100 protein-coding genes, 1 riboswitch and 1 other annotated feature (1 of these 102 cut by a window edge) are annotated in these 115,343 nt (G+C 42.1%); of the genes, 29 read left to right on the top strand and 71 right to left on the bottom strand.

Features of this window, described 5'->3' with window-relative positions; genetic code table 11:
* The 15 genes from AKG39_RS10135 to AKG39_RS10070 all read right to left on the bottom strand — a co-directional run.
* Nucleotides 1–318, bottom strand: the 5' portion of a protein-coding gene (locus AKG39_RS10135) for a PTS glucitol/sorbitol transporter subunit IIA (RefSeq protein WP_242852590.1). It extends 39 nt beyond the left edge of the window; the window shows 318 of its 357 coding nt (coding positions 1–318); it begins with the start codon at nt 316–318; its stop codon lies off the left edge, out of view.
* A 39-nt stretch (nt 319–357) separates the two neighbouring features.
* The gene (gene srlE, locus AKG39_RS10130) at nt 358–1,332 is read right to left on the bottom strand and encodes a PTS glucitol/sorbitol transporter subunit IIB (protein WP_050740274.1); all 975 of its coding nucleotides are present in this window, start codon (nt 1,330–1,332) and stop codon (nt 358–360) included.
* A gap of 3 nt (nt 1,333–1,335) precedes the next feature.
* Nucleotides 1,336–1,878 carry a PTS glucitol/sorbitol transporter subunit IIC gene (gene srlA, locus AKG39_RS10125; protein ID WP_050740273.1) on the bottom strand — a complete coding sequence of 181 codons (543 nt, stop codon included), beginning with the start codon at nt 1,876–1,878 and terminating at the stop codon, nt 1,336–1,338.
* A 111-nt stretch (nt 1,879–1,989) separates the two neighbouring features.
* Complete coding sequence (locus AKG39_RS10120) at nt 1,990–2,508, bottom strand: transcriptional regulator GutM (protein WP_050740272.1); 519 nt, start codon at nt 2,506–2,508, stop codon at nt 1,990–1,992.
* Nucleotides 2,509–2,522: 14 nt separating this feature from the next.
* Entirely contained in the window at nt 2,523–3,311 is a 789-nt protein-coding gene (locus tag AKG39_RS10115; protein ID WP_423230037.1) for an HAD-IIA family hydrolase, read from the bottom strand.
* Between the two features lie 2 nt (nt 3,312–3,313).
* A complete protein-coding gene (locus tag AKG39_RS10110; protein WP_050740270.1) occupies nt 3,314–4,495 on the bottom strand; it encodes a sn-glycerol-1-phosphate dehydrogenase in 1,182 nt (393 codons plus the stop codon).
* A gap of 51 nt (nt 4,496–4,546) precedes the next feature.
* Nucleotides 4,547–5,518, bottom strand: coding sequence for a sugar-binding transcriptional regulator (locus tag AKG39_RS10105; protein WP_050740269.1), 972 nt, complete (start codon nt 5,516–5,518; stop codon nt 4,547–4,549).
* A gap of 224 nt (nt 5,519–5,742) precedes the next feature.
* Nucleotides 5,743–6,081 (bottom strand): P-II family nitrogen regulator, encoded by a 339-nt coding sequence (locus AKG39_RS10100; protein WP_050740268.1) that lies wholly within the window; start codon nt 6,079–6,081, stop codon nt 5,743–5,745.
* 74 nt (nt 6,082–6,155) lie between these two features.
* On the bottom strand, nt 6,156–7,412 hold the full coding sequence (locus AKG39_RS10095) for an ammonium transporter (protein WP_050740267.1): 1,257 nt from the start codon (nt 7,410–7,412) through the stop codon (nt 6,156–6,158).
* Between the two features lie 472 nt (nt 7,413–7,884).
* Nucleotides 7,885–8,055, bottom strand: coding sequence for a hypothetical protein (locus AKG39_RS20045; RefSeq protein WP_160316168.1), 171 nt, complete (start codon nt 8,053–8,055; stop codon nt 7,885–7,887).
* An 18-nt stretch (nt 8,056–8,073) separates the two neighbouring features.
* On the bottom strand, nt 8,074–8,412 hold the full coding sequence (locus AKG39_RS10090) for a P-II family nitrogen regulator (RefSeq protein ID WP_050740266.1): 339 nt from the start codon (nt 8,410–8,412) through the stop codon (nt 8,074–8,076).
* A gap of 72 nt (nt 8,413–8,484) precedes the next feature.
* Nucleotides 8,485–9,741, bottom strand: a complete 1,257-nt coding sequence (locus AKG39_RS10085) for an ammonium transporter (RefSeq protein WP_050740265.1) — start codon at nt 9,739–9,741, stop codon at nt 8,485–8,487.
* A 259-nt stretch (nt 9,742–10,000) separates the two neighbouring features.
* Nucleotides 10,001–11,104: a S1C family serine protease gene (locus AKG39_RS10080; protein ID WP_050740264.1), complete on the bottom strand. Its 1,104-nt coding sequence runs from the start codon at nt 11,102–11,104 to the stop codon at nt 10,001–10,003.
* A 27-nt stretch (nt 11,105–11,131) separates the two neighbouring features.
* Nucleotides 11,132–11,920 carry an MBL fold metallo-hydrolase gene (locus AKG39_RS10075; RefSeq protein ID WP_050740263.1) on the bottom strand — a complete coding sequence of 263 codons (789 nt, stop codon included), beginning with the start codon at nt 11,918–11,920 and terminating at the stop codon, nt 11,132–11,134.
* A gap of 188 nt (nt 11,921–12,108) precedes the next feature.
* Nucleotides 12,109–13,368 (bottom strand): UDP-N-acetylglucosamine 1-carboxyvinyltransferase, encoded by a 1,260-nt coding sequence (locus AKG39_RS10070; protein ID WP_050740262.1) that lies wholly within the window; start codon nt 13,366–13,368, stop codon nt 12,109–12,111.
* Nucleotides 13,369–13,606: 238 nt separating this feature from the next.
* Between AKG39_RS10070 and AKG39_RS10065 the strand changes: the two genes are divergently transcribed.
* Both AKG39_RS10065 and AKG39_RS10060 read left to right on the top strand, forming a co-directional pair.
* Nucleotides 13,607–14,635, top strand: coding sequence for a DnaD domain protein (locus AKG39_RS10065; protein ID WP_050740261.1), 1,029 nt, complete (start codon nt 13,607–13,609; stop codon nt 14,633–14,635).
* Complete coding sequence (locus AKG39_RS10060; RefSeq protein ID WP_050740260.1) at nt 14,622–15,587, top strand: ATP-binding protein; 966 nt, start codon at nt 14,622–14,624, stop codon at nt 15,585–15,587. The genes AKG39_RS10065 and AKG39_RS10060 overlap by 14 nt, the downstream gene beginning before the upstream one ends.
* On the opposite strand, the gene AKG39_RS10055 is transcribed toward AKG39_RS10060, so the two are convergent.
* Nucleotides 15,584–16,366 carry a tRNA1(Val) (adenine(37)-N6)-methyltransferase gene (locus AKG39_RS10055; protein WP_050740259.1) on the bottom strand — a complete coding sequence of 261 codons (783 nt, stop codon included), beginning with the start codon at nt 16,364–16,366 and terminating at the stop codon, nt 15,584–15,586. The two genes, AKG39_RS10060 and AKG39_RS10055, sit on opposite strands and share 4 nt — an antisense overlap.
* Nucleotides 16,367–16,890: 524 nt before the next feature.
* On the opposite strand from AKG39_RS10055, the gene AKG39_RS10050 reads away from it, so the two are divergent.
* Complete coding sequence (locus tag AKG39_RS10050; protein WP_050740258.1) at nt 16,891–18,435, top strand: hypothetical protein; 1,545 nt, start codon at nt 16,891–16,893, stop codon at nt 18,433–18,435.
* A gap of 188 nt (nt 18,436–18,623) precedes the next feature.
* Here the strand turns inward: AKG39_RS10050 and AKG39_RS10045 are convergent, their stop codons facing one another.
* From AKG39_RS10045 to AKG39_RS20315, 3 genes are all read right to left on the bottom strand, one after another.
* Nucleotides 18,624–19,763, bottom strand: coding sequence for a 3D domain-containing protein (locus AKG39_RS10045; protein WP_050740257.1), 1,140 nt, complete (start codon nt 19,761–19,763; stop codon nt 18,624–18,626).
* A 260-nt stretch (nt 19,764–20,023) separates the two neighbouring features.
* Entirely contained in the window at nt 20,024–20,956 is a 933-nt protein-coding gene (locus AKG39_RS20040; protein ID WP_050740256.1) for a 3D domain-containing protein, read from the bottom strand.
* A gap of 191 nt (nt 20,957–21,147) precedes the next feature.
* Entirely contained in the window at nt 21,148–21,972 is an 825-nt protein-coding gene (locus AKG39_RS20315; RefSeq protein WP_050740255.1) for a 3D domain-containing protein, read from the bottom strand.
* A gap of 544 nt (nt 21,973–22,516) precedes the next feature.
* Between AKG39_RS20315 and AKG39_RS10030 the strand changes: the two genes are divergently transcribed.
* Nucleotides 22,517–23,890 (top strand): TrpB-like pyridoxal phosphate-dependent enzyme, encoded by a 1,374-nt coding sequence (locus AKG39_RS10030; protein WP_050740254.1) that lies wholly within the window; start codon nt 22,517–22,519, stop codon nt 23,888–23,890.
* Between the two features lie 405 nt (nt 23,891–24,295).
* Here the strand turns inward: AKG39_RS10030 and AKG39_RS10025 are convergent, their stop codons facing one another.
* Nucleotides 24,296–25,843 (bottom strand): ASKHA domain-containing protein, encoded by a 1,548-nt coding sequence (locus tag AKG39_RS10025; protein WP_050740253.1) that lies wholly within the window; start codon nt 25,841–25,843, stop codon nt 24,296–24,298.
* A 57-nt stretch (nt 25,844–25,900) separates the two neighbouring features.
* Entirely contained in the window at nt 25,901–26,236 is a 336-nt protein-coding gene (locus AKG39_RS10020) for a rhodanese-like domain-containing protein (RefSeq protein ID WP_050740252.1), read from the bottom strand.
* A gap of 191 nt (nt 26,237–26,427) precedes the next feature.
* On the opposite strand from AKG39_RS10020, the gene AKG39_RS10015 reads away from it, so the two are divergent.
* Complete coding sequence (locus AKG39_RS10015; RefSeq protein WP_050740251.1) at nt 26,428–27,099, top strand: response regulator transcription factor; 672 nt, start codon at nt 26,428–26,430, stop codon at nt 27,097–27,099.
* A gap of 6 nt (nt 27,100–27,105) precedes the next feature.
* The gene (locus AKG39_RS10010; RefSeq protein WP_050740250.1) at nt 27,106–28,641 is read left to right on the top strand and encodes a sensor histidine kinase; all 1,536 of its coding nucleotides are present in this window, start codon (nt 27,106–27,108) and stop codon (nt 28,639–28,641) included.
* 46 nt (nt 28,642–28,687) lie between these two features.
* Here AKG39_RS10010 and AKG39_RS20700 read toward each other — a convergent pair whose 3' ends face one another.
* Entirely contained in the window at nt 28,688–28,819 is a 132-nt protein-coding gene (locus AKG39_RS20700; protein WP_278277932.1) for a hypothetical protein, read from the bottom strand.
* Between the two features lie 304 nt (nt 28,820–29,123).
* Here AKG39_RS20700 and AKG39_RS10005 point away from each other — a divergent pair, with 304 nt between their 5' ends.
* From AKG39_RS10005 to AKG39_RS09990, 4 genes are all read left to right on the top strand, one after another.
* Complete coding sequence (locus AKG39_RS10005) at nt 29,124–29,936, top strand: polyphosphate polymerase domain-containing protein (RefSeq protein WP_083439496.1); 813 nt, start codon at nt 29,124–29,126, stop codon at nt 29,934–29,936.
* A 30-nt stretch (nt 29,937–29,966) separates the two neighbouring features.
* On the top strand, nt 29,967–30,659 hold the full coding sequence (locus tag AKG39_RS10000) for a DUF4956 domain-containing protein (RefSeq protein WP_050740249.1): 693 nt from the start codon (nt 29,967–29,969) through the stop codon (nt 30,657–30,659).
* 283 nt (nt 30,660–30,942) lie between these two features.
* Entirely contained in the window at nt 30,943–32,535 is a 1,593-nt protein-coding gene (locus tag AKG39_RS09995; protein WP_050740248.1) for an FMN-binding glutamate synthase family protein, read from the top strand.
* Nucleotides 32,536–32,709: 174 nt separating this feature from the next.
* Entirely contained in the window at nt 32,710–33,834 is a 1,125-nt protein-coding gene (locus AKG39_RS09990) for a CdaR family transcriptional regulator (protein WP_050740247.1), read from the top strand.
* Between the two features lie 92 nt (nt 33,835–33,926).
* Here AKG39_RS09990 and AKG39_RS09985 read toward each other — a convergent pair whose 3' ends face one another.
* From AKG39_RS09985 to AKG39_RS09975, 3 genes are all read right to left on the bottom strand, one after another.
* Complete coding sequence (locus AKG39_RS09985) at nt 33,927–35,435, bottom strand: FGGY family carbohydrate kinase (RefSeq protein WP_050740246.1); 1,509 nt, start codon at nt 35,433–35,435, stop codon at nt 33,927–33,929.
* Nucleotides 35,436–35,611: 176 nt separating this feature from the next.
* The gene (locus tag AKG39_RS09980; protein WP_050740245.1) at nt 35,612–36,370 is read right to left on the bottom strand and encodes an SDR family NAD(P)-dependent oxidoreductase; all 759 of its coding nucleotides are present in this window, start codon (nt 36,368–36,370) and stop codon (nt 35,612–35,614) included.
* 178 nt (nt 36,371–36,548) lie between these two features.
* Complete coding sequence (locus AKG39_RS09975) at nt 36,549–38,093, bottom strand: FGGY-family carbohydrate kinase (protein ID WP_050740244.1); 1,545 nt, start codon at nt 38,091–38,093, stop codon at nt 36,549–36,551.
* 704 nt (nt 38,094–38,797) lie between these two features.
* On the opposite strand from AKG39_RS09975, the gene AKG39_RS09970 reads away from it, so the two are divergent.
* The 3 genes from AKG39_RS09970 to AKG39_RS20255 all read left to right on the top strand — a co-directional run bounded on the left by AKG39_RS09970 (nt 38,798) and on the right by AKG39_RS20255 (nt 41,717).
* Nucleotides 38,798–39,883, top strand: coding sequence for a glycosyltransferase family 2 protein (locus AKG39_RS09970; protein WP_050740243.1), 1,086 nt, complete (start codon nt 38,798–38,800; stop codon nt 39,881–39,883).
* 12 nt (nt 39,884–39,895) lie between these two features.
* Entirely contained in the window at nt 39,896–40,399 is a 504-nt protein-coding gene (locus AKG39_RS09965) for a glycosyl-4,4'-diaponeurosporenoate acyltransferase CrtO family protein (protein ID WP_050740242.1), read from the top strand.
* Between the two features lie 97 nt (nt 40,400–40,496).
* Complete coding sequence (locus tag AKG39_RS20255) at nt 40,497–41,717, top strand: SHOCT domain-containing protein (RefSeq protein WP_050740241.1); 1,221 nt, start codon at nt 40,497–40,499, stop codon at nt 41,715–41,717.
* A gap of 68 nt (nt 41,718–41,785) precedes the next feature.
* Here AKG39_RS20255 and AKG39_RS09955 read toward each other — a convergent pair whose 3' ends face one another.
* From AKG39_RS09955 to mtgA, 5 genes are all read right to left on the bottom strand, one after another.
* A complete protein-coding gene (locus AKG39_RS09955) occupies nt 41,786–43,252 on the bottom strand; it encodes a glycine betaine uptake BCCT transporter (RefSeq protein ID WP_050740240.1) in 1,467 nt (488 codons plus the stop codon).
* A gap of 231 nt (nt 43,253–43,483) precedes the next feature.
* On the bottom strand, nt 43,484–44,131 hold the full coding sequence (mtgC, locus tag AKG39_RS09950; protein WP_050740239.1) for a glycine betaine-specific corrinoid protein MtgC: 648 nt from the start codon (nt 44,129–44,131) through the stop codon (nt 43,484–43,486).
* Between the two features lie 169 nt (nt 44,132–44,300).
* The gene (gene mtgB / locus AKG39_RS09945) at nt 44,301–45,737 is read right to left on the bottom strand and encodes a glycine betaine--corrinoid protein methyltransferase (protein ID WP_278277931.1); all 1,437 of its coding nucleotides are present in this window, start codon (nt 45,735–45,737) and stop codon (nt 44,301–44,303) included.
* Between the two features lie 32 nt (nt 45,738–45,769).
* Nucleotides 45,770–47,323, bottom strand: a complete 1,554-nt coding sequence (locus AKG39_RS09940) for a glycine betaine uptake BCCT transporter (RefSeq protein WP_050740238.1) — start codon at nt 47,321–47,323, stop codon at nt 45,770–45,772.
* 45 nt (nt 47,324–47,368) lie between these two features.
* Nucleotides 47,369–48,289: a [methyl-Co(III) glycine betaine-specific corrinoid protein]--tetrahydrofolate methyltransferase MtgA gene (gene mtgA / locus AKG39_RS09935; RefSeq protein ID WP_050740237.1), complete on the bottom strand. Its 921-nt coding sequence runs from the start codon at nt 48,287–48,289 to the stop codon at nt 47,369–47,371.
* A gap of 426 nt (nt 48,290–48,715) precedes the next feature.
* On the opposite strand from mtgA, the gene AKG39_RS09930 reads away from it, so the two are divergent.
* Complete coding sequence (locus AKG39_RS09930; protein WP_050740236.1) at nt 48,716–50,137, top strand: sigma-54 interaction domain-containing protein; 1,422 nt, start codon at nt 48,716–48,718, stop codon at nt 50,135–50,137.
* Nucleotides 50,138–50,236: 99 nt separating this feature from the next.
* On the opposite strand, the gene AKG39_RS09925 is transcribed toward AKG39_RS09930, so the two are convergent.
* The gene (locus AKG39_RS09925; RefSeq protein WP_050740235.1) at nt 50,237–50,494 is read right to left on the bottom strand and encodes an RDAC family protein; all 258 of its coding nucleotides are present in this window, start codon (nt 50,492–50,494) and stop codon (nt 50,237–50,239) included.
* A gap of 173 nt (nt 50,495–50,667) precedes the next feature.
* Here AKG39_RS09925 and AKG39_RS09920 point away from each other — a divergent pair, with 173 nt between their 5' ends.
* The 5 genes from AKG39_RS09920 to AKG39_RS09900 all read left to right on the top strand — a co-directional run bounded on the left by AKG39_RS09920 (nt 50,668) and on the right by AKG39_RS09900 (nt 55,540).
* Nucleotides 50,668–51,603, top strand: a complete 936-nt coding sequence (locus tag AKG39_RS09920) for a diacylglycerol/lipid kinase family protein (protein ID WP_050740234.1) — start codon at nt 50,668–50,670, stop codon at nt 51,601–51,603.
* Nucleotides 51,590–52,399, top strand: coding sequence for a phosphatase PAP2 family protein (locus tag AKG39_RS09915; RefSeq protein ID WP_050740233.1), 810 nt, complete (start codon nt 51,590–51,592; stop codon nt 52,397–52,399). The genes AKG39_RS09920 and AKG39_RS09915 overlap by 14 nt, the downstream gene beginning before the upstream one ends.
* A gap of 273 nt (nt 52,400–52,672) precedes the next feature.
* A complete protein-coding gene (locus tag AKG39_RS09910; protein ID WP_050740232.1) occupies nt 52,673–53,128 on the top strand; it encodes a VOC family protein in 456 nt (151 codons plus the stop codon).
* A gap of 44 nt (nt 53,129–53,172) precedes the next feature.
* A complete protein-coding gene (locus tag AKG39_RS09905) occupies nt 53,173–54,729 on the top strand; it encodes an FGGY-family carbohydrate kinase (protein ID WP_050740231.1) in 1,557 nt (518 codons plus the stop codon).
* Nucleotides 54,730–54,772: 43 nt separating this feature from the next.
* Nucleotides 54,773–55,540, top strand: a complete 768-nt coding sequence (locus tag AKG39_RS09900; RefSeq protein WP_050740230.1) for an SDR family NAD(P)-dependent oxidoreductase — start codon at nt 54,773–54,775, stop codon at nt 55,538–55,540.
* A 198-nt stretch (nt 55,541–55,738) separates the two neighbouring features.
* Here AKG39_RS09900 and AKG39_RS09895 read toward each other — a convergent pair whose 3' ends face one another.
* The 7 genes from AKG39_RS09895 to AKG39_RS09865 all read right to left on the bottom strand — a co-directional run bounded on the left by AKG39_RS09895 (nt 55,739) and on the right by AKG39_RS09865 (nt 62,011).
* On the bottom strand, nt 55,739–57,505 hold the full coding sequence (locus tag AKG39_RS09895) for a S8 family serine peptidase (protein WP_160316167.1): 1,767 nt from the start codon (nt 57,503–57,505) through the stop codon (nt 55,739–55,741).
* Between the two features lie 106 nt (nt 57,506–57,611).
* On the bottom strand, nt 57,612–58,232 hold the full coding sequence (locus tag AKG39_RS09890) for a DUF47 domain-containing protein (RefSeq protein ID WP_050740228.1): 621 nt from the start codon (nt 58,230–58,232) through the stop codon (nt 57,612–57,614).
* 11 nt (nt 58,233–58,243) lie between these two features.
* Nucleotides 58,244–59,290 (bottom strand): inorganic phosphate transporter, encoded by a 1,047-nt coding sequence (locus AKG39_RS09885; RefSeq protein WP_050740227.1) that lies wholly within the window; start codon nt 59,288–59,290, stop codon nt 58,244–58,246.
* 249 nt (nt 59,291–59,539) lie between these two features.
* Nucleotides 59,540–60,175 (bottom strand): iron-sulfur cluster assembly scaffold protein, encoded by a 636-nt coding sequence (locus AKG39_RS09880; RefSeq protein ID WP_050740226.1) that lies wholly within the window; start codon nt 60,173–60,175, stop codon nt 59,540–59,542.
* 10 nt (nt 60,176–60,185) lie between these two features.
* A complete protein-coding gene (locus AKG39_RS09875) occupies nt 60,186–61,349 on the bottom strand; it encodes a cysteine desulfurase family protein (RefSeq protein ID WP_050740225.1) in 1,164 nt (387 codons plus the stop codon).
* Between the two features lie 11 nt (nt 61,350–61,360).
* On the bottom strand, nt 61,361–61,780 hold the full coding sequence (locus AKG39_RS09870; RefSeq protein WP_050740224.1) for a DsrE/DsrF/DrsH-like family protein: 420 nt from the start codon (nt 61,778–61,780) through the stop codon (nt 61,361–61,363).
* A 12-nt stretch (nt 61,781–61,792) separates the two neighbouring features.
* On the bottom strand, nt 61,793–62,011 hold the full coding sequence (locus tag AKG39_RS09865) for a sulfurtransferase TusA family protein (protein WP_201780268.1): 219 nt from the start codon (nt 62,009–62,011) through the stop codon (nt 61,793–61,795).
* 406 nt (nt 62,012–62,417) lie between these two features.
* Here AKG39_RS09865 and gltB point away from each other — a divergent pair, with 406 nt between their 5' ends.
* Together gltB and AKG39_RS09855 are read left to right on the top strand one after the other, a co-directional pair.
* Entirely contained in the window at nt 62,418–67,001 is a 4,584-nt protein-coding gene (gene gltB / locus AKG39_RS09860) for a glutamate synthase large subunit (protein WP_050740222.1), read from the top strand.
* A gap of 15 nt (nt 67,002–67,016) precedes the next feature.
* A complete protein-coding gene (locus AKG39_RS09855) occupies nt 67,017–68,504 on the top strand; it encodes a glutamate synthase subunit beta (protein WP_050740221.1) in 1,488 nt (495 codons plus the stop codon).
* Nucleotides 68,505–68,711: 207 nt separating this feature from the next.
* Here the strand turns inward: AKG39_RS09855 and AKG39_RS09850 are convergent, their stop codons facing one another.
* The gene (locus AKG39_RS09850) at nt 68,712–70,331 is read right to left on the bottom strand and encodes a dicarboxylate/amino acid:cation symporter (RefSeq protein ID WP_050740220.1); all 1,620 of its coding nucleotides are present in this window, start codon (nt 70,329–70,331) and stop codon (nt 68,712–68,714) included.
* A gap of 219 nt (nt 70,332–70,550) precedes the next feature.
* Here AKG39_RS09850 and AKG39_RS09845 point away from each other — a divergent pair, with 219 nt between their 5' ends.
* Nucleotides 70,551–71,762 carry an acetate/propionate family kinase gene (locus AKG39_RS09845; protein ID WP_050740219.1) on the top strand — a complete coding sequence of 404 codons (1,212 nt, stop codon included), beginning with the start codon at nt 70,551–70,553 and terminating at the stop codon, nt 71,760–71,762.
* Between the two features lie 7 nt (nt 71,763–71,769).
* On the opposite strand, the gene AKG39_RS09840 is transcribed toward AKG39_RS09845, so the two are convergent.
* From AKG39_RS09840 to AKG39_RS09820, 5 genes are all read right to left on the bottom strand, one after another.
* Complete coding sequence (locus tag AKG39_RS09840) at nt 71,770–72,264, bottom strand: SixA phosphatase family protein (RefSeq protein ID WP_050740218.1); 495 nt, start codon at nt 72,262–72,264, stop codon at nt 71,770–71,772.
* Between the two features lie 66 nt (nt 72,265–72,330).
* Nucleotides 72,331–73,359, bottom strand: coding sequence for a 3-deoxy-7-phosphoheptulonate synthase (locus AKG39_RS09835; RefSeq protein ID WP_050740217.1), 1,029 nt, complete (start codon nt 73,357–73,359; stop codon nt 72,331–72,333).
* Nucleotides 73,360–73,387: 28 nt separating this feature from the next.
* A complete protein-coding gene (locus AKG39_RS09830; protein WP_050740216.1) occupies nt 73,388–74,206 on the bottom strand; it encodes a hypothetical protein in 819 nt (272 codons plus the stop codon).
* Between the two features lie 217 nt (nt 74,207–74,423).
* Complete coding sequence (locus AKG39_RS09825; protein ID WP_050740215.1) at nt 74,424–75,359, bottom strand: TFIIB-type zinc ribbon-containing protein; 936 nt, start codon at nt 75,357–75,359, stop codon at nt 74,424–74,426.
* A 108-nt stretch (nt 75,360–75,467) separates the two neighbouring features.
* Nucleotides 75,468–75,557: riboswitch (cyclic di-GMP riboswitch) on the bottom strand.
* 135 nt (nt 75,558–75,692) lie between these two features.
* Nucleotides 75,693–76,610 carry an AEC family transporter gene (locus AKG39_RS09820; RefSeq protein ID WP_050740214.1) on the bottom strand — a complete coding sequence of 306 codons (918 nt, stop codon included), beginning with the start codon at nt 76,608–76,610 and terminating at the stop codon, nt 75,693–75,695.
* 213 nt (nt 76,611–76,823) lie between these two features.
* Between AKG39_RS09820 and AKG39_RS09815 the strand changes: the two genes are divergently transcribed.
* The gene (locus AKG39_RS09815; protein ID WP_050740213.1) at nt 76,824–77,726 is read left to right on the top strand and encodes a polysaccharide deacetylase family protein; all 903 of its coding nucleotides are present in this window, start codon (nt 76,824–76,826) and stop codon (nt 77,724–77,726) included.
* A gap of 74 nt (nt 77,727–77,800) precedes the next feature.
* On the opposite strand, the gene pepD is transcribed toward AKG39_RS09815, so the two are convergent.
* Both pepD and AKG39_RS09805 read right to left on the bottom strand, forming a co-directional pair.
* Nucleotides 77,801–79,297, bottom strand: coding sequence for a beta-Ala-His dipeptidase (gene pepD / locus AKG39_RS09810; protein WP_160316166.1), 1,497 nt, complete (start codon nt 79,295–79,297; stop codon nt 77,801–77,803).
* A 66-nt stretch (nt 79,298–79,363) separates the two neighbouring features.
* Complete coding sequence (locus tag AKG39_RS09805; protein WP_050740211.1) at nt 79,364–79,894, bottom strand: PadR family transcriptional regulator; 531 nt, start codon at nt 79,892–79,894, stop codon at nt 79,364–79,366.
* 162 nt (nt 79,895–80,056) lie between these two features.
* Here AKG39_RS09805 and AKG39_RS09800 point away from each other — a divergent pair, with 162 nt between their 5' ends.
* Together AKG39_RS09800 and udp are read left to right on the top strand one after the other, a co-directional pair.
* Entirely contained in the window at nt 80,057–82,003 is a 1,947-nt protein-coding gene (locus AKG39_RS09800; RefSeq protein ID WP_050740210.1) for an oxidoreductase, read from the top strand.
* A 227-nt stretch (nt 82,004–82,230) separates the two neighbouring features.
* A complete protein-coding gene (udp, locus tag AKG39_RS09795; protein WP_423230040.1) occupies nt 82,231–83,013 on the top strand; it encodes a uridine phosphorylase in 783 nt (260 codons plus the stop codon).
* On the opposite strand, the gene AKG39_RS09790 is transcribed toward udp, so the two are convergent.
* The 5 genes from AKG39_RS09790 to AKG39_RS09770 all read right to left on the bottom strand — a co-directional run bounded on the left by AKG39_RS09790 (nt 83,007) and on the right by AKG39_RS09770 (nt 86,306).
* The gene (locus AKG39_RS09790; protein ID WP_050740208.1) at nt 83,007–83,795 is read right to left on the bottom strand and encodes a carbon-nitrogen family hydrolase; all 789 of its coding nucleotides are present in this window, start codon (nt 83,793–83,795) and stop codon (nt 83,007–83,009) included. The genes udp and AKG39_RS09790 overlap by 7 nt on opposite strands.
* Nucleotides 83,796–83,920: 125 nt before the next feature.
* Nucleotides 83,921–84,187 (bottom strand): glutaredoxin, encoded by a 267-nt coding sequence (locus AKG39_RS09785; protein WP_050740207.1) that lies wholly within the window; start codon nt 84,185–84,187, stop codon nt 83,921–83,923.
* A 453-nt stretch (nt 84,188–84,640) separates the two neighbouring features.
* Nucleotides 84,641–85,309, bottom strand: coding sequence for a hypothetical protein (locus AKG39_RS09780; protein WP_050740206.1), 669 nt, complete (start codon nt 85,307–85,309; stop codon nt 84,641–84,643).
* The gene (locus AKG39_RS09775; RefSeq protein ID WP_050740205.1) at nt 85,306–85,839 is read right to left on the bottom strand and encodes an NAD(P)H-dependent oxidoreductase; all 534 of its coding nucleotides are present in this window, start codon (nt 85,837–85,839) and stop codon (nt 85,306–85,308) included. The genes AKG39_RS09780 and AKG39_RS09775 overlap by 4 nt, the downstream gene beginning before the upstream one ends.
* Before the next feature lie 14 nt (nt 85,840–85,853).
* Nucleotides 85,854–86,306 (bottom strand): MarR family winged helix-turn-helix transcriptional regulator, encoded by a 453-nt coding sequence (locus AKG39_RS09770; RefSeq protein WP_050740204.1) that lies wholly within the window; start codon nt 86,304–86,306, stop codon nt 85,854–85,856.
* A 471-nt stretch (nt 86,307–86,777) separates the two neighbouring features.
* Between AKG39_RS09770 and AKG39_RS09765 the strand changes: the two genes are divergently transcribed.
* The 3 genes from AKG39_RS09765 to AKG39_RS09755 are packed head-to-tail and all read left to right on the top strand — an operon-like array spanning nt 86,778 to nt 88,894.
* Nucleotides 86,778–87,794, top strand: a complete 1,017-nt coding sequence (locus tag AKG39_RS09765; RefSeq protein WP_050740203.1) for a uroporphyrinogen decarboxylase family protein — start codon at nt 86,778–86,780, stop codon at nt 87,792–87,794.
* Nucleotides 87,795–87,836: 42 nt separating this feature from the next.
* A complete protein-coding gene (locus AKG39_RS09760; protein ID WP_050740202.1) occupies nt 87,837–88,457 on the top strand; it encodes a GTP-binding protein in 621 nt (206 codons plus the stop codon).
* The gene (locus AKG39_RS09755; protein ID WP_050740201.1) at nt 88,454–88,894 is read left to right on the top strand and encodes a hypothetical protein; all 441 of its coding nucleotides are present in this window, start codon (nt 88,454–88,456) and stop codon (nt 88,892–88,894) included. Before AKG39_RS09760 ends, AKG39_RS09755 begins: the two co-directional genes overlap by 4 nt.
* A gap of 125 nt (nt 88,895–89,019) precedes the next feature.
* On the opposite strand, the gene AKG39_RS09750 is transcribed toward AKG39_RS09755, so the two are convergent.
* From AKG39_RS09750 to AKG39_RS09695, 12 genes are all read right to left on the bottom strand, one after another.
* On the bottom strand, nt 89,020–89,760 hold the full coding sequence (locus tag AKG39_RS09750; RefSeq protein ID WP_050740200.1) for a nitroreductase family protein: 741 nt from the start codon (nt 89,758–89,760) through the stop codon (nt 89,020–89,022).
* A gap of 130 nt (nt 89,761–89,890) precedes the next feature.
* Nucleotides 89,891–92,038: an NHLP bacteriocin export ABC transporter permease/ATPase subunit gene (locus AKG39_RS09745; RefSeq protein WP_050740199.1), complete on the bottom strand. Its 2,148-nt coding sequence runs from the start codon at nt 92,036–92,038 to the stop codon at nt 89,891–89,893.
* A 2-nt stretch (nt 92,039–92,040) separates the two neighbouring features.
* Complete coding sequence (locus AKG39_RS09740; protein WP_050740198.1) at nt 92,041–94,242, bottom strand: NHLP family bacteriocin export ABC transporter peptidase/permease/ATPase subunit; 2,202 nt, start codon at nt 94,240–94,242, stop codon at nt 92,041–92,043.
* Between the two features lie 17 nt (nt 94,243–94,259).
* Nucleotides 94,260–95,081 carry an efflux RND transporter periplasmic adaptor subunit gene (locus AKG39_RS09735; protein WP_050740197.1) on the bottom strand — a complete coding sequence of 274 codons (822 nt, stop codon included), beginning with the start codon at nt 95,079–95,081 and terminating at the stop codon, nt 94,260–94,262.
* A complete protein-coding gene (locus AKG39_RS09730; protein ID WP_050740196.1) occupies nt 95,074–96,216 on the bottom strand; it encodes an ABC transporter substrate-binding protein in 1,143 nt (380 codons plus the stop codon). Before AKG39_RS09730 ends, AKG39_RS09735 begins: the two co-directional genes overlap by 8 nt.
* A 9-nt stretch (nt 96,217–96,225) precedes the next feature.
* Complete coding sequence (locus AKG39_RS09725; protein ID WP_050740195.1) at nt 96,226–97,929, bottom strand: B12-binding domain-containing radical SAM protein; 1,704 nt, start codon at nt 97,927–97,929, stop codon at nt 96,226–96,228.
* A complete protein-coding gene (locus AKG39_RS09720) occupies nt 97,905–99,656 on the bottom strand; it encodes a B12-binding domain-containing radical SAM protein (RefSeq protein ID WP_050740194.1) in 1,752 nt (583 codons plus the stop codon). The genes AKG39_RS09725 and AKG39_RS09720 overlap by 25 nt, the downstream gene beginning before the upstream one ends.
* A gap of 83 nt (nt 99,657–99,739) precedes the next feature.
* Entirely contained in the window at nt 99,740–100,012 is a 273-nt protein-coding gene (locus AKG39_RS09715) for a Nif11-like leader peptide family natural product precursor (protein ID WP_050740193.1), read from the bottom strand.
* 28 nt (nt 100,013–100,040) lie between these two features.
* A complete protein-coding gene (locus AKG39_RS09710; protein ID WP_050740192.1) occupies nt 100,041–101,756 on the bottom strand; it encodes a B12-binding domain-containing radical SAM protein in 1,716 nt (571 codons plus the stop codon).
* Between the two features lie 14 nt (nt 101,757–101,770).
* Nucleotides 101,771–105,361, bottom strand: coding sequence for a B12-binding domain-containing radical SAM protein (locus tag AKG39_RS09705; RefSeq protein WP_050740191.1), 3,591 nt, complete (start codon nt 105,359–105,361; stop codon nt 101,771–101,773).
* 220 nt (nt 105,362–105,581) lie between these two features.
* The gene (locus AKG39_RS09700) at nt 105,582–106,484 is read right to left on the bottom strand and encodes a DMT family transporter (RefSeq protein ID WP_242990244.1); all 903 of its coding nucleotides are present in this window, start codon (nt 106,482–106,484) and stop codon (nt 105,582–105,584) included.
* 122 nt (nt 106,485–106,606) lie between these two features.
* Entirely contained in the window at nt 106,607–107,146 is a 540-nt protein-coding gene (locus tag AKG39_RS09695; RefSeq protein WP_050740189.1) for a hypothetical protein, read from the bottom strand.
* Between the two features lie 157 nt (nt 107,147–107,303).
* Between AKG39_RS09695 and ybaK the strand changes: the two genes are divergently transcribed.
* Nucleotides 107,304–107,789 (top strand): Cys-tRNA(Pro) deacylase, encoded by a 486-nt coding sequence (ybaK, locus tag AKG39_RS09690; RefSeq protein WP_050740188.1) that lies wholly within the window; start codon nt 107,304–107,306, stop codon nt 107,787–107,789.
* Nucleotides 107,790–107,876: 87 nt separating this feature from the next.
* Here ybaK and AKG39_RS09685 read toward each other — a convergent pair whose 3' ends face one another.
* The 8 genes from AKG39_RS09685 to AKG39_RS09650 all read right to left on the bottom strand — a co-directional run bounded on the left by AKG39_RS09685 (nt 107,877) and on the right by AKG39_RS09650 (nt 115,232).
* On the bottom strand, nt 107,877–108,185 hold the full coding sequence (locus tag AKG39_RS09685; RefSeq protein ID WP_050740187.1) for a cupin domain-containing protein: 309 nt from the start codon (nt 108,183–108,185) through the stop codon (nt 107,877–107,879).
* 11 nt (nt 108,186–108,196) lie between these two features.
* Nucleotides 108,197–108,958, bottom strand: coding sequence for an ABC transporter ATP-binding protein (locus AKG39_RS09680; protein ID WP_050740186.1), 762 nt, complete (start codon nt 108,956–108,958; stop codon nt 108,197–108,199).
* Nucleotides 108,951–109,850 carry an ABC transporter permease gene (locus tag AKG39_RS09675; protein ID WP_050740185.1) on the bottom strand — a complete coding sequence of 300 codons (900 nt, stop codon included), beginning with the start codon at nt 109,848–109,850 and terminating at the stop codon, nt 108,951–108,953. Before AKG39_RS09675 ends, AKG39_RS09680 begins: the two co-directional genes overlap by 8 nt.
* A 44-nt stretch (nt 109,851–109,894) precedes the next feature.
* On the bottom strand, nt 109,895–110,890 hold the full coding sequence (locus tag AKG39_RS09670; RefSeq protein WP_050740184.1) for an ABC transporter substrate-binding protein: 996 nt from the start codon (nt 110,888–110,890) through the stop codon (nt 109,895–109,897).
* Nucleotides 110,887–111,990: an iron-containing alcohol dehydrogenase family protein gene (locus AKG39_RS09665; protein ID WP_050740183.1), complete on the bottom strand. Its 1,104-nt coding sequence runs from the start codon at nt 111,988–111,990 to the stop codon at nt 110,887–110,889. Before AKG39_RS09665 ends, AKG39_RS09670 begins: the two co-directional genes overlap by 4 nt.
* Before the next feature lie 56 nt (nt 111,991–112,046).
* Nucleotides 112,047–112,316 (bottom strand) — a binding site (T-box leader).
* 206 nt (nt 112,317–112,522) lie between these two features.
* On the bottom strand, nt 112,523–113,047 hold the full coding sequence (locus AKG39_RS09660) for a C-GCAxxG-C-C family protein (protein ID WP_050740182.1): 525 nt from the start codon (nt 113,045–113,047) through the stop codon (nt 112,523–112,525).
* A 90-nt stretch (nt 113,048–113,137) separates the two neighbouring features.
* Entirely contained in the window at nt 113,138–113,668 is a 531-nt protein-coding gene (locus AKG39_RS09655; protein WP_050740181.1) for a DUF2284 domain-containing protein, read from the bottom strand.
* Between the two features lie 178 nt (nt 113,669–113,846).
* The gene (locus tag AKG39_RS09650) at nt 113,847–115,232 is read right to left on the bottom strand and encodes a PP2C family protein-serine/threonine phosphatase (protein ID WP_050740180.1); all 1,386 of its coding nucleotides are present in this window, start codon (nt 115,230–115,232) and stop codon (nt 113,847–113,849) included.
* Nucleotides 115,233–115,343 lie beyond the last annotated feature (111 nt).

The following is a 115,343-nucleotide window of genomic DNA, read 5'->3' as shown; positions in this document are numbered from 1 at the left end:
AACAGGAATTTTCTCTCCCAGCAATTCAATCTGCCCCGGAATCTGGACTGATTCGGCACCGTTAAAACAGAAGGTGCAATGACCCATGGTTTCAAGGGTATTATTGGCTTCGTGTCCCACCGCCGTGACCAGGTATTCTTGATCGCCAAAAACAACGATATCATCAACCTTTACCGCATGGCTCAAAACTTCAATGCTATGAAGCACCGACATCTCTCGGAGGGCTTCCGGCGCATTATCATTAAAAACAATGAGCATTTTTTCCTGGATAAACTCGTTAACCATAGAGCCAACTTCAGTAATTTTTGTTTTATACATTATATATTCCCCTTTTTAGATATCTCTAACAATTTTTTTTTAAACAGCGTACATTGCCATTGCAAAAAAGTACGCAATAACCACTGCAATAGGGCCGGTAATTAAACGGGACAACAGAATTGAAGGTACCCCGATATCAACGGTTTCATTTTCCGCATCGCCCATGGATAAACCAACCGGGATAAAATCACAGCCCACCTGAGCATCCACCGCAAAGAAAGCGGGAAGCGCCAGAACAACCGGGAATGCACCCAATGCGATGCCAAGACCAACCAAAACACTGAGAACCTGGCCAATCAGAGCCCCGGAACCAACCAGCGGTGAAATCATCGGCATCCCGCAAATAACAACCAGTATCAGCAATCCCGGTAAAGTTCCTAAATACGGATAAACATATTGGGCCATGAGTCCGCCTAAACCAGTGTACATAATCATACCCAATAGCAACGCATAAAATGCCATAAACGGGAGAATATCTTTAATGGTAATATCGATGGCTTCTTTCCCGCCCTGAACACATTTGGTGGCAAACCCAGCCAAGGCTTTACCGCCACGAGCCACCCAGTTATCATCTTTTACATCATCGTAGTTTTCTTCGGCCCTCACTTCTTCCACAACCGCTTCAGCGAACTCTACAACTTCGGATCCATCTGCTAGCGTAATGCCCTTTTCCACAACACCTGACACATAAATGTCTTCCTTAATGTACTGCGCCAGGGGGCCTGACTGACCAACCGGGGTGAGATTAACGGTCATAATCCCTTTCTTGGGATAAACACCGCATCGCAGGGTTCCGCCGCAGTTTATTACAACACAGGCAATTTCATCATCGGATACGCCTTTGCTGAAACCGTCAATAGCTTTGGCTCCGGTGAGCTGGGCAATTTTTTTACTTAATGGATCAATACCGCCGCCAGTAATGGAAACAATTTTATTTTTCTTTTCTGTGGGTTGGATAATCAGAGGTCCGCCCCATCCGCCATGACCTTTTTCAATTTTTACTGCATTATACATATCTTATGCCTCCTTCTTTTCCATTGAGCCATATTTTTTCTTGAATTTGGCATTGTAAATGAGCTGGGTAACAAGCCCCCGAATAAATATAACTAAAATGCCCACCAGGAAATAGGAAATTGCCAGAAATCCCAAATCATAGCCGGCCACAAACACGCCTGTGGCAATCCCTAAAAACACAAACAGCTCCCCGGGATTTGCATGGGGGAAGAGTCCTGTCACGGGATGACAATAGGAAATTGCCGCATCAAAAAATGCAACCTTTTGATTTTCCGGTAAAAACCGTGCATAGGGGTAGGTCATGGGATTCCCTGAAAACATCATACAAAGCATGGGCATCAGAGACCAGCGCGTAATAGGATTTTTTCCGAGTACATTGGCAATTTTTTCAATGCGTTCCAACCCGATAAGTTTAAATAAAATGTGCATGAAAGTGATCATAATAATGATCCAGGGAATAAAATTGACGACGTAAATCGTCAGGAACTGTCCTCCGGCTTGGAATATCCCATAAAAATGGTTACCGGCATTTGCTAATATTTCCATAATAATTGACTCCTTAATAAAATTATTTTTAGTGATTGATCTAAGTAATTTACTTAAGCTAACGTTTACAACTATGTTTTCCCGAAAATCCCTCCTTTAACTCAATTCCCCTTACTGCGCTAAAATAGTAAGGGTCTCATCTGATTTTTCTCGTTGTGCGTTTCGCTGTTCCTGATACCGCTTAGCTGTCGCTTCACTCAAAAGACGTTTATCCAGGGCTTCTATGGCTTGAATCAATGCACCCTTTTTTCTTTTTTTATCTAAAGCACCAAGTGAATAAGCTGCTTTTTCCCGTTGCCGACGATTGATTTCATAATCTTCCGCAATTCCGATTTCACGGACTTCTTTCAGAGACAGCCCATTGTAGAGGGTGATTGCTTCAAATCGTTTCCATATGGCTATGCCCTCAAGCTTTTTACAATCGACGATTTGTTTAGTATCCCGATCCAGTCCAAGGATAACAATCGATCCCCCCTTGAGATTGAACCCACCCTTGCGCAATCCGATCCCAAGCAACTTGCCTTTTTCCCGCATGCTGTCAACTGCTTTCTGGTAGTTTCGGTACTGGAAATAGGTCAACAAGCTTTGTAAAACCATCATAACAAACGCTGCAAACGCTAGATAAATCATTACGGTTCCTCCTTTTATAGATAGTGTGCCATTTCCTGCAATGAATCAAAAATACAATCCGGAACAATATCTGAAAGCGCCACGTCGGCCATGGTCGCTTCCCCGGTTAGGACTAAAAAACCTTTTCCTCCGTTTTTAACCCCGGTTGCCACATCGGTATACAGTCGATCCCCCACAAAGGCCACATCTTCTTTTTTATGGCCGGTGATGGATAAGACCATATCCATGGTTTCCGGAAAGGGCTTACCTAAATATTTTGGTTCCACCCCGGTTGACTTGGTTATGAGAGCGCACATCGAACCGCAGTCCGGCATAAAACCGGTTTCTGTCGGACAAACTAAATCCAAATGAGTGGATAAGAAGGTAGCGCCATTGGCGATAAAAGTGCAGATTTTATCCAGCTTTTCATAGGTAAGGGTGGTATCAAAGCTGGCCACTGCAACATCCGGCTGATCCTGTACCAGATTAATCCCGTGTTTCAAAAAACTTTCTTCCAGTAATGGGGTTCCCATTAAATAGACTGATTTTCCTGAATAATAGGTTTTTAAATATTCGATGGTAACATCCCCTGATGTAATAATCCGATCTTCTTCCACAAAACATCCCATTTTCGCCAGCTTTTCTTTATAAAAACTGGGTACTCTTGATGAGTTGTTGGTAAAGAATATATAATCTTTTCCTTGTCTTTTGAGCTGTTCAATAAAATCCAGGGCTCCAGCTATTAAACCATTACCCAGATATACAGTGCCATCCATATCCAAAGCAAATAGTTTAACATCTTTTAATGCTTTATTTTTTGGCATGATCATTTCCCGTAAATCCTTTCGGTGATTTTCTGAGTGACTTCTTCTAATCGACCGATGTCTTTTGCATATTGAAAAACGCTGTATCGGTTTCGAACAGCATTGGCATTCAACAGACTTCGATAAAATAGTTCCCGCTCAATTCCCACTTCTTTCGGCGAAATCATCGCTCCGGCACTGTTTAAAAGTTCCTCTACAAATGCTCTTTTGGGACAAAGCTTTCGCGTTGCTTCAGGAATATCAGCCCCTAATATTTCATAGATTTCGGCAACGATGGGGGTTGCAATACCAACTTTCACCCCATGAAGTTCCGGATATTTATTCCGTGTAATAAAATCCATTTCCCAGTAGTGTGAAAGAAGGTGTTCCGAACCGGACGCCGGCCGGGAAACACCAACAATTGCCATGGTAACCCCAGTTAATGTAAGTGCTTCGATGAGATAAAGAATCGCTTCTTCGTTTCTTTCTTTTAAAGCCGCCGCATTATCAATACACCGTTTCAAGGCTTTTTCCACCAGCTTCACACAGGTATCACATCGATATTCATCAATCATTTCAACTGCCAGGGACCAGTCCGTGAGGGCGGTCAGTTTACCCAGGACATCACCCAACCCTGCGTGAATCATATGCATCGGAGCGTCCTTCATAACGTCCGTGTCACCAACGACACCATAAGCCAAGGTAGCAACGAATGAAATTTTTCGACCACCACAAATCAGTGGTGCGCCATTGGCCACATATCCATCCATTGAAGGTGCTGTACATACAATAATATATGGCACTCCGGTTCTCGATGATAAAAATTTTCCCATATCATTCAGGGTTCCTGATCCTACTGAAACAATCAGGGCAGTATCCAATGGCATCTCCATCAGTACCCGACCCATTACAGCCTCATCGGGAATAAGAATTTCATTGCCGGTTTCAAACATATGGCTTTTTACTTTAAACCCATCATTCACTAAGAATGCATGGGCCTTTTCCCCAGCGGCCTTCCAAGTGTTATTATCACTGATCATATAAACTTGTTTGCCTTTAAATTCAGCTGCAACTCCTGGAAGTTCTTTAAGAACTCCTTTCCCAATAGCAATTTTTTTAATAGGCAAACTATGGTGCCTTCCACAAGAACAGTCAAAATCAGCTTCGGCCATTTCATTCATTGACATGTTTAAAATTTCATTCATTTGCTTTTCTCTACTTTCGTTGCTTCTTTTTTGTTTTTACTCCTGTGATCTTCAACTCATAATGATTTGATTATCTGATATTTCCAACAGTATTTTTGCACATTCAACATCAGTGATCAGAACGTTGATATAACCACCGCTAATTGCGCCCACTATAGCATCTGCCTTTTCTATTCCGCTGGCAACCCCAATAGAATGTGGCACTCTTCGGAGTTTTTTAATATCGATGCCAATCACGTTATTATCCGCTTGAAAAGGCTCAGAATTTCCTGTGATATCGAAAAACTGCATACATACATCTCCAGCCACATCTTTACTGCGCATGATTTCCATGTCTTTCTCGTCATAATAACCAGTGGCCATAATAGCCGAACCCCGGTTGGGTACCCCGATGCCCACCACTGCAATATCAAGTCCATCACACATTTTAACAATTCGATTGATCCCAGCCTCTTTCATCAGTTCTTCTTTAATTTGAATACCTGATACTCTTGCCGGTGCATGAAGAAGGTAATATTCACCCCCAAAAGCTTTGGCCAGGGCTTCCACAATGGTATTTGAGTGAAGCTCCATTCCAAGATGACCAATCCCGCCAATGAGTGGAACAAAGTTTGCATTCTTTGAAAGACCTTTGGATACAAAGCGATAAATCTGGCCAATGGACGAACCCATTGAAACACCAACAATGCTGTCATTTTTTACGATTCGCTCCAGATAACTTGCCGTCGCCTTGGCTAATTCATCCTTTTGATCCCGATTGTCGGTCTTCACATCCACGATTAAAACTTCTTTTAATCCATAACGCATTTCGAGTTTCTTTTCAATATCCACAAAATTATTCCCAGACAAAGGATCAATTATAATTTTAACAATTCCCCGTTCCTTGGCATTCTGCAATATACGCGAAACCGTTGGACGTGAAAGACCCAGTTCTGTGGCAATATGTTTTTGATTTATTTCCTGATTGTAATACATCTCGCAAATTTTCACCATTAACCGTTCATCATCAACAACTTTTTTCATGCTCTATTCACCACCTTTTTGTATTTCTACTTATAATATCAATCATCACTTTTATTTCAATTCTTATCAGAAATTTTGTCATTATTCTCTTTTATTATATTGTTTTCTGTAACAATGTCAAATGTTTTTTTATCTTTGTAAACAAAAATCATAAAAAATACGATTATATTTACAAAAGTAAATATAATCGTATTGTTATCATTTATTGGGTGTGTCCACTTTATTTATAACGCAATATCGCCTCTTTCACCCGTTCGAATACGAATACATTCATCCACTGGTTTAATGAAAATTTTTCCATCTCCAATTTCTCCAGTCCGACAAATATCCATAATCACTTTAACTGTTTCTTCAACCTTATCATCTGCCACAACAATTTTAATCTCTATTTTGGGAATCATATTCATCATCACCGTGGAGCCACGATTATGGGCTATCCAGCCGTGCTGATTGCCACACCCCAAAATCTGGCGAATATTCATTCCGTTGACCTTGGCTTCTAAGAAAGCATCCTTTAATGGTTCCAATTTTTCCGGACGAATAATTGCTTCAATTAGTTTCATAACATCTTCCTTCCAATGATTATTTAACAGTCACTACATTTAAACCTTTAAATACTATTTTAGCCCATAAAAGTCTATTGGTCAATTCCAGAAAAGGCCGGGTATCCCTCTTCACTGTGTTCGCTGATATCTAGACCCAGAGCTTCTGCTTCAGTGGATACACGAATCGTCATCACTTTCTTAAGCACCAACATAATCGCACCTGTCATCACTGCAGAATAGGTCACTGCAATAAATAGCGCTATTATTTGAGCCCTAAACAGCTGTGTGTCACCGTAGAATAAACCATTCCATTGAGCCACCGGATTAATCGACGATTGAGCAAATAAACCCGTAGCGATCACTCCCCATATTCCGCTGATTCCATGACAGCCAAAGGCATCCAAGGTATCATCATATCCAAATTTGACTTTAACTTTAGTCAGAAAGAAAAAGCAAATTGGACTTATCACGCCACCGATGATCAGTGCTGCACCGGCTGATACAAAACCGGCACCTGGTGTAATGGAAACCAATCCGACAATGGATCCGGTAATGGCCCCCATAACCGTCACTTTTTTATAGAGAACCATTTCGACTGACATCCAACTTAGCATGGCGGCAGCTGAAGCGAACATGGTGTTAACAACGGCATGAACAGCCAGTCCATTGGCCGCCAGAGCCGACCCGCCATTAAATGCAAACCAACCAACCCATAAAATAGCGCCGCCTATTGCAAATAAGGGAATATTATGGGGATGATAGGACTTGATCCCGTAGCCTTTTCGAGAACCCAGAATAATACAGGCTACCAGCCCGGAAATACCTGAACTGATCTCAATCACATAGCCGCCGGCAAAATCCACTGCTCCAAGTTTCGCGATTAAACCACCCTGGCCCCAAACCATATGGGCCATTGGATAATAGACAAGCAACAGCCAAAAGGCAACAAAAATAAACAATGCCGAGAATTTCATTCTTCCAGACAACGAGCCAACAACAATTGCCGGTGTCACCATGCAAAAAACGAGCTGAAAAACTGCGAACAGTTCACCCGGTATGGTGCTGGCATAGGGACCGGGTTCTGTGGCGCTGACGCCATTGAAAAATGCATTGCTTAAATTTCCAACAATCCCAAAACCGCCGACATCTGGTCCAAAGGACAACGAATACCCAACAACATACCACATAATTGTTGCCAATCCGCAACAAAAGAAAACTGACATAAACGTATTAAGAACATTCTTTCTACGAACCATACCTGCATAGAACAACCCCAGACCAGGGGTCATAAAAAATACGAGCATGGTGCAAATAAGAATAAATGCCACATCTCCAGAATTAATCATTATTTCCTCCTAAATTTTCTAATTTTTATTGTTTCATTTTTTTCTGCTGACATACTCCTTTACTCTTTATTTATTTATGCGCAAATCACTGGAAACGGATCCGTGATTATTTGATCAACCCCTATTTTACTTGCAGTTTATTTTTGGCCGCCGCTTTTTCAAACTTAGACCGGTTTGTTCTTTTTCATCAGTGATTAAAACCACAACAAAAAAGCCACAACAAAAAAACTGTTATCGCCTTTGATAAATTTTATTACACGTCAAAATCCACTTTTGTACAGCCCTCTTCATTGAAGACTGATTGAACTCTTTCGATATTTTTTAAGGTTGATTTAATTATTTAAGAAAAGCTGATTCTCATTAGAATCAGGAAGTTAGATTATAGCATTCCTATTAAGAAGAGTCAATCCTTGAATCTTTTCTTTGTAAAACAAAAAAGAAAGCAACTCCACTTACTTATGTAAGCAGAGTTGCCTTAGCCTATACGATCATCCAGCAGACAGCGATTTATCATTGTCACCATGACGGGTTTGCCAACAAACAAAAAGTAAGTCCCGGTGACAATCGTAACATCAGTTGTCGGCATCATGGCGAACAGGCCTGAGCCTGTACGATCATGCAGCCGACAACGATTTACCATTATCACCGGGACGAGTTTTGTCAGTTAAAGTGCAATATCGCCTCTCTCGCCGGTTCTGATGCGAATACATTCTTCCACCGGCTTAATAAATATTTTACCATCACCAATTTCGCCGGTTCGCACCGTGTCTATCAGTACTTGAACAATTTCTTCGACCCTATCATCAGCTACCACAATCTTAATTTCTATTTTAGGAATCATATTAATCATTACCGATGTGCCACGATTGCGGGCGATCCAGCCATGTTGATTCCCACAACCGAGAACCTGACGTACGTTCATTCCATTTATTTTACAAGCCAGAAATGCATCCTTCAGAGGTTCTAATTTTTCCGGTCGGATAATCGCTTCGATTTGTTTCATAAGATTTCCCTTTCTTTGATCATTCAAAAATCAGATCACACTGATCTTAAATGACATTTTAATCCAAATTTATTATTGATCAATTCCAGAAAATGCTGGATAAGCCTGTTCTGCATGTTCGCTGATATCCAAACCGAGCGCTTCCTCTGCAGGCGTTACTCGAATCGTTATAACTTTCTTTAATACGAACATGATTAGAGCCGTCATTGTAGCGGAATAAAGTACTGAAATACCAATGGCAATAAGTTGGGCTACAAATAATTGGGTCTCCCCAAAAAACAAACCATTCCACTGAGCAACCGGATTTATTGCCGATTGGGCAAATAATCCGGTTGCAATACCACCCCAGATTCCGCCGATGCCATGGCATCCAAAAGCATCCAATGAATCGTCATATCCGAATTTTTGTTTTACCTTTGTCATAAAGAAGAGGCAAATCGGGCTTACAAGAGCTCCTATTGCTAAGGCCGCCCCAAAAGGTACAAAGCCAGCACCCGGTGTAATTGCAACCAGGCCGATGATTGCACCGGTGACTGCACCCATAACCGTAACCTTTTTATAAAGGAAAGTTTCTATCAGCATCCAGGACATCATTGCAGCTGCTGATGCAATCATTGAGTTAACAACGGCTTGAACCGCTAAACCATTGGCCGCCAAAGCCGAGCCGCCGTTAAAGGCAAACCAACCTACCCATAAAATGGCACCGCCAATGAAAAACAATGGAATGTTGTGTGGGTGATATGATTTAATCCCGTAACCTTTTCGGGATCCCAGGATAATACACGCCACCAGACCAGAGACACCAGAACTGATATGAATAACATTTCCTCCGGCAAAATCCACTGCTCCGAATCCGGCAATAAAACCACCCTGGCCCCAAACCATATGGGCCAGCGGATAGTATACAAGCATCAACCAAACCGTAACAAAAATAAATAATGCAGAAAATTTCATCCTGCCGGTTAAGGATCCCACCAGAATAGCGGGTGTAATAATACAAAACATCAACTGAAAGATTGCAAACAACGCTCCCGGAATGTTATTTGCATAGGGACCGGCTTCGGTGGCACTGACACCACTGAAAAATGCGTTACTTAAATTCCCGACCACGCCAAAGCCACCGGCATCCGGTCCAAAAGCAATTGAATAGCCGAAGGCAAACCACATAACCGTTGCCATTCCACAAACAAACACGACCGACATTAACATGTTAATGGTATTTTTTCTGGGGACCATACCCGCATAAAACAAACCCAGACCCGGGGTCATGAAAAATACAAGCATCGAACTTATAAGAACAAATGCAACATCACCAGAATTAATCATAATAAATTCCTCTTCTCTTCATTTTTAATCAAATTCAAGATTTTTTGTGCAAAAAAATGGCGACAACAGTTAAACCTGTTATCGCCATTGATAAAGCACTTCATTTTCTAAATTATGTTCAGTTATTCAACCTACTATCTTCATTGATACTATGTCGAACTTTTCACTTATAATATTTTTGTATTATAGCACCTTAAAAAAGGCCTGTCAATCTTGTTTTTAAACTTATTAAACTAATCTAGTTCTGAAAACAATTGACAAATTATACGCCTGCCGACACAGTGACTTCTGCGGTTTTCTGTTCGCCGTTTCGTTCATAGGTCACCATTACCTTATCACCGGGATTTTTAGCATATAAGATTTCTTTCATTTTCAGCATGGTATTGGTTTCAGTACCATCAATTTCAAGAATAATATCGCCGGCCATCAGTCCCGCATTGGCTGCACCACTGCCTGGTTGTGTAGATCCAATATAGATGCCTTTGGTAAAGTTGACATCCTCATCGGTAAGATAATACTTTGCAATGGCTCTGTCATACCCCGTAATACCGATGACCGTTGACTCAAAATTTCCTGTCGCCACAACCTCATTAAGAATCGGTTTCAGGATATTAATGGGAATGGCAAAACCCATTCCCTCTCCGGTGCTCAGCTTATAAGTATTGATACCAATCACCTGGGCCGTGTTGTTCACCAAAGGACCGCCGCTGTTTCCCTGATTAATGGAGGCATCTGTTTGAATCAAATCCTCTGCCAGGCCATTCTCTAAGGGAATGCTTCGATTAAGTGCCGAAATGATCCCGGCGGTGACCGAACGTTCAAAATCAAGACCCAATGGATTTCCTACTGCAACCGCCAGTTCTCCGACCTTAATTTCGTCAGAGTTGCCAAGCTCAAGAACCGGCAAATTTCTTCCATCAATTTTAATAATCGCCAGATCCAGTTGGGCATCCGACCAAACCACATTGGCTTCATAAATACTGCCATCTGACAATGAAACTGTGATCGGTGTTTGATCTCCGACCACCACATGCTGATTAGTGGCAATATAACCATCACTGGTAACAATAAACCCTGATCCAATGCCAACTGCTTCTTGTTGTCCCATATTTGTGGAAACGATTTGCGTGGTTTCAATCCCCACCACTGATGAGGGAACGACCTGGGCAATGGCTTCAACAACTGTATCCGCACTGGATTCATTAACCACAACTTGCTGTGTTGCTCCCTGGATAACCGACATATTACCAGTAAAAAGATCGATTCCCAGGAACACACCTCCCACAATGAGACCGCCAATAATAGCTCCTATTATGCCAATTAATAAAGTTGAAACATTTTTGGGTTTTGTAGAATTGTCATTCATTGATTCACCTCAATTTCAGATGACTTTTTAAAGTTCAATTATCTCGCTAACGCCACTTCTTTTTGCTACACAAAGGGTCACATCTTTTTCCAAAACGACGCCCGCCCCAGTGAGGATACAGGCAGTTGTTTCATATGCAAGCAACGGGTAATTATTCTCTTCACTTAAATGTGCTAAAACCAATTTCTTCGTACCTGTCTTAACCAACTCTAAAGCCGTTTTTGCTGCAATTTCATTTGATAAATGACCAAAATCACTTTTAATCCGCTGCTTAAGATAAAAAGGATACCTGCCTGCTTCAAGCATTGAAGGATCATGGTTGGATTCGAGAACCACTAGATCACAGCCGGGTAATGTTTCCATCATTTCAGTGGTAATCAAACCCGAGTCCGTGGCAATACCCAATCGCTTTTTTCCATTATTAATGGAAAATCCTGCTGAAGCAACTGCATCGTGGGATGTCTTAAATGCTTTGATTTCAAAATCCATTAAACTGAAGGCCTGTTCAAAATCAAAGGTTCTCATATTATGCGGAGCTATTTTCCCTAAACCGTCAGCCATAGCATCCCATGTTTCTTGATTGGCATAAATGGGCAGATCAAAACGACGTGACAAAACACCGAGTCCATGAATATGGTCACTATGCTCATGAGTGACTAAAATTCCACAGATTTCACTTGGGTTCTCTCCGATAGTTTTTAAAGCATTCTGAATTTTAATTCCGCTAAGACCTGCATCAACAAGCAATTTTGTTTCATTATTCGAGATAAATAAACTATTTCCGGAACTTCCACTGTATAAACTGCAAAATTTCAATCTGTACTCCCTTTGTCCATGACATCATGTCTTGATTCATAACTGCTTTCCCCGTGCACCAGAGTCTAAAATTGTCACCCTTATAGTAAATAATCTTGCTTAAAAATGACTTAACAACTCTTTACCCTTATTAAGAGAATACTAATCAAAAGCATTAAATAATTCTCCCTTGAACAGCTTAAATTGGTTTATTCAGAAATCCGTCGAATGACAGCACCCAGTCCCCGAAGATTTTCCTGGAGATTTTCATAGCCGCGATCGATATGAACAATATCGGTAATCTTTGTTTCCCCATCCGCAATCAGTCCCGCCAATACCATGGCGGCTCCTGCCCGTAGGTCAGTGGTCCGAATCTTGGTGGCCGAAAGGGTTTTAACTCCAGTAATACTGGCTGTTCGACTATTAATTGAAACCGTTGCCCCCATTCTTCTGAGCTCATCTACATATTTAAAACGACTTTCAAATATACTTTCAGTAATGGTACTGGTCCCCCGGGCAATAGCCATGAGAACCGCCATTGGCTGCTGTAAATCTGTTGGAAAACCCGGGTATGGCATGGTTTTTACATTAATAGCCTTTAAAGGACGCTTCCCAATAACTCGGATGCCGTCATCCTCTTCCCGAACTTCCACACCCATTTCGGTGAGTTTCGCAGTAATAGCTTCCATATGCTTTGGAATAACATTTTTAATTAAGACATTTCCTTTTGTTACCGCTGCTGCCATCATATAGGTGCCGGTGGTGATCTGGTCTGGAATGACTGAGTATTCACAGCCATGCATTTCATCCACGCCACGGATTTTAATCACATCCGTACCAGCCCCCTTGATATTTGCACCCATAAGGTTCAAAAAGTTGGCTACATCCACAATATGCGGCTCTTTTGCAGCATTTTCAAGGACCGTCAGACCGTCTGCCCGAACGGCTGCCAGCATCACATTTATGGTTGCCCCAACACTTACCACATCAAAAAAGATATGTGCGCCTTTAAGGTTAGGTGCCTCCATTTTTACATGGCCGTGTTCAATGACAACTTTAGCACCCAGGGCCTGAAAGCCTTTGATATGCTGATCAATGGGACGATCCCCAATATTGCAGCCTCCCGGCAATGGCACAATGGCTTTCCGGTAACGCCCTAACAATGCCCCTAGAAGATAATAGGAAGCTCGCATTTGACCGGTTTCCTCATCATATTCCGATACATCATAGGCAATTGGTTTTTCAGTATTGATAATCAAGGTATCTTTTTCACGATATATTTCAGCCCCAAGTTTTTCAAGGATGTCAACCATCTTGTTGACATCTTTAATATCGGGAACATTTTCAATTTTACTGGTACAGGCACAAAGCACTGCTGCTGGAATAATTCCCAACACCGCATTTTTAGCCCCGGAGATAGTAACCTCACCGCGAAGTGGGTTGCCTCCTTCTATAATAAAAGCTTCCATTTAATATTCCTTTCAGTACATACAAATATGCAATATCCAATTGGTAATTATATCACAATTCCTGATTTTATCAAGGAATCTCTTAACAGAACGTCCAAGTTTATGTTTTAATCTTCATTTTATTAAAGGAAGTAATGAATTTTTCACAAATATTATCCCATGTGTTATAATATGACTACTCGATACTTAAGAGAGTAAATAATTTTTTAAGTAATTTTATTTTGACACGAGGTGAAAAATGAATCGTTTTGAATTAATTTTAGGCCATGATGATTTAGGGGTAACACCCCTTGAAAATATTTTTATCAACCATTATATGCCTGTTGCCAGAGGTGATTATGTGAAAGTCTACCTTTATGGCTTAAAGCGTTGCTTTAATCAGGGACTTGCACCAATCAACAATGCCGACATTGCCAAAGACTTGAATCTCCTGGAAACCGATGTTAAAAAAGCCTGGGAATATTGGGTTTCCGAAGGCATTCTTTCCCTTGAATGCACCGGCACGCGGGATGCCCTTGTCCGGTTCTATAACATCACCGGCTCCATCCTTTATAAAAATGATACCCATCCTGAAACCATTGCACCAAAACGTCAGACCCCCACAAATGCCAAGGAAGATCGGATCCGACGGATGTATGATACCATCCAGGATATGTATGAAAGCCGGACGATTTCCAAAAGAGAAACCATGCTTTTTAAACGCTGGATGGATGATTACAATTTTACCCCGGAAGCGGTGATTTTGATTGTCGAATATTCCTTGAATATGATCAATAAAAAAGAACGTACCTTTACCCCTGCCCAGGTTACCAGCTACTTTGAAACCGTGGCAAAGGGCTTTTATGATGCCGGCGTGCGGGACCATACCGAAGCTGAAGCCCATATCAGGAAATCTGCGGACGAAAGCCAATCCTACTACCAGATTTTTAAGTATCTGGGCATTCATCGAAACCCGATGGTTTCCGAACGCCAGCTCATGGACACTTGGTTTAAAGACTATGGCTTTTCCATTGAAATCATTACCCAGGCACTTTCCCGAACCAGCAAGCCGAATATGAAGTACATTGATGGTATCTTGAAAAACTGGCATGAACAGGGCTTTAAAACCCTTGAAGATATTCAAAAAGATAAACCCAAACCCCGATGGGAGCCCAAGGATAAAACTGAACCCATCAGTGATTCCCGCAAGCAGGCATATTTGGATATGGAAGTCGAATTTGCCGAAGATTTATGGGGCGAATTGGAGGTAAACGATGAAGACCTATAAGGATGCCTATGCTTTGTTATTAGAAAAACAAACGGCATATAAATCTGTTCAGCGACAAAAAAAAGAAGTCTTGTATAAAAAAATACCTGAACTTTCAGTCGTTGATCACGACATGAATCTTTTGGGCATTGCTCTTACCCGTGCAACCGTTGCCCGAGAACTCGAAAAAATGGATGATATTCGCAAAAAAATGGATACATTGGCAGCAGCAAAGTTGAAACTGGCAGCCGGCTATGAAGATCTGCTGACCCACAACTATTATTGCCCCCTTTGCAAAGACCAGGGAATGGCTGATAATGAAATCTGCCAATGTCTGGGCCAGTGTCTCGCGGAGACCAGCTTTTCAACCTACGACTTAAAAACAAAGGCGCTGAAAGAAAATTTCAATAATTTTAATCCCCAGTATTATTCAGATGCAGCCATTGTCGAAGGCGAACCCAGTCCCCGAAAAAATGCCTTGAAAATCAAGGAAACCATGCAAAAATACTGTAAAAATTATGATGCTATTTCCGATCATCTCCTCTTTACTGGTTCTCCGGGGGTTGGTAAAACTTTTATGTCCAATTGCATCGTTAATGCCCTCACCCAAAAGGGCTACGGGATTATCTATGTCACCGCGGCGCACCTGGTTTCAAGCATACAGGATCAGCTTTTCCGAGGCGGCAAAACATCAACCCAGGTTTTTGAACCCCTGCTGCTTTGCGATCTCCTCATTATTGATGATCTTGGGGCGGAGTTCTCCTCCGAGTACAGTCAAAAACAGCTTTACGAGGTTATTGATTCCCGATTGAATGCTGAGAAAAAAATGATTATTTCCACAAATCTGTCCGTATTGAAGATCCAGCAAACCTACGATGAGCGTCTTTCCTCGCGAATCCGCGGGAATTTTAAAACCATTCCTTTTCTAGGCGAGGATATCCGGCTGCTCAAAGCCCGAAAAGGTCGCGGCTAACAGTCTCCCTGCTCAGGCTTTTTCATTCCATAAATATCATAAATATCATCACAATATTGCCCTTCCTCATTGTATACAATGAGGGGGGCTTCTGTTTTCAAGCCTGCCCGGCCCCCTTTTCGCCCTTCAATCAAGACAAGATTAGACTGTTTATGAATGGATGGATAAACAAATTGGAGATGTTTCACCTCGATCTTATATTCCCGCATAAGCGAAATAATATCCGCAAGCCGTTCAGGTCGGTGGACAAGAAAAAGACGTCCGCGATCTTTGAGCATCCGCTTACTGAAAATAAGGATATCTTCAATACTGCATAGAATTTCATGACGTGAAATCGTTTTGGTATCCCGGGCATTTTTCAACCCGGCATCTGCCCTCATATAAGGGGGATTGCTCACGACAACATCGTAATGATTGGGGACAACCTCTTCTCCCGGATTTTTAATGTCTCCGTGAAGAATTTTAATTTGGCTGGTCAGTCCATTTATTACCATACTACGCCGCGCCATTTCCACTAATGGTTCCTGAATTTCCAAACCCGTAATCGATCTTGCTTTAGTCTTCCCGTAAAGTAAAAGTGGAATGATCCCAGTCCCTGTTCCCAAATCAATAATATCAATGCATCCCTTTGTATGCTTTGACACAAACCAGGACAATAGCACCGCATCCATGCCAAAACAAAAAAATTCCGGATTTTGAATAATCTTCAGATTTTTCAACCCCAAATCTTCAATACGTTCGCCAATTTTTAAAAAGTTATCCACATTTTGAGTCTCCATTTCAATTTTTACCCCAATATTTCAGGGTTATTCACATATTCTATCCACATTATATGGATTTTTGTCCACTAATTGTGGACAAAGGATGTATATTCCTCAATTTATCCACATAAACCCACTTAAACCGGGATTTATTGATTCCTGATAATTTACACCACCTGTTGATTGTTTTTTTTTGATTTTATCCACATATTCACATAAAAAAGTTAATACTTTTGGTATTTTTTTACAATTGCCGTCAGACCGCCAATTGTAAACGTTCTTATCAATTTTATTGAAATCAAGTCCTGTTGATAAATAAAAAAAAAAGCATGTGAAATAACCAACTTTTTTCCTTTTCCCCTTTAATGTCCCACCATTCTTTGCTATAATACATAGTTAGAGAGGTTGTGCCTAATTTTGATGTTTAGGTAACTTCACTTTTGTTTTAAAATCTTCTTTATCATCCATGATTTTGATGATAAAGTCAATCATGAAATTTTAATAAAAAATAATATAACAAGCGAAAGCGATGGATAATAAATATGAATAATGAAAAAATCCAGCCTACAAAATTGGATATTATTCTTAAAAAAAAGCAAGGGTTGGATGCGACAATCCAAGAATACGAAACGCGTATCGATGAAAAACTTGCAACCCTAGCAGACAATGAGAATACCTCCCAGGAAATAAATGCCAATATTTTTGAAATGAGCACCTCGGATCATAGCCTACCGGAGGATCACTTTTTATCAGGTGTGGACATCTCCGATGATGCTGCTTTAGATCAGGCGGTTCTTAATTCCCGTCCCTTTGCCACTGGTGGAAATCAGCTGGCATTTAATGGAAATACATTAATCGACGAGAAAGACAACATTGACAGCAGCGCTGAGCCCATATTTTCCGAAGATATTGAAGATGAAGAACTTCCTACCCTATCAAAAATTCTTGGTCGTTCCCCTGTTGCTCCCAATAAAATCGAAGACGTTCCTGTTGAAGAACTGAAAACCATAGAAAATACAATCATTCCTTACCCTGAATTAATTCAAGAGGACAGTCCTTCTGAAATAGTGCCAGAGCCATTGCCTGAAATCCCAACTTTCACTGAGGATATAGCCACGGAGCCCATTTTTCCGGAACCTCTGGCTGAAAAAGTAAATCCCGTTAAACCAAAACAAACTTCACCTCGAAAATCAAACAAACCATCCCATTCCAAAGAAATTTTAGACGAACAAAAAAAAACACAGGCTTCTCCCAAAAAATTGAATCTGATAGACATGGTACTTCCACTGATCCTGTTCATTACTGGACTTGTTGCCTTTGGAGCTTTTTTGATATTATTTTCCCACGACTTCAGCTTTGTGGATTATAGTATACTGTTTATCCTGTTTACTTGCTTGATTTTTACAATTGCCATGCCTTTCAGTGCCAGCATTTTTTTTATGATACTGCTTTTTTGCAGTTATATTGTCTTAACGCTTATTTCCATTTTTTATCTAGAGGTCCCTTTGGAAATGTATCAGCTGGGCTGGATTATTGTCATCCCGCTTATTTTATGGAGCAGTGCTCTCCTCATTAAACGAATCCGTGAGCTATTTACCGCTAAAAGAGCTTTAGAGGGGCAAATTGCTTCTTATGATATTTTAGATGAAGGGCCGGGTTTAACCATTGAAAAAGCCTATTACAAGGATTTGAAATCCGCCATGGACCGTGCGGTTGTCGGCGAAACCATTCTTGTTCTGGAAATGATCTCCATTTCTCACTTGGAAACCCTGAGATCCATAACGGGTCCTCGACTCTGGGATGAAATTCTTTATAAAACCCTGAACATTATAAAGAAGCATTGTTTTAGCACCCATCTTATTTATGTGTTGGAAGGAAATATTTTTAGTATCATTATGGAAAATACATCCATGAAAAATCAGCTTATGATTAATCAGGGGATTACCGAAGATTTTAATGCCATGATTTCAGACTACAATGCCATTGATGTCCATGTTGGCCTTGACATTACCCCGGTACCTTATTCCCGAGAAATTACCAACCCCTTCGAATATCGAGCCCTGGGCTTGCGTCATCTCAAAAAATAAGATGCCAAATGGCGTTTGTTTGCAATCTCGTCCCGGGGACAATGGTAAATCGTTGTCAGCTGCATGATCGTACAGGCTGTCGCCTGTTCGCCATGATGCCGACAACTGATGTTACGATTGTCCCCGGGACTTACGTTTCTATATAATCTACAATTAAAAAAAGATGCCTTTTGGCATCTTTTTTGTTTCTAATAACTTATATAAGCTTCTAAATTCTGGCGGCCAAACTCGATGCATTCATTGTAGGTATTCATGTAAATATCAATAATACCATCTGTAACCGCACCGCCGCGGTCTTCAACTGTAAAGGTTGTTCCCAGGGAAGGAACGAAAACCTTAGTACCAAAGGGGAGCCCGCTCCATGCTGCGATGGTGTGATTTGCCTGAGGCATCACTCCCGAAGCTGTCGCATTTCCGGTTGCCGTATAGGCCGTGCAGTTTAGTATGGTTTTCACTCCCGCAACTGCAGTCGCAGCTGGTATTGCTGGTGTTTCCGCGATGACAGCCGCTGCCGGTGTTTCTGAAACTAAAGCGGTTTCTTCCGTTACAGCCGTTTCTACAACTGTTGGAGTCTGAACCACTGCTGGTGCTTCTTTCACTGCCGCTGTTTTTATGGCTGCAGTTTTTTCAGGAGCTTTTCTAGTCCCAACCTCGATGACTTCATCAATGGGAGCTGTTATAACCTCTTCTGAAATCAGATCTCTTTTAACTTCAACATTATTTTCATAAAGAATGTTTTCAACAACATAAGCAACGCCATCTGTCCCTGGTTGAATGACCTTTGTCTGGTTACTTTCCCATTCAGCATTATCTTTTGTCAGGCTATTAAATGGAATCACTTTTCTTATTGATTCTTGTTCAACTTCTACCCGAATAACCTGAATCTCATTTATTTTCGACAGATCCGTTATTTGAGAAGGCTCTATTCGGTCCAATTCTTCGAGCACAATATTATTTTCAATAAGAAGTTCCTCAACCGTACTTACTCTGGTCTCATAAGGAATAATTTTTCCATCAACCTTGAGATTACCACTTGCTTTTGGATTCGTTTTCACGGTATTGACACTAACCAGTTTAGTTGTTGTATCATCAATAACCGTTTCTTCTGGATCAAGTACAATGCCATTTCTTTCAAGAATTTCTTCTGCATTTTGAAAAAGACTTCCTCGAACGGTGGTATCTTGTCCGTCCACATTAACGGTCACTTCCCTGGCAAAGGCAAAGTTACAGGTTAACCCAGTAATGAATATAATGATTAAACCAATCATACTCATTCTAAAAAATATTTTTTTTCCTTTAAAAAGACTTTCACCTTCTTTTTTTCCCATTAAGTCCTGCCTTCTCGATGTAAATTACAGATTATTTTAATTTGATTGTACTCTTGTTTTAAATAATTGTCAAGAACGCAGCGTTTCGGACACCCAATAAAAACCCCGTCCTGAGGACAATGGTAAATCGTTGTCTGCTGTATGATCGAACAGGCTATCACCTGTTCGCCATGATGCAGACAACTGATGTTACGATTGTCCTCAGGACAGGGTTTTCAACAAAAAAAAAGACACCTTTCGGTGTCCTTTGGGTATTGCTTTTAATAAATAATGTAGGCTTCTAAATTTTGACGTCCAAATTGAATACATTCGTTATAAGTATTCATATAGATATCGATGATTCCTTCAGTAACCGCACCGCCACGATCTTCAACCGTAAAGGTTGTTCCCAGCGAGGGAATATAAACCTTAGTGCCAAAAGGAAGTCCCTTCCATGATGCAATGGTATGGTTCGCTTGAGGCATAACCCCAACTGCAGTCGCATTTCCGGTTGCAGTGTAGGCCGTACAATTTAAAGTGGTTTTTACAGCACCTTCTGGAATACCATTTGATGTCTCAACAACTGGTGCTGCAGGTACTTCCGCAACCATAGGTGTTTCCACTACTGCCGGTGTTTCGACAACCGCCGGCGTTTCCACTATTGCTGCAGTTTCCACAACCGCCGGTGTTTCCACTATTTCTGTAGTTTCCACAACCGCTGGTGTTTCTTCCACTGCTGCTGTTTCTACAACAATCGGGGCTTCTTCGACCACTGGTGCTTCCTCAACAACCGCGACCTCTTCTACCACCGGTGTTTCCTCAGCAACCGTGACTTCTTCGGCAACTGGTGTTTCTTCTACTACAGTTGTAACCGGAGCCTGATATGCTATGGTCTTTTCAGCAGCCACAAGTTTTTCAGATGCTTTTCGGTTGACTTCAATGGTTCTGACACCAACTAATTTGCTCTGACTATCTACATTGACTGAATATTCATCGTTGAGTAAAATACCGTTGTCCCTAAGAACTTCTTGGACATTTTGAAAAATACTTCCTCGAACAACTTTATTTGTACCATCAACTTTAACCGTTACTTCCTTTGCAAAGGCAAAGGTGCCAGTTGCCCCGATAATACAGGTGATGATCAAAGTGACCATCCCAACTTTAAAAATTGATCTTTTCCTCTTGTAAGGACCTTTATTCTGTTTCTGCTTCATATTACCTCCATTTTTAGCATAACTTTTACAATAAGTTACATCTCGTTACAAATCTTTTACAAACAGATTGTAACCTATTTGCAAATACTTGTCAAGAACAAAGCTATTTCCTTAAAACCAATATCATATCAAACCGCCTGATCGCAAAAAAAGGACACCTTTCGGTGTCCTTTGACTTATTGCGGTAAATTTTAGTAAATAATATATGCTTCTAAATCCTGACGGCCAAATTGAATGCATTCGTCATAGCTATTCATATAGATATCGATGATTCCTTCGGTAACCGCACCACCACGATCTTCAACTGTGAAAGTTGTTCCTAATGCTGGAATATAAACCTTAGTCCCAATAGGAAGTCCATTCCATGATGCAATAGTATGATCGGATTGTGGCATCACTCCCGAAGCAGTGGCATTTCCCGTTGCTGTATAAGCTGTGCAATTTAAGTTTGTTTTTTCTGCACCTTCAGGAATATCATCTGATGCTTCAGTCATTTGTATTTCTTCAATCACTGGTGTTGCTTCAACTACCGGTGTTTCTTCAACTACCGGGGTTTCTTCGATCACTGGAGTCTCTTCAATTACCGGGGTTGCTTCGACCACTGGAGCCGCTTCAATTACCGGGGTTGCTTCAACTACTGGAGCCGCTTCAACTATTGGAGCCGATTCAATTACCGGGGTTGCTTCGACCACTGGAGTCTCTTCAATTACTGGGGTTGCTTCAACCACTTGAGTTTCCTCAATTATCGGGGTTTCCTCAACCACCGATCTATTAAAACGCGCATGTTCATCAGCATGAGCTGCACGCTCAAGATATCCTCTACCAGAATTTCCCTTGATGGGCTCAGCGATACATTCTTCACAAATAATTGCATTGCCATCATCTTGAGTCTTCATCTCCTCTGCAAAAGCAAAGGTACCGGTCCCTAGAATACAGGTAATGATCAAACTAATCATACCAATTTTAAAAATCGATCTTTTTCCCGTTAAGGGAACTCTCTTTTGTTCATGTTTCATAAATCCTCGTTTCCGAACTCAACTTTTACAAAAAGTTATGTTCTGTTACAAATTTTTTACAACCCGATTGTATCTCTTTTGGAAATGCTTGTCAAGAAAGGCTTATCTCATTAAAGAAAGAACTTCATAATATCTCATTAAAGAAACAACTTCTTCTTGACAATTCTCTTTGCTTGTTTTATAATTCATACCAATCAAATAAAACCATTAAAACCGTTGATGCGGAGATAACGGTGGAAATTGCACTTACAGAGAGTGGGGACTGCTGAGAGCCTCATAGAATGCAAACCATCAAATGGACCGCTGAGGGCATGGTCAAAGGGGTTTTCCCGAGTACTCCATGACGTAACAACCGCGTAAGTGTTGAAGAATATGATTGTATTCTGCAAAGGCAGAGATTTTTCTGCGAATAAAGGTGGCACCACGAGTCTATACACTCGTCCTTTACTTTTGTAAAGGACGAGTTTTTATTTTACCCATAAACATATTTAGTTTATATGAATTAAATATGTCTATATACTAAATAAAGAAAGGAAGTATCAGCATGGCAACTATACCCTATAAGATTTATTTAAGTGAAGAGGAGATGCCCAAACATTGGCTTAATCTTCGTTCAAAAATGAAGGAGTTACCTGAACCCTTTGTCAATCCCGGAACCGGCGAATATTGTACCCGAGAGGATCTGCTTCCTGTTTTTTGTGAAGAGTTGGTTGACCAGGAGCTCAATACCACCGATGAATTCATCGAAATTCCTGAGGATATCCGTAATTTTTATAAGATGTACCGCCCATCTCCTTTGGTTCGAGCCTATTGTTTAGAGAAACTGTTAGACACCCCTGCGGAAATTTACTATAAATATGAAGGCAGCAACACTTCCGGCTCCCATAAGCTAAATTCAGCCGCTGCCCAGGCTTATTATGCAAAAAAACAGGGTCTTACTTCCCTGACCACCGAAACCGGTGCCGGACAATGGGGAACAGCCTTATCAATGGCCTGTGCGTACTACAATCTTGATTTGTCTGTATACATGGTAAAGGTATCCGCTGAACAAAAACCCCATCGTCGTGCGGTTATGGAAACCTATGGTGCCAAAGTTATTTCATCCCCATCGGATACCACCGTTGCCGGAAGAAAAATTCTTGCAGCAAACCCTGACACCGGAGGTTCTCTGGGCTGTGCCATTAGTGAAGCCATCGAAGTCGCCGTCACCTCTGATAACTGCAAGTACGTTTTAGGCAGCGTTCTCAACCATGTTGGCCTTCACCAATCAATCATTGGATTAGAAACAAAAATCGCCTGTGACAAGTATGACATCAAACCCGATATTATTATCGGCTGCGCCGGCGGCGGCTCCAATTTACTGGGATTGATTGCGCCCTTTATGGCAGAGCGAATTGAAGGCAAAAACAACATCGATTTTGTTGCCGTTGAACCTGCGTCCTGTCCATCTCTGACTCGCGGAAGATACGCCCTCGATTTTGGCGATACCGGACAAACAACGCCGTTGATTAAAATGTATACCCTAGGCAGCGGCTTTATGCCCGCACCGAACCATGCCGGAGGATTGCGATATCATGGGATGAGCCCGATTATTTCCAAACTTTACCATGACGGCTATATCCGCGGAAAGTCCTACACCCAAAGCGAAGTCTTCGAATCCGCCACCCAATTTGCTCGTATTGAAGGCATTCTTCCCGCTCCGGAATCGGCCCATGCCATCCGGGCCGCCATTGAGGAAGCATTGGCCTGTAAAGAATCCGGGGAGAAGAAAACCATTATCTTCGGCCTGACCGGCACCGGTTATTTTGATATGACCGCCTATATGAACTACAACGCCGGCAACATGACCGATTACATTCCCACCGATGAAGATTTGCAAAAGGGCTTTGACACCCTGCCCCAAATCGAACAAAAATAAAAGCCGCCACTCTACCCTCACCTACCATACCGACCTAATTGTTAATCAGTTGTGTGCTGCAACCACGAGAAAGCACTTTGCTTATCTCGTGGTTCGCAGGCAGTCGCCAACTACAAGCGAGCTTGTGATTGGCGACTGCCATCCGCAATTCGTACAGGCTATCGCCTGTTCGCCTTGATGCACACAACACGATGTAACAATTGGTCGGTACTGCTTTATCTGTTTGTCTCTGCAGTCTCAATTTCATACCAATGATCACAATCGTCATTAATAAAATACATACTTAATACAAAAAACCAACTAATGGGGGAAAGAACCCCTTTAGTTGGTTTTTAAGTCTATAGAAAAATCAGTAAAGTAAGTCCTGGGGACAATCGTAACCTCAGTTGTCCCCAAGACGATTTTTTAGAGTCGCAGTCTTCCGCGTTTGATGAGTTCCGCTTTGACGGTGGGATACAAGTCAAAATTTGTGTGGGGCAGAAAACGGGCGGCAAACATCTGGGTCAGAAAATCTGTGGCCGCACCGAATTCCAAATATCGGACCTCACGCTGAAGGGCCATTATTTCTTTCAGCAATTCTCCATTGATCAAAAGCGCATAAGAACCCCTGAGAGAACCGTTTCCCAATGAAACAAACCGTTCCCTGGGTAAATCCGGATAGAGACCGATGGTAATCGCTGATTCCAAGTTAATATAGGTACCAAATGCACCGGCGGTGTACAGGCGCTTAACCTCAGTTGCTTCGACGCCAAGACTATCCAAAAGATAAGCCACCATGGTATTGGCTGCTGCTTTAGTGTCCATAAATTGACTGATATCCGTTTGGGTAAATAACAGGACCTCTCCTGTTGCGGATTCGTCTTCCCAGGCATAGGCCACTGCATATTCCCCATCTTTCTTGATGACCCGATCAGTTACCCCGGTATTGAAGTGTCCAGAAAAATCGATCCAGCCGTTTAATAGCATTTGCGCCAGGATATCCACAATTCCCGACCCACAAATTCCCCGGGGACGACTTCCTCCGATGGTGGTCAGTTTAAGTATGTTATCCTCGATAACTACACTATCCACAGCACCATCGGTAGCCTTCATTCCATTTTTGCTGATCCCACCTTCTAAGGCTGGTCCGGCGGCGCCGGCACCTGCCAGCAGGAAATTCTTATTTCCTAAAACCATTTCGCCATTGGTACCAATATCAATAAACAAACCCAGTTCTTCTTTTTTATGTAAATCACTCACCAATAAACCACTGAGAATATCGCCGCCAAAATAATTGGCCACCGAAGGTACGCAGTAAATCAAGCCTTCTATGGGTAAACTAATTTCCTGGGCGTCAAAAAAACCGGTATGATTAAAAACCGGAGTGAATGGGGCTTCAAAAATTGGCCATGGATCAATTCCTAATAAAAAGTGGATCATGGTTGTATTTCCGGATACAACCATAATTCCACAGGTTTCAGAAGCCACTCCGGTCCTTTCACTCAGCATCAGCATCAGCTCTCGAAAACTCTGGAGGGTACTTTCCTGAACTTCTTTTAAATGAAGGGGTTTACTTTTTGTATAAAATATCCGGCTTAGAATATCATCTCCAAAATCAATTTGATGATTGAAAATACTTTCTTCAGCCAGAATTTCTCCGGAATTAAGATCCACCAATTCCATGGTTACGGTGGTACTACCCAGATCGACGGCTAAGCCATAATGGCTTTTAGTGGTGTCCCCAGGTTCCAATCTGACAATTTCCCATTGGCCTTCATGTGCCACAAGGGTCAGGGTAATTTCCCAATTCGCTTCTCGGCAGAGAGGATAAATGGCTTTTAGAATTCTTTGGGATATTTCCACTTTTCCAAATTCTTTTTCCAAGGACTTCAGCAGACGCTCTTTGTCTCCAATAATATCCCCAATCCCAGGTGGTGTAATCTTTAAAAATACTTTTTTGCTAAGTGGTTTCATGTCATCATTCCTCATTATTGCTTTCTTTGGCTTTTCTAAATTGAATTTCAGCCTATATTATTTTCCGCTGACAGTTTCATAATGCCAGCCGCTGATGCCCCCAAGATTGTAGACATTTTTATAACCCATCTTGCTCATTTGCCCACTGGCGCTTGCGGATCGTCCACCGCTCAGGCAATAGACAAATGCGGTGGTATCTTTATCCGGTACAACCTTCTCGACTGCGGAAATATTTCCCAGCGGTAAATTGATGCTGTTTGGTATATGACTTCCTAAATATTCTGTTTTTTCACGGACATCCAATACCACAATGGTATTATCCGATTCCAGTCTGTTTTTCGCTTCTTTAGCCGATATTTTTTTGACTCCACTGTTTGATAAAAAATTAAACATATTTTTAACCTTCCTTTTATATAGTATAACCATCGGTTATCTTTGTAAACAAATATTATACTAAACCCACTTTGAAAACAGTGACAACATCACATAAAATAAGTTTCATCCATAAATCATCAACTGTTCACCTAAAAAACACTTCGTAATATTATGCTAGTTATATTATAATCAGTTAAGAGGTGAAGTTGATGTATAAAATATTAATAACCGATGATGAAGAAAAAATCAGAGCTCTGATTAAAAAATACGTCATTTTTGAAGGTCATACTGCTGTTGAAGCATCCAATGGAATGGAAGCTGTTGAAATATGTCAGAATGAATCCTTTGATATCATCATTATGGATATCATGATGCCTGAGCTTGATGGCTTTTCAGCGGTCAAGGAAATCCGCAAAAATCAGAATATTCCAGTCATCATGCTTTCTGCCCGAGGTGAAGAGTACGACAAGATCCATGGCTTTGAGCTGGGCATTGATGACTATGTGGTCAAGCCCTTTTCTCCTAAAGAACTGATGATGCGCATTGATGCCATTATGAAACGGGTGAATAAAAGCACCAATGAAGATCATGAGATCTTTGAAAAAGACGGTCTCTACGCCGATTTTACTGCCAGAAGAGTTTTGATTGATAAGGAAAGTATTTTGATGTCTCCCAAAGAATTCGATTTGATTTTTTATCTGATTAAAAATAAAAACATTGCTTTAACCCGTGAAAAGCTAATTACCGAGGTTTGGGGCTACGACTTTTATGGCGACGATCGCACCCTGGATACGCACATCAAACTGCTTCGAAAAAGTCTGGGCGACTACGCTAAGCTGATTACAACCCTTCGAGGGGTTGGTTATCGTTTTGAGGGTTGATTACCATTGAAAACTAAACGAAAATCATTCTTACAATGGAAAAAGGGAAATCCCCTTAGCATCAAATGGAAGCTTTTTCTTTTTCTTCTTGGCTTTTGTACTGTTCTATTAATTTTGCTCTGGCTCTTTCAGGTTGTTTTTCTGAATAATTTTTATAAAGCCATTAAAATCAATGAAATTAAAAGCGTTGCGAGCTCTATTGAAAAAAACATTGAATCAGACGACATCAGTACGATCATTGAGAATATCTCCCTTGACACAGATGTTTGCATTGAAGTTTTATCAGCAAATGGCGATGTGCTTTATTCGTCTCACGTGCTAAAAAATTGCATTATTCACAGCATGTCTACCTTTGAGAAAAATGAGTTGATTTCAAGAACTAATGCAAATAAAGGGGAATTTCTTGAATATTTTGACCGCACCAGCGTCTATCATCAAAATGAGTCGATTAATGACCAAATCCGAGAAGAAATCCCTGAAGATGACATTGATTTCAAAGCACCGATTCCGGAAAGAAGTCCCCAGCAAAGCATTGTCTATTCCAAAAGCATTGACGACAAAAGTGAGGATGGTGCTGTTGTTGTTATCAATTCTGTGATTTCACCCATTGACGCCACGGTTAATACCCTCCGAGTTCAGCTGTACTATATTACCGGATTTATGATTTTGTTTTCCGTTCTTTTGGCACTGATAATTGCCAAACGCGTATCCAAGCCCATTGAAGCCATTAATAAAAGTGCTAAAATGCTGGCTAAAGGTAACTATGACATCCGGTTTGCTGGCGGTGGATACAAAGAAATCAGTGAACTTTCCGATACTTTAAACTACACCGCTAAAGAACTTTCAAAAGTGGAATTGTTGCGACAGGAACTTATTGCTAATATTTCCCATGATTTACGCACTCCCCTTACTCTGATCAGCGGTTACGCCGAGGCTATGCGTGACCTTCCCAATGAAAACAATTCGGAAAATGCCCAGATTATTGTGGATGAAACCCAACGGCTCACAACCTTGGTGAATGATGTCATGGACATTTCGAAACTTCAATCCGGAACCCATACCATCGATCCCCTTAGTTATAATCTCACCGCCAACATTGATGAGACCGTTACACGAATGAACAAGCTCATGCATAGCGACGGGTATCATATTGATTTTGTCTATGATCAGGAAATCAGTCTTACGGCTGATGAAACCCGGATCTCCCAGGCGTTTTACAACCTTTTAATCAATGCCATTAATTATACGGGTTCGGATAAACGCATCACCGTTTCACAAACCATCATCAAAAATTGTGAAAACCCTTCAACCACCTGGGTGCATATCCAGGTGAAGGACACCGGCGAAGGGATCACCGCAGAAGATCTTCCGTATATTTGGGAACGCTATTACATGGTGGATAAAACACATAAGCGCGCTGTCACCGGCACGGGACTCGGCCTATCGATTGTAAAATCAATCATCGATATGCACGGCGGCAGGTATGGTGTTTCTTCAAAAATCAGCGAAGGTTCGATTTTCTGGTTCGATTTAAAAATTTAACCCCAGCTTCTCATAAGTCCAGATTTAGTGCAGATTGAGACTGCCCTTAAGGTAATTTGACAACCCCGTCCTGGGGACAATGGTAAATCGTTGTCGGCTGCATGATCGTACAGGCTAGCGCCTGTTCGCCATGATGCCGACAACTGATGTTACGATTGTCCCCAGGACTTACTTTCAACTTTGTCTATATTCGCAGAGGTGCAAAATTAATGCGTCTCTGCGACTGCAAAAAAATAAATGAAACAGGACCGACAATTTGTTACATCATGTTGTGTGCATCAATTCATACAGGCTACTGCCTCGTCTTGATGGACACAACATGATAACAATTGGTCGGTACAGTAGCTTCTCACTAACCTGAGATGTGCACTAATCGCACATCTCTTTTTTTATGCAAAATTCACATAAAAAACACAAGGTTAACAAGCTCTTAACAAATTGCTTTTGTATACTATAGCTAATAAAACATTTGGAGGTGCAACATGATCACTAAGACATTTAAACGCTATGAAAAAAAATATCAGCTGGATACATACCAATTTAATAAACTGTTACCCGAACTTTTACTTCACATGAACCCAAATGGTTATCTTTCAAGCAAAGACAGCTACCCGATTTATAATATCTATTTTGATACCGAAAACTTTGATGTTATCCGGCACTCCCTTTCAAAACCCTACTATAAAGAAAAGCTTCGTCTCCGAAGTTACACCATTCCTGAAACCGCCGAGGATTTGGTTTTCATCGAATTAAAAAAGAAAATCGGTGGTATTGTCAGTAAGCGTAGGGTACCCCTGACTTTAAAAGAAGCCAATGAGTTTATTGCCTTTGGACAATACCCCGAGAAATTAAAAGATCAGAGCCATCTGGTTCTTGATGAAATCCGCTATTATTTGGAAACCCACACTGTCGAGCCAAAAACGTACATCAGTTATGAACGCATGGCATTTGTTGGAAAAAGCGACCCGGAATTTCGATTAACCTTTGATTTTAATATCAAAACCAGAAAAGATTACCTTTCTCTTGACGCAGGCGATTTCGGCAGCCTTCTGCTTCCCAAAAACTACTACATCATGGAAATAAAAATCCTTGGTTCCATTCCATTATGGCTTTCTCACACGCTGTCCGAGTTGAAAATATACAGTTCCAGCTTTTCCAAATATGGAACTGCCTACAAAAAATATCGGAAGGAAAGCTTTGGTGCAGTATTCAATTTCCCAGTTCAGCAAAATTCAGTATGTCAAAATCCAACATATCAACAACCAATATATCAAAATTCAGCAATGAAGTATTAGACAATTCAATCAAATCAAAAGGAGAAATTTATGTTAGAATCCCTGTTTACATCATCCGTCACCGAAACGCTTACCATTGAAACAACCCTAAGCGTCATTTTCGCTGCCTTACTTATCGGCCTGTTCATTAGTATGATTTACATTAAAACCCGGGGTAAAGAAGGTTATTCGCCAGGGTTTACCATAACCTTAATCATGCTGCCGGCCATTATTGCCATTATTATTCTGCTGGTTGGCAACAACGTCGCCCGGGCTTTTAGTCTGGCAGGCGCTTTCAGTCTTATTCGTTTTCGAAGTGCCCCCGGAGATCCCATTGATATTTCCTATGTTTTTTTCGCCCTGGCTGTTGGCCTTGCCTGCGGAATGGGATATATTCTTTATGGTGCCCTCTTTGCAATCATCCTGTGTTCGGTGATGGTCATCCTAAATCTAACTAATTATTCAAAATCTAAAACCAACAATATGCAACTTAAAATCACTATTCCTGAAGATTTGGATTACCAGGACTGCTTTAATGATATTTTAGGCGACTATACCCAGAGTTTTAAGCTGCTGCGGGTTAAAACCTGTGATTTCGGTGCCCTATTTGAAATCATTTATCTGCTTCACCTGAAAAAAGATATCAATCAAAAAGAGTTTATCGATAAATTACGGTGCCGAAATGGAAACCTAAGCATTGTTTTAAACACAGAAATACTTGATGAAAAAACCTATTTAGTATAACGCATAAATACTACGATCGATTTAAATGAGACCCTTGCCATCACCGGCGCTACCCGCCGGATTTCCAGGTAGGATCTACCCTTAGTTTGGCCCAGCCAATATAAAAAATATATTGGCTGGGCCAATTTTGTCTTTAATATTGTCACAATTTGATTTATAATGGTAAAGTGACTTTATGATATCATATGGATCTTACGAAATAGTTTTCAATGGGGAGAACGATTAACAAAGTAACCATATAATACTATATTGCTTGCCAAATAATTTTCAAAGGGGAAAATTTATGAATCTTCAACGACCAAATGGCAATGATGCCACCGGAACCTTTAATCGTTCCAAAAATGTTACACCTTGTTCTGGTATTTGCTCACGATGCGTGGATGGATGTCGCGGTAATTGCGAAATCTTCAAGGCAACTTTCAGAGGAAGAGAACTCATTTATCCAGGTCCTTTCGGTGATGTAACCGCAGGCGGAGACAAGGATTATCCAATCGATTATTCCCACCTCAATATCCAGGGGTATGCACTGGGTGCAAAAGGATTACCAAACGGCGCTGTCGGAACCCCTGATAACGCGCGTTTTCCCAATGTCAATACCGAAACATCCTATGGCTGGGATAAAAAAGTAAAAATGAGCCTGCCAATTTTTACCGGAGCACTTGGTTCCACCGAAATTGCCCGTAAAAACTGGGATCATTTCGCAATTGGCGCAGCCATTTCCGGCGTTACAATCGTCTGCGGCGAAAATGTTTGTGGTATTGATCCACGCCTTGTGTTGGATAAGAACAATAAAGTGATCGAAGCTCCGGATATGGATCGCCGCATCGAAGCTTATCGGAAATATCACAACGGCATGGGCGAAATCCTTATCCAAATGAACGTCGAAGACACCCGTCTTGGAGTTGCCGAATACATTATCAATAAACACAAAATTGAAACCATTGAGCTTAAATGGGGACAAGGTGCAAAATGCATCGGCGGCGAAATCAAAGTTAATACCATTGAACGAGCCATGGAACTTCAAAAAAGAGGCTATATCGTAACTCCCGATCCGATGGATCCTGTCATTCAGGCTGCCTTTAATGATGGCGCCATCAAAGAATTCGAACGTCACAGTCGTCTTGGCTTTGTTACTGAAGAAGGCTTTATGGAAGAAGTTGCACGATTAAGAGCACTGGGTTACAAACGCATCACCTTAAAAACTGGTGCCTATGGTCTCAGAGAATTAGCAATGGCCATGAAATTCTGTTCGAAAGCCAAAATCGATTTATTAACCATCGATGGTGCTCCCGGCGGAACCGGCATGAGCCCATGGCGTATGATGGAAGAATGGGGCATGCCTTCCTTATACCTACATTCCGCAGCCTATGAATTCGCACAGATCCTGGCAGCCAATGGAGAACGTGTGCCCGATTTAGCATTCGCCGGCGGCTTCAGCAGTGAAGATGGTGTATTTAAAGCACTGGCTCTGGGCGGACCTTATACAAAAGCCGTATGCATGGGACGAGCGCTTATGATTCCTGGTATGGTCGGCAAAAATATCGAACAATGGATTAAAGAAAATAATCTACCAAAAACCGTAAGTGAATTTGGATCAACTCCAGAAGAAATCTTTGTTAGCTACCAACAAGTAAAAGATATGGTTGGCTCAAAGGAAATCAAAAATATTCCTCTTGGTGCCATCGGTATTTTCAGCTACTCCGATAAAATCCGTGTTGGTTTACAACAGCTTATGGCTGGTGCACGATGCTTTGACGTCGACAGCATTACTCGTAATGAGTTAATGTCCTTAACCGAAGAATGTGCAAAAGTCACAAAAATTCCATATCTCATGGATTGTTACCGTGATGAAGCAATGGCGATTTTAAAAGGCTAATTTTTACAAATAATAAAGGGGCCAACATCTTAAGGATATTGGCTCCTTATTTATTAACAAATTCCATATCATAAATCAAATGCGTAAACTTTTTTACTTCAAACGCCTGTATAATTTGAACCTTATCCAAAATAATGTTATACTGAATCATATATCAAATCGAGGTGAATTCCATTGATCGATAAATCTTTTGCTGAAAAATTCATTGAAGAAATTCGGAAGTATTCATCCTATAATTTTCTGGTATTCAATCGGAAAGGTATTATCCTGGCAGCTACCGAGAAAGATCGGGAAGGTGCTTTTCATGAAGCCTCTTACAGCATGATGCAGGAGAATAAAGAGATGATAATTATTCAGCATGAAGATGTGAAGAACTATCTGGGTGTGAAATGCGGTATCGATATCATTGTTTCACATAATCATAACGTCATTGGTGCAATCGGTATCACTGGGCTGCCGGAAGAAGTGCACTCTACCGCCATGCTTGCCAAAATGACCTTTGAAGTCATGTTTGACTACGATAACTTTAGAAAGCAGACCCGTCAAAATAATAACAAAAACGAAGAATTTTATGGAATGCTTTTGGCCAGCGATCCAGAGAATACCGATAAATTAAATACCCTGGCAAAAAAACTTGATATTAAGAATGATATTCTAAGAATACCCATTGCTATCACCACAACCAGCAGCAATGAAAACATTGTTTTAACCTCGATTCAAAAGAGTCTTCAATTCACAAATCAGGATTTTGCATTTATCAGCAGAAAACAAACGGTTGTGGTATTTAAAAGCCTCAATGAACCTTCATCCGACCTTTTCAAAGAATACCGAACAGCAATTTTTAATTTTCTTTTTCCTATTTGTAAAACACTGGAAGAGAAAAACGTTTCTTACAACTATTATGTCGGCAGCTTTCAAAAGAGCTTTAACAACTATCATTTCGCATATAAGCACTGTCTGTGGTTAATTGAGCGCCACCGGTCGCTTTCATTTTTCTATGATTATGTTGATGCCTATATTCAATCGGTGATTCCGATGCAAGAGCTTAATGGCATTTATCAAGTCCTTGGAGCTGTAATGGATGAAAGTATGCGAAAGGATTTTTTTGAACTATTTACCGTTTTAAGAGACTGCAACTATAACCTCGTTGATAGCAGCAGGAAACTATATATTCACAAAAACACACTGATTTTCCGACTTAGTAAATATAAAAATTTTTTCGGTTTTAATCCGTTACATGATGCAGAAGACAGAGCATTTGCAAATTATTTATGCAACTTTATAAATTTGATGAGTTAAAACAGATGCTCATCCTCCGTTACCAGGTTTTTAAACAGTTTAAATTTTCAAAAAAGAAAGCTATCTAATCGCCGCTTAGATAGCTTTCTTTTTTAGTTTTCTTTTTTATAAGGGGTATGATTCCAACCCAGGGAGCGGTTTAACGCCTCACACCAACCGGCATATTTTACTGTCCGTTCTTCCTCGGTGATTTCCGACTCAAATGATTTTTCAATTTTCAATGAATCATGGAAATCTTCAACTGTCCAGAAGCCTGTGGCCAAACCTGCCAGTTGGGCAGCTCCAAGACTATCTGCCTCAATTAAAAATGGCCGATCAACCCAGGCGTTCAACATATCCGCCATCATCTGAGAAAGCAGATCATTTTTAGCATCAGTTCCCACAACTCTGATATAGTCTATTTTAATCCAAGTTTCTTTTTCAACGGCATCCAAAATATCTTTTAATCGGTAAACAATCCCTTCCAAGGCTGCTCTTACAAGGTGCGCATTGGTGGTTCCACGATTAATACCAAAAATCGTTCCTCTGGCAAAAGAATCGTGATAAGGCACACTGATTCCTGCCAGTGCCGGTATAAAATACACACCATTGGTATCTTCTGCTGAACGGGCAATCATTTCGGACTCCAACGAGTTGGAAATAATCCCAAGTCCCTCTTGCAGCCACTGGAGCACCGAACCGGTCTCCGAATCAAAACCCTCCAGAGCATATTCAGTTTTTTTGCCGATTTTCCATGCAATCACTGTGTTTAATCCGAAATCAGAAATAACACATTCATTACCCATATAAATATCAATAATAGAAACGGCTTGATTCATAATCTTACACGTTCCTCGGGTATTACAGCACACTGCAAATAAAGCTGCCTGCTGATCGCCAATGTCACTGCCGATTGAGATTTCCCCGCCGAAAATTTCTTTCTTAGTCTCTCCAAAATCCCCGGTATCATTCACAACTTCAGGATAAATCTCTGTACTTATTTCCAGAGTATCTAAAAATTCTGTATACCAGCTTTCGGTTTTTAGTTTGAAACTGCCCATTAACGATGCGTTGGAATAACTCACCACATGTTTTTTACCGCCAGTCAGCTTCCAAATCAACCAGGTGTCAATTGTTCCAAAAAGCGCTTCTCCCGCCCTTATTTTTTCTTTAATTAGCGGAACATTTTCAATATACCAATTGAGTGTCAAAGAAGAATAAGCAGGTGAAACCTTCCAACCCATCGCCTTTCTGGCACGTTCGCCCCAAGGTCCGGCATTAATTTCCCGGCATTTGGCATACGTACGATTATCCTGCCACGTAATGGCATGATACAATGGTTCTCCTGTATTTTTATCCCAGACCAGACAGGTTGATCGCTGATTGGTGATTCCTAATGAAATGATTTCATCTGCTTCGATATTGGAATCAGTCATAGCCTTTTTGCACAATTTGACGCTTTTATCATAAATTTCCATTGCATCATGTTCAACTCTATCATTTTCAGGGGTAAACTGAGTGAATTTCTCAAATGCCTTGGCAATAATATTAAAATTTTTATCATAAATTGAAGCCTTAATCTCATTGGCACCTGCACTGATTACTAAAACATATTTTTTCAAACTTTAGCTCCTTTATTGTTTTTACCCTGAGGCTCAATTTCTTGTTATCTTACTATCCTGCGATTAATTGCATTATATCATATTGTCTTTTTTAAGCAATTATTCTTGTATGTATTACAGTTAACAAGCAAAGAGAAAGTCTATGCAAAAATAAAATTATTGAACCAGTGTTTTAATCAGGTATTTACCACAGAACCTCCATTAATGGGAACCGTCTGACCAATCACATACGAAGCATCATCAGAAAGAAGGAATGCGATGACATTGGCTACCTCGACGGGTTCTCCAAAGCGTCTCATTGGAATACTATTTGTCCATTTCTCCATTTTTTCAGCAGATCCGGACATAGTCATCGGTGTGCGGATAACTCCTGGTGCCACACAGTTGATGCGGACACCGCTCGTCGCTACTTCATACATTAAAGAACGGGTGAGACCCTGCATCGCAGCTTTGGTTGCGCTGTAATTGGTATGCAAGGCACTTCCCCGAATCCCTGCCTGAGAACCGAAGACGATGATGGACCCATATTTACGTCTGATCATCTGAGGTAAAACCATACGCGTCACAAGAAACACACCGTTAAGATTAATATCAATGGTTTGTTTCCAGTCCTCAAATGTCATATCCGTAAACATTTTATCACGATAAATACCGGCAGCTGCTACAAGGTAATCAATTTTTCCATATTTCTTCATGCAGGCATCAACCATGGCTTGAACGCTTTCTTCACTGGTTACATCTAAAACTGAGCCATCCGCATCGATTCCTTCTGCGGCTATTTCGGCCACAGCGCCATCCACACATTCTTTGGTAATATCGCCAATAAATAATTTGCATCCATTTAAGCCCATTTTTTTTGCGGTGGCTTTTCCAATACCTCCTGCCCCGCCGGTTATGAGTGCTACTTTATCTTTAAATTCTTCATAATTTGCCATTTTAATTTCTCCTTCTAGTAATGAAGTATCGGCATTTGCTAAATCCCGATACTTGTTGATATTAATGGGTTATTACACCAATTTATATAAATTTCCCCTCCCATAAATGATAAAATAAAGGTGGTAAACGAATATTTCACTGAAACAGGAGGGAAAATTTATAGCTTTTGAATCATTTTTATTTGTTTACATGATTGACAACGTCGTGAACTAAATCGCTTACAGACGGCCATAATGCAATGTATTTATCCAAGAAGAACTTATATTCTTGATGATTCGCAGCATCAGGTGTGTAAAACTTAACCACTTCAACCATATTTTCCGCGGCTTCTTCAAGCGATGCATACAGCCCATATCCCACAGCCCCTGCCATTGCATCGCCGAGGCAGCCAGCACTCTGGCTTTCCCTTGTAATATAAATGGGGATGCCTGTTACATCTGCGTGAATCTGCAACCACAAATCAGACTCTGCCATTCCGCCGCAAGCGTATATCTTTTCTACTTTATAACCACATTCATCCATTGCTTTTAAACAATGGGCGGCTCCAAAAGCCACACCTTCCAGAATTGCACGAGCAATATGTTTTGTTTCATGACTTAATGAAAGCCCGACGAACATGCCACGAGCCAATGAATCCGAATAAGGAGCCCGATTCCCCTGGAAATAGTCCAGCATTATCAAACCATTGCATCCAATGGGAACACTTGCCGCATATTTATCCGCAATGTTATATAAGGTAAAGCCGCCGGCTTCAGCTTCGTCAAACCAGGATTTAGGCGCTAAGTTTTTCTTGAACCAATTCAAAACCGAACCGGAAGAAGACTGTCCGCCTTCTACCAAACTGGTATCATCAATTGCGCAGTTAGGATAAGCACCATTGACGCCTTCAGCATGAAATTCTTTTTCGGACAAGCCAAACAGACAAGTGGAGCTGCCTCCAATCATAGCCATACCGCCCGGGGCAACGCTTCCAACCCCAAGCATACAGGCACAAGCATCAAAAGCACCTTCTATTACTAAAGTATCTTCACAAAGACCCAATACAGATGCCGCTTCAGCTGAAACTTTTCCTAATACCTCGCCGGTCTTCAAAATATTTTCTGGAATTTTTTCCAATAAATCCCCTAAACCGATTGTTTCATAAAAATCTTTTTGCCAACCGCCAGCCAGGTCATCATAAAACCAACGGAAAGCCGCAATGGAATTATCTACGGTTTTCTTACCGGAAAGTTTCCAGTTCATCCAACTGGTATACTCAAAAACAGTTTTTGTTTTTCCCCAAATTTCAGGCTCATTTTCTTTAATCCATAAACACTTTGGAATCAGGCTTTCTGCCGGCACTCCTGATTTATAATAGTGATTCATTCTGTGACCGGCATCGGAAATCCGCTGTGCTTGATCAGCCGCACGAACATCCATCCATAGAATCGGCTTACGTAAAATATTATCATCTTTATCAAACAGCACCACGGTACTAGTTGTTCCATCACAGGTAACTGCTGCGATATCTTTAGCTTCAACCGCAGAATTTTTGATTGCTTTTGGAATAGCAGCCTTCATTGCTTCCCACCATTCGGAATCATCCTGTTCTGCCCATCCGCTCTTGGGGAAGTAGGTATCATACTCCACAACCTCGTAACCCATGTTTTTACCCTTTTCATCGAAAATAGCAACACGAAGGCTACCTGTACCACCATCAATACCCATAAAATACTTTGCCATAAAAATCAGACCTCCTAATTATTAATAAGGGAGTACTGTCCGAACACATCAGCGTTCGAAATCACTCCATTTTATTTAATTTAACGCTCTGAGAAAAAGTTTCATAGTGTAATTGTCATGTTCAGTTTAAGATGCACTGGCAGGAAAAAGGTTAACAATCAACAAATGCAATCGTTTGCAATATTGGTGCATTTACCGCTGCTCTTTTGAAGAATATTATTATTGGCAGTGTCCTCCCTTTTTCCTGCCGACAGTTGAAAAGAAAACTCTGTCAGCCAATTGGAAAACGTTCTTTATTTATATAATTCTATGTCATCCGATAATGTTTGTATATATTTCTAAAGCACGTAAAAATATAGAAATTTTAGTTCAAACAAATAATCGCATTTGTACTAATAGACTAAATAATTATAGTGTTTATTGTTTCGATGGCCCATTCAAAAAGAATAATTTTTTTCTGCATATTCACTGACAAATAAAAATCGTTCGTAGGAAGCCATGGATCTTGTCTTATGCTAAAGGAAAAGATCCGTTTCAATCAATTGTTTTTTCCTGAGCGGACTATTTTTTTGAGGTTCATCATCGGTATTAACTACTGCCAGCCTGGGTTAAATTCGCTTCTGCTTTTTCTATTAGTAAAAGTTTATTATTGGGGTATAATACTCATTAAGGAGACAGGGGTAAACCTCTGTATAATAACATTTATGTATTATCTGTTTAACGGTTTGTGTATACTCATTTCAATAATATTTATGTGGCGCACGCCCTTTCTGCCAAAAAAGGATGCACTCCCTGAATATAAAACAATTTCTGTGATTATCCCTGCTCGAAACGAAGCACAAAACCTGCCCCTTCTTCTGAAAGCTCTAAAAAAACAAAGCATTCTGCCCTTAGAAATTATTTGTGTAGATGACGAATCCGAAGATCAAACAGGTCAGATTGCTGAGAGCTTTGGTATCACAATAAAAAGCATTATTTCCAAGCCAGACGATTGGACCGGAAAAACCTATGCCTGCCAACAAGGCGCCATTCTTGCCAAAGGAGAGTTACTCCTTTTCTTAGATGCGGATGTGAGACCGTCTCCAGATGCCATCAAAATACTTCTCCAGCGATACATTAATAAAAAAGATGTGATTTCAGTGCAGCCCTTCCATCTTGCTGAAAAAGTCTATGAAAAACTGGCCTTGTTTTTTAATCTCATTGCTGTTTACTCCCTTGGTTTAGGAGTTCCTTTTAAAAACCAGGTCAACGGTTCCTTCGGTCCGGTCACCCTCATAAACCGCAGGGAATTTTTCAAGATCGGCGGGTACGAATCTGTTCGTCATTCTGTTTTAGAAGATTATGATTTCAGCGTTGTCTTAAAACGGGAAGGCTATCGGCTTAAACGGTTTATGGGCGGCAATCTTATCGGATTTAGAATGTATCCCGGGGGCCTTAAGGATCTATTCGGAGGCTTTTCTAAAAATATGGCCAGCGGTGCTCTGAAATCCCCCTTATGGCTAATCCTGGTTCTTGTTTTAATGCTGGGAGCTTATACCGAAAGTGTCATCTTATTAACCCAGGGGCTGATGACCCAGAATATTTCGCTTATTTGGCCAGGTTCCCTTTTTTACGCCCTCACCGTTATGATTTTATTTTGGCGAGGCCGCTGTGTGGGATCCTTTGGATTTCTGACCGCCCTTTTTTATCCCATTCCCCTGTTGTTTTTTTATCTTGTTTTTATCTACTCTCTATTTTCAAAACTGGTGCTCAAGCGAACCTACTGGAAGGGACGAAAAATCAAATTATAAAGGAGCCTAACCATGCAGTTTATTTTTTTACCACCGTGGCTGACGATTTTAGTGTGTTTTATTGTGTGGCCAATCCTGCAGATCACAATTGCGCTTGTGTTCAACCATTTATCGGATTCCAAGATTTTAAATTTTTCAAACTGTTTAAGAACCCGAACCTGGGAAGATGACGGCAAATTCTATAAACGTTTTTTTAGAATCAGCTATTGGCAAAAACTCCTTCCTGATGGGGCTGCGGTTTTAGAAAGCGGTTTTCGAAAAAAGTCGCTTCAGCAAATATCAGTTCCTTATTTGGATAAATTCATTGTAGAAACCTATCGAGCTGAGCTCATTCATATTTTTGCTATTTTGCCTTTTTGGGTTTTCGGTTTCTGGTCACCACCCATTGTTATTTTGTATATGCTTTTTTATGCTTTGGCGGTGAACTTTCCCTGCATTCTTCTCCAGCGTTACAACAGACCCCGGCTTATTCGCCTTCGGGATCGGCTGATTGAAAAAGAAAATCACGATTCTTAGAATAATGCAGCTATTTTTAATTGAAATTTAAAGGGTCCTTATGTAAAATGAGATTAATAAATACAACCAATGCAAAATTAAAAAGGAGACTAGGAATATGGGATTTAAAGATCTATTTAAAGATGTTACCGATCTGGCTAAAGATAGTATTGATTCGATTCAAGCGGAAGTTGCACTAAGAAAAGAGGAGCAACAGCGTCTGAGAGAAGAAATGGAAAACCGCATTAAAAACTTTACCGACGACCTCACATCAAAGCTTCTAAATAACACTGATCCAAAGGCGCTTCCTTTTATTAATGCAAGCGATGAGGTGCTGCTGGACTACACTCGGGATTTTTTCAAGAAACTGTTATTGCCTGCCAATAGTTCATCCGCCACAAAAATTGATATGCATCCCAACGATGAAAAAGCCTTAAAGAATATCCTGAAAACCTTTCCTACCTACACCCTTTCGGAAAAATTTCTGTTGCGGTTCAAAGACTCCAAAGGTCAGATTATACTTATCACAACCAGCAACCTTTATTTCAAAGTTATTTTCCCCGAAAACAATTCTTTTTTCAGCGTTGGATCTGTGCCGAAAGACAAAATAGCTGACATTAGCCTTAATAAAAATGATGAACACTTTCAACTCCTTGTTAATAACATCCCCTTAATCACTTCGGATAGTGACGAGGTTAAAAATTCAGATTTCATAACCATATCGGAATATCTCTATCGTATCAAAACCAATGATTTTACCATTACTGATGATCAGGTCGATGCCTTTATTCAATCAAAATTAAATCCGGGTACATTGGAAATTGTTAAAACCCTTACCGAACCCCATGAAAAGCTCGTCTATTTTGCCTGGGGCCTGGATAGCGCCGCTTCTAAAAAGTTTTTATTGTGCACCGATAAACGTATCGTTCTCTATGACCGGGATTTAGATGAAAAGAAGAGTTTCGATTATAAAGAAATTACTTCACTGACAACCAAACAAAGCACGGTAAGCTTTCTAGACCTGTCCCTGACCTTGGGAATGAATCCCAATGATACCGAGATCCATACTAAAGATGCTATTGAAACCATCAGTATTCTCTATGCAAGAGAAGCAGAACGCGTGATTCAAATTTATAATACGCTTAAACCGGAAGGTTCGACCAGGGAGGCTTCTGAAAACCCAAGCTCTGAACAATCAGCAGCCAACCCCCAGCAGCCGGAAACGCCAAAAGAAGATCCCATTGCAATGATTGAAAAATTAGCCGGCTTGAAAGAAAAAGGAATCATCACTGAAGACGAATTCAACCAGAAAAAACAAGAACTGCTGGCAAAATTATAAACTTTAGTCTCAGCAAAAAAAGGTGTCTGTTATTCCGTGAAATCCGGTAATAACAGACACCCTTTTAATTATTTCTGTTCTTCTTTTTTAAGCGCCTTGTAAGTGGCGACACACATCAATATGATAATGATCACAAATGGCAGTGCCATAATAATTGAGGTGTTTCGCATGGCCACCAACCCGCCGCTTAAAAGCAGCACAATGGCCATCAGGGACAATACAGTGCCCCATATCATTTTGATTTTATTGTCCGGATTCAAATCCCCGTCCCTTGAGAACATGGCAATCACAAAGGTTGCCGAATCCGCCGAGGTTACAAAAAAGGTTGTAATCAGGATGATGGCAATAAATGAAATTATTTGCCCAAACGGCAGGTATGACAGAGTCACAAATAAACCGACCGTCACGTCATTGGTGACCGCGGTGACAATGTTAAACCCTTCAAATATCTCAAAATACAAGGCGGTCCCACCAAAAACAGTGAACCAGATACAGCAGAAAACGGCCGGCATAATAATTACACCTAAGACAAACTCTTTGATGGTTCGGCCTTTGGAAATGCGCGCAATGAAGGTTCCCACAAACGGACCCCAGGAAATCCACCAGGCCCAATAAAAGATGGTCCAGTTGCCCAGCCAGGGATCATTTTCAAAGGGAGTCAGGGCCAGACTCATAGGCAGAATGTTTTGGATATAACCGCTCAGGCTCACCAGAAAGGTATTAATAATAAAGACGGTTGGCCCAAAGAAAAACACAAAGATTAACAGTGCCACCGCAATAATAATGTTGGTATTGCTGAGGATCTTGATCCCTTTATCTAAACCGGTGGTGGCGGAAATTAAAAACAGAATGGTAATGACTACAATAATGATGATCTGCACATTAATATTATTGGGCACATGAAAGAGAGTTGCCAGTCCCCCATTAACCTGTAAGGCGCCCATGCCCAGGGAGGTGGAAACACCGATAACGGTTAATACCAGCGCCAGAATATCCACGGCTTTGCCTATCGGCCCCTTGGTTTTTTCACCCAGAAGCGGGTATAAGGTGGAGCTGATTAAACACGGCTGTTTCTTTCGGAATGTGGCATAGGCCAAAGCCAGGCCGACAATGGCATAAATCCCCCAGGGATGAAGCCCCCAGTGCAAAAAAGCATACCGGAAGGCCATCAAGGCGGACTGACTGGACTCTGCTTCAATTCCCAGCGGCGGCTGGGCATAATGAAAAACCGGTTCGGCAACGCCCCAAAACACCAGGCCAATGCCCATGCCGGCACTGAACAGCATGGCAAACCAGGAAAAATTCGAATACTCCGGGCGATCATCATCGTCCCCTAAACGAATCCGGCCGTATTTGCCAAACGCCAGTACTAAGGTGAAAATTAGGACGCCTAAAACCGCCGCCAGATAAACCCAGCCCAGATTATTTGTAATCAGTCCAAACAGCGTGTCCGTTACCATTAATAAAGTCTCCGGAAATAAAAAACCGAAACCCAAAAAAAGCAATAAGAGAATAATTGAAATATAAAAGACCATCTTGTTTCCTTCCCTTTTCCAGTAATAGGTGCCAAAATTTTAAAGAATCAAACTTTGCCACTTTACTATTCCTACATAGCGATTGGGTATATTGTACCATGTAAACGTATACTTTTCTAGCTGATTTAATCGTTAATCCTTCATTTCCTATACCCTGATCCTATTGTAAAGAGCGCCAAATTTTATTTATTAAATTTTGGCGCTCTTTGGTATTCTTAGCTCTCTATTCTATTAATTTAGTAATTGTTTGCACAATTCCACTGCTTCATCTGCAGTTTCAGCCCAGCCATCAGCACCGATTTCATCTCCCCATTTTTTACTGGTGGGACCGCCGCCAATAATCACCTTGTAATTGTCTCGGATGTTCTGATCACTCAGATACTCAACCAAAACTTTTTGAGATTTCATGGTTGTTGTGAGCAATGAACTGGCAGCTAATATTTTAGCCCCTACCTCATCAGCCTTTGCAACAAAATCTTCGGCCTTTTGATCAATCCCGATATCATAGACTTTAAAGCCTGCTGCGGTTAAGAGTGCGCCTACAATGTTTTTTCCAATATCATGGATGTCACCTTCCACAGTGCCCAGCACAATTTTTCCCTTATCTTCATAAGAGCCTTCACCTTCACCAGCAGCCAGTACGCCTTCCAATACATCCATTCCGGCCTTCATTGCATCAGCTGCCATCATAACATCCGGTAAGAAAGCCTCACCATTTGTCCAGCTTTTACCAACTTCTTCAATTCCCTTGATAAATCCAAGCTGAACCGCTTGAACCGGATCGATTTTTTCTGCTACTACTTTTTCTGCCAACTCAACTGCTAATTCCTCGTCGCCATCGATAATCGCTTCTTTAATTTCTTCAAAAATTGCGTTCATTATATTCTCCCTTAATTCTATTATTTTTATTTTCTAACATAAGCTGATCCTTGACGTCTGTTTATATGAAACAATTTTTACACTCTACNNCGCCTCGACGTTACAAAATTGTTTATATAAACAGACATCAAGGTATAAGAGTTATATTTTTAATTCTTAATTATTTATATTATTTTTTGAGTAATTCTTTTGAACGTTCTTCAATGTATGTCAGGATTTTTTCATTTACTTCCGGGTCCAATGCTGGAGGCACATAGCTTGCCAGAACTTCCTGCCATTTAAGCTTGGCGCGCTGATTGGTATCCAGGCTATCCTTTGACCATCCGTCAAAGGATTGGCGATCGCTTAGGGCTGGTCTGAAAAATTCAAGTTTAAAGTTTTTTCGAGTATGTTTCTGGGTTAAGAAATGACCGCCAGGCCCAACTTTTTCGATAACATCAAAGGCCATTTTTTCATCACTGTCACAATCAAAACCCTTCAGGTATCTTAAAATCATTCCTGCAATTTCATCATCAACCATAAACTTTTCATAGGACATGGCCATGTAGTACTGCAGAATTCCTGCGGTATGCATCACAAAATTCACACCGGTGGTACTGGCTGCAAAGAGAACCATCATTGATTCATAGCCTGCCTGGGCATCTACTGTTTTAGAATCCGTTAATCCACCGCCGCCGCGGCAGGGAACACCGTAAAATCTTGCGAATTGAGCACTTGCTGAAGTAAACAATGCATTTTCAGGGTTCCCAATCGACAACGAACCGGTTGACATGTCGGTTACTGCTGATGTTGAGCCATATACTACTGGAGTGCCTGGATTAATACACTGAGCCAGGGTGATCCCTGCCAGTACTTCGGCATTCTGTAATGATAATGCTCCTGCCATGGTGGCCGGACCAGTTGAGCCGGACATTACCAGTGACGCAATAACCATCGCCTGGCCTGTTTCCGCATAAGCCATTAAGCCCCCAAGCATACGATCATCATATTTAAGTGGGGTCACTGAATTAATTAAGCAGATCAACGCCGGTTTTTCTTTGATGACATCCATTCCGCCATGAAGCAAGGCAGTCATTTCGATGGAATCTTTAGCGTGTTCATATCCTGATGAACTACCCATAAAACATTTATCGGAATTGATAATATGGCTGTAGGCCATTTCCAAATGACGAATTTCATCTTCTACATCCGTTGGTTCAACCACTGTTCCACCGGTCATATGCATATTTTTACTGGCACCGGCTAATTTAACAAAATTGTTATAATCATCCATGGTTGCATCTCTTTTTAGACCATCTGCTTCATAAACAAAGGGTGCTCCGTAGCCTGGCATATAAATAATATTCTCGCCGCCGCAAACCAGGTTGTGTTCCGGGTTACGGGCATGTAATGTAAATTGTGAAGGGGCTTTTTCAACCATATTTTCGACAAACTCAGGATCAAAATAAACCCGGTGACCTTCAACGCGTTGACCATGTTTTTTGAAAATTTCAATGACTGGGTCGTAGGAAAACTCAACCCCAATTTCGTTTAAAATCTTCATGCTGTTTTTATGAATCTTGTCCACTTGTTCTATTGTTAAAATATCAAATTTTGGTAACATCATAAATACCTCTTCTTTTCTTATTTTAGTACGTACTAATCGATTGCCTTTTGAGCACTGCCAACATCTTTAAACTCATTGCTCTTTTTTAATAATTGACTTTCTGAATAATCTGCTTTTAATGCCTTAAGAATACTGAAACACATAACAATCATAATTAACATATATGGGAATGCCGCAACAATGGAAGCTGTTTGTAAAGCCTTCAGCGCCGATGTTCCGCCTACAAGAATTAACATAATGGTGATTAAACCCTGAGCAATTCCCCAGCCGCCTCTTAATTTTTTGTCAGGATCCATGTCTCCGCCGGAAGTCAGCATGGCTAAAACATAGGTTGCCGAATTGGCTGCGCCAACAAAACAAACGACGATTAATACAATGGCCAATATGGAGGTAATCCCATATAAGGGCAGCTGCTGTAACAATGCGAACAGTGCTGTGGTATAATCTGCGCCAACGGCTGCTTCAATGAAACCATTGGAAATAGTATTCAGATTAAATGCTGCTCCGCCGTAAATGGCAATCCAAATCAGCGAGAAGCCTGCTGGCAAGAGCGACACTGCCAAAATAAATTCCCGGATGCTTCTGCCTTTTGAAACCCGTGCCACGAACTGTCCAACAAATGGAGCCCAGGCAATCCACCATGCCCAGTAGAAAATGGTCCAGCCATTTAGCCATTCAACATTTCCCATCCAGAAGGTTTGACCCACAAGATTCTGGATATATGAACCCAATGTATTGGTGAAATTATTTAAGATAAATACACTGCCGCCGAAAACGAAGATAAATACCATAAATGCAATGGATAACCAGATTTTAAGATTGGCTGCTGCCTGCATGGCTTTGTGCAGTCCGGAAACGGTTGCCAAGGTGAATATAACGGTTATGATCGCGATAATAATCGAAACCGTTATCGGCGTTGATTCAATTCCCCAGATATATTCAAGACCGGTGGCAATTTGAGTCGATCCAAGACCCAGGCTGGTCGCAACCCCGAAAATGGTTGCAAAAACAGCGATGATATCAATGGTCTTGCCAATAGGTCCGTGAATTCTTTCTCCGATTAGCGGATAAAAAGCGGAACTGATTAAGAACGGCAAATCCTTGCGGAATTGGAAATATGCCAGTCCCAAGCCGCCGATTGCGAAGATTACCCAGGGATGGAGTCCCCAATGGAAAAACGATACCCGCATGGCCAGTTCCATAGCTGATTGTGTTCCGCCTTCTCCCATGGGAGGGCTGAGAAAATGCATGATTGGTTCGGAAACCGACCAGAATACCAAACCAATTCCCATTCCTCCGCCAAATAGCATTGAAAACCATTGAAAGTTTGTGAATTCCGGTTTATCATCATCCTTACCCAATTTGATCTTGCCATACGGACTGATAACAAGCCCGATGGCAAACACAATAAATAACCCCACTGCCAATAAATACAGCCAACCAAAATTTGTGGTAATCAATGCAAACAATTGATTGAATACCGCGTTGGTAGCCTCAGTAAAGAACATACTCACCAGTACGAAAAGAGCTGCTATTACAATTGATACATATAAAACAGTTCGATCCTTAGCTTTTTTTTCCTGCATTTTAGTTAATCCCCCTTTTAATTAGAATTGACTTGAAGAAACTTTTTAAAATATTTTCATGAGAGGTGTATCAAGCGTTCCTAATTTTGTACCGGTTATTTTGTTGCAATAAGACAACATCGCATCAGTTGTTGCCACTGCCTGATATACCCAGGCTGCATTGGCCATCGGGCCATATAAAATAAAGTCTGCTCCGTGTGTCACTGGAAATGTGAAAACCGAGGCGCCAGCCGCTTCAAAATATGGGCTTCCCTTTGATCTCATTTTCTTCCATAGATATAATGCATTGGAGGATGCACAGCCGCCGGGATAACCATATTGTTCTTTTATATCCCGAATTGCCATGGCGGTCCAACTGCTGCTCGCCACATCCAAAACACCGGGATCAATGAGGAACTGCTGAACACCGGCTCTTTTTGCCTTGTCCAATAAACCTTCTGTTTTTTCATCCCCTACTAAAAGTTTTACCCGTTTAGCCGGTTGCAGATGTTTTTTACTGAAAGCCAGAACAACCGCCGTTTTAACGCCGCATTCTTTCATGACTTCCAATTCATGATCTGAGCAACTTTCTTCCAGGGAATTGTAGATAATTCGGCTCATGGCTTCCGAATCATTGGCGAAATGTTTAAGGGTTAGGATTCTTACCTCTGGACTTGGGCTGTCAAGTAATATTGGGGTAGTGGTATTTTTCAACACAAACTCAACATGTTTGGTTAATGCCATTTCAGTGTCTCCCAGAACATCAACAATTCTTGGATTTCCGGTTTCTTCGGATAATTCCGCTTCTCGGTCTAATAATTCCTTGGCTGCCACCTGATCGAAGATTCCTTTTTCAGAATCCTGCATGATTTTATGACCCCGATAAAATACGCTGCCAATTAGCACCGTCGGAAATTCCCCTGGCTGTCCGCCAATTTTTGTGCCGTTAATATCGTAAACAAATTGATCTGCTGTAAATCTAAACATATTCTGACTCCTTCATAAATTATTAAAATTACGTTGCCTATTCTGTATCTGTTAAACCGAGGACCCAGGGGTTACACCCTTTCTTATCTTCTCCTTTCAAATTTCACAAATGGGTTCTCATGTCATCGATTGATGTTATGTATCGCAAGTACCGTGCCAAATGTTTTTATTCCCACTATTCCTGATTTGTAGCCGTTATCAACAATTCAGAATGGGCATATGCTTTCCATATGTGAAAAAGAGAGCAAGATTTTCCCATTTATGGGAATTTATGCTTTTTTCCTCTTGTTTATCTCTGTGTTTTGATTTATTATCAAGTTTAGGCAATAAAAATAGTCGTAATCTCTAACCTTAAGATTCTAAGTATATAAAATATAGATGAAAAATAACAATCACGATAAATTGTGATAAAAGGAAATGATGATCATGAAGGATAAATTTAATCACAGTCCGGAATACTCTGCCTATTTAGAAACACTGTCGAGCCAATTCTTTTTAGATATTTTAGAAAACAGTTTTATTGAAGTTACGGTTACGGATAAAAATGGCAATGTGCTTTATGCTAATCCGGCCTGCCTGGAATATCATGGCATTCCCGCTGAAAAAATGTGGAAGCTTAATTTTCTAACCTCTTTCCAGGGTTTTTGGACGCCGCCTTCAGCGGCCACTGCCATTCAAAAGAAGCATACCATTATTTCAAGGCAACGCTCACTGCTAACCGATGAGGAACATATTACCATTACCACACCCTTATATGATGATGAAAACAATCTGACCATGCTCGTGTATAATACCTTAAAACGTCAGTCCTTTGTGGAGTTTGACCTGGATTATTTAAACCCAGTGAGTGAAGTAATCGAAGATGTCAACAAGAAGGAAAAAAGAAAAGACCGAAGCGAAAGAGATAAAGCCAGTAATAATATCGTCGGGCGAAGCTATATTCTCTATGCCACCCTTCATAAATTAAAAAAAGCGTCAAAGTCGGATATTCCCATTCTCTTATTAGGGGAAAGCGGGGTTGGCAAAAGTCTCGTTGCCAAGTTTATTCATGACTGCAGCCCCAGAAAATCAAACCCCTTTATTTCCATTAACTGTGCTTCCATTCCCGATAACCTGATTGAAAGCGAACTCTTTGGTTATGTACCCTATGCTTTTACCGGTGCCAGCCCAAAAGGGAAAAAGGGACTGGTGGAAATGGCAAATAACGGCACCTTGTTTTTGGATGAAATTGGCGAATTACAGCCAAATATTCAAGTTAAACTGCTGGATTTTTTGGAAAATAAACGTTTTACCTCGGTGGGGGGGCTTGAATCAAAAACCGTTAATACCCGGATTATTACGGCTACCAATAAAAACCTTGCCCAACGGGTTGCCGAGAATAAATTCCGAGAAGACTTATACTGGCGAATCAACGGCATTACCCAAACCATTCCCTCCCTCAGAGAAAGGCGGGATGATATTTTTCCCATTGCTCAATATTATCTTAAAAATTATAATGAACAATATGCCCAGAATAAAACCTTTTCCACCCAAGTCATTGAATCCCTTATTCAGTACGACTGGCCAGGTAATGTGAGGCAGCTTAAAAATGCGGTTGAACAGATGGCAGTGATGAGTCTTGGCAGTGTTATCGGCATGGACAAACTGCCCGAACAGCTTATTGCATTTTTAAATGATCAGAATATGAAAAAAAGAAAGGTCGTTTTTGACGATCTGGTTGAAACCTACAAACGAACAATTATTGAAAATTATTATGAAACCTACGAAAATGTCAATGAGATCGCAGAGGCCCTTGGTTTAAGCCAGACCACCGCCTACCGGTTGATCAATAAGTATATTAAAAAATAAGCTGAACACGTCTTCTATATTGCTCCTCATTGTTAAACATAAAAAGACCACGTTGCTTTCGCAACGTGGCTTTTTTATCAAAATTTTCTTCGCGCTGTCCTAAAATTTCAGGGATCGGTCTTTCATCCAAAATGATTTCTTATCCCAACTGAATTCGACTTCTGCTTTCATCGCTTTGAAATAGTCATCAATAAGAACATGTAATAATTCAATCTTCTCTGGATTAGTTTCACCCCCGAGTGATTCAATCCACATGCTTTGCCCGCCGCATGCATCACTCAAATGAACCTTATAGTCAAAATTATTTTCCTTAAGTTTTTTATTCAATTCAATAATATCGTCCCATGTAATAATCATTTAAAAAACCTTCTTTCTTCAATGATTTGTTAATTATTATACTAAATCAATACTCTGTAGAAGTCAATTGTTTTTCTGACCTTCTCATTCCTGTCAAATGCTTTATTTTCTTGATTTTCCCAGTGTTATCATTTACACTTTATTAAACTACAGAATTTATGGAGGACTAAGCTATGGATGTTCAAAAATCAAATCTACAACCCATTCGGGTTAAGCTAATTTTTAATCCCGGCTCCGGTGCCAATAACGAATCACCCATGCAAATCATGGCAGTAATTAAAGAAATGCAAGCTTGGCAGCTTATCCCTGAACTCTATTTGATTGAACCCGACAGTAATTTAGAGGAAGTGGTCCAGGATGCCATCAACCATGGTATTGAGATGTTTATCGTCTGCGGCGGCGATGGCACCATCTCTGCCCTAACCAGGGCTCTGACCGGCACAAAAGCAATTCTTGGAATTGTCCCAACTGGGACCCAGAACAATATTGCACTTAGCTTGGGTATCCCCACCGATATTCCCGCTGCAATCGCCATTCTAAGAGAAGGACAGCGTCTGAAAATCGATTTGGGCATGGTCACATGCAACGATGTCCCCACACCTTTTATTGAGCTTTGCTGGGTGGGATTATTTTCAACACTTTTCCCGTCAGGGGATGATATTCAGCATGGCAACATAGCACGTATCGGTGATTTTCTAGGAATTCTGACAACCTCTCCCCCCTCTGAAATTCATCTTCTGCTGGACGATAATCAGGAAATCAACGAGTTGGGTCATGCGGCATTAATCTCTAACATGCCTTATATCGGTCGTCATTATAAAGTTGGAGCCCCCGACGCGTATAAGGATGGCTTACTCGATGTATTGTTTTTTTCTGATCTTTCCAAGCTCGATTTAATCAATTATATTCTTAGCGGAGTGGGCACCGGCATCGAAGAGGATCCCCGGATTCAGCACTACCGTGTACGTGAAGTAGTCATAAATACTGAACCTTCAATGTCTGTTATGGCAGACGGCATAAGTTTGGGAGAGGGTTCGGTACGAATCGAAGTAAAACGACATGCTTTGACTGTACTGGTCGGATCCACTAAGTTAAATGAGAAAGAATAATCGGGATAAGTTCATAAAAGACAGAGAAATTAAACCGACCGAAGAAAGCCACTTACCCGAGCTGGGAATTCCTGAAACATGGAAAAAAATCATAACTGGGATACGTCATATCCCACCTATTTACTGGTTAATCATGGTTGTAGTCTTCTTTGCTTTATTTGTAATAATTGCACCCGCCTATATCTGGACCGTTTTTTCATGGGGTTTAAAAACCCAAAAAACTCTGATTAGTCTGGTGCTTATTTTTGGTTTAATCAGTATTTCCCTTGTATGGTCAGTTGGTCAGCGTATTGATGTTTGGGTTTTTACTTATTTTAATATGCATGGGTGCCGCAGTCCCTGGCTCGATTGGATCATGCTGTTCTTTACTCAAATCGGTAACGGCATTTTTGCTATGATTCTCGCCATTATTTTGTATTTTTCAGGGGAACGTCTCCTATCTTATGCCTTAGTATTAGGCACCTTGTCATTATGGTTTGTGGTTGAATTTATAAAAGTGCTGATCCATCGAACCCGACCCTATAAAAAGATTGAGAATAGCCGAATTGTGGGATCTCAAGCCCGGGGCTATTCATTTCCAAGCGGCCATACCAGCGAGGCCTTTTTTATGGCAACCATTCTATTACTCTATTATCAACCTCATTTTTTCATCTGGATAGGTGTATATGCCATGGCTTTTTTTGTAGGCATTACCCGAATCTATGTCGGCATGCACTACCCCCGCGATGTTCTCGGAGGCACTATGCTTGGTATCGCATGGGGACTTTTAGGTATAATTATCAACAGTTCATTTTAACTTTTTTTCTTTTTTAAATAATCTGCTAATTGTAATAAATATATCTTTTTTTTAATTAATTGTTTTCCCTGACCTTTCAGTGATGAAAACAGCACCAATATTAAAAGGGCTTCCTTTTAATACATTGAATAATCACTACCGAAAATATTTTCTATATTGAAATTATAGTAATCCGATGTAAACTTTACTTGTAAACGTTTTTACGGTTCTTTTCCCTTGAATTTATATAAATTTTTTCTATGGAAATGAACCATAAAGAAAGGAGGAATAATCTTGAATGACAAAATTATTATGGGCTCTAATCACTTCAGTATAACCGTTGAAGATATTGATCGATCCGTTAAGTTCTACAAAGAAGTGATGGAAATGGATTTTGAAAATATTCGTTATAATGTAGATTTAGAGTACATCAGAAAAGTAACTGGCTATCCCGACGGCGTTCTCAATGTTGCTTTCTTATCTTGCCCCGGTCTTCGCCTGGAATTAATCCAATATGTGAATCCAAAAGGACAGATACTGGACGTTAGTCCACATAATGTATGCAGCAGCCATATTTGCTTTGCAACAACAGATATTTTTAAAGCTTACAAACGATGTAAAGATAATGGTATAATCACCAAAAATGAACCCACTTTAATCGACAGCGGACCAAGTACCGGTGCTTATGCCTTTTACATGCTTGATCCTGATCATTACAATATTGAATTATTTCAACCAGCGGTTGTTTAAAAAACCATTCTATTTATAACATTAAATATTTAGGGGGAATAACGATGATAAAGTACGTTGCAGGTATTGATGCCGGAACAACAGGTTCCACGGTCATGATTTTTGACCTTGAAGGGAATCTCATTGGCACTGGATATAGGGAATATTCATGTAAACACCCTCATCCAGGTTGGGTTGAGCAAGATATAAATGATTTATGGAAAGGCATTTGCGAGGCTTCTAAGGAAGTATTAGTTAGAACGGAAGTGGATCCTAAAGAAATCGGTTCTTTAGGCATATCAAGCCAACGCGGAACTTTTGTACCTATCGATAAAGACTGGACGCCGCTGTGTGATTCAATTGTTTGGTCAGACGGACGTGCCGGCGAAGAAGTCAAATGGATTGAAGAAAATATTGGCCGTGATCACTATCATGAAGTGAGTGGTGATCCTCTTTCAGGCATGTGGGCTTATGCTAAGTATAAATGGGTTATTGATAAAAGACCTGAGCTTTATAAAAAAGCATGGAAATTTGTGAATGGTCAGGAATGGTTGTTGCACAATTTGGGTTCAGAAGAATTGTTTACAGATCCATCATCTCTGGCACTTAACGGGATGTTGGATGTGAAAACACTGGACTGGTCAGACGAATTGCTCAAAGCCATCGGACTTGACAAAGACAAGCTTCCTCCAGTAAAAACCTCCATGACACAGGTTGGCGTTATCTCAAAGATGGCTTCCGAATTAACCGGATTTGCCGCCGGTATGCCCATTTGTTGTGGTGGTGGTGATCAACAATGTGCCGCCATTGGATCTGGAGTGATCCGTGAAGGATTAGCTGAAATCACAATAGGTACAGCCGCAGTTATGGTAGCTCACGTGGACAGCCCGAAACCTGATGTTAATCACACTGTTTTGTTTGGAGGCCACGCCATGCCTAACAAATGGGACATGGAAGCTTTGACCTTTGCAGCAGGTGTTACCTTGCGATGGTGGCGCGATACCTATGGTCAGCCTGAAAAAGAAGCTGCTAAAGCTTTGGGCCTTGATCCATATGAACTCATTACTCTGGAAGCCGAAAACGCACCGGTGGGATGTAAAGGATACCTGTTTATGCCGTTTTTCAACAGTCAGGTTTCACCCTACTATCATGATAATGCCACCGGCGGCTCATTGGGATTGACACTTGCTCATGATCGTGGAACGATGGCACGCGGAGTCATGGAAGGTGTTATTTACGAACTTAGAATGAGTGTAGAAGCCATGGAAAATGTTTTAGGCAGACCTTTTGAAGCAATTCGGTTATCCGGTGGAGGCGCAAAATCAAAACTATGGTGCCAAATGCAAGCAGATGTGTATGGCCGCCCTGTCGAAAAACTTAATGTATCAGACTGTACAACTTTAGGGGCAGCCATATTAGGAGCTGCAGGAGCTGGAGTATTTGGCAGCATTGAGGAAGCGGTGGATAAAATGGTTCACACTTTTGGTATTATTGAACCAAATATGGAGAATCATAAAATTTACACCGATATGTACAATATTTTCAAAGATACCTTCTTAGCCCTAAAAGACGCTAATATTTATAATAAATTAGCAGCAGTCACTACCAAATACTGGGGTTAAACTTTAAAACTGAAGCAAAATATAAAAAAGGAGGGTGTTTTGAATGGTGAATATTAGTTTAAAAGATAAGGTCGTGATTGTCACTGGCGCTGCCCAGGGAATTGGTCGAGCGATTGCCTTAAAAATGGCTGAAGCAGAATGCAAAGGTTTGATTGTTAATGACTTGAGAATTGATGATCACGCACGCTCATTGGCAAAGGAAGCAGAATCATACGGCACGGAAGTCCTTTTGATACAAGGTGATATGTGCAAAGAAAAAGATGTGCAAAAATTGATAGATTCAGCTATTACGAAATGGGGACGATTGGACATTATGGTAAATAATGCAGGTATCGCCAAAGCCAATGATCTTTTTACAACCTGTGGAGAAGATTGGGATCTGGTCATTACAGTAAACCTACGTTCTGTTTTCTTAGGAATGAAATATTCAGCTGAGTATATGAAAACACATGGTGGTGGCTGCATCATTAACATGAGCTCAATCGCCGGTATTACCGGTGGAAATACCAGCCCTGATTATGGTGCTTCCAAAGCAGGCATTCTTGCTTTAACTAAATACGGTGCTAAATTATTGGCTAAGTATGGAATAAGGGTCAATGCTCTTGCACCAGGAACAATTAATACCGATATGATCAAACGCAATTTCGAAAATTTGGATGATGAAGCACGTGAAAAACGTTTGACTGCCATTCCTATGGGAAGAATGGGCACCCCAGAAGAAGTCGCTAATGTTGCTTTATTTTTCGCTTCTGACCTTTCCAGTTTCATCACAGGTGATTCATTAATGATTACCGGAGGAAGAAATACCTAAACAAACTGTTGTTTAGAATTCAAAATAAATTTATAAAGTAAAATTTCATCACCTTCTTAATTAATATTTTTAATTCGATACAAGGAAAACCGAAGAACTCTGTTATTTGAACAGCAATCTTCGGTTTTCCAAGTTTTTTCTTGAAATCACCGATTAGCTTTTTACCAAATTATTTTTACTGCTTCATCATGGTACTTGTTATTTAACAAATGGCTGTGCAGTTGGTCCCGGTGCCGGATTGCCTTTAGGCACAACCACTATTTTAATGGCTTCAAGTCTCAGTGACTTTCCTTCAGTTCCGGCACTTTCACCATTTTTCGCCCAGTCCAGCCAGCCATAGTTTTGAGCATGAACCTGGTAATAAACATCAAAGCTGCGGTTGTCTGTACCAGTTAATTGAATTTGAATGGCCTCCAGACGCAAGGACCTGCCCGTGGTGCCGCTCATATTGCCGTCGCTTTGAAAACCCTGCCAACCAATATTCTCGACATGGGTTTGGTACTGAACACCCAAATCGTATCCAGAAGTATTGATTTTTATTTCAATACCTTCCAGTCGCAATGACTGGCCACTGGTTCCACTGATAGCGCCTTTATCCCGCCAGCTCTGCCAGCCAATATTTTCTACATGGGTTCGGTAAGTGGTACTCAGGTCTTCAGTGGGTATTGCTGGACTAATACTTTCTACCGCGGCATCCAAGCGAACCAATCCATTTCCAAAGTAATTATCTCTTCCTGTATTTCCTAAATCCAAAGCCGTATCTTTTAAGGATTTTTCAACCTCGGAAGCCGATAAATTTGCATTCACAGCCTTTAACACTGCACATGCTCCCGAAATTATTGGAGCTGAAAAGGATGTCCCACTTGCAATGGCATAGCCACCATTCATTGTTGTGGTGTAAAGTTCCAAACCCGGAGCTGATAAATCCACCTGATTATTATATTGGGAAAACGCCGCACTGCCGTTTAGATTCGTGGTTGCAGCAACTGAAATAACATTCTCATAGGATGCGGGGTATGAATATTTCCCGGCATATTGAACCAGATCCCCTTCGTTACCGGCCGCGGAAACTAAAATTTTCCCTGCATCTGCAGCATCTGCTACCGCTGTTTTTAATGTGGCAAAGTTATTATATCCGCCAAAGCTCATATTAATAACCTTAACCTCGGGCCGACTGGCCGCATCGATAATTGCTGCACAAATATATGCCAACTGCAGATCCCGATCCTCTTTGTTGACTCCACCAGTGCGGTAAGGTGCAATTCTGATGTCCGCCATGCCCGCAACTCCAGCAATTCCAATGCCATTGTTATTAACCGCTGCAATACAGCCACTTACCATAGTTCCATGCCCGGCCATATCAATAACGTCCGCTGTATCATTCACATAATCATAACCCGCTGCGATTCTGCCTTCCAAGTCAGGATGAGAAACATTTAAACCACTGTCAATCACTGCCACAACAACCGGTTCGTTATTAAATACTTTATCCCAGGTTTTACCTGCGCCGATTTTTTCAAATTGCCAGGCATCTCCGCTTTGGATATAGGTATCATTGGGCAGTGCCGATACCTTAATAACCTGGTTTTGATCCACTGCCAGAACATCCGGGTTTGTTTTTAACTGAGATATAAAATCATCCACACTGATCCCATCCCTGAGTTCTAAAAGATCAACCCGCTCCGAAACCTTTTTTCCGGATTGAATGGCCTTAGTATTAAGTGCCAGGCTTTTGACATTATTTTCGCCACTGTTTGCATAAATGATCACAACCTGCCGATCTGAATTTTCTTCAATATTGATATCCGGAATTTCCTCAAGACTATTAATGCATGTTGTGGCTTCTTTGCTGTTATCAACCAGTGTTTCCTGATTTTCGTTAAAAATTGTCTCTTTATTTTCATTCACCAAATCCTCTGCCATTATTCCGCTGCCCGACAGTAAACATAATACGATTATGCTCACTATTATTAGCATAAATCTCTTGTTAAAATTTCTTTTCATTTTTTCTCTTTTCTCATCGTATTTATTCATTGGACTGCATATACTTATGGATTTTGGGCTGTGACGCTTAAATCAACCGGACAATAATGCGATGCAAAACATCAACGGTTTCTTCAAGATTTGAAGAAGCATCTTTGATATGATGATAAACTTCTCTCATTTTTAAAGCGACCATCGGGTCTTTCCCCGCAAACAGGGTGATCATTCCATCTCTGTACAGCTTCTCAATTTCAATGTGGATATTTCGCATCTTTACAACCGTATCCTCAGATGCATCAGGATTTGATTTTAATTGATCAACTGCTTCTAAAAATATTTCTACCCCATTTTTTAAGTTTTTCAACATTTTGATAATAATTTCATTGGAAATCACCTCAAAAGCTTCCATTGATAATAAAGTTGACTCCGCATATTTTAAAACACGGTTCATCCCAACCGAAATCGAATAGATATCCCCTCGATCAAACGGAGTGCTAAATGCTTCCGTGAGATCATCTTCCATTTTCATCCTGACAGTGTCAGCTTTTTTTACATACTGGACCAACTCGTCTTCTTTAGCCTTTGATCTACTCCTGACCCAATCATAAAGAGCCGTGACCCCTAGATAATTACACCGTGCCTGTTCAGAAAGCAATTCATAAAAACGATATTTAACCGGAAAGATGCGATCGATTATATTTCTTTCCATTTTCCCTCCAATCATGCCATATTCAGCAGTAGATTCATTGCCAGGTAAATACCTGCCGCTATGATTCCGGCTAAAGGTATGGTAATAAACCAGGCCACAATAATTTCCTTTACTATTTTCCAATTCACCATTTTATACGCATCCGCAGTGCCAACCCCCATAATACTACCCACAATAATCTGGGTTGATGATACCGGTGCGCCGGTTAAATTCGCACCCAGAATGGAACCCAGGGAAGCCAATTGGGAATTTATACTGTGAATCGGCTTGATCTCAAAGATACCTCTTCCCAGTGTTTTCATGATCCGCCAACCACCCATCATTATCCCAACAAACATGGCAAAACCGCCAATGAACCGCATCCACAGCGGTGCCGTTTCCACCATGCTTCCACTTGCCGCTGCCAGCGCCAACACAAATATTCCCATTATCTTTTGAATATCATTGGATCCATTTGTAAAAGACAGTAATGAAACAATAAGCCATTGACTCCTTTTAATCCACCGATTGATGCTGATTTTAGCGTTTCTCAGCAATATCTCGGATATCTTTTCCAGGATAAATGCCAGCATAAATCCGATAATCGGAGAAATGATCAATGCGATCACCACTTTTACAATGCCGGTTACTTCATGATTCGGGCCCACCAGTTCGGCCCAACCCCATAGAATATGCTCAGGGCCCGCGGAAACCATAACGGCCCCGATAATACCACCCACAAAACTATGGGTGGAGCTCGAGGGCAAACCCAACCTCCAGGTAATCAGATCCCAAAGGGTTGCCCCCATAATAGCTGCTAATAAAACCATTAAAAGAAAGGCATCGGTTGGCAAACTGATGACACCCGATATGGTATCCGCTACCAGATTTCCGCCAAGAACAGCCCCTATAATCCCAAAGATTGAAGCCAGAATAATTCCCTGTTTGGGTGATGCCGCTCCGCAATTAATAAAGGTTGCCACCACTGCGCTGGCATCATGGAGCCCATTGGTAAATGTAAAGACCAGGCCTATAAGAATAACTAAGATTAAAACAAATGTTGTACTTACCTCGATCATCTGACAACTCCTAATATTTTTGATAATATTTTTGATGTACATGCCTTTCTTTTCTGAATACATACCCAGTTATCCCATTAAACTAACTTTTATGAATTTATTGGTTATTCTAACGTTATAATCACACAGCAATGCATTTTAAATAGCAGCTCTATTTTTTTATATTGGTCATGCAAAGTTCATATTTATCGTCACAAAATCAAAAAGGAGACCTCCACCGCATGGAGCATCTCCCTTCGACATCTTTTCTTAATCCGTAAATTCAACCGTCACCTTATCGATATCCCATAAGGACTCAATCTTTTCGATGGCATCTTCTTTAATGGCATTGGCAAATTGATGGTTTTCAGGCAAGTCCAAAACGATTCGGACATTTCCGTCCTTTATCACAATTTCCTTAACCAGGTGAGTCGCCACCATATCCAATCCTTTAATGGGATTCATGACCTTTTTCAATCGTGCTCGGACGATTTCTTCAGTGGTGTCTTCTTTATTGATGACCAGTCCGTGTTTTTCTTCGTAATTCTGAATGGCAGACCGCAACACCTCAACCGCCAAAACTGAACAGTGGGTCTTGATTTTAGGAAGACCGCCCAAAGCCTCGGAAGCCTCCTTCCAGGTAATTTTCTTAGCTTCATCAATGGTTTTTCCTTTGGCGAGTTCCGTAATAATGGAACCTGTCGCAATATTTGAAGCACACCCATAGGATTCAAATTTTATATCGGTGATTATTTTTGTTTCCGGATCCACTTTTAAATAAAGAGAAACCATATCCCCGCAGGCGGGACTCCCTTCTGTGGCTTTACCATCAGCATCCTCAATCTTCCCGGTGTTTCGCGGATTTTTAAAATGCTCCAGAACAATATCATTATATGGACTTGCCATTATATACCTCCTAGCCTTTGCCTAAAGGACTTATTTTTCTTAAATTTTCCACAATCTTAGCCAGGTTCTCCACCACAAAGGTCACCTCATCCATTGTATTAAATCTGCCTAATGTGAATCGGATCGACCCATGGGCTCTTTCATGATCCCCGCCGATTCCGGCAATCACGTGGCTGGCCTCCAGGGATCTGCTGAAACATGCCGAGCCAGTACTTACCGCAATTCCGTACATATCAAGATGCAGAGTGATGGATTCCCCCTCGACATAATGAAAGGTGATATTGGCATTTTGAGGTATCCTTTTTACCGCATCCCCATTTAAAATTACATCCGGTATTTTTTCAAACACCTCTTCAATGATTTTATTTCGCATCGCTGCCAAGCGTGTGTTCTCTTCATCGGTAACCAATTCAACGGCCTTGGCAAAACCCACAGCCCCGGGAATATTATCCATTCCCGCTCTTAAATCAAATTCCTGAAAGCCGCCGTCCATTAATTTAGCAATGGGGGTTTTTTTTCGGATGTATAGTCCGCCAATGCCCTTTGGCCCGTGTATGGTATGGGCGGATACGCTAATCAGATCCACATTCATTTCCCGGACATCCAAAGGAACCCGGGTGAAGGTGTGGGTTGCATCGGTATGAAACAGAACACCCTTTTTATAACACAATGCCCCTATTCTTTTAATATCCTGGATAGTGCCGATCTCCTGATTGCCATGCTGGATGGAAACCAGGATAGTTTCAGCGGTTATTAATTTCTCCAGGTTGTCAATATTTACAAACCCAAACTCATCCACCTCCAGATAATCCACCTTGAATCCTTCTTTTTCCAGTGTTCTGGCACTGTAAAGCACAGGAAAATCCTCGATTTTTGAAACAATGATATGTCTGCCTTTTTTCGATCCCAGAGCCTTAGCCACACCTTTGACGGCCAGATTGCTGGATTCGGCACTTCCTGATGTAAAGATAAATTCATCCATATCTGCCCCTAGATATCTGGCCAGCCTGCCCCTGGCATCCTCCATAGCTTCTCTGGCTTCAAGTCCCAGGGAATAACCAAATTCCGAGGTTGCCACCGAATAACTTTCAAAATAAAATGGTCGCATCGCTTCCAGAACTTTCTCATCAAGACGCGTTGCCGCGGCATTATCCATATAAAAAACTTTTTCCATGATTTCCTCCTTTATATGAACAATGTAATTGCCGAGTTTCTGGCTTCCTGGATGTAAGTGCCCACCGCACCATATTCATCAATGAGCTCTTCCCTTAAATCCTCCCGTTTTAAACCCATAATATCCATGGTCATTTCACAGGCGATAATTTTTCCCCCCAGTTCCTTGAAATCCGCCATCAGTCTTTCCAATGAAACAACATTGCTTTTTTTCATGCGCTTCAACATCATTATTTTCCCCAAGCCCAGAAAATTCATTTTGGATAAAGGTCCTTTTTCCAAGCCGCCTTTTTTAAGCCGCAAAAGCCCCCAAAAGGTAAAAAACAATGACGTCTCCATCCCCATGGCCAAAGCCCCATTGGAAACAATCAGCGTACTATAGATTTTGTCCATATCTCCGCTTTGGACAATAATTGTGGTTTTATCACTCATCAGACAACCTCCCTATTTAAGAATCTTTATTTTCCAAACTTTCTCGTTTTCATCGATACTCACAACTTTTAATGACAATGCATCAGCAGCCATGGGAATTTCCTTCTTAGATGCCGGATTATCTCCGGTGATTTCAATGATATCTCCCTGCTCCGCTTTTCTTACTGCTTTTCTCATTTCAACCAACGGCACCGGACACGTTTCCCCTCTTACATCCACATGAATTTCCACTATAACGATACCTCCTTATAAAATTTAAACCAATAAACCTAATTTTTGAATTTCTAACAAACAGAAACAACAGTTAAATCTGATTCTTATTAATATTGTTTACCCTTTTAATAGGAAGTTAATTTAAAAATTTTAAATAATTAAATTAACATTTCAGACTGCTAATAACTCCTGATTTAGTTGATAACGTTATCATTGCAATCAAATAAAGCTACTTTACCATAATGAATTATTTCCTTGGCTTTTTTATATTTTTTCAATTAAAACTGATTGTATCTTGTATACTGTTTGTGGTAAAGTTAGTAAAAAACTGTTAATCAACCATCGATAACATCTTTCATTTTTAATGCGAAATGTTATTCTGGGGATTGCAAGAAATATTTTTCCGAGGAAGGTTGAGATAATTATGAAACAAAGCAATTTACCCCCTAAACAGGGACTTTACGATCCGGCTTTTGAACATGACGCCTGTGGAATAGGAGCAGTTGTTCATATCAAGGGGAAAAAATCCCATGACATTGTTCAACAGGCTTTAACGATTCTTGTAAATTTACAACACCGCGGCGGCAGAGGTTTTGAAACAAATACCGGTGACGGAGCAGGCATTCTTATTCAGATTCCTCACCATTTTTTGGAAAAGGCTGCTATTAAAGAAGGTTTCAGTTTGCCCCAATCGGGTGATTATGGCTTGGGGATGTTATTTCTGCCAACCGATCCTAAGGAACGAACACAATGTGAGGAACTATTAGAAAAAATTATTATTGAAGAAGACCAAAGTCTGATTGGCTGGCGAGACGTTCCCGTTCAGCTGGGTGATCTGGGAAAGATGGCCATTGACAGCATGCCGTTTATTAAACAGGTTTTTATTAAAAAAAATCCTGGCATAAAAGAGGCCATGGAGTTTGAACGCAAACTCTATACCATTCGCAAGCAAATGGAAAAACTCACTAAAAAAATGGGGCTGTCATTTTATGCGGCCAGTTTTTCATCAAGAACCGTGGTTTACAAAGGGATGCTAACCGAAGATCAAGTCGGTGAATTTTATACAGACTTACAGGACAAAGACGTGGACACTGCCATTGCTATGGTTCATTCCCGTTTCAGTACCAATACTTTTCCCAGCTGGGAACGTGCCCATCCGAACCGATATTGCATCCACAACGGTGAAATAAACACCCTCCGCGGCAACGTCAACTGGATGTACGCCAGACAATCCCTGCTCCAAAGCGAACTTTTTGGAAATAAGCTGGAAAAGACGTTCCCGGTTGTGGATAACGACGGCAGTGACTCTTCTATCTTTGATAACTGCTTTGAATTTCTAAGCTTAACCGGACGCTCATTAGCCCACAGTGCCATGATGATGATCCCGGAGCCATGGTCCAAACATCAAACCATGAGCGCTGAAAAGAAGGCTTTTTACAACTATCATTCACGAATGCTTGAACCCTGGGACGGTCCTGCGGCCATCGCTTTTACCGATGGGATTCGCCTTGGTGCTGTTCTTGACCGAAACGGACTGCGTCCTTCCCGTTACTATGTTACCAAGGACGATATGGTTATTCTGTCCTCGGAAGTTGGAGTTTTAGACATCCCACCTGAAAATATTCTGATTAAAGAACGTTTGAAACCAGGAAGAATGCTGATGATCGATACCGAAAAAGGAGAAATCATCAATGATGCCGACCTCAAGCATTCTGTCGCCTGCCAGGAACCCTATGAAGAATGGCTGCAGAAACATAATCTGACTTTGGATATGCTTCCTGAACCAAAAACAACAGAAATTATAGAGAATGAAAGCCTCGTCAAACGTCAAAAATCCTTTGGCTACACCTATGAAGATTTGAAATCATTGATTATCCCCATGGCCAAGGATGGGGTTGATCCCATTGGTGCCATGGGCAACGATAGCCCCCTGGCTGTTTTGTCGGATAAGTCGCAGCTATTGTTTAACTACTTTAAGGAAATGTTTGCCCAGGTTACCAATCCGCCCATCGATGCCCTCCGCGAAGAACTGATCACAGGTACAGAGGTCTATTTAGGCGGTGAAGGCAACTTAATTAACCCCTTACCCGAAAGCTGTCATCAGATCAGCCTAAGCACACCAATTTTAGGCAATGGCGACTTGGAAAAAATCCGGGAATTAAAGGATCCGCTGATTAAAACAGTCACCTTATCCACTTTATTTGACAGCCATTCCGGCGGTGATGGATTAAACCAGGCATTGGAAACACTGTTTACCCAGGCAGATGAAGCCATTAAGAATGGCACCCGGATTATTGTGCTTTCCGATCGCGGTGTCAATGAGACGAAAATGCCCATCCCTTCGGCATTGGCAATTTCGGGACTGCATCAGCATTTAATCCGCAACCTCACCCGTACCAAAGTCAGTCTTATAGTGGAATCCGGAGAACCCCGAGAAGTCCATCATTTTGCGGTCTTAATCGGTTATGGCGCCACCGCCATCAATCCCTACCTGGCTTTTGAAACCATCGAAAACCTCATCGAAAAGGGTTTGCTTACTGATGTCGAGTATAAGGCAGCTATAAAAACATACATTAAAACCGTAACCAAAGGAGTTATCAAGGTACTGTCCAAAATGGGTATCTCAACCATCCTCAGCTATCACGGTGCCCAGATTTTTGAAGCCGTTGGTATTAATTCAGCAGTCATTGAGAAGTACTTCACCCGAACCCCCTCAAGAATCGAAGGGATTGGCCTTGCTGAAATCGCCCGGGAATCACAAATGCGTCATGACGAGGCTTATAATGATCCGTTCTCCGATGATGAAACCCTTGATTCCGGAGGCAATTTCCAATGGCGATCCAATGGCGAGTTTCATACCTATAACCCTGAAAGTGTTTATAAACTCCAAATGTCCTGTCGCAATAATGATTATGCGATGTATCAGGAGTATTCCAGCCTGATTAATGAACAGAGCCAGCAAATGTCCACCTTAAGAGGACTGATGGCCTTTAAAAACAGCCAGCCCATTCCTATTGACGAAGTGGAATCTGTGGAAAGCATCTGCACCCGGTTTAAAACCGGTGCCATGTCCTACGGATCCCTGGGCAGTGAGGCTCATGAATCTATGGCTATTGCCATGAACCGTATTGGCGGAAAAAGCAATACCGGAGAAGGCGGTGAGGATACCGAACGAAATATTCCGCTGCACAATGGGGATTCCCGTTGCAGTGCCATTAAACAAGTAGCATCTGGCCGTTTTGGCGTTACCAGTCATTACCTATCGACAGCCCAGGAAATTCAAATTAAAATGGCACAAGGGGCAAAACCCGGTGAAGGCGGTCAGCTTCCGGGCCGGAAGGTATATCCCTGGATTGCCAAAACCCGATTCTCCACCCCAGGGGTCGGCCTTATCTCGCCGCCGCCACATCATGATATTTATTCGATTGAGGATTTGGCCGAGCTCATCCATGACCTGAAAAACGCTAACCGTGACGCCCGCATTAATGTTAAATTGGTTTCCGAAGTTGGTGTCGGAACCATTGCCGCCGGAGTTGCCAAAGGCAAGGCCGATGTTATTTTAATCAGTGGCTATGATGGCGGCACCGGCGCTTCTCCCAGAACCAGTATCCGCCATGCCGGACTCCCCTGGGAGCTTGGCCTCGCTGAAACCCATCAGACTCTGGTTCTTAACAATTTAAGAACACGGGTAGTTCTTGAAACCGATGGTAAACTGTTAACCGGCAAGGATTTGGCGGTTGCCGCGCTTCTTGGCGCCGAAGAATACGGCTTTGCAACGGCACCGCTGGTTATTTTGGGCTGTCTGATGATGCGGGTATGTCACCTGGATACCTGTCCTGTTGGGATTGCCACCCAGAATCCTGAACTCCGTAAATGCTTCACCGGAGATCCCGGCCATGTGGTGAATTTTATGAAATTCATTGCCCAGGAACTCCGAGAAATTATGGCGGATCTTGGCTTCCGAACCATCAATGAAATGGTAGGCCGTTCTGATAAGCTTGAAATGAACAAATCTATCAAGCATTGGAAAGCAAAAGGCATCAATCTTTCCAGCATTCTCTATCAGCCGGAAGTTCCCGAAGATGGGGGCTTATACTGTCAAGTGAAGCAAAACCACCGATTGGAAGGATCCCTGGATTTAACCGAATTATTACCCCAGTGTGCACCTGCCTTAGAACGTGGTGAAAAGGTAAATATCTCAGGAAAGATCAAAAATACCAACCGCGTCGTCGGAACAATTATCGGAAATGAAGTGTCCAAACGTTTTGGCGAAGATGGCTTGCCGGAAGATACCATAACAATCAATTTAACCGGATCTGCCGGTCAGAGTCTGGGCGCCTTTATTCCCAAAGGAATGACCATTCAGCTGGAAGGCGACTCCAATGACTATTTTGGAAAAGGCTTATCCGGAGGTAAACTTGTTATTTATCCACCCAAGGAATCCACCTTTGTTCCCGAAAAAAATATTATCGTTGGAAATGTCGCGCTTTATGGGGCCACCCAGGGCGAAGCCTATATCCGCGGTGCTGCCGGTGAACGTTTCTGTGTTCGAAACAGCGGTGTTACCGCGGTAGTAGAATCCATCGGCGATCATGGCTGTGAATATATGACCGGAGGAAAAGTCGTTGTACTGGGAAAAACCGGCCGTAACTTTGCCGCCGGTATGTCCGGCGGGATTGCCTATATTTTTGATCCTGAGGAATGCTTTGGTGACACCTGTAACTCTGATATGGTTGATATGGTTGCCATTACCGAAGCGACTGAGTTTTTGGAACTTAAGGATTTAATTAAGAAGCATACCGATTACACCGGAAGTGCCCTGGGACAAAGTATTTTAGATAATTTTAAAGAACAGTCGAAACTATTTGTTAAGGTGCTGCCACGGGATTATAAACGAATGTTAGATGCGATTGCCCGGGTTGAGGCTCAGGGTCTCACCGGGGATGAAGCTTTAATGGCGGCTTTTCAGGAAAACAACAGTGATTTATCACGCGTTAGCGGAAATTAGTGAGGAGGTAAGAATATGGGAAAACCAACAGGATTTTTAGAATATAAACGAGAAGTACCCCCAGATCGTGCACCTCTCGAACGGATAAACGATTGGAAAGAATTCCATTTAGAACTACCCGAGCCTAAACAACAGGTTCAAGGTGCCCGGTGTATGGATTGCGGCATTCCGTATTGTCATACCGGCATGATGATCGCCGGAGCTGCCTCTGGCTGCCCGGTCCATAATTTAATTCCCGAATGGAATGACCTTATTTACAAGGGATTATGGAAAGAAGCTTTGGCCAGACTGCTGAAAACAAATAATTTTCCGGAATTCACCGGAAGAGTCTGCCCGGCCCCCTGTGAAGGGTCCTGCACGGTAGGACTGAACCAGCCTCAGGTCACCATCAAAACAAATGAATGTGTCATCGTTGATCGGGGCTTTAAAGAAGGCTGGATTAAAGCGAAACCGCCAAAAAACCGTACCGGTAAAAAAATTGCCGTTGTCGGTTCCGGACCCGCCGGTCTTGCCTGTGCTGACGAGCTCAATAAAGCCGGGCATGCTGTGACGGTCTATGAACGAGCCGATCGTGTCGGCGGACTTTTAATGTACGGCATTCCTAATATGAAGCTGGATAAAATTGATGTGGTGCAGCGACGTACTAACCTCATGCAGGCTGAAGGTGTTCGCTTTCTGACTAATAGTGAAGTAGGTAAGAATATTTCCATCGATGTGCTTCAATCCGACTATGATGCCGTTGTTTTATGCGGCGGCGCTACCAAGCCCAGAGATCTGACCATTGAAGGAAGATCTCTGAAGGGTGTTAACTTTGCCATTGATTTTTTAAGTGCCAATACCAAAAGTTTATTGGATTCGAATTTAAAAGATGGAAATTATATCACCGCCAAAGATAAAAATGTGGTGGTTATTGGCGGCGGCGATACCGGCACCGATTGTGTGGCAACCTCCATCCGACATGGCTGTAAAAGCGTCATCCAATTGGAAATCATGCCAAAACCGCCATTGTCCAGAGCCGAAAGCAATCCCTGGCCAGAGTGGCCAAAAACCTATAACCTGGATTATGGCCAGGAAGAAGCCCAAGCCCTCTATGGGAATGACCCCCGGCAATACTGCACCACAACGAAGAAAATTGTGGGAAGTGCCGATGGTACCGTAACCGAAATCCATACTGTGGAGATTGAATGGATTCGGGAGGACACTGGCAGAATGATCATGAAAGAAATTCCGGGAAGCGCCAAAATTCTGAGTGCCGATCTGGTTTTACTGGCCATGGGATTTTTGGGACCCGAAGATCAGTTAATTGACCAGCTTTCCTTGGAACGGGACTCACGCTCAAACGTCAAGGCCGAGTATGGAGCATACCAAACCAATGTTGATAAGATATTCACCGCCGGCGATATGCGGCGCGGTCAGAGTCTGGTTGTCTGGGCCATTAATGAAGGCCGCGGAGCTGCCAGAGCCTGTCATTCTTACTTAATGGGTACTGCAAAACAAGACTAAAACAAACACTAGTCAGCATAAAACACCAATGATTAAAGCCGCTATCATGATGATAGCGGCTTTAATTTGTCAACCCGTCCTGGGGACGATCGTAAATCGTTGTCGGCGGCATGATCGTACAGGCTTATGGCCTGTTCGCCATGATGCCGACAACTGATGTTACGATTCCCATGACTTACTTTTTACTTTGTCCAGGCTCTGAAGCTGCTATCTCGATGATAGCGACTTTTTTAAATCAACCTTATTTTCTTTAACGCGCAGCATGTGTTCGGTGTGCAGCATACCAATGTTTGTGGTCATCACATGACCAAAAGTCATCGGATAATCCATAAAGATATCAATGGTCACCGCAAGGGCCAGCCCTTCCAGGGGGATACCCAGAAGGTTAAAAACAATGGTAAAGAGAAAGGGACCCATTCCCGGCGAGGGCGGAACTGCAACAGATAAAATCATGCAGAGGACGACCACCGGAACAATTTCCCCCATGGTAAAGGCAATTCCATAAAATCGACCCACAAACAGAGAGGTTAGCAGCAATAAGGGGATTGAAAACTGCTTATTAAAGAGAACACCCACCGGAATTGAAAAATTAATCACATAATCCCGGATCCCCTGTTTGATACTCGCGGTCAAGGTATGACTTGCAAAGGTGGCGCTTGAGCTGGCTGTGGACAAGGCGATGAGTAAAAATGACCCGGCGGATTTTAAATAGGTAATGGGATTCATCTTTTCAACCAATGCCACACTGATCAACATAATCACCACGATAGCAAAGAAAGACACAATAATCATTGCAATCAAACCGATTGCTCCCAATAGAGCCCCACCATTGCCGGATACCATCATATTCAAAATACTGATAAACACAACCCAGGGCATCATAGTGCAAACCGCATCGAGGATGGTTGTGAAAATCAAATTACCTTCTGTTATTATTTTGGTTATAAAGGGAAAGCGTCCTTTTAATGTCAGCATCACAACCCCGCCAACAATGGCAAGAAACATAATTTGCAGAGTATTGCCATCTAAAAAGGGCTGGAGAATATTGGTGGGGATGATCCCAAACACCATTGTTCCGATCTGGCCCCATAGGTCACCGGAGTTCCCTCCTGAAGAAGCAGACCCCTCATTGATGAAAAATAGCTGGGCTGCTAAAAGCGAAATTGCCGAAGCCAGCAGAATGATTCCCAGCGACCAGCTCAGCAGGCTCCGAAAGATGCGCTTCATCTGCGCGACATTATCCATGTTGAAAATACTGCCGATGGCGGAAAGAAACAGTACCGGCACCACCATCGCGTTTAGAAATCCAAAGAAAGTACCGCTTAGCGGCGTCAGGATGGTAGCGGCAATCCAAAGTCCGGTGGACGGGGAAAAATAAAGCAGCGCCAGACCGCAGACAATCCCGGCAATAAGGGCAATGGCCGTTGTCAGCGCCGGATTGGTGGATTTTACTTTTAAGGTATATGACACATTGTTCCGGCCATTTTCATAAGAATAGGTAACCGAGGATAGCCCGATTAAAATATTCTGCCCAATGAGATTGAATTCCGGGTCATCCACTTCTTCAGGCAGAGCCAGCGGATTCGATTGATCGCCCCAGTAGTTTAAAGACAGGGTAATCGTTTTAAACCGCTTGCCCATGGATATTTCAAAGGTCTCATTTTCCTGAGCCCCTTTCTGCCAGTGGACAATTGTCTCTTCCACAAAGAGCTGGGCCCGAACGCTGTCCATTTTCGAACAATTATACTTAAGCAGCAACTCCCGTACAAATTCATTGGCACCATCAATACTCTCTAAACTAAGGGTAAAAAACTTTTTGACTTCCAAATATGCCCCCTTTATATCTTTCTGTTCAATTTAATAGGATTTTCTTCTGCAAATATCTATGCAACCAATTATATTATAATCCGATTGAATAATCAAAGTGTTTATAACATAATTCAGCAAGTCACTGTTATCACAAATAAATATGGGTATGCAATTAAACAAGATTAAGGCCCATTTAGTTCAAAAAATATGAGCAATTTAATTTTGGAGGTAAATGCAATGTATATTCTGGTATTAAACTGCGGAAGTTCATCGGTAAAGTTTCAAATCTGTAAAATGCCGAACTATGAGGTTCTGGTCAGGGGTTCCATCGGAAAAATCGGATATCCGGACGCTAAGTTTAAATTTGAAATCAAAAACAATGAACCTATTAGAAAAACACTGGCCATCGAAGACCACGAAGACGCCATCAATCATATTTTAAATACCCTGAAATCCAAAGAGGCATTCCTGGGGTTTTCACTGGCCGATATCCAAGCCATCGGCCATCGGATCGTACAGGGTGGCCAAAAACATAATGTGTCCACCATAATCACAAAGGAGGTCATTGATTATATCGAAAGCATCAAGGACCTGGCCCCGCTTCACAACCCCCATCATTTGTCGGGAATTTATACCTGTGAAAAGTTATTACCCCATGCAGCGCAAATTGCAGCCTTTGACAATGGCTTTCACATGAGCTTGCCAAGGCATGCCTATTTATATGGACTTCCTCTGGAACTCGCGGAGAAACACAAAATCAGACGGTATGGCTTCCACGGTATTGCTTTTCGGAGTATGATCAAACAGGCTGCGCCGTTCCTTTCTGAAAGTTACGAAAAGTACCGGATTATGAACATGATGCTAGGCAGCGGAACCACCGCCAACGCGGTTCTCTATGGAAAATCAATTGATGTCAGCACCGGGTTCACCCCCCATGAAGGATTGATCCAATCCACTCGGGCCGGGGATATGGATGCTGCGGCATTGTTATATCTCATGAAGAAAGAAAATCTGTCCATAAACGAGGCGGATACGCTAATCAATAAAAAAAGCGGCTGGCTTGGTTTATCCGGACTCAGCAATGATATGGAAGAAATTTATGAAGCCTCGCAAAAGGGCAGCCAGCGCGCTGCGGATACCATTGAAACAGTGTGTCATCGGTTCAGAAAATATATTGGCGCCTATGCTGCGGAAATGAAAGGCCTTGATGTACTTCTTTTTTCCGGCGGCGTCGGTGAAAATGCCTGGTACATCCGGGAAAAAGTCTGTAATGGTCTGGAGTACATGGGTATTAACCTGGATAATCAAAAAAATAAAACCTTAACCGGAGAAGGCATCATCAGCTGTGCTGCTTCGCCGGTTAAGGTTATTGTTGTCAGCGCCAATGAAGAAATGATTATCGCCGAAGACACCTATGAACTGATCTTCAAGAACCCAAATAAAAATTAAACGTTTTCTATTTCTTTGAATCTATTAAAATGTCCTTGTATTTACCTGGTTTTGCACTCCACAGTATTTCACCCGCTAATTTCTCCGTTTGGTAAATTTCAAAGACAACGACACTGCCTTTCTTAAGATCAAGATATTTTCTGCTAAGCAGATAAGACCATTGCGAAAGATGGGGCTCATGCCCCACAATTATAATGGTACTGTCTGTATCCATTTTTTTGATACTCTGTTCGAGCTCATAAAAGTCACCGGTTTCAATAAAATCAAAATATTCAATGTCAGGTATTTCACCCAGCTCTTTAATAATCAAAGCGGTCTCAATAGCTCGGTCCATGCCGCTGGACCAAAGGTTCACTTTTTTCTTGCCCTTAAGATAGTCAGCCAGATAAGGCATATCCTGTTCTAACTGGAGGATTCCCGCTGGCGTCAGCCTTCGCTCGCGATCAGGTTTTTTAGTACTTTTTTCTTCCGCCGTGCCATGTCTTACCAGTAATAATTCCATCTTTTTACCTCTTCCTTTCTAAAATAAAAGCCGCCACGAATAACAGCATTCGGTGGCGGTCTTTGTTTATACTTTTTGAGCAATTACTCTAATTAATGCTTCTGAAGCCTTCCATCCTAAACAAGGATCAGTAATGGATTTCCCATAGATTCCCCCGTCAACCGCCTGGCAGCCTTCTTCAATATAACTTTCAATCATCAGGCCTTTAATATATTTTTTTAGATCCGGATCATAGTGACGATTCCGGACCACTTCTCTGGCAATTCGCGGCTGTTCCTCAAAATGTTTATTTGAATTAGCATGGTTGAGATCAATGATAATCCCGGGGTTATCAAAATCACGGGCCTCATACATTTTAATTAAATGTTTGATATCCTCGTAATGGTAGTTCGGAAAATTACGGCCATACTGATCCACATAACCTCGCAAAATGGCATGAGTCAAAGGATTGCCGGTTGTTTTTACTTCCCAGCCCCGGTAAATAAAAGTATGACCCACCTGTGCCGCCCGAATGGAATTGAGCATCACGGTGATATCCCCGCTGGTAGGGTTTTTCATGCCGGTGGGAACTTCCAGACCGCTGACGGTTAAGCGATGTTTTTGGTTTTCCACCGATCGTGCTCCAATGGCTACGTAACTCAGCAAGTCTTCCAGGTAAGCATAATTTTCCGGATAAAGCATTTCATCCGCACAGGACAAGCCGGTTTCTTCAATGGCGCGAATGTGAAGCTGCCGAATGGCTTTGATGCCTTCGACCATGTTCGCCTTTTTATTTGCATCCGGCTGGTGCAGCATCCCTTTATAACCTTCACCGGTAGTTCTCGGCTTATTAGTGTAGATCCTGGGAATAATAATGATTTTATCTTCAACTTCCTTTTGGAGCTTACTTAAACGGCTGAGATAGTCAATCACAGCTATTTCGTTATCCGCTGAGCAGGGTCCGATAATCAAAATAAATCGATCATCTTTGCCTTCAAAAACATTTCTTATAATTCTGTCACGTTCAGCCTTTATTTTTCTGCCTGCTTCAGACAGAGGCATCAGCTTAAATATTTCACTTGGTGATGGTATCTCTTGTATTAATTCAAAACTCATAGGTCACTCCCTTATTTCTTTTATTATTTCAATTAACATCATTCCATTCAATGGGTATTAAATAATCATTACTGGTTTTCTCTATGAATTCCAGTGTCTTTCCGATGACAAAATAAATAACCGTTACCTTGTGTACTTCGTCATAGCGCAGATAAATCCGTCCCTGCATCTCTACTATAGGGAAATCCTCTCCCTGATAATTTTTAAGCGGTTCCCCATACTGCACATACCCTAAACGGTTTTGGGTTTTGTGATGCAACGGCGAATTAGTATTGATCACTGCATTGATCAATATCCAATCGGAAAATCCCGCCATCGCATGCCCTTCTTTTACATCCGTTATTTGATAATCAAAATGTCGCCGTGAAGCCGGACAACCTAGGGATGCCATAACGAGTTCCAATTGATCAAAGGCGATAATCTTCGTAACTGCAGCTTCGTCCAATGCCCCATTTTTCCAACCAAAAATACTGTCATTCAGATGAATGGCATAAACTCCATAATGGGCATTAAAGTATTCGGAATTAGGATCATAGAAAGTGGAACGTCCTTCTTCAAAATGACCGAAATTATAAAGAATACTCATATTACCGTTGCCTTGATCATGGGGAAAGTTATTGCCCGGATGATAGAGTTTTACATTGTTGGTCCAACCAGATTTACTGTACCCTTTCCCCGTCGGAATAAAAAATTCTAAACCAACCTGATTAAAAACACTTTTATCTTTAAATCCATATCCTTGAACCTGAAGGGCCAGGTCGCTTCTTAACCCGGCCCCATTGGAAGAAAAAAGCAAAAAAGCAAGTGTCAGAATAACTAAACTAAGTGCTAAACCTTTTGTTTTCAAGGCAACTAACCTCTATCTATCATTTTTTATTATCTAATATTATCACCTAGCCACTTATGGTATGCAATATTTATTTTTATTAATATCATGATTTCCGATCTTCTTTAATAATTTAACATATGATTCCTAATCAATTCTTGTATTTTTCAAAAAAAAAACCTTATTACTTGACGTATAAGGTTTTGTTAAACAGTCATTTTCAAGGATGGTTAGTGCTTCATTCATCACAGGCTCTAATCAGATTCGAAATAGCAATAAAATTATCTTCATTCCTTTTTATGCCAACATCAATCGAGCAATAGTTAGAATTGTAATCTCTAAAATACATTTTATAAAATTCGCCATAGTAACCATGATCTCGCCACTCCGGATATTGATACCCTTCGGGATATATCCAATATGAATCGTAAATTTCTCGATTGATATTGGAGCCTTCCAATTCCTTTGCTAAACATTTCCTCCAAAGATCATAATGAGAGGCATCCACCTTTTTTTTAAATAAAAAGCTTCGAGTGGGCTCTTTTCTTTGGATTTTAAAGACTGCTCTAGCTCTTTCCCGGACATTAATCGATTCCTGAAAGTATCTATTGGATCTTTTCAGGGCATTTTTTTCAGCTATCAAGTATGAGAGCAGCGATTCCCCCAACTCTTTTAATTTTTGTTTTATTTCCATGACTTCTTTTTCCGGTGCCAACATAAGAGTATATTTAATACTTTCCTTAGCCAAAAGTTTGAAGTAATCAGAAATGCAATCATCAGTGCTTGGCAGATAACATTGGCCAAAATAGCTTACGAACACACCATCTTCATTTATGTAATTTTCAGTAAGCGGACTTCCTTTGTATCCCTCAATATCTTTCAGGGCTAATCTCATCCAGGAATGGTAATCTTCAGGGTAATCCAGTGTCATTTTTTTTAAAATTTCTATTTCCTTGCTATAATCACCGCGCCTATAAAACACCTCAGCATTTTGAAGCAGTTTTTCGATTGACCCATTGTGATTAATCACCTCGCTTTTAGAGACTTCGATATTCTGAATGACCTCTTTAAACAAAATCTTCGCACCGCAATACGAACAAAAACTAGTCTCGCGTTGATCATCAAGTTGAATTTCCCCATTGCAAGATGGACATTTGGCTGGTACAAATGACATAACATATGCCTCCTTAATCTTAATAGGATACTTAAGCTCAACGATTTCTGCAATGAATAATTCTGTTTGATGATACAAATTTATACAAAAAAAGCCACACTAAATTAGTGTGGTAACTGGCTGTCTTATCATAAACCAAACGACTTAGACCCTATAGTGTTGCGTCACAAACTTTCACTTGTTTTGCTTTTCTCTATAATTTCTATTCTATTATGATAATAATATATTTTTTCTGGCAAAAAGTCAAACAAAACTTTTTTCATGCACTGTATTCTACTATTAATTGGCTTAAGCAGTATTTATTGCACAACATCTTCTTTTTCTAATTCTTTCTTATAATATCAGATAACTGATGAGCGGGATGGTGACAACCGATGCCAAGGTGGTGATAAATACGCCTTTAGTGGCAAGACCGATATTATTGTCATATCTATTGGCAAAGAGCACTGTCGATGTGGCTACCGGCATGGCTATGATAATAATAACGATTCCCAATATATAAGGACTTGCAATGATATTCTTAAGAATCAGCCATGCTCCAATGGGTAACAGGATCTGTTTAATAATCACATAAGGATAAAGCCGAAGCTCGGTAAATACGCTTTTGATTGAAATACCCCCAAGGGCAATCCCAATGACAATCATGGCCAAAGGTGTGGTGGTATTTCCAACGGTTTTCAACGTATTATTCAAAATATCCGGAAGCCTGATATCCAAAGCAAACATGGCGACAGCCACTAAAGATGCAATGATCCCAGGAGACAGAAACATTTTTAAATTCAAAGCATTTTTCCCTTCCTTTGACATGAGCATGATTCCAAGAGTAAAATTGCTCACGTTAAAGATAAGATTAAAAATCGTGGCATAAAAGATAGCACCCTCACCAAAAATCGATGCAATCACCGGAAAGCCCATAAACCCTACGTTTGACCAGATGGTCATATACATGTAAAGCTTGCGTTCTTCTTTTTTAACTCTTAGTATTCTGGTGATAAAATAGGCAACAAAAGGCATAATAACATAAAATAAAATGGAAATTAAAAACATCAACATAATATCTTTTTTGTCGGTATCATTGGGCATGGCCGCAACAGATGCGATCATTAAACAAGGCAAGGTAATATTTAGGATAAAACGAGAAAGCTGTGTGCCGAATTTCTGATCGACAACCTTTGTTCTGACGGAAATATAGCCTAAGCCCAGAATTAGAAAAAGCTCCAGCATCTGACTGATGACAACGATGATATCCATGGTGTGGTTCTCCTTCAATAAATTATGTATTAGGTAATTGTGAAACTGCCGTGAGCTTCGCATATTCCTATAGATTATGTATAAATAATTGCTGCATATTGTAAAAATAGTTCACACTTTTTCTTCATTTTCTGCTAAAATCAAACCTATATAGATGCATATCGTTCCCATTGCACGCACAAGCTTGCTATCTCAATAGAAATCGAGGAAAAAATGAAACGAAAATCCAAATTGAAAATAAAATCTTTACCCCGGTTTGTTGCCTTCACCCTCATGAGTCTGCCACTTATTCTGATGATTCCGTTGGTAATGGCTACGCTCATAACTAAAGTCACTCCAGCATTAAACGGTCCAAAAAAGGCATCAGAAATCGCTACCCAAGTTGTTGAGGTCTCCCAGGTTACAGCTACCGAAGATGTGAAACCGACATTGGAACCGGAGGTTTCTGTTTCTGCCACGGACCCATTGGAGACCATTAAAATACGTCTCCGAAGTGGCGAAACAAAAGATATCAAGGTAGTATTTCTTACCCTGGACGATGGTCCCAGTGAGCATACCGGAGAAGTTCTGGACATTCTAAAAAAACATGATATTAAAGCAACTTTTTTCACTACCTTGCATCAGGGTGACACAGCTAAAGCCCTGTATCGCCGCATTGTAAATGAAGGACATACTCTGGCCAATCACTCATCCACTCACAATTATGATTTATACAATAATCCTGAAGCCTTTTATGCCGATGTGAAAGCCCTGGATGAATACCAGCGGCAGGTAACCGGACTCACTGAAACCAGCCATGTTTTCAGATTCCCCGGAGGATCAATGAATGCCAATGAAACCTGTGCCCGGGGCATTGTTGAAATGGGCTTTAATTACGCCGACTGGAATGTATCTTCCGGTGATGGCTCCTCTACGCCGCCGGCAAAGGAAATAGTGGCACAGAATATTATCAAGGGTTGCCGGAATTTTGATATTTCCGTGGTATTGTGCCATGCCGAAACCAAACCGGATACCCGTTCGGCACTTTCGACTGTGATTGAAACGCTCAAGGCTGAAGGCTATACTTTCATGGCCATGGAAAAAGATTTTACGTACCCCCGACAATTAGAAGTTTAATCGGAAATAACCCCGCTTATTTTTAGGATTATCCTTTAATTTTAATAATACCTTGTGATATTATTGCTCTGTTTTTATTTCATATCTTTAAAAAGTTTTACCAGTACTGCCACTGAGGGAGCAATGGAATCTAAATACAACGTTTCCTTAGGCGTATGAATATCACTGAGATCCGGACCCACGGATATCATTTTAAGATCCGGGTTCTTCTTTGCAAAGCTGCCGCATTCAAGGCCGGCGTGTATTGCGATGATTTTAATGTCCTTACCGGTGCAGTCTTTGTATGCCTGGGCATACATGTCCTTAAGCAGATTATCAGAGTCTACCGCCCAGCCTGGGGTTGGTAAAGCATTCTCTACATCAAAGCCGGACATAAAAGCAAGGCTTTGATACATAAGCGTATACTGTAATAGATGAAAGTCTTCCGAGCTCCTTGCCATAACATGAAGATTCATTGATTCCGCTCCCAGCTTTGCCAGTCCAATGTTTGCCGAACTTTCGATAAGGTCATCCGCAAACGGACTGATTGTGTGGACACCATCCTGAATGCCGACAATCAGATTTAAATAGCTTTCAGCATCTGCCTCTGAAAGCACCTGGTCCGGAAGCATTGTTTTCTCACAGGTAAATTCATAATTTTCCTCAATCCCTTGATAGGTTTTTCCAAACTGCTCCATAATCACAACCATCAGTTCCTCAAAGGCTTTCTGATGGTCTGCTGCAATAACCACGGTCGCTCTAGCGTTCGCTGGAATTGCATTCAAAGCCTGACCTCCCTCAAATACCGCAAGCTCAATATGCACACCATTTCTGAACGCATAGCTGAGGGCAATTCCCATGTTTTTAATAGCATTGGCATGACCAAGTCCGATTTCCATGCCGGAATGTCCCCCTCGGAGTCCCGAAAGGCTAAGCTTATAGGCCTTATTACCCTTTGGCGAAACCCAGGTACAGGATTTTGAGAAGTCATAGCGATTTGAACCTGCACAGGATTCCGTAAGCTCGCCAAATGCTTCACTGTCACAGTTAACAAGATAAGCGGCATCAAGAAAATATTTTTCACTGATCCTAAGTGCGCCGGTAAATCCATCCTCCTCGTTTACCGTAAAAATCGCTCGCAGCGGCCCGTGACAAAGGTTCTTTGAACGAATCATATACAGGGTTATGGCAACGCCGATGCCATTATCAGCTCCCAAACTGGTGCCCTGGGCAGTTAGGTTTTTTTCATTTCTTATTAGTTTAATGGGATCGGTCAGGGGATCGTACTTAACCCCATCGTCTGCAATACAAACCATATCCATGTGACCCTGAATGATTGTAAGCGGCACCTTTTCGTAACCTTGGGTTGGCGGCACCTCAATAATAACGTTATTTTCCTGGTCCTGAACATAATCAAACCCATTTTTTTCCGCCCAGTCCGCCAGGTAGTCACTAACCGCTTTTTCATGATTTGATTGTCTTGGTATGTTGGCTAGCTCATAAAACTCAGCAAGCACCCCTTCTAAAACAGAATGCTGATCCTCGGCGCCATCACGAACAGTGCTTCCATTGCATTGCTCTTCTTTTTTCATCATCATGACCACAATGAAATTATTTTCTTTTTCTTTTTCATTTTCGCTCCTCTGTAATATTTTTATTTAGGTATAATCCAAACATTTTTCCAACCATTTCAGGGTCATTTCCTCACGCATAATCGCCCCCTCCAAAACTAGGTAGTCCCCCAGCTCTGGGGAATTCATTTTTGGTGGGTTCTTAAATTTTTGATGATTTGCTTTTAAATGCTCCAGACGCTGCCGGTGCTGAAGTATTTGACTGTTAAGCAGATATTTTCGGCGCTCGGGACTCAGTTGATCCGAAAAAAATATTTTAAGCCGAAATACGCTCTTGGGGGTAGGTTCCATGGGCACATCGATTTTTAACCAGTTGATAAATTGCTGTTTCCCTTTTGGGGTAATGGAATACACTTTTTTTTCTAAAACTTCACCGGTAATTTGAATCTCATAGGTGACCAATCCCTCTTCTGTTAATTTTTTCAGTTCAGGATATATTTGGCTGTGGCTAGCTGTCCAAAATTCAGAAACCGTGGTGTGAAATTCGTTTGTAATATCGTAACCACTCATGGATGAGCGATTAAGAAGTCCTAAAATGACATGTTTTAAAATTCGCATCGTAATCCCTTCCTTTTAGTTGAAATTAAAAATATTATAACATAAAGATATCATAAAAAACAAACAACCCAAACATGTATCTATTGACATGTTTGGGTTGTAAGTGTTATGATGGCCTTAACGAAGCAGCACGTTAATATGAATATTAAAGGAGTTAAAAAGATGGAAAGAAAGTATCCGAATTTATGTAAACCGATTAAAATTGGTAATGTCAATTTTAAAAATCGTATGTTTTCAGCACCAGTGGGCGGTACCGACATCACCGCCGATTGTTGCATCGGACCGGCTTCAACCGCATTTTATGAACTGCGGGCAAAGGGTGGCGCAGCCGCTGTAACCGTTAGCGAATGTATGGTTCACCCCGAAACCGATGGTTCCCACGCTTATCATTTAGATACCACCACCCCTGGATCTCTATCAGGCTTTACCTATACTGCCGATGCCATTAGCCGTCATGGTGCTGTGGCAAGTGTGGAGTTATCCCATTCAGGACAATACGGCGGCACCTATCTCACCGATAAAAATAAAAAACAGGGGTTAGCTCAGTTCGGACCAAGCGCCACTGTACGTCCCGACGGTTTGGAAGTACAGGAATTAAGCAAAGAAACTATTGCTGACATTGTAAAAGCCTATGGGGTCTGCGCCGGTTTAGCCAAAAAAACAGGCTATGGCATGATCATGATTCATGGCGGCCACGGCTGGTTGCTGAATCAGTTTTTATCTCCATATTTTAATAAAAGAACTGATGAGTACGGCGGATGTCTGGAAAATCGCGCCCGTCTTGCTCTGGAAGTCATCGATAGTGTTCGCAGCGCGGTAGGACCAGGATTTCCGATTGAATTTCGAATCAGTGGATCAGAGCTGTTTGAAGGTGGTTACGATCTGGAAGAAGGCGTTAGAATCGCCAAACTTGTTGAAGATAAAATTGATCTGCTCCATGTTTCTGCCGGTACCTATCAACGCGGCTTCGGCATCACTCACCCTTCGATGTTTGTACCCCATGGTTGTAATGTACACTTGGCCGCTGAAATCAAGAAGCATGTCAAGGTTCCGGTAGCAACCCTTGGCGGCTTAAATGACCCCGCGATGATGGAAGAAATCATCGCCAGCGGAAAAGCAGATGTTGTGGAAATGGCCCGGGCCCTTTTAGCGGATCCCGAACTTCCCAAAAAAGTGATAACTAACCAGGACGACAATATTGTCAAATGTTTGCGCTGCTTTACCTGTATGGCAGAACGTGCCGTAACGGGCACACGACGTTGCACCGTTAATCCGCTAATCGGCCGAGAGCTTAATGGCACAGAGATTATCCTATCTGCCACTCCTAAAAAAGTACTTGTTGCCGGCGGCGGTCCCGGTGGATTAAAAGCCGCCATTACCGCTGCGCAGCGCGGTCATCAGGTTATTTTATGTGAACAATCAGACAGCCTGGGCGGTATCCTCAAAGGCGAGCAGGCAATTCCCTTTAAATACGAAATGTATGAACTGGGTGAAACCCTTGGCAAGCTGGCTGCGGATGCCGGCGTAGATATTCGCTTAAACACAGCGGTAACAAAAGACTATGTAGAAAACGAAAAAGTTGATGCCTTAATCATCGCAATCGGATCTGAGGCAATTGTACCATCACTGCCGGGAATCGATGGCGACAACGTTATTGTTGTCAATGATTACTATTTAGAAAAAGACAAGGTCGGTGATTCTGTTGTGGTACTTGGCGGAGGTCTTGCCGGCTGTGAAGCGGCCATTCATTTCGCCCAGGAAGGCAAGACCGTTCATCTCGTAGAAATGCGGGATGAGCTGGCAGTTGATGCAAATATTCGACAGCGCCCTCTTTTATTACAGGAACTCGAAAAAAACGTAACGGTTCACACCGGCTATAAAGGCCTATCGGTAACCAATGAGGGACTTGTCTGTGAAAATCCCAATGGCACCTCGGAATTAGTGCCCGGCGTTACTATTCTTTGTGCAGTGGGCCAGAAAGCCAGACGTCCTCTGACGGAAGAGCTTTTGGATTGCGCCCCCTGGGTGGCTCAAATCGGTGACTGTGTCACTCCCTCCACCATAACAACAGCAGTTTACCAAGGCTATCATGCTGGGTTAGATATTTAATCTCGCTAAAATTAATAAAAGCATGTTCCCCTTATAATTTAAATTATAAGGGGAACATGCTTTTTTTTGCAAAGTTTAACAAACAGCCTGTTAATCTGAGCAGCTTGCTTGCAATTTATTTATCCCCACTTTATAATAGGAAAAAGGCAACCCGTTTTTAATAATCCTGATTGCAGTTAGTAAAATATTTAAACCCGCAATTACCCATTAAAAATCTACGAAAAGAAGTGATTGATATGAATACCTCTGAAAAAATGTACCACATCCAGTGCCAGGAATCTGATATTGGACACTATGTTTTACTCCCTGGCGATCCCGGCCGAGTTTCGGAAATTGCCAAAAGATTGGAACATGCCAAACGCGTTGCTTCAAACCGTGAATACACTACCTATACCGGCTATCTTGACGGAGTAAAGGTCAGTGTCACCTCAACTGGCATTGGCGGTCCCTCTGCGGCCATCGCCCTGGAAGAACTCATCAAACTCGGTGCCCACACCTTTATTCGGGTCGGTACCTGTGGGGGAATCGATTGTTCCCTTGAACCCGGATCATTAATCATTGCCACCGGGGCCATTCGAAAAGAGGGTACCACCTCTGAATATATCCCCATTGAATTTCCCGCGGTTGGAAATTTTGAATTATTGACTGCCCTTAACAACGCCGCTCACAAGCTTAGTCACCAATCCTACCTGGGTATTGTGGAGTCCAAGGATTCCTTTTACGGCCAGCATGAACCCGACCAGATGCCCAATGCCGCTATTTTAAAACAAAAATGGGAGGCCTGGAAGGCCGGTGGCGCTCTGGCCTCGGAAATGGAAACATCAGCCCTTTATATTATCTCAGCCATTCGGCGGGTACGATGCGGTTCAATTTTATTGCTCATTCGCAACCGGGAAAAAGAAAACCTTGAAAATACCCCGCCCACTATGTGCGACACCAACGCCCACCTGTTAGATACCGCCGTAGAAGGCATGCGTCAAATCATCCGCATTGATAAAGAAGCTCAGTAAATATCATCTCTGCGATCCTGAAAAACGGTCATATGATTTCTTACTTTTTCCACCGCTGAAAGATCAATGTCGCCGAAAACCAGCATTTCCCGGGGAAGTGCGCCGGCATCCGCCAATATATTCCCCCAGGGATCGATGATCATCGAATTTCCAGCGTTGTATGCATCGGAAATAGCTTCGCCGCAGCCATTGACTGCTACCATATACAGCTGATTTTCAATGGCCCGTGCCTGGTTCAAAATCCGCCAATGGGAAACCCTTGGCATTGGCCATTCAGCCGGTACGAAAAGTATTTTAGCGCCCGCCAGGGCCTGTTTTCTGGACCACTCCGGGAATCTTAGATCATAGCAGATAATGACCCCGCAAGCGATAGAGTCAAGCTCGAAGGTCACTAGCTGATGGCCGGGGCTGTAGCGCTTTTCTTCTCCGCCAAAACTAAAGAGATGGGCCTTGTCGTATTCGGCGATGATATTTCCCTGTCTGTTTGCAATATAGCTGGTGTTATAGTACGATGTTCCCTTTTTGGTAGCCACGGAACCACCGACAATGTTGATGTGCAGCTCCATTGCCAGCTTGCTCAGAAAAGCTTTAGTTCGTTGTCCTTCCACATCGGCTATCCGATCATTCAATTCCACGGTAAGAAATCCACCATTCCACATTTCCGGAAGCACGGCCACATCGGCTCCGGTCTCTGCGGCTTTTCGAATCCAACTCTCAGCATTGGCAAAGTTATGCTCTGTTTGTTTGAGTAACACCTTCATTTGAATCCCGCATATTTTCATCCTATACCTCCCATTCCCTTTGCAATTATATAAACTTATTGAAATTATATTTTCATTCTAACATTTTTTGACAACAAAGCAAATGAGAACCTGCTACTCTCAATAGCAGATTCTCATTTTTGACTTTAGACGTCTTTTTCTTCTACCATTTTTTTTAGTTCTCCACATTTTTCAAGCTCTTTAAGCTCTTTGTATCCTCCGATACAAGTACCGCCAATAAAAACAAAGGGAATACTATAGTGATGGGTTTTTGCCTGCAATTGATATCGCAACTCATCATTCTTAAATATATCGACATCGGTATATTCCAGGCCAAGTTCGTCGAGAATTTTTTTTGCCCCATTGGAATAGGGGCAAAATGGCCAAGTGTACAATTTAATTTCTTTTTTCATGGCTCTCCTTTCTTGTATTTATTTTCAGGTTACATCAATGGTGCCGGAAGTCTTGAAATAGTCTGACCCAGTTTTTTAAGGAAAGATGTATTTTTCCACTCGTAATATAAAATCTCTTTGCTTACGTTAATAACATTTAATACATCTTCTTACATCCATCACTGTTTGTGAACCGGAAGTCTCGGGATGGTAATCCGCGCAGCTGACTAGTAGCCTAAAGGTACTTTGATGATTACATAGTAAACTTTTCATAAACACCCTATTTCACTTTTTGTTATTATACCCAAAATAATCGTAATACTATCAAATCGTTGATTGAACATCGCTATATTTTATATTTCTAAAATAATCATAGACTTTAACTCTATTTCTGTATTCGCACTCTCTTAAAATGGTCAAAGAAGCCTCATTAGATTGTTATCTAATGAGGCTTCACGAATTTTATTCGTACATTCATTCATTTGGCTGCTCTGATTTTAAATATGGACTGGGCAGGGTCACATCAATATCTTTTTCCTTTAATTCTTTATCAATCATTTTATTCATTCCCTTGGCCATAGCCCAATAGACAAACCCTGGCAATTTTAATTGGGCATTACCATATAATGCCGCATTCGAATTTTCTCCCTTTGCAACATGATTCAAAAATTCGTTAAAAAACCGGTTAACTTTTTTTCCATTAGGTAATTTATCCAATGACTGTCCATCTAACATGGCCCCTAAACCGATGACAAAACCGCCTTTGTAATTTATATTACACTCTTTGGCAAACAATTCCAGCATTTTCAATCCAGATTCGTGGGTATGGACATAGGGCATACCCCCTTGTATGATGCCATAGAGACTTTGATCATGGAGAATTGTCTGATCTTTGATGATTTCTTCCAAAAAATAAACTGTATCTGCTGGATAGGTGTCGATATAGCAGGGACCAACCATAATAACAGTATCGGCCCCATCGATGGCCTTGAGTACCGGAGTCAAATCTTTTAGATGAGGATATAAATGAATCATCTCCCTCTGAAGACCTTTTTTATTTAAAAAATCCAGACATAATTTCCCCAGCATCGCACTCGTTCCTATTTTTTGGGGACTTAAGTTGATAATTACTGCTTTCTTCATCTGCTTATTTCCTCCACAATTTTCAGGATGCATTCTTCACTGACGTCATTGTCCAGCACATAAGCATTTCCATCAACGCTCATTATATTGATATTTTCTGCAACCAGGTTTTTAAATGCCTGTTTTTCTTCATCGCTACAATGATCCTTTACACCGATCCCATAGAAACCATGGATATTATCAGCCATTTTTTTTACCAGTTCTCCGTTTTTTAAGTAATAATGCCGATCCCCGATCAACGCGCATTTATCAAGAACTCTTTTAGTTTTAAATGAATAGGATCCCCAGGTGACGGGGGTTACCCATACCATGATATTCGATCGAACCAACCTGCCAAAAATCCAGTCGCCATCATCCCGGTGGATGCATTTTCCATAAGTTTTATCGGTGCAGCCTCCACAGCTGTAGCAGGGTCCCACATTAACATCATTTATGACAATATACTCCACCTCTGCCTCTCGTGCACATAGCTCTTCATACACTCTTTTTCCGATGTTTTGATTGGTATCATCTGATAAAACGGTTATCATTTCAGTTCTCTTTTCTATAAATTATTTTTTATCTTAATGAGATTTTGCTCCATTTTCGCAATGGTCTCAGTTGTTATCTTTAAATGCTCTTTGTTAATGCCATCATATAGTTCACTCATAAATTCTATTTCTTTCTGCTGATATTTTTGTGATAATTCAAAACTTTTTTCTTTGAGTTTAACACGGGTTTTTCGACGATCCTTTTCATCTCCATAGATTTCCACAAATCCGGATTTTTCCAATTTAAGGACGATCTGTTTTATATTTTGATGGGAGCTTCCAATGGTGTCTGCCAGCTCATTCATGGTTGGCGGATTAGCTTCAAAGAGTGATATGCCGGCCATTACAAACCATTGTTTACAGGTAAGCTCCTCGTAAAATCCATCGCCAATGCTTTGGAGTCTGTTTCCTAACGCAAACAGCATGCCAAATAAAAAATGTTCATGATCATAATTTGTTCCGTCCATCTCATACCATCCCTTTTCGTTTCTTAACAAGCTGTATGCCAGTCATTTGCTGTATTTTTGCTTTCTCACTCCATTTATGTAATATATTACATAAATGGAGTGTTGTCAATCCTTTTTGTGAGAATTTATTTCCTTTTATTTTTAATCCTGTCCGATCTTCTTGCTAACGTCGACTTTTAGAGCAATAAAAATACTGCCGCCCCTTTTCACTATGCTCCATTTTACGAGTTATTATTAAACGCATTCTATTTCAATTAATGAGTTTTCAGCCTGTCCGAGGTTCTTAATATCAACGGCACTAGTCTATAGGATTTCCTTTTACTTTGCCAAATAATTATATAATAAGGTTATTCCGGCTAATTTTTATGTAAACGATCTTATAGTAAAATTATATATTATTACAAATGTATTGACAAATACTCTTTTGAATATTAAACTTGTTTATAATTCAGATATTAAAGGAGGAAAAGTATGACAGCTCATTTAACTCAGAAAGAAAACTTTTTACGCGTTGCCCATGGCGAAATGCCGGAATACGTTCCTGTGTCCACATATTTTGGACCTGATGCCCCTCTCATGACAATGGCAGACCCTTGTATTCTTGGCAGCTTCAGAGGACCCGGTGGTGGAATTGATCCCTGGGGTGTTACCTTCGTAACTACCAAAGAAATAGAATTTGCAGCCCTTCCAAAACCTAACGACTTTATTCTTACTGATATAACAAAGTGGCGAGATGTTATTAAAACTCCTGATTACACAGGATTTGACTGGGAATCCGCGGCCAAAGCAGACCGAAAAAAATACGTGCAGGATCCTAACCAGACGGCCTTTGTTTTGAGCGGTTACGCAGATATATTCCAGCAATTTATCGGATTCATGGGCTTCACCGAAGGACTCTGCGCTATTTACGAAGAAACCGAAGAAGTCGAAGAACTTTTTGATTATATGCTTGATCACTCACTTTATATAACAAAGAATCTGCTTCACTACTACAAACCCGAAGGCTATTATCTCCTTGACGATACCGCCTCAAAACTTAATCCTTTCATTTCACCCAAATTATTCAAGGAACTACTGGTCCCCCGGTATAAAAAATGCCTGGACCTTGTCCGCGATGAAGGTGTCCCAATTTTTTACCACAACTGTGGCCGATGCGAAGATCTGATGCCTTCAATGGTAGATATCGGTGTAAACGTTTGGGATCCGGCTCAAACCGAAAATGATCTCGTTGGTATTAAGGAAAAATTCGGTTCTAAACTAGCCATCAGCGGTGGTTTTGAATACGCAATGCCTAAAACATGGCCTGTTGTAGATGAAGAAGAAGTCCGGGAAGCGGTCCGGGATACCTATAAGAAGCTTGCACCTAACGGCGGTTTTATTTTCAACGGTGCCATTGCCTCTCTGGACTTTCAAGATCCTAAAGTTCAGGAAGTTAACGGCTGGATTACCGACGAAGCCCAAAAACTAAGCCGAACCGTTTATAATTAATTTAAAAATCAGACTATTAATAAAGAAAAATCAGGTGTAGATATGAAAATTTTAATCTTAGGCGGATTTCTGGGCTCAGGCAAAACCAGTGTTGTTATTCAGCTTGCCAAATACATTGTCGGCGCCACTTCTGATAATCCAACAAAAATTGTCATCATAGAAAACGAAATCGGCGAAGTCAGTATTGACGATAAAATCCTTCGAAACAGTGGCTACCAAGTATCAAATATTTTTTCCGGCTGCGTCTGCTGCACGATGTCCGGGGAGCTTGTCATCGGATTGCACAATATCATCCGGGACTTCAGCCCTGAGCTCATCATTATGGAAGCAACCGGAGTAGCATATCCCCAAAATATCAGAGAAACCATTAACCAGTCCATGCCGGATATTGACTGTGTCGTAACCTGTGTGACCGATGCAAAGCGGTGGAAACGGCTTATTCGTCCGATGGAAATGCTGCTTAAAGACCAGCTTGACGCCGCCGACGTGATTCTTATCAATAAGGCTGATATGGTTGATGAAGATACCTTTGCCGAAGTGGAAGCTTCAATCAAAACATTCAACAATGAGGCAGCCTTCTTCAAGATCTGCGCCGCACAAGAAATAGACACCAAAGTATTTGATGTCATGCTCGGAAATGAATATGAAAGCGTGAGAACATGAGTAATGAATCAATCACACTAAGCGAACACGATGAAAACTGCGGGTGCGGGTGCCATGATGAACAGCATCCCTCCGAAGCGCACCATCACCACGAACATAAACCCATTACTGTCACAACCCATGATACCAGTATTGTCGGCTCATACAAATTCACCATTGAAAAGCCCTATGAAGAGGCTGAAATAGTCCTTGACGAGTTATTAAGGCATGTGGCAAAAGACGTAACCGCTCTCGGCGGCATTATCGGACACATCAAGGCTTTTCTCACTTCCAAGGGTAAGAGCTGTATGATTTCAATTACTGAAGATGATTCGGATAAGCATCATATAGAAAGTTCCCATTGTGTTATCGAAGGTGTCGCTATTGTGTTTTGTATTGTACCGGAGCAACTCGAAAGTATTCTCAAAGAAACCTTTAGCGCCTACATTATTGACTGATCTGATTTCATTTGTCGATGACCTAATTAAATTTACTCGCAACTAATAAAACCAGAAGAACTGCCACCTCATTGGCAAAATACTTCTGGTTTTTCATTTCAATTTACTTTTATTTTAATAAATTTTTATTGATTCTTCTCGCCTACGAGAAATTCTTTGCCATTGCCCCGTTCCCATTTTCCAAAATAGTCTGATCCAATTTCGAAGTGTAATTTTGCAATACCCAAATCCATCATCTCATAACCCAGTTTTAGTTTCACCTGAGCAGTCAGTTTTCCATTGTTATAGGTGAATTGAACCGGCTGTTTATTAACCGCTGAAGGCGCCTTTTGAACGGCCTGCATCCCCTCCACCATCCATTGGGGTATTTTGACATCAGAAGTCAGCATGTCTTCTATCTTTTTCGTTTTTCTGCTAATAATAGAATGGATAGCCTTTTCCATCAGGGACTGCTTTTCCGGGGTGTAGCCAATGGTGATGATTCCTAACAGGGTTTCATCTTCGCCCACCTCGCAGTCACAGCTTTTTTTATCATAAGTGCCCCCTACCCAACAGGTGCCAAGATTTAACAAGGTCGCTTCAAGAACAATTTTTTCTCCGCAATAGCCCAGCTTTTCAGACAGTTCCGGGTCATCTTTTTTACCGACTAATGCAATGTAATGATGAACGTTCTTAAACATGCCATAGCTCATTTTAATCCCTGAGAGCCCATTACCGTTGTTTATCTGCAACTGCATATGCAGGCCGCTTTCTTCGTTGGCCCCGGCAATAAGTTGCCTGATCCGGTTTTCACTGGATTGGGAAATGGGCTTATCTAAATATGTCCGTCTGGATCGTCTATTTTCAATAGCTTTTTTATAATCCATTTTTCATCCCTTCATAATTGTTTTTTATTAAATTGTGCGCAATCTTTATGGTTGAATTGTACACAATCCAATCTATCCTGTCAAGTCTAATTTAAAAAAGCAGAAACCGTATTTCGATTTCTACTTTTCATCAAACCAACTGTCGGCTTGCGTATTTATAAAAATAGGACTTGTTTTTCATCAGCGCCTCATAGGAACCTTCTTCCACAATGTTCCCCTTTTCAAGCACCAGAATACGGTCACAGTCGATAATCGTGCTGAGACGATGAGCAATAACAAGCCGGGTTGCCAACAGATTTTTCATACTTTCGGAGACAATCTTCTGGGAGCGATTATCCAGGGCGCTGGTAGCTTCATCAAAAAAGATAATGGCAGGACTTGCGGCAATGGCTCTGGCAATCAAAAGTTTTTGCCGCTGACCGCCTGACAGGGTTCCGGCTCCTTCTGCCACCATGGTTTTAAGACCCATGGGCATTTCTCTGATTTCCACATCCATGCCCACCTTTTTAAGCAATTCCCAGACATCCGCTTCGGTTAATTCTTTCTTTGAGCCCGCAATATTCGACAGAACATCCCCGGGAATCAGCTGACTGTCCTGGAGCACAACCCCCATCTGTTTTCTGATTTCCCGAATATCCACACTTTCCAAATCGTATCCGCCACAGTAAATATTACCAGTGGTGGGTTTTTCAAAGCCGAGCAGCAACCGCACCAGAGTCGACTTGCCGCTGCCGGATGCCCCGACAATGGCCACATACTCGCCATGGCTGATCTTGATTGTAATATTGTCAAGAACGGTGGCACCGCCTTCATAATAGGCAAAGCCAAGATGATTTATTTCGATATCGCCTTGGATTTTTCCCGGAGTGGTCTTAAACCGGTCCACTTCCGGAACACCATCGATAATAGGTTTTGTATTCTCATACTGGGGCACCACACTGTTTATGGAAATAAGGGCCTGCACAAGCCCCAGCAGGGAGGAAATAAAAATCACAAATGCCGAATTAATGGCTACAAATGAACCGGATGAGATGCTGTTGATACTCACATAATAATAAATCACACACATCGATAAGGTCGGCAGGGCAATGGTTGACAAACGGAGCAAACCCGTCAGTTTGCCTCTTTTATATTCCACTGCTCGCTGGGCTGCATATTCTCTGCTCCATTTTAAATAGGCCCGACTTTCCGCCCCGGCTACCCGGAGACGGGAAACAGAGGTAATCAGTTCCAAAACCAGTCCTGAAATATTATTATTCATTTCGATGGAGGTTCTCTGACATTTCATCTGGAACTTGCCAATCACCAGGGTGATCAGAACACTGACGGCGGTTAAACCCATTGCAATAAAGCCAATGGTGGCATTAATGGAAAAAATAAAAAATCCGTTGACAATGGAAAATGAGCTGGTGATGATCATGCTGATTACATTTACCGATACTATTTTCTGAATGGTCGCAAATCCGGTTGCCCGAAGGGCCAACGCCCCTGATGAATACTGCTTGAAAAAAGAAGCAGGCAGGGACAGCAGTTTATCCAGCAGGGAATTTTGCAGAATCGATAATTTACCCTGGATTCGCAAAATTGACAGGCTTTGAACCATGGTAAACAAGCCCCGGCTGATGGCAGCGGCCACCAGAATACAGCCGACAACCAAAATGGTAATGGACTGGTTTTGGGGAATCCAGACATTGAAGGCCTGCTGCATGGCAATTGAAGGCAACAGCGATAACAGCGAACCCGCCACCGCTAAAACAATCATCCAGATCAAATCTCTTCTTTGAATCAGCTTCAGTCCCAGTTTAACCATTTCCCTGAAGGATACCGGTTCTTTAGGTAAGGGCGGATAAAAAACATAGGCCTTAGAAAACGCAAAACTTCCATCAACCTCTTTTTGCTCACCATCATAAGTCTTTAATTGATAACGGGTCGGCGAGGACGGGATCAGTGCCACCGCCTCTCCTTCCATGGTAAATCCCAGCATGGGGCCATTGTCCCTTTTGTACCAGTCATCATTTAACTCCACCTGCCGAAAGCGAAAACCGGATTCATCGGCAATGAGCTTAAACTGGTCCTCGCCGCTGTACAGTTTCCGCAGTGGTGGGATTTTTACATTAATTCCCATTGCTTGAGCAACTTTTATGACTGCAGCAATTAATGGATTGTCTTCCAGGGTAGCCGGGGAACTTTTAGGGGACAATACCTTATCAAATGCTTTTTTGGCACTCTTTTCATATTTTTCCCTGATCTGTCTCATATCGTCTAATTTTTTTGCCATGGTTATCCCTCAGTTCTAATGAGATTTGCATACTCGCCACCCAGTGCCAGCAACTCATCATGGGTTCCTCTTTCCCCCACTGCTCCGTTGTTTAGGACAATGATTTCATCACAGTCCCGAATGGTTGACAGGCGATGGGCCACCAGAATAGTGCTGATGCCTCTTCGTTTAATATTTTCGCTGACCTCGGCTTCCGTTGCCGTATCAAGGGCACTGGTAGCCTCATCCATGACAAGTATTTTGGGGTTTTTACACAATGCCCGGGCAATCTCCAGCCGCTGGCGCTGTCCGCCGCTCAGGTTTTTCCCGCCTTCGCTTAACACGTGTTCAAAGGCGTTGGGCAAGGCCAGAATATCATCATAGATACAGGCATCCTTTGTGGCCTGTATCACATCCTCCACTGAAATGGTTTCATCCCACATGGTAATGTTATCCAGAATAGTGGCCGAATACATAACAATTTCCTGATCCACCGAACTCATCGTGTTAAGGCGCAGCTCGGCAGGAATGTTTTTGATATTAAAGCCATCAATGAGTATTTCCCCGCTCCAGGGCTGATATAGGGTTGTGATGGTTTTGGCGATGGTCGATTTTCCGCTGCCGGATGACCCCACTAAAGCAATCGATCCCCCTGCCCTGAGTTTTAAATTCAAATCTTTGATGATCGGTTCCGATAAACGGTTATAACCAAAGGTCATATTTTTCAACTCAATTTCACCTTCCAGCTGATCGCAGTCAAACCCTTCCAGCGAAATTGATTCCGCTTCCAGAGCAATGTCTTCAGGATATTTTTCAACATCATCCAACCGTTGAATATCCGCGATCATTCCCTGGAGCGCCGCACTGGTGCTGACCAATTCGCTCATCGGCTGGGTAAATCCTGCCATTAGGGTATTAAATGCCACAAAAGTACCGATGGTCATGGTTCCCATTAACACAAATTCACTGCCGAACAAGAAAATTAAAGCCGTCAGGATACTTGTCAGCAGGGTTGGCAGCACTGATATAATGGCTTCCATTGAGCCCATCCGCTGCTCCACCGCCAGTGTTTCGGCGCTGAGTCCCGCAATCCGGGTAAAAAAATTATCTTCCTCGCCAATGGATTTAATGGTTTCAATGGACCTGAGATTCACCATGATCCAGCCAATCGATTTTCCCTGGTACTGCAGCAGAACACGGTTGTTATCGGCATTTTTTTTGGCGGTATATTGAAGCAAAACGATATTAATGCCCGTGATGACAATCCCAATCAGGGTCAATGGCACACTGTATTGAAAAAGAAGAATCAAATATAAAAAGGCGGTAACAAGGTTGACCAGAATTCGGGCCAGATTGCTGGATAAAGCCGTTGCAACCGTATTAATACTTTGCATCCGACCGTTAATGTCCCCGGATTGTCTTTGGTTAAAAAACTCCACCGGCAGCCGGAGGACATGACGCAGATAGTTCCCGGCACTGTCAATAGCAATATAATTTTCCATTCGAGCCAGGGCATTTTCTTTTAACCAGTTGAGAATGGCCTGGAGAATCACCGTATTTAGTAAAATGAAAATGAAAATCCAGATACCGAATTGTTCGGTATTATTTAAATAGTAATCAACAAATATTTTTGCATAATTGGCAATGACCAAACCCGGGATAACCAGCAAAACCCCCAGAATCAAAACATAGATTAGTGGCGAAATACCGCTTTGTGAAAGCCGTCTAAAAAGGGCTTTCCAGACATCCGGTGGTTCACCGGCCTTGGTAAAGTTTTCTCCCGGCCGCGATTCAATCACCACCCCGGTGAAATTTTTTTCCAGTTCTTCCTGGGAAATCACCCGCTGTCCGGAGGCAGGGTCAGCTAAAAAAACCTTATCGTTTTTAAACCCCTCTAGAACAACAAAGTGGCTGTAGTCCCAGTGAATAATCACCGGCATTTCCATTTCCTTCAGCTTATCCACGCTGCAGACAAAGCCCTGGGCGTTCAAACCGTAAAGCCGGGCCGTTCTGGCAATATTTCCGGCTTTTACCCCATCCCGGGACACGCCGCAGTCGATACGCAGGGTTTCCAGGGTTTCATATCGGCCGTAGTGAGCCAGGATCATCGAAAGAGAAGCCACGCCGCACTCAACCGCTTCCATCTGTAAGACAACTGGTACCTTCACGACTTTAGGCAGTTTTTCTTTCTCATCCCGACTTTTCTCGTTTTCTGGTTTCGTCATGAGTTCTTTCCGCCTTTCTAGGAGATAATCAGGTCAATCAGATAAATTTTATCTGTGAAAATGGTTGCCTGGCACTTGGTTCCGGGATTTATTTCGCCGTCAAACTGATTGTTTTCTTTGGTCCACATATAATTTCCCTGGTCATCCAGCTTGGGATCAATGATAATTTCCATTTCAAGCGGATTTTCTGCATCCTTGCTTAACCCGCTCAGTTGCACCGTTCGGACAACTCCTCTTAAATACCCAAACTGGTCAGCGGGTGCTGATTCCAGATTGACGAAAACTTTATCACCCTGTTTAACGCTTTGGGCTTCCTCATAAGTGGAAAAGGCCAGGACCACCACCGTGGTATTTTCATTTTCTTTTTTGACAATTTGGCAAAAAGAGGTGTTTTTCGGCAGGAATTCACCTTCCTGATAGTTCAGTCCGCTGATGATACCGCTTTGCATGGCCACAATCATAGTCTGCCGTTTGATCTTGCTTTTTTCAACTTCAGTCAACACTGCCCCGCCGGCAAGCTGGGCCCCCAGGTTTTCGTTTGTCACCACTCCCAACAAATCACCCTTTTGGACATAATCCCCTTCGGATACACTGAGTTGGGTGAGCACCCCTTCATTTTCCCCCAGAACTTCAACCGTTCCCTCACCATAGGCAACCGTGGCATCCATGATCGTGGTAATATTAATGGGCACGGTGATGGAAAATACCACCACACAGATTAACAAAATCAGAATGCCCAATAAAATAAGCAAGTTTTTAGGGCCAATGACCGTCATTAAGGCCGCCTGCTCATTTTTAATCTTTTTATCATCTTTCTTCTTGAAAATGGATTCATTCACTGGTTTTTCCTCCATCCGAGAGATTGCTCTTAGGCACCAATTGATTCCCCACATAGATCTTCTGTAATACGTTAATGCCGGTAATCAGCCGCTCGTTGAAGCTTAGACCCCCATATAAGGTATCGAAACTGTTTTCAGCCAGCACCTTTTTAATGGCCCCGATGTCAAACGTCTGGGCCTTGTTTACCGTATCTGCTGCCAGATGCATAGACAAATAGGACTGGGCTGCGGATAAATCAGGGTCCTGGCCGTAGGCTTGTCGATAAGCCGCGATAAAAGCAGCCTGGGCCCCTGTTTGGGCATTATTCTCAAAATAGCTGGTCACCTGGATGAGGGGTTTTATACTTTCAGGAATCGGATAGGGCTCGATTTCAATGTCATAGCTCGCAAAAACAGGCCGGGTATTGCCGGTTTTTTCCAGATAATCGTACAATGTGCTGATGTCATTTCCCACACATGCTGTAACAATGGCCTGGGCACCGAGACTATCCCATTTTTTTACATAATATCTGAAATATTCAAGGTTTGGCAGATAGGAAACCGCATCTACAATTTCAATAGAGGATGCTCTGGCATGTTCTTCAATACTTTGCATATAGCCTTTTCCATAGGTATTGCCGGCGCTGTGAACGATGGCGATCTTGCTGATTCCCTGGGAAGCCATGCTCTGAACCATTTCACTGGCCATTGCGTCTTCCGACGGCGCGCAGAGATAAACGCCCTCATTTTCGGGCAGGCTCACCTTGGAACTGGCGATTATGGGTGCAAACAACAGCTTATTATTCTGATTGTAAATACCCGCCACTTTCAGCACATCATCGGTACTGCGATGCCCAATCACAATGGGAAAGCCTTCTTTTTCGGCGATCATGGTGGCAACTTCCACCGCGGTATTGGTATTATTGCCATCATCGGCATAATTTATTTCAACAGTTTTATTCAGGATGCCCCCCTGTCCATTGATTTCATTGGCGGCAAGCTCGATGCCGTTCTTGAAGGAAGCACTATACTCTTCCGAAAATGGATAAACAACATCCACTGTCACTGTTTCCTTTTCGGTTGTTTTCGCTGTGCAGCCACAGCACAATATTCCCCAAACCACTATTATCGTTAGTATCATCAGGTGTTTTTTCATTACCTTCTCCTATATAACCTCTGAAAATAAAATCAGATAATCGTCACTCATTTTCATTAATAGCTTTTTCATCTTCTCCGCCGACAGCTTCAGGATCTCTGTCATTTCACTTATGGTAACTTTTCCGGAATAGCGCAGACATTCGAATTCATTTTGGGTGAGTGCCTTGATATCAATCATTGACAGATCCGGAATCTTTTGAATAATCCAGTTCTTTTGTTCATCTTCACTGAGTTCGTGCCATTCTTTTAAAAGCCCGTCATAATCAATCAGTTTTTTGTAATAATCAACCATCACCTTGTTTTTGGCATAAATAAATTTAAGATATCCCGCTGCCAGGCCGTATTTGAACGCCAGTTTAAAGTCCTGTCTGATCCGCTCTTTGGGAACAAGGCCTGCGGCAAACTGCTCTTTCATTTTATTGGATACCTTGGTGATAAAGCGGGAACGCCCCATGCAGACTTCCGGCAGGGAAAGTCCCTGGGTATGATTGACGGGGAAGTCCTCTATGGCGGTAATGCATTCCCGATCTTCCAGCACAATCCCGAATTTTTCGGGATGATTGTAAATTTGCGTGCCCGGCAGAGGCATGATAAAGGTAGTGGACAGATCCAGCATTCCCGGTGCCAAATCCAACAATTCCAAAACAGTTGTTGTTGTTGCTTCAAGGGTCGCTTCTGTTTCAAAGGCCCCGCCGATAATATAATTTCCGGTTAACTGGGGCAGTCCTTCGGCAAAACAGATTTCCACAACCTTTTGGATATCGGCCGGCTTTGCCTGTTTGCCATAGGCCTCCAGCACCTCATCGACGCCCGACTCCATGCCGATTTGCATCCGTACCATACCGCTGGCAATCATCTCCCCGATGAGCTTTGAATGTTTGACTAAAAATCCGGGATGACCTTCACAAAACCACACAAAATCATAGGTTTCACGAAGGGTTTTCAAGCCTGACAGAATCTTCCTAAGCCGCACCGGATTGGTTGTAAAGGTATCATCGCAAAAAAACAGGTACCGGGGTCCGTGACTTCTTTTTAAACGTTCTTCAATTTCATTGAGCACCTCTTCAGCCCTGCGCATTCTCAGTTTTTTAGAATTCCCGCCTTCAAAGCAGAACGCGCAGCGATAGGGACAGCCCCTAGCAGTAATCACCGATAACAGCGGTCTTTCCGCGTAATTAAGCGCATCTTCGTTACGGGGTAATGCGTATTGTGAAAAATCTTCGAGGTAGACGTAGTCGGCGTTCTGAGACGCTCGGATTTCCCCGGTCACAATGATATCTTTCCCCTGGATCCTGGCATTTAGCCAGGCCAACAGAGTTTCTTCCCCTTCGCCTTTTAAAATAGCATCTGCCTCATATATTGCCAAATCTTTTTGTGTCATATGCAGGGTTTGGGGGCCTCCCATCACCACATAAAAATCATGGTGCTTTTTTAAATAGTTGATAATGGCAGCCACTGTCGAGCGATTGTCAAAGTCACAATAAAAACAGACTGCAAAGAGCCTGCCTTTCATTTTTTCAATGGTTTTCACTGCATCGGTGGTAATGCCGGTATAGGCCTTTGCCTCAAAGCCATTGGCATTGAGTTGGGCCGCCAGGGTTAAAATCCCCAGGTTTTCAATCATTTCAAAGGTCCGTCCCCGGACCATTCGCTGGGTATAGACCAGTAAAATTTCGGGTTTATTAGTCATGGTTTCCGATATAAAATCCACTTATTTCCCTCCATTTTATTCAGGGATCTGTGGGCCTGAGCATAAAAATCGGGATTTTTTCCCTGGGGATCAAGATTTTTTCTGCCCTCCTGAAGCACGTCTTTTTTTGAAAGCCGTCCGTTGCACAGCTTCAACAGGGTATAATCTGTTTCATCCAGAGTCTCATCAAATATTTTTGGTTTTTCTCCGCTGACATCGGTGTACAGCCATAATTCAAAGGTTCGGTGAACAATGGCATCTTCCTCATGGCTGCCCAGCTGGACATTTAAAAAGTAATCATCCGAAGCCCGCATTTTCCAGTATGCATCATCGATGGGAATGTTTTTATAGACATAATCATTCCATCTGGTAAAAACTCCATATTGCCGACCTAATCGGTAGGAATCCAGAATAACCGCTTCCGGGATTTTTCCGTCAAAATAAATTCGGCGCATTTCATTTTGCAGCCGCTTATTGGCCTGCAACCGAATATTCATCAAATCGGTAAAATCCAATTCCTTGGTTCTCGAAAGGGGCATATCCTCATTGCAGCAATCAATGCAATCATTGTATAGTTCCATCCCAAATTTCTCGGGGTTTAAAGTAATCGGGGTTTTGGGATAAGGCAGAAATGAAAAATAGGCGGTTTCGAACTGGCCTGGGGCCCGGTAAAGCAGTTCCATAATCAAATTTTCAGATTCTTTGATGGTTTCTCGGGTCTCGTGGGGGCCACCGATAATAATGTTGCCCGAAATGCCATGAATCCCTGATTCAACACAATGGTCAATGACATTTACCACCATTTTTTTGTTTATTTTTTTATTGTAGCTCTTTAGAACCTCATCACTGCCCGATTCCAGACCAAAGAATATCTTTTTTAGCCCGGCATCTGCCATATTTTTTGCCATCTCCCGATGCTTGTCAATGGTTGAGATATGAGCGCTGGCAAACCAGACAAAATCATAGTCTTTTCGAATATCCTTTATTTCTTTACAAATCTGGTTGACCCGTTTATGGTCCAGAGTAAAGGTATCATCCAGAAAGTTTATATAATTGATGGCTGGATCCCGCCTAAAATTGTCCCGGATTTCAGTCATCAGCGACGGCACCGAATGACGGCGGACCCGTTTGGCATTAGCACCCTCATAACAGAAGGTACAGCCAAAGGGACAGCCCCGACCGGTTAAGATCGGTAGTAGCTGATAATACTTATAATCATTGGTCAAGGTAATATCCGGCCAGGGAATGTCATCCAGTTCTTCGGGCGGTTTCCGGGCCGGTGTTTCCACCAGTTCGTCTTTTTCATCAAGATAAATAATTCCTTGGATGTCTTTTAGTGCTCCTTTATTTTCAATAAAAAAGTCCATCAATTCAAGAATGGTTTCTTCACCTTCTCCGATACAAGCGGCTTCTATGGATGTTTCTTTTAAAAAATCCGCATCCATCCCAGCAGTTTGCGGACCGCCGGCCAATAAAATCACCTCGGGAAAGCGTTTTTTCACTTCCTGTGAAAAGGTCTTTACCCAGTGAACATTGTTGAAATCGCAATAAAAGCCAACGATTTTCGGCTTATCTTCTTTACTCATCAGCCCGTTGACATAGTTCAGAGCTTCTTTGGCGTAGCCTTGAAACATTTGGACCTCATAACCCTTTTTAGTTAACAATTGGGTCAGAATATTCATTCCCAGGTTACTCCCGGGAATATAACCGCTGACATAGCGGTGTGATTTAATCAATAATAATTCCATATCTGCTTATCCCCCCTTTGAACTACTGACTCTCTTTGCAGTCAGTAGTTCGAAGGGGAGAATCCCCTTCTTTTCTTAGAAAACTAGGCTCTAGCTGTTTGTGTTGCTGTAAATGCATAATCCACGCCAACAATACTTAAACCGCCGGCAGCCTGATCCAATTGATCATCGCTAATGGGTTGTTTGTCTTTTGCTTCTTTAAAAGCAGCTTTGAATTCGTCAGCTTTAGCGGTATAACCCAATTTTGCAACAATCGCATCAAATTCTGCTTCTGTTTTAGCATCATTGATTTGTTTTGCCAGTGCCTCATCGGTTAATACCTTTGCGGCCAACGCTCTTGCTCCATCAATACTCATATTCTTCCTCCTCTAAAAATTATTTTGGCTAAATCACGAAATGAGTCAGCCAATATTTAAAATTAAATTGATATAGAATATCAACTAATTTTTCATGGAACTCTGCCTGGTTGTCATAGGGATCTCCAAACTTCAAATACAGTTCGGATTCGATCTCTCCAAGACTTCTTTTTCCGGCACTTCGGAACAGCAGCTCATACTCCAGGGGTGAAAGGGCAATCCCATCCAATATGGGAAAGCCCTGGGTAAATGTCATGGTACGCCATAGCTCAAAGGTTCTTTGAGGGTAATCTCTGGCAAAATCCAGTGCTGCGTCAAAGGCTTGTCCCTCATCTAAGTAAAGCACATAGTAATATTCATAAGCCCTTGGATTGGCGGAAATTTCCTCAAACCAGCGGCTCCTGATCCCATAGGTCAGGGCGGCTTTAAACTGTTTCATCACCGCATCCTGTTTCAGTTCATGGTTTTTGATTTTCTTTTGCATGCTTTCCCGGATGACTTTATTTAATTCCTGACGGTCTTTCATAATCTGGTCCTGACTTCGCCCCTGGGGTGTCACATAGGGGTAATCATCGCCGGAAAGAAGCCCGCTCTCATCATGCAGTTGCAAATCGAATTTCTCCGGATTTTCAAGGATTTGGGTACCCGGATAGGCTCTTAAAAATCCGGTGATAATGTCAATGACCCCTGGGCCCTGATCCATTAAGGTTTTTATGAGTCCCGGGGTTGCCCCCTCTACTTCGACCGGGCCGCCGACAATAAAGTTGGTGGCGATCTGAGTTAATCCGCAGTCTGCGGCGTAGGATACAAATTCAATAACATCCCGTATATCAACATGCTTATTATATTGATCAATGACCTTCTGATCACCGGATTCAATGCCAATCTGAAGGCGGATCAGTCCGGCATCAATCATCGTCGGCAGGATATCCATCCAATTTTTAATGCGGCCCACATGGCATTCACAGTACCAGACGACATCCCGTTCTTTTCTGATTTCCCGCATGCCTGCACAGAATTCTTCTATGCGCTGGCGGTTAACGGTAAAGGTGTCATCCATAATAATAAGATAGCTTAAATCGGGATTGCTTTTTAAATTGAGTTTAATTTCTGAAAGTACCAACGGGATGCTGCGCAGCCGGACTTTCTGTTTCCCGGGACTGGGTGCACAGTAGGCACACTGATAGGGGCAGCCCCGGCCGGTAAAAATCAGCTTGCCATAGGCATGGTTTTTATGGAGAGAACAGTGATAGGCCGGCAACGCCAGAGCATCAAGGTCTTCAATGATTTCCGGAGGCTGGGTTTCCCGGTAGTCGCCGTCCTTTAAATAGGCCAGTCCTTTTACCGCATTTAAATCGCCCTTGTCATTCAGGATAACCTCTAATAGCAGGGGCAGCGATACTTCCCCTTCGCCTCTGAGGATATAGTCCACCTGACTGTTTTGTAAAAATTCTTCATTCAGCCCAATCGCTTGGGGACCACCGATAATGATGGGGATGTCCCAGGTGTCCTTTGTTTTTTTTGCCAGACCGGCAATCAGCTGCGTATTGTCAAAGTCACAGGAAAAACCCAAAGCATCAGGTTTTGCTTTATTTATTTCCGCCAAAAGGTTTTCCGGGTTTCCATGAAAAACCAGGGGTTCAAATCCGGCCCTTTCCAGCGCTCCGGCCAGATAAAACAGCCCCACATAATCATGGGACGTCGTTTCATATTTTTTTGACACATTGCAAAGAAATATTTTCATTTTATACCCTTTTTCTAGAACGGAACAACAAGAAGCCAGTATTTTTTATCAAACACTTTCATGGTTTCAATGATCCGTTCTGTCAATTCATTGAGATTTTCGCCAAATGGTTTGCCAAATCGGTCGTAGAGTATTTCGGCAATGGCGGCGATGGTGCTTTTGCCGGTACAGTATTTCATCACTTCATATTCAAATGGGGATAATGCCTCTCCCCACAAAACCGGATAGCCCTGGGAAAAATTCACATCCCGCCACATTTCAATCATGCGCTGGGGCCGCCAGCTGGGTAATTCCACTGGATCCACATCCACAATCCGACTGGCCGCCGCTCTGGCCAGCATGGTGTAATAGGCGGTTAAGGTTGGTTTGTGATGGGTAATAATATTCGTCCAGTATTTAGGACCATTGGCTGCCATTGAGGTTTTGTAACATCTTAAAATATCCTCATGACTTAACTCCCCGGCATTGAGCATGACTTTTACCTCATCCACAAAGCTCTGGAGGTATTCCTGATAGGCTTCCATGATTTCCCGGCGATCCATTTTTTCGCTGTCCATAATGGGATAATCCGAAATCGATCCCAGCCCCTGTTTGTCATAAATGGTTAAACCGTATTTTTCCGGATGCAGGCCAATATCTGTCATCGGATAGGGCATCACAATACTCGGGGCAATTTCCATCATGCCCGGGCCCAGACGCAGCAGTTTGGCGCCAAAGGCCTTGTTTTTCTCAATATGCTCCCGGTTTTCAAAGGGCCCCCCCACCAGCAACGCTCCGAAAACCTGCTGAACGCCGGCATCGTAGGCTGCTTTTACAACAATTTCAACCATTTCCGGTGAAATATTTTTCCGGTATACCTTCAGCATGTCTTTATCCACCGACTCGATGCCGATTTGCAGTCGATTCAGTCCGGCATCCACCATGTCCTTTAAAACTTCGGGCCGTCGGCTTAGGGACACCACATCAGCTTCACAGTAGAATTGGAAAGGCTTAACCGCCTGAAGCGCCTTGGCCTGCTTACAGAAGTCATCCAACCACCTGGGATTGGTGACCAGGGTATCGTCACAGAATTTAAAATAATTGAGTTGTGGATACTTCAATAGAAAATGTTTCATTTCCGCGATGACATTTTCCACACTCCGCTGCCGCATGGGCCGGATCAGCGCTCCTTCATGACAGAAAACACAGTGATAGGGACAGCCCCGGCTGCTCATCAGGTACAGACTGGAGTAATCGATGGGGGTAATGCTTTTATCATAGGCGGGAAACGGCAGGTCATCGAGATTTTCGACAACCGGGCCTTCGCCCCGGTCAATGCATTCATCTTTTTTATTGATATAGAAAATTCCGGGTATGTCAGCCAGGCTTCTCTTTTCTTTTACGGCATCAAGAACCGCCACCATGGCCAGCTCCCCTTCGCCCCTTACAATGGCGCTTGCCTTTGACTGTCTGAGATAATCCTCATCTAGGGAGATCGCTTCGGGTCCGCCGATAAGCACCGGAATGCCGTACACCTCGGTCATGGTCGCCGCCACTTTTTTGGCCACATGTTTGTTTTCAAAGTCAACCGAAAATCCAATGCCAATGACTTCACTGAGATTGAATTGCTTCAGATAATCACCGGCCTGATCCGCCCGGCATTCGCACACGTAGGCGTCATATCCTTTCGAATCAAGATAGCTTGCCAGTCCGTAAACACCCAGGAACGCGCCGTTTCTGGCGAAACCGGCTATTTCCATACCAAAAGTCGATAATTTATAAAGGATTACCTTGTTTTTCACTGTTTTCTCCACCATTTTTTCCTGCTGCGCCCATTCTTTTTCCAAACCTGCGGCTTTTAGTGCCCCCGACAGCACACACATGCCCACGGATTCCAGTTTTTTAATGGTTTCTAACAGATGTAGCTTGAATTCCTGAAGATTCGCAAAGTTCTGCTGCTGGTTTACAAAGAGAATGTCCGCCATTTCGTTGATGGTGAGCTTACCCGATGCGTATGTCAGCACCTCAAATTCAAACGGCGAATACACAAATCCGTTTAAAACCGGAATTTCCGCCGCTAGCTCCGGTGTCAGGGAAAGCATGGCAATGCGCTGCGGATGGGTATCAAAAACGGATGACCTGTCATAGTCTTTGGTAAGCTTGTCCCCGCGGATTCGGGCCTTATACTGGGCATCGAAATAAGGATACCGGGAATAGGCCAAGCCCTGCCACATGCCGCTGAGACCGTATTTCTCGCTGAGTGCATAGCTTTCCAGAATCACCTCATCGGGAATCTCGCCGGCGCTGAGCATTTTACGCATGAGCTGCATATTTTCTTCGAAAAACTCATTTCGGGCTCCGCAGATATCCTCAATATTCAGTGCCGCTGTTTCAACTACCGGAAAATCGCCCACCGATGTCAGGGCTTTTTCATCTTTCACGGTAATACCGAAAGCCTCGGGGTTTTTCGACATGGCGGTTTCGGGAAAAGGCATATAAAAAGTGCTGACCACCTCCACCATGCCCCGGCCGGCCTTGATCATCTCATTGACGGTGCTGAATGTATAGTTCAGGGTTTCCCGGGTTTCCAGGGCCCCGCCGATGATGATATTACCCACTAACTGGGGGAGCTTGGCCGCTTTGCAGATTTCAATGACCTTAAAGAGATCCTCCCGTTTTATTTTTTTATTATAAATATCAATGATATGCTGATTGCAGCTCTCTATTCCGATTTGCATCCGCACCAGGCCGGCATCAACCATCATTTTCACGATTTCCGGATATTTATAGACGATATTCACATGGGCATCGGCAAACCACACAAAATCATGCTCTTTTCGCAGCGCTGTCAATTGTTCGCAAAAGGCTTTAACCCGTTGTTTGTCCAGGGTAAAGGTGTCATCCCCGAAAAAAATGTATTTGACATTGGGGTTTTGTGCCAGCCGGCAGCGGATTTCTTTCATAACGCTGTCCACACTGCGTCGTCGAACATTCTTGCTATTTGCCCCTTCATAACAAAAAGAGCAGTGGAAAGGACACCCTCGTCCTGACATGACTGCCATATGGTTAATTCCCTGATGTTGGGAAGATTTAATTTTACCCGTGATAATGGGCAATTCATCTAAATTCTCAATGGCCGGATAGATGCCATTGTCATAATAGGTGTTGTCTTTCCGAAATGAACACATTCCCGGAATGGCTTCCCATTTTGCCTCGTCTTCATTTTGAATAGCGCTGATGGCTGCATCCAGAGAAAATTCGCCTTCTCCACGCATGATCGCATCCGCCTGGCTGGCCCGCAAAAAATATTCACCCAGTCCCACGGTCTGGGGTCCGCCCAGAAAAACATAGCTGCCAAATCGCTTTTTTATTTCCTTTGAAAAGCTTTCAACGACCGACTGATTCTCATAATCGCAATACAAACCCACCACCGTATTGCAGTCGCTGCCAGAACGCTCAAGGAATTCCAGACCTGTTAATAATTCTCCTGAAAAAACCGCCACGTCGATACCTTTGCTCGCCATCATTTCCGCCAAAGACATATGGCCAATGGGCTCAATTTGCGTGATTGAATGGGTTCTCGTTCCCCGGTGAATCAGCATCAGCTTTAAGTTAACCGTTTTCAATATGTGCCTCCAAGTTGTATTTCGTTGTCCCTTTATATTTTTTTACAGGCTATTATTAAATTATTGTTTTTAGTGTAGTCTATTTTTCTGTTTTTGTCTATTTTTATATTAACTGGTTGTCACTTTTATTTTTTTTAAGGAGTTTTGTTGTTCGCGTATTTATTTTTGAAAAAGAAAGCAGCTAAAATTCAGAGCTGTGACTTTGTCTGCAAAAAAAACCTCAAAATATTTCATTTGAAATATTTTGAGGTTTTTTGCTTTGTTCCCGGTTAACGATCCATATCCCGACACTGACACACATAAGCGCTATGATGGTCCGCAGACTCAGAAACTGTTCGCCGAGAAAAAATCCAGACAAAACAACCCCGAATACCGGGATCATAAAGCCATAGATTGCCACGACGCCCACCGGATTATACTTAAGCAGCACCGTCCAGATTGTGAAGGCCAAGGCCGACAGAACTGCCAGATAAACCAGCAATAAAATTCCCGATGTCGTAACCTGGGTAATCTCGCCGCCCATGATCCGGCCGACGATGATCAGCGCCACCCCGCCGATCATCAGTTGATAAGCGGTTAATGCCATGGAGTCGCTTTTTTTTGTGAAAATACGGGTCAGTACAACACCCATTGCCGAGGCGATACAGGCTAAAAAAAGAAAACCGTCACCGGTTAACGAAAAACTGCTGTCTATTTGGCCGCCGTTAAGCTGGATCAGGATCACGCCGGCCATTCCCAAAACACAGCCGAAGACTTTTGCCCGGGTTATCTTTTCGTTTTTTAAGATGATATGCGCAAAGAGAATGACTAAAAAGGTCGAAGACGCATTGATGATTGAACCCTTCACACCGGTTATGTTGGCCAGACCGATATAAAAAAAGATGTACTGAATGGCCGTCTGTACCAGTCCCAGGCTTACCATTCCTCTCAGCTCACCGGTTCCCGGGACAATCCATTTTCGGTAGAAAATACACGCCATGATCAGCGTCAGAACCCCGGCCATGGTAAAACGATAACCGGCAAAGAGAATCTGCGCACCGGCTGTCTGGATATCAAAAAGACTGTAGCCTATTTTCACACTGGGAAAAGCACTGCCCCACAGAAGGCAGCAGAATGTCGCCAATGCAAATACAACACCTTTATTCTGCAATTTATTAATGATTTGATTTCCTCCTTCAGATTAGGATTAATTGGTAATAATAAACTCCCTAAACCTAACCGCAAATTGCTTTGTTGGATTATTTGTTATTTTGAAACCTCACTCGGTTGTTTATTGGCCGCTACGGCAAATCGTTTAATGTGTTCGATTATTTCCCGGTAGGTGGTTGCCATCAGATCAGGTCTTAGTTCATACAATTTAATACCGTATCTTAGATTTACAAAGCCATTGACCTCCACTTCGTCCTCGGAGATAAAATTATAATCAGCTTCGTAAACTAATTTGCAGTCAATTAAGGCATCGAATTTACTGACCAATGAGGTTAGCAGCATATTGGCGATCTGGTCCTGATGGTTTACCACATAAAAATCAACATAAGTTTCCTGACAATGTTCGTCTCGTTCGCTTTCGATAAGAAATCCCTGACAGGAGTTCATGGTAAACAGGACGTTAACCGAATTGACCGCATCGGCCAGTTCCTTAATGCCCTTATCAATGGCACCGGGGTCCTGTAAAAATTTCTTTTTATCCTCAAAGGTAAAACGGGTGACAGGATTTTTATCAATCCCTAAAAATGAATAGTCCATATTAAAAGCCAACTTTCTTTTATCAATATTTTGCAGCATTTATGATATCATGATGTCCTATTCGCTGGTTTCTAAAAAACCGGAATAGTCTGTGCTTATTATTTTATCATATTACGGATTTAATTTAAATTATTTATGTGTCGTGATAGAATTAAATAGAAATATCAATCTTTGAATAATAATACGAGGAGGCAACATGTCAAAACAGAAAGAAGTTAAAACCAATGCCATGCGCATTTTGGATAAATTGAAAATCGACTACCAGCATCAAACCTATGAAAGTGATGCGTTTATTGACGGTCTGCAGACCGCCGACAAGTTAGATCTACCCTATGAATTAGTGTATAAAACATTGGTGACGGTGGGAAAAAGCGACGATTATTTTGTGTTTGTGATTCCCATTGCGGAAGAATTGGATATGAAGAAAGCGGCCCGATCGGTTGATGAAAAGTCAATTGCCATGATTCATGTGAAAGATTTAAACAAAATTACCGGATATGTTCGGGGCGGCTGTACTGCCATCGGCATGAAAAAGCAGTATCAAACAATTATCAGCGACACCGCCAAAGGCTTGGCTGAAATCTATGTAAGCGGCGGAAAAATCGGTTCCCAATTAAAACTCCGCCCGGATGATCTGTGCCACGCTGTCCATGCCGTGTACGGGGATATCATCATGAAATAAAACAGTCCGCCGATACATGATGCCTCAAGATCGGCGGACTGTTTAAAACTCTATTTCGGTGATTCCCATAAAATTCATTCGCCTGAATCAGAAAAGATCGTCTCTTCCCGGAGTGAAAAACTCCAGAAATTCCTGATCCTCTTCACTGACCATAAAGCCATGGGTGGCCCCGGCGGGAATAAAAATCGATTCTCCCGGTTTTACATGGGTAATGACCCCGTCAATGCTCACCTCCGCGGATCCGCTGATCATATAATCGATCTGAGCCTGGGGATGGGCATGCATTGGAGGCATGGTCCCGGCTTTCACAACCATCCTGACCAGGCAGCATGCGCTTTCCCCCACCAGCACCGCTCGTTTCACCGTTGCGGGCAGTTTCGTTTGTGCCTCTTCCATAATCGACGCCTCTAACTTTCTTTTAAATGATACAAGGTTCGCAGCTCTTCCGGAGTGATATTTTTCTTCTCATCACCGGTAAATTCATGGGCAACCACGCCCCGATCCATCATGATCAGTCGATTGCCATAGGCAATGGCATCCTCAAGGTGATGGGTAATCATCAAAGCGGTGAGCTGATCTTTTTTTACAACTCTTTGGGTAAAAGCCATGACGTCTTCTGCTGTCTTCGGGTCCAGCGCCGCGGTGTGCTCATCGAGCAGAATCAGTTCCGGAGGCTTGATGGTGCACATAATCAGGGCGACCACCTGACATTGTCCCCCGGATAAGTTTTTAATCTTACTGTCCAGCTTATCCTCAAGACCCATGTCGGCTTCCGCCAGCTTCTCCCGAAAAATCGCCTTTAACGGCTTGGTCAGGGCCCAATTTAAGTTCTTCCGGTTTTGCCGGCCATAGGCCAGAGCCAGATTTTCCGCAACGGTTAGATTCGGTGCGGTGCCCCGCATAGGACTTTGGAAAACACGGCCGATAAATTGGGATCGTTTGTGTTCCGGCATAAAGGTAATGTCTTTTTCATCCAAATAGATATAGCCGTCATTGGGCAAAACAGCGCCACTGATAAGATTGAAAAGGGTGGATTTCCCGGCGCCGTTATTTCCTAAAATTGTCACAAATTCCCCGTCTTCAACGGTCAGGTTCAAACCGTTTAAGATATGATTGTCCGCGCCATTTTCTACTGTGAATTTCTTCTGCAAATTGATGATTCTAAGCATGTCGGTTCCTCTTTTTCAACTGATAGTTTTCTTTATAATACTTAACGGCCGGCAGCGCCAGCGCAATGGTAACGATAATGGCTGATAACAGCTTCATTGCATAGGCCGGGAAGATCCGGGTACTGATTGCCAGGGCCAGAATAAAACGGTAGATGATGGATCCCAGCAGGCAGCTGATCATCCCCGCTAAAATCGTCCGTCTGCGGATAAACGCTTCGCCGATAATAACCGCGGCCAAACCGACAACCAGCATCCCAACACCGGAATTCATGTCGGCATAACCCTGATCACAGGCGATGAGACCGCCACATAAGCCAATTAAAGCATTACTGATCATCAGTCCCAAAATCTTGTAGAGATCCACACTCATGGACGAGGACCGGGCCATCATTTCATTGTCACCGATGGCACGAATGCAAAGTCCGCAGTTGGTTTTGAAAAAAAGCACCAGGGTTAACATGGCAATAATCACAAATATTAACGATACAAAAATTTTAGCGATGGCAAAATCCATGGGCAATAAGTCGCCCAGGATATCATAAATAGTGGTGACCCCTAGCAGCGTCACATTGGATGAACCCTGCATCACCGTCAGATTAATGGTGTATAGCCCTGTCATGGTGAGAATCCCGGATAGAATCGCCGGAATCAGCAGCTTGGTTTGGAGCAGCGCCGTCACGAGCCCGGCCGCCGCTCCTGCCAGCAGCGAGAAGAAAATCCCCAAAATGGGATGACCGGCCACGGCACTTGCCGACATTACAGCCATTCCAAACACAAAACTTCCTTCGGCAGTTAAATCAGGAATATTCAATACTCTGAAACTGATGTAGATCCCCATTGCAATGAGCGTGTAAATCAATCCCAATTGAAGTGAACCAATAGCTAATGACATAATTTTATTTCTCCTTTAAAGGTTTCCCGGGGCCGACGGTTTTACTATTTTACTGTGGTTGCTGTTTTGCTGATTTCCGCTGGAATCACAATCCCGATGGCATCGGCGGTTGTTTGATTGATCACCGTATCGGTAGCTTCCACCGCGACGGCAGGAATTTCCGCTGGGTTTTTCCCGTTTAAGATTGCAATGGCCATGTCTGCTGAAGCAGCCCCAATGGCTTCATCGCCAATGGCAACGGTGGTCAGAGCGCCGCTGTTTACCATCACTGCGGAGCTTCCGTAGACAGGCTTTTTAGCCGCTTTGGCCGCCTCGGCAACCGTCGGCATGGCATTCTGAATCACACTGTCATTAGGAACAAAGATGGCATCCACTTCGCTCAGTAAACCTTCAACTGCCTGTTTTACTTCAGAAGAATTGGTCACCACGGCTTCTTTAATTTCATAGCCCTGGGCGGTCATGTATTCTTTTGCTTTATTAACGGTACTCACTGAATTGACCTCGCTGGTGTTGTAGATAATACCAAAGGTTTTGATGCCCGGTGTCATGGTTTTGGAAAGATCAATAATCTTTTCCACCGGAATGGGGTTGGATGTTCCGGTGGCGTTGTGATCAGGTTTTTCCATGGTGGTCAGGATACCGGCCTTAACCGGATCAGATACGGCGATGAAAACCTGAGGTGTTTCCGACTTCATGTTCACAAATGCCTGAGATGCTGGGGTGGCTACCGTTGCCACTAAATCATAGCTGCCGTCAGCCATTTCCTGGGCAATGGTATTCATTGTCGAGGCATCTCCCTGGCCATTTTTGACCACAATTTCCATTTCATCCTCGGAATAGCCCTGATCCCTAAGCTGCTGGATAAAGCCATCTCTCATGGCATCAAACGCGCCATTCTCGATCATTTGAATCACACCGACCTTTAATTTCTTTCCTTCGGTGTCCCCACTGGTTCCCGATGATGCACAGGCGGCCAATGACACCGTCATTGCCAGGGTTAACACAACCGCTGTAATTCTTTTGAATAAATTCTTTTTCATTTCTGTTTCTCCTTATTTTTATTTATAGTTTCCAATTCCTGAAATGCCGCTTTGAGCATATCCAGGGTAATGACATAGGGGTTGTGGCGAATATCCGCCATTTGAGTGATGGATTCCAGATAGGGTGCCATGGTTTCGGCATCCAGATCCAGCTCTTCTAGGGAATGTGGCAGTTTGGTGGCACAGTTAAAGGCATAGACTCGCTCGAATTCCTCCCGTTGGCCATCCACCAGCAGCAGAATCAGTATCCCATAGGCTACAATTTCGCCATGGAGATGTTTTTCTTCATCGAAGTCCGGCATTGAAGTAAGGGTATAGTAAATGGCGTGGGCCAAACCGCTGTTGTAGTCCGGGGAATGATCCAGGGTAACCAGAATGGATACCAGGGCCGTGGTCACAATAATGGTCTGAATCGCCTGTTCAAAATCCTCATTGAGGATTTTTTCCCGGTTTGCCTGTAATGCCCCGGCTCCGTGTCGGATGATCCCATCAGCACATTGACTGCTGATATTTACGCCCATGGTCAAGGCATGGTTCAGAGCTTCGCCCCGGGAAGAAATAGATGCTTCATAATATTTGGCATAGGTATCGCCCAAACCGGCCCAGAGGTATTTAACCGGGGCCTCCACCAGCACTTTGGTATGGATAAATGCGTGCTTGGGCGGTTCTTTCAAAAACTCCGGTCTGAGAAAACCGCCGTCGGTGCCATATAAAATCGAAACACTGGTACAGGCTGAACAGTTGGACGCAATGGTAGGGAATGAAAAAACCGGCTTTCCGGTTTGTTCGGCGACAAATTTCCCAGTATCCAGAACCCTGCCACCACCGATAGCGAAAATCATGTCCGTATCGGTTTCGGCTATTTCTTTTTTCAGTTTTTCGGCATTTTCATAGGTGCATTCGCCTCCATAATAAAGCGTCTTTGCAACCCTCAGACTGCTTTTCTCAATCGCCTCATCCAAATATTTCCTGGCCTGATGGTAACCGTGACTGCCGATAATCAGCACCACTTTTTGCCCGTATGGGGAGCAGACATCATTGATGGTGTCGTAACTTGATTCCCCAACTGTATAATTCGATAAATAAACACTGTATGTCATCCAACTTCTCCTTTCTCTTCCCTTGATTTTTAGGCAAATAAAAAACTCCTGTCCTATAATAGGACAGAAGTTAAAATTTCTGCGGTACCACCTAAATTGATGCAATTCAACCTCAAAAAAAGTTGATGCACATCCACTTTGAACGTACTATCATACGCTTTCCTGTGATAACGGACGGAACCCCCGTTGAACATTACTCAGCTTCCTCAGCCTTTCTTTTCACCCTCATGAATCCATTCACTATTGCGATTACTGTTGCATTCACACTCTCTGCAACTCACTGGCGCATCTTTCAAATAGCTACTACTTTCAATCAAAGGTTTGTTAGTACTAATTTATCAAATGATATCATAACCAGCCTGCATTTGTAAAGTCAAAACAACAATAATTGCAATAGCTGAAGCATTATCTTTGCATTCCTAAAAATCCGATCATCCTAGGTATCGCGAAATAGACTTTCTCACCCTGTCTATTCTCCCTCACCTTGTTTTAAACTTTACTTTCAATTTAGAACAAGGTTGCTTTTTAAGCTTTATTTTTTCTTGTTCTCACCCATGTTTTCACCATAGGGCATTTCAAAGGCTTCTGTCTGAGGGATTTGCAAATACTTATAAGCTAATTTAGCTGTTGCACCTATCAATTTCATGCAATGTACACGTCTATCTTTTCCGCTCCAATCCTCATACGGCGCCCCGACATCACGACAGGTTGTGCAACCATTTGCTTCTTTGAACTCGCTGATCAAGTTATTGTAACGACGGTAATATTTTTGAGCGATTTCCTTACCACGAACGTCGAGATCAATACTCCAGGGATCCTTGCGGCCATAAATGGCACTGTTTGCCATAACCGCAGCTGACAATGCCCCACAGGTATCTCCGTACATTCCGATGCCACCGCCGAAACCTGTACACATAGCCACTGTTTCCTTTGGAACATCCAGAACGCCGGCACGTATCAAGGCATCATATACGCTTTCCGCACAATTTAAACCATTCTTGAAATTTTCGACGGCATAGTCGTTCACTAATTGACTTTTATCATTTTCCTTATTCATTTTACAGCTCTTTCCAAAACTATTTTTCAAGCTTTTGTTTTTATTGTAAATCATTTTGCGATAAATAACATTAGTTATTGCATTAATTGCCTAAAAAAAGATCATACCAAACCAGGTAATCACATTATTGCCATTTAGAAATGACATGTTCTGTTTTTCACATATGTCTGTTACGCTTATTGTATGGCTTTCAACACAGGGATACATTTTATCCAAATGGCGGCAGGCCGCAGCTGGATATGTGCAGGTATCGCATATGGCACAGGATTCTGCGGTGAGGATCAGAATGTCTTTATTTCCACTAAAAACATTCTCCTTAATCTGGTTTACGATCTCAATATGTTCGCCTCTGGTTAAAAGCATTTCGTCCATATTAAGAATGTCTGTGACTTCCGATATGGTACTGAAAATAAAGGCATGATCGTAAGCAGTGCAGCGGGTTTTACACTCTTCCAGTGTTCCAACCCCAGGCGGACAGGACCATGATTTCCCGTATTGTGGACATTCACTTTTACAGATACTTCGCACTGCTGGATGAAAATTAAGTTCAGACGGATCAAAAAATGCGTATTCAAATATCGGATATTCCATAATTTTCTTTTCAATATTTTCTCTTGTCATTTACTTACCTCTTATAAATTTTCCTGAATAACCAAAAGACCGGCGCTCTTATCAGTTTCTATCTTGCATCCATTACCTAAAATTATTGGTGGCCGAGAAGGCCATCTTTAAAACCATATTCCACCGGATACGGTCTTACAACAGATTTTTCACTGTTTGGTTTTTCTTTATACGATTGCTACGCTTCATTGATTTTAAAAGCAACCATTGTAATATCATCAAACTGAGGCGCGCCATTAACGAAGCTGTCAATGTCTTTTTTTATAGTCGACAGCAGCTCATTCGGATTTAATTTGGTATTGCTATTAAGCACCGATAACAATCTTTCCTCGCCATACAATCCATTATTGGTATTCGTCGCCTCGGTCACACCATCGGTATAGAGATACAATTCATCCCCATTTGTCAGTTGCATTTCTACCTGCTGATACTTAATATCTTCCATTCCCCCCAGCACAAAACCGCTTGCCAATTTTAAATATTCAAAACAGCCCGCTGCTTTTTTCAGCAACGGCGGATTATGCCCGGCATTGACACAAATAAAATTACGCGTCGAAATTTCCAACACACCCATCCAGGCTGTAACAAACATGCCGACGTCATTATTTTCACAAAGCTGGGTATTCACTAAAGTAAACACTTCGACCGGGGTAAGACCAGCCTGGGTATGATTTTTAATCAACGTTTTAGCAACCACCATAAATAACGCCGCAGGAACACCTTTGCCCGACACATCCGCAATAACCACTGCCAAATGATCATTATCAATGGAAAAGAAGTCATAAAAATCACCGCCAACTTCTTTAGCCGGTTGCATGGTTGCAAAAATATCGATTTCGGCGATGTCCGTGAAGGCCGGAAAGATGCTTGGCAGCATGGATATTTGGATCTCCGTAGCCACGTTAAGTTCCGCTGAAATCCGTTGTTTTTCTTCACTATCCTTTTTCTGTTTATTCAAAAGCTCCCGAGTACGGTTAACCAAAGTAAAACAAATTGGCGATAGTGCCACTAAGGTAAATACCCGGGGCAAATAATAGAACTTCAGTGTTCTGGTCAAAATACTCCCGGTAATAACCCGTTCTTGGACACCATCCATTACCAGCATCATATTCGAGTCCCACAAACCAATATACAGTCCGGTAAAAATAGCAATGGTCATAAAAACAACACTCCCGGCCAAAGTCCATCCGGTAAATTTTTTCGAATAATAGTGGCAGGAAATCAATATGGGACAGATCCAGGCAAGCACCGTATGCAAAGTCATCATCGTCGAAAGGATAGTTATGCCCAGGATGGTACATGCCATAATGAGGTATTTCAGATACCACTTTTGGCCACCAATCGCTTTAATCAACAACGACGGTAACAGAAACAAAACAATACTGATCGGCATGGCTATGTTCATCAATATTTTTGAAATGATGAAAAAATTGATGGAATTTAAAATCCATACGATTCCAACAATTGCTGCAATAATGATTAAACATTTAGCCGCATATTGATTCGCCTTATCCTCATTCTCGATGAAGATTTGATTATTCATTGCAGCATCATTATTTGCCATCAGTAATTCAACCCCTATCTCAATTTTTACACCGTCAACCAAAATTCATTGAAAACCCATTCTAAATAAGATACCTTTTTCATAGCACTATTAATAAGTGTTCTAGCCCTT

This window comes from Acetobacterium bakii, assembly GCF_001263355.1.
GTDB lineage: Bacteria > Bacillota > Clostridia > Eubacteriales > Eubacteriaceae > Acetobacterium > Acetobacterium bakii.
Note: the sequence above shows the minus strand (reverse complement) of the source record. Positions and strands in the feature narration are given on the sequence as shown.

Bases quoted from the DNA above. Each gene is read 5' to 3' on its own strand.
- srlE (WP_050740274.1), bottom strand. From the start codon at position 1,332: ATGTATAATGCAGTAAAAATTGAAAAAGGTCATGGCGGATGGGGCGGA.
- srlA (WP_050740273.1), bottom strand. From the start codon at position 1,878: ATGGAAATATTAGCAAATGCCGGTAACCATTTTTATGGGATATTCCAA.
- AKG39_RS10120 (WP_050740272.1), bottom strand. From the start codon at position 2,508: ATGATTTATCTAGCGTTTGCAGCGTTTGTTATGATGGTTTTACAAAGC.
- AKG39_RS10115 (WP_423230037.1), bottom strand. From the start codon at position 3,311: ATGCCAAAAAATAAAGCATTAAAAGATGTTAAACTATTTGCTTTGGAT.
- AKG39_RS10110 (WP_050740270.1), bottom strand. From the start codon at position 4,495: ATGAATGAAATTTTAAACATGTCAATGAATGAAATGGCCGAAGCTGAT.
- AKG39_RS10105 (WP_050740269.1), bottom strand. From the start codon at position 5,518: ATGAAAAAAGTTGTTGATGATGAACGGTTAATGGTGAAAATTTGCGAG.
- AKG39_RS10100 (WP_050740268.1), bottom strand. From the start codon at position 6,081: ATGAAACTAATTGAAGCAATTATTCGTCCGGAAAAATTGGAACCATTA.
- AKG39_RS10090 (WP_050740266.1), bottom strand. From the start codon at position 8,412: ATGAAACAAATCGAAGCGATTATCCGACCGGAAAAATTAGAACCTCTG.
- AKG39_RS10080 (WP_050740264.1), bottom strand. From the start codon at position 11,104: ATGAATGACAATTCTACAAAACCCAAAAATGTTTCAACTTTATTAATT.
- AKG39_RS10070 (WP_050740262.1), bottom strand. From the start codon at position 13,368: ATGGAAGCTTTTATTATAGAAGGAGGCAACCCACTTCGCGGTGAGGTT.
- AKG39_RS10065 (WP_050740261.1), top strand. From the start codon at position 13,607: ATGAATCGTTTTGAATTAATTTTAGGCCATGATGATTTAGGGGTAACA.
- AKG39_RS10060 (WP_050740260.1), top strand. From the start codon at position 14,622: ATGAAGACCTATAAGGATGCCTATGCTTTGTTATTAGAAAAACAAACG.
- AKG39_RS10055 (WP_050740259.1), bottom strand. From the start codon at position 16,366: ATGGAGACTCAAAATGTGGATAACTTTTTAAAAATTGGCGAACGTATT.
- AKG39_RS10050 (WP_050740258.1), top strand. From the start codon at position 16,891: ATGAATAATGAAAAAATCCAGCCTACAAAATTGGATATTATTCTTAAA.
- AKG39_RS10045 (WP_050740257.1), bottom strand. From the start codon at position 19,763: ATGGGAAAAAAAGAAGGTGAAAGTCTTTTTAAAGGAAAAAAAATATTT.
- AKG39_RS20040 (WP_050740256.1), bottom strand. From the start codon at position 20,956: ATGAAGCAGAAACAGAATAAAGGTCCTTACAAGAGGAAAAGATCAATT.
- AKG39_RS20315 (WP_050740255.1), bottom strand. From the start codon at position 21,972: ATGAAACATGAACAAAAGAGAGTTCCCTTAACGGGAAAAAGATCGATT.
- AKG39_RS10030 (WP_050740254.1), top strand. From the start codon at position 22,517: ATGGCAACTATACCCTATAAGATTTATTTAAGTGAAGAGGAGATGCCC.
- AKG39_RS10025 (WP_050740253.1), bottom strand. From the start codon at position 25,843: ATGAAACCACTTAGCAAAAAAGTATTTTTAAAGATTACACCACCTGGG.
- AKG39_RS10020 (WP_050740252.1), bottom strand. From the start codon at position 26,236: ATGTTTAATTTTTTATCAAACAGTGGAGTCAAAAAAATATCGGCTAAA.
- AKG39_RS10015 (WP_050740251.1), top strand. From the start codon at position 26,428: ATGTATAAAATATTAATAACCGATGATGAAGAAAAAATCAGAGCTCTG.
- AKG39_RS10005 (WP_083439496.1), top strand. From the start codon at position 29,124: ATGATCACTAAGACATTTAAACGCTATGAAAAAAAATATCAGCTGGAT.
- AKG39_RS10000 (WP_050740249.1), top strand. From the start codon at position 29,967: ATGTTAGAATCCCTGTTTACATCATCCGTCACCGAAACGCTTACCATT.
- AKG39_RS09995 (WP_050740248.1), top strand. From the start codon at position 30,943: ATGAATCTTCAACGACCAAATGGCAATGATGCCACCGGAACCTTTAAT.
- AKG39_RS09980 (WP_050740245.1), bottom strand. From the start codon at position 36,370: ATGGCAAATTATGAAGAATTTAAAGATAAAGTAGCACTCATAACCGGC.
- AKG39_RS09975 (WP_050740244.1), bottom strand. From the start codon at position 38,093: ATGGCAAAGTATTTTATGGGTATTGATGGTGGTACAGGTAGCCTTCGT.
- AKG39_RS09970 (WP_050740243.1), top strand. From the start codon at position 38,798: ATGTATTATCTGTTTAACGGTTTGTGTATACTCATTTCAATAATATTT.
- AKG39_RS09965 (WP_050740242.1), top strand. From the start codon at position 39,896: ATGCAGTTTATTTTTTTACCACCGTGGCTGACGATTTTAGTGTGTTTT.
- AKG39_RS20255 (WP_050740241.1), top strand. From the start codon at position 40,497: ATGGGATTTAAAGATCTATTTAAAGATGTTACCGATCTGGCTAAAGAT.
- AKG39_RS09955 (WP_050740240.1), bottom strand. From the start codon at position 43,252: ATGGTCTTTTATATTTCAATTATTCTCTTATTGCTTTTTTTGGGTTTC.
- mtgC (WP_050740239.1), bottom strand. From the start codon at position 44,131: ATGAACGCAATTTTTGAAGAAATTAAAGAAGCGATTATCGATGGCGAC.
- mtgB (WP_278277931.1), bottom strand. From the start codon at position 45,737: ATGATGTTACCAAAATTTGATATTTTAACAATAGAACAAGTGGACAAG.
- AKG39_RS09940 (WP_050740238.1), bottom strand. From the start codon at position 47,323: ATGCAGGAAAAAAAAGCTAAGGATCGAACTGTTTTATATGTATCAATT.
- mtgA (WP_050740237.1), bottom strand. From the start codon at position 48,289: ATGTTTAGATTTACAGCAGATCAATTTGTTTACGATATTAACGGCACA.
- AKG39_RS09930 (WP_050740236.1), top strand. From the start codon at position 48,716: ATGAAGGATAAATTTAATCACAGTCCGGAATACTCTGCCTATTTAGAA.
- AKG39_RS09925 (WP_050740235.1), bottom strand. From the start codon at position 50,494: ATGATTATTACATGGGACGATATTATTGAATTGAATAAAAAACTTAAG.
- AKG39_RS09920 (WP_050740234.1), top strand. From the start codon at position 50,668: ATGGATGTTCAAAAATCAAATCTACAACCCATTCGGGTTAAGCTAATT.
- AKG39_RS09915 (WP_050740233.1), top strand. From the start codon at position 51,590: ATGAGAAAGAATAATCGGGATAAGTTCATAAAAGACAGAGAAATTAAA.
- AKG39_RS09905 (WP_050740231.1), top strand. From the start codon at position 53,173: ATGATAAAGTACGTTGCAGGTATTGATGCCGGAACAACAGGTTCCACG.
- AKG39_RS09900 (WP_050740230.1), top strand. From the start codon at position 54,773: ATGGTGAATATTAGTTTAAAAGATAAGGTCGTGATTGTCACTGGCGCT.
- AKG39_RS09890 (WP_050740228.1), bottom strand. From the start codon at position 58,232: ATGGAAAGAAATATAATCGATCGCATCTTTCCGGTTAAATATCGTTTT.
- AKG39_RS09885 (WP_050740227.1), bottom strand. From the start codon at position 59,290: ATGATCGAGGTAAGTACAACATTTGTTTTAATCTTAGTTATTCTTATA.
- AKG39_RS09880 (WP_050740226.1), bottom strand. From the start codon at position 60,175: ATGGCAAGTCCATATAATGATATTGTTCTGGAGCATTTTAAAAATCCG.
- AKG39_RS09875 (WP_050740225.1), bottom strand. From the start codon at position 61,349: ATGGAAAAAGTTTTTTATATGGATAATGCCGCGGCAACGCGTCTTGAT.
- AKG39_RS09870 (WP_050740224.1), bottom strand. From the start codon at position 61,780: ATGAGTGATAAAACCACAATTATTGTCCAAAGCGGAGATATGGACAAA.
- gltB (WP_050740222.1), top strand. From the start codon at position 62,418: ATGAAACAAAGCAATTTACCCCCTAAACAGGGACTTTACGATCCGGCT.
- AKG39_RS09855 (WP_050740221.1), top strand. From the start codon at position 67,017: ATGGGAAAACCAACAGGATTTTTAGAATATAAACGAGAAGTACCCCCA.
- AKG39_RS09845 (WP_050740219.1), top strand. From the start codon at position 70,551: ATGTATATTCTGGTATTAAACTGCGGAAGTTCATCGGTAAAGTTTCAA.
- AKG39_RS09840 (WP_050740218.1), bottom strand. From the start codon at position 72,264: ATGGAATTATTACTGGTAAGACATGGCACGGCGGAAGAAAAAAGTACT.
- AKG39_RS09835 (WP_050740217.1), bottom strand. From the start codon at position 73,359: ATGAGTTTTGAATTAATACAAGAGATACCATCACCAAGTGAAATATTT.
- AKG39_RS09825 (WP_050740215.1), bottom strand. From the start codon at position 75,359: ATGTCATTTGTACCAGCCAAATGTCCATCTTGCAATGGGGAAATTCAA.
- AKG39_RS09820 (WP_050740214.1), bottom strand. From the start codon at position 76,610: ATGGATATCATCGTTGTCATCAGTCAGATGCTGGAGCTTTTTCTAATT.
- AKG39_RS09815 (WP_050740213.1), top strand. From the start codon at position 76,824: ATGAAACGAAAATCCAAATTGAAAATAAAATCTTTACCCCGGTTTGTT.
- pepD (WP_160316166.1), bottom strand. From the start codon at position 79,297: ATGAAAAAAGAAGAGCAATGCAATGGAAGCACTGTTCGTGATGGCGCC.
- AKG39_RS09805 (WP_050740211.1), bottom strand. From the start codon at position 79,894: ATGCGAATTTTAAAACATGTCATTTTAGGACTTCTTAATCGCTCATCC.
- AKG39_RS09800 (WP_050740210.1), top strand. From the start codon at position 80,057: ATGGAAAGAAAGTATCCGAATTTATGTAAACCGATTAAAATTGGTAAT.
- AKG39_RS09790 (WP_050740208.1), bottom strand. From the start codon at position 83,795: ATGAAAATATGCGGGATTCAAATGAAGGTGTTACTCAAACAAACAGAG.
- AKG39_RS09785 (WP_050740207.1), bottom strand. From the start codon at position 84,187: ATGAAAAAAGAAATTAAATTGTACACTTGGCCATTTTGCCCCTATTCC.
- AKG39_RS09780 (WP_050740206.1), bottom strand. From the start codon at position 85,309: ATGAAGAAAGCAGTAATTATCAACTTAAGTCCCCAAAAAATAGGAACG.
- AKG39_RS09775 (WP_050740205.1), bottom strand. From the start codon at position 85,839: ATGATAACCGTTTTATCAGATGATACCAATCAAAACATCGGAAAAAGA.
- AKG39_RS09770 (WP_050740204.1), bottom strand. From the start codon at position 86,306: ATGGACGGAACAAATTATGATCATGAACATTTTTTATTTGGCATGCTG.
- AKG39_RS09765 (WP_050740203.1), top strand. From the start codon at position 86,778: ATGACAGCTCATTTAACTCAGAAAGAAAACTTTTTACGCGTTGCCCAT.
- AKG39_RS09760 (WP_050740202.1), top strand. From the start codon at position 87,837: ATGAAAATTTTAATCTTAGGCGGATTTCTGGGCTCAGGCAAAACCAGT.
- AKG39_RS09755 (WP_050740201.1), top strand. From the start codon at position 88,454: ATGAGTAATGAATCAATCACACTAAGCGAACACGATGAAAACTGCGGG.
- AKG39_RS09750 (WP_050740200.1), bottom strand. From the start codon at position 89,760: ATGGATTATAAAAAAGCTATTGAAAATAGACGATCCAGACGGACATAT.
- AKG39_RS09745 (WP_050740199.1), bottom strand. From the start codon at position 92,038: ATGGCAAAAAAATTAGACGATATGAGACAGATCAGGGAAAAATATGAA.
- AKG39_RS09740 (WP_050740198.1), bottom strand. From the start codon at position 94,242: ATGACGAAACCAGAAAACGAGAAAAGTCGGGATGAGAAAGAAAAACTG.
- AKG39_RS09730 (WP_050740196.1), bottom strand. From the start codon at position 96,216: ATGAAAAAACACCTGATGATACTAACGATAATAGTGGTTTGGGGAATA.
- AKG39_RS09720 (WP_050740194.1), bottom strand. From the start codon at position 99,656: ATGGAATTATTATTGATTAAATCACACCGCTATGTCAGCGGTTATATT.
- AKG39_RS09715 (WP_050740193.1), bottom strand. From the start codon at position 100,012: ATGAGTATTGATGGAGCAAGAGCGTTGGCCGCAAAGGTATTAACCGAT.
- AKG39_RS09710 (WP_050740192.1), bottom strand. From the start codon at position 101,756: ATGAAAATATTTCTTTGCAATGTGTCAAAAAAATATGAAACGACGTCC.
- AKG39_RS09695 (WP_050740189.1), bottom strand. From the start codon at position 107,146: ATGCTGCAAAATATTGATAAAAGAAAGTTGGCTTTTAATATGGACTAT.
- ybaK (WP_050740188.1), top strand. From the start codon at position 107,304: ATGTCAAAACAGAAAGAAGTTAAAACCAATGCCATGCGCATTTTGGAT.
- AKG39_RS09685 (WP_050740187.1), bottom strand. From the start codon at position 108,185: ATGGAAGAGGCACAAACGAAACTGCCCGCAACGGTGAAACGAGCGGTG.
- AKG39_RS09680 (WP_050740186.1), bottom strand. From the start codon at position 108,958: ATGCTTAGAATCATCAATTTGCAGAAGAAATTCACAGTAGAAAATGGC.
- AKG39_RS09675 (WP_050740185.1), bottom strand. From the start codon at position 109,850: ATGTCATTAGCTATTGGTTCACTTCAATTGGGATTGATTTACACGCTC.
- AKG39_RS09670 (WP_050740184.1), bottom strand. From the start codon at position 110,890: ATGAAAAAGAATTTATTCAAAAGAATTACAGCGGTTGTGTTAACCCTG.
- AKG39_RS09665 (WP_050740183.1), bottom strand. From the start codon at position 111,990: ATGACATACAGTGTTTATTTATCGAATTATACAGTTGGGGAATCAAGT.
- AKG39_RS09660 (WP_050740182.1), bottom strand. From the start codon at position 113,047: ATGAATAAGGAAAATGATAAAAGTCAATTAGTGAACGACTATGCCGTC.
- AKG39_RS09655 (WP_050740181.1), bottom strand. From the start codon at position 113,668: ATGACAAGAGAAAATATTGAAAAGAAAATTATGGAATATCCGATATTT.
- AKG39_RS09650 (WP_050740180.1), bottom strand. From the start codon at position 115,232: ATGGCAAATAATGATGCTGCAATGAATAATCAAATCTTCATCGAGAAT.